The 115,343-nt window shown below is 42.0% G+C and carries 122 protein-coding genes, 1 pseudogene and 2 riboswitches (2 of these 125 cut by a window edge); of the genes and pseudogenes, 33 read left to right on the top strand and 90 right to left on the bottom strand.

What is annotated here, in order from left to right; genetic code table 11:
- The 12 genes from AB1K80_RS00885 to AB1K80_RS00830 all read right to left on the bottom strand — a co-directional run.
- On the bottom strand, positions 1 to 62 hold the start of the coding sequence (locus tag AB1K80_RS00885; RefSeq protein ID WP_412854735.1) for an SDR family oxidoreductase. Its footprint begins 736 nt before the window's first position; the window shows 62 of its 798 coding nt (coding positions 1-62); the start codon lies at positions 60 to 62; its stop codon lies beyond the left edge, outside the window.
- Positions 63 to 160: 98 nt separating this feature from the next.
- A complete protein-coding gene (locus AB1K80_RS00880; RefSeq protein ID WP_412854734.1) occupies positions 161 to 616 on the bottom strand; it encodes a dTDP-4-dehydrorhamnose 3,5-epimerase family protein in 456 nt (151 codons plus the stop codon).
- Between the two features lie 7 nt (positions 617 to 623).
- Positions 624 to 1,463 carry a dTDP-4-dehydrorhamnose reductase gene (gene rfbD / locus AB1K80_RS00875; RefSeq protein WP_412854733.1) on the bottom strand — a complete coding sequence of 280 codons (840 nt, stop codon included), beginning with the start codon at positions 1,461 to 1,463 and terminating at the stop codon, positions 624 to 626.
- A 3-nt stretch (positions 1,464 to 1,466) separates the two neighbouring features.
- A complete protein-coding gene (gene rfbB / locus AB1K80_RS00870) occupies positions 1,467 to 2,432 on the bottom strand; it encodes a dTDP-glucose 4,6-dehydratase (RefSeq protein WP_412854732.1) in 966 nt (321 codons plus the stop codon).
- Complete coding sequence (locus AB1K80_RS00865) at positions 2,429 to 3,169, bottom strand: sugar phosphate nucleotidyltransferase (RefSeq protein WP_412854731.1); 741 nt, start codon at positions 3,167 to 3,169, stop codon at positions 2,429 to 2,431. The genes rfbB and AB1K80_RS00865 overlap by 4 nt, the downstream gene beginning before the upstream one ends.
- A gap of 2 nt (positions 3,170 to 3,171) precedes the next feature.
- Entirely contained in the window at positions 3,172 to 4,200 is a 1,029-nt protein-coding gene (locus AB1K80_RS00860) for a PseG/SpsG family protein (protein WP_412854730.1), read from the bottom strand.
- Positions 4,197 to 4,937 (bottom strand): cytidylyltransferase domain-containing protein, encoded by a 741-nt coding sequence (locus tag AB1K80_RS00855; RefSeq protein ID WP_412854729.1) that lies wholly within the window; start codon positions 4,935 to 4,937, stop codon positions 4,197 to 4,199. The genes AB1K80_RS00860 and AB1K80_RS00855 overlap by 4 nt, the downstream gene beginning before the upstream one ends.
- Positions 4,927 to 6,051: an N-acetylneuraminate synthase family protein gene (locus tag AB1K80_RS00850; RefSeq protein WP_412854728.1), complete on the bottom strand. Its 1,125-nt coding sequence runs from the start codon at positions 6,049 to 6,051 to the stop codon at positions 4,927 to 4,929. Before AB1K80_RS00850 ends, AB1K80_RS00855 begins: the two co-directional genes overlap by 11 nt.
- Position 6,052: 1 nt before the next feature.
- Positions 6,053 to 6,925: a GNAT family N-acetyltransferase gene (locus AB1K80_RS00845; protein ID WP_412854727.1), complete on the bottom strand. Its 873-nt coding sequence runs from the start codon at positions 6,923 to 6,925 to the stop codon at positions 6,053 to 6,055.
- Positions 6,922 to 8,100 (bottom strand): DegT/DnrJ/EryC1/StrS family aminotransferase, encoded by a 1,179-nt coding sequence (locus AB1K80_RS00840; RefSeq protein ID WP_412854726.1) that lies wholly within the window; start codon positions 8,098 to 8,100, stop codon positions 6,922 to 6,924. The genes AB1K80_RS00845 and AB1K80_RS00840 overlap by 4 nt, the downstream gene beginning before the upstream one ends.
- Positions 8,101 to 8,121: 21 nt before the next feature.
- Complete coding sequence (locus tag AB1K80_RS00835; RefSeq protein ID WP_412854725.1) at positions 8,122 to 9,534, bottom strand: CDP-glycerol glycerophosphotransferase family protein; 1,413 nt, start codon at positions 9,532 to 9,534, stop codon at positions 8,122 to 8,124.
- Positions 9,535 to 9,539: 5 nt separating this feature from the next.
- On the bottom strand, positions 9,540 to 10,310 hold the full coding sequence (locus tag AB1K80_RS00830) for a glycosyltransferase family 2 protein (protein WP_412854724.1): 771 nt from the start codon (positions 10,308 to 10,310) through the stop codon (positions 9,540 to 9,542).
- 184 nt (positions 10,311 to 10,494) lie between these two features.
- On the opposite strand from AB1K80_RS00830, the gene AB1K80_RS00825 reads away from it, so the two are divergent.
- From AB1K80_RS00825 to AB1K80_RS00815, 3 genes are all read left to right on the top strand, one after another.
- Positions 10,495 to 11,160, top strand: coding sequence for a hypothetical protein (locus AB1K80_RS00825; RefSeq protein WP_412854879.1), 666 nt, complete (start codon positions 10,495 to 10,497; stop codon positions 11,158 to 11,160).
- Between the two features lie 152 nt (positions 11,161 to 11,312).
- Entirely contained in the window at positions 11,313 to 11,840 is a 528-nt protein-coding gene (gerQ, locus tag AB1K80_RS00820; RefSeq protein ID WP_412854723.1) for a spore coat protein GerQ, read from the top strand.
- A 142-nt stretch (positions 11,841 to 11,982) separates the two neighbouring features.
- On the top strand, positions 11,983 to 12,600 hold the full coding sequence (locus AB1K80_RS00815; RefSeq protein WP_412854722.1) for a cupin domain-containing protein: 618 nt from the start codon (positions 11,983 to 11,985) through the stop codon (positions 12,598 to 12,600).
- 38 nt (positions 12,601 to 12,638) lie between these two features.
- Here AB1K80_RS00815 and AB1K80_RS00810 read toward each other — a convergent pair whose 3' ends face one another.
- From AB1K80_RS00810 to AB1K80_RS00800, 3 genes are all read right to left on the bottom strand, one after another.
- Positions 12,639 to 13,010 (bottom strand): DUF423 domain-containing protein, encoded by a 372-nt coding sequence (locus AB1K80_RS00810; RefSeq protein ID WP_412854721.1) that lies wholly within the window; start codon positions 13,008 to 13,010, stop codon positions 12,639 to 12,641.
- A gap of 70 nt (positions 13,011 to 13,080) precedes the next feature.
- Positions 13,081 to 14,385 carry a purine/pyrimidine permease gene (locus AB1K80_RS00805; protein WP_412854720.1) on the bottom strand — a complete coding sequence of 435 codons (1,305 nt, stop codon included), beginning with the start codon at positions 14,383 to 14,385 and terminating at the stop codon, positions 13,081 to 13,083.
- Between the two features lie 34 nt (positions 14,386 to 14,419).
- Positions 14,420 to 14,752 carry a YwdI family protein gene (locus tag AB1K80_RS00800; RefSeq protein WP_412854719.1) on the bottom strand — a complete coding sequence of 111 codons (333 nt, stop codon included), beginning with the start codon at positions 14,750 to 14,752 and terminating at the stop codon, positions 14,420 to 14,422.
- Between the two features lie 177 nt (positions 14,753 to 14,929).
- Between AB1K80_RS00800 and AB1K80_RS00795 the strand changes: the two genes are divergently transcribed.
- Complete coding sequence (locus AB1K80_RS00795; protein ID WP_412854878.1) at positions 14,930 to 16,288, top strand: aldehyde dehydrogenase; 1,359 nt, start codon at positions 14,930 to 14,932, stop codon at positions 16,286 to 16,288.
- Between the two features lie 31 nt (positions 16,289 to 16,319).
- Here AB1K80_RS00795 and AB1K80_RS00790 read toward each other — a convergent pair whose 3' ends face one another.
- Positions 16,320 to 17,000, bottom strand: a complete 681-nt coding sequence (locus tag AB1K80_RS00790; protein WP_412854718.1) for a uracil-DNA glycosylase — start codon at positions 16,998 to 17,000, stop codon at positions 16,320 to 16,322.
- Positions 16,997 to 17,824: a glycosyltransferase family 2 protein gene (locus AB1K80_RS00785; protein WP_412854717.1), complete on the bottom strand. Its 828-nt coding sequence runs from the start codon at positions 17,822 to 17,824 to the stop codon at positions 16,997 to 16,999. The genes AB1K80_RS00790 and AB1K80_RS00785 overlap by 4 nt, the downstream gene beginning before the upstream one ends.
- 275 nt (positions 17,825 to 18,099) lie before the next feature.
- On the opposite strand from AB1K80_RS00785, the gene AB1K80_RS00780 reads away from it, so the two are divergent.
- Positions 18,100 to 18,906, top strand: a complete 807-nt coding sequence (locus tag AB1K80_RS00780; protein WP_412854716.1) for a bifunctional hydroxymethylpyrimidine kinase/phosphomethylpyrimidine kinase — start codon at positions 18,100 to 18,102, stop codon at positions 18,904 to 18,906.
- Between the two features lie 71 nt (positions 18,907 to 18,977).
- Here the strand turns inward: AB1K80_RS00780 and AB1K80_RS00775 are convergent, their stop codons facing one another.
- From AB1K80_RS00775 to AB1K80_RS00745, 7 genes are all read right to left on the bottom strand, one after another.
- Positions 18,978 to 19,469 (bottom strand): hypothetical protein, encoded by a 492-nt coding sequence (locus tag AB1K80_RS00775; protein ID WP_412854715.1) that lies wholly within the window; start codon positions 19,467 to 19,469, stop codon positions 18,978 to 18,980.
- A gap of 18 nt (positions 19,470 to 19,487) precedes the next feature.
- Positions 19,488 to 20,081 carry a hypothetical protein gene (locus AB1K80_RS00770; RefSeq protein ID WP_412854714.1) on the bottom strand — a complete coding sequence of 198 codons (594 nt, stop codon included), beginning with the start codon at positions 20,079 to 20,081 and terminating at the stop codon, positions 19,488 to 19,490.
- Positions 20,082 to 20,279: 198 nt separating this feature from the next.
- A complete protein-coding gene (locus tag AB1K80_RS00765) occupies positions 20,280 to 20,534 on the bottom strand; it encodes a hypothetical protein (protein WP_412854713.1) in 255 nt (84 codons plus the stop codon).
- A 202-nt stretch (positions 20,535 to 20,736) separates the two neighbouring features.
- Complete coding sequence (locus AB1K80_RS00760) at positions 20,737 to 22,194, bottom strand: glycoside hydrolase family 32 protein (RefSeq protein WP_412854712.1); 1,458 nt, start codon at positions 22,192 to 22,194, stop codon at positions 20,737 to 20,739.
- A 19-nt stretch (positions 22,195 to 22,213) separates the two neighbouring features.
- Positions 22,214 to 23,602: a sucrose-specific PTS transporter subunit IIBC gene (locus AB1K80_RS00755; RefSeq protein WP_412854711.1), complete on the bottom strand. Its 1,389-nt coding sequence runs from the start codon at positions 23,600 to 23,602 to the stop codon at positions 22,214 to 22,216.
- Positions 23,603 to 23,854: 252 nt separating this feature from the next.
- Entirely contained in the window at positions 23,855 to 24,691 is an 837-nt protein-coding gene (locus AB1K80_RS00750) for a PRD domain-containing protein (RefSeq protein ID WP_412854710.1), read from the bottom strand.
- Between the two features lie 52 nt (positions 24,692 to 24,743).
- Positions 24,744 to 25,022 (bottom strand): hypothetical protein, encoded by a 279-nt coding sequence (locus AB1K80_RS00745; RefSeq protein WP_412854709.1) that lies wholly within the window; start codon positions 25,020 to 25,022, stop codon positions 24,744 to 24,746.
- A 503-nt stretch (positions 25,023 to 25,525) separates the two neighbouring features.
- On the opposite strand from AB1K80_RS00745, the gene AB1K80_RS00740 reads away from it, so the two are divergent.
- The gene (locus AB1K80_RS00740) at positions 25,526 to 27,952 is read left to right on the top strand and encodes a S8 family peptidase (protein ID WP_412854708.1); all 2,427 of its coding nucleotides are present in this window, start codon (positions 25,526 to 25,528) and stop codon (positions 27,950 to 27,952) included.
- Between the two features lie 318 nt (positions 27,953 to 28,270).
- Here the strand turns inward: AB1K80_RS00740 and AB1K80_RS00735 are convergent, their stop codons facing one another.
- The 3 genes from AB1K80_RS00735 to AB1K80_RS00725 form a co-directional block, all read right to left on the bottom strand.
- On the bottom strand, positions 28,271 to 29,272 hold the full coding sequence (locus AB1K80_RS00735) for an LLM class flavin-dependent oxidoreductase (protein WP_412854707.1): 1,002 nt from the start codon (positions 29,270 to 29,272) through the stop codon (positions 28,271 to 28,273).
- Between the two features lie 59 nt (positions 29,273 to 29,331).
- Positions 29,332 to 30,081: an oxygen-insensitive NADPH nitroreductase gene (gene nfsA, locus AB1K80_RS00730; protein WP_412854706.1), complete on the bottom strand. Its 750-nt coding sequence runs from the start codon at positions 30,079 to 30,081 to the stop codon at positions 29,332 to 29,334.
- 112 nt (positions 30,082 to 30,193) lie between these two features.
- A complete protein-coding gene (locus tag AB1K80_RS00725; protein ID WP_412854705.1) occupies positions 30,194 to 31,408 on the bottom strand; it encodes an FtsW/RodA/SpoVE family cell cycle protein in 1,215 nt (404 codons plus the stop codon).
- A gap of 452 nt (positions 31,409 to 31,860) precedes the next feature.
- Here AB1K80_RS00725 and AB1K80_RS00720 point away from each other — a divergent pair, with 452 nt between their 5' ends.
- The gene (locus AB1K80_RS00720; protein WP_412854704.1) at positions 31,861 to 32,124 is read left to right on the top strand and encodes a spore morphogenesis/germination protein YwcE; all 264 of its coding nucleotides are present in this window, start codon (positions 31,861 to 31,863) and stop codon (positions 32,122 to 32,124) included.
- Positions 32,125 to 32,200: 76 nt separating this feature from the next.
- Here the strand turns inward: AB1K80_RS00720 and qoxD are convergent, their stop codons facing one another.
- The 8 genes from qoxD to AB1K80_RS00680 all read right to left on the bottom strand — a co-directional run bounded on the left by qoxD (position 32,201) and on the right by AB1K80_RS00680 (position 41,465).
- Complete coding sequence (gene qoxD, locus AB1K80_RS00715; RefSeq protein ID WP_412854703.1) at positions 32,201 to 32,581, bottom strand: cytochrome aa3 quinol oxidase subunit IV; 381 nt, start codon at positions 32,579 to 32,581, stop codon at positions 32,201 to 32,203.
- Position 32,582: 1 nt separating this feature from the next.
- The gene (gene qoxC, locus AB1K80_RS00710; protein ID WP_412854702.1) at positions 32,583 to 33,200 is read right to left on the bottom strand and encodes a cytochrome aa3 quinol oxidase subunit III; all 618 of its coding nucleotides are present in this window, start codon (positions 33,198 to 33,200) and stop codon (positions 32,583 to 32,585) included.
- Positions 33,200 to 35,158: a cytochrome aa3 quinol oxidase subunit I gene (qoxB, locus tag AB1K80_RS00705; protein ID WP_412854701.1), complete on the bottom strand. Its 1,959-nt coding sequence runs from the start codon at positions 35,156 to 35,158 to the stop codon at positions 33,200 to 33,202. Before qoxB ends, qoxC begins: the two co-directional genes overlap by 1 nt.
- An 18-nt stretch (positions 35,159 to 35,176) precedes the next feature.
- Positions 35,177 to 36,142: a cytochrome aa3 quinol oxidase subunit II gene (qoxA, locus tag AB1K80_RS00700; protein ID WP_412854700.1), complete on the bottom strand. Its 966-nt coding sequence runs from the start codon at positions 36,140 to 36,142 to the stop codon at positions 35,177 to 35,179.
- 513 nt (positions 36,143 to 36,655) lie between these two features.
- The gene (locus AB1K80_RS00695) at positions 36,656 to 37,738 is read right to left on the bottom strand and encodes a M24 family metallopeptidase (protein ID WP_412854699.1); all 1,083 of its coding nucleotides are present in this window, start codon (positions 37,736 to 37,738) and stop codon (positions 36,656 to 36,658) included.
- Positions 37,739 to 37,742: 4 nt separating this feature from the next.
- Positions 37,743 to 39,263, bottom strand: coding sequence for a UDP-glucose--hexose-1-phosphate uridylyltransferase (gene galT, locus AB1K80_RS00690; RefSeq protein ID WP_412854698.1), 1,521 nt, complete (start codon positions 39,261 to 39,263; stop codon positions 37,743 to 37,745).
- A 31-nt stretch (positions 39,264 to 39,294) separates the two neighbouring features.
- A complete protein-coding gene (galE, locus tag AB1K80_RS00685) occupies positions 39,295 to 40,287 on the bottom strand; it encodes a UDP-glucose 4-epimerase GalE (RefSeq protein ID WP_412854697.1) in 993 nt (330 codons plus the stop codon).
- Positions 40,275 to 41,465, bottom strand: coding sequence for a galactokinase (locus AB1K80_RS00680; protein ID WP_412854696.1), 1,191 nt, complete (start codon positions 41,463 to 41,465; stop codon positions 40,275 to 40,277). The genes galE and AB1K80_RS00680 overlap by 13 nt, the downstream gene beginning before the upstream one ends.
- A 183-nt stretch (positions 41,466 to 41,648) precedes the next feature.
- Here AB1K80_RS00680 and AB1K80_RS00675 point away from each other — a divergent pair, with 183 nt between their 5' ends.
- Positions 41,649 to 42,494 (top strand): helix-turn-helix domain-containing protein, encoded by an 846-nt coding sequence (locus tag AB1K80_RS00675; RefSeq protein WP_412854695.1) that lies wholly within the window; start codon positions 41,649 to 41,651, stop codon positions 42,492 to 42,494.
- 33 nt (positions 42,495 to 42,527) lie between these two features.
- Here the strand turns inward: AB1K80_RS00675 and AB1K80_RS00670 are convergent, their stop codons facing one another.
- Positions 42,528 to 42,785 (bottom strand): hypothetical protein, encoded by a 258-nt coding sequence (locus AB1K80_RS00670; protein WP_412854694.1) that lies wholly within the window; start codon positions 42,783 to 42,785, stop codon positions 42,528 to 42,530.
- Positions 42,786 to 42,810: 25 nt separating this feature from the next.
- Positions 42,811 to 43,194: a GtrA family protein gene (locus AB1K80_RS00665; RefSeq protein ID WP_412854877.1), complete on the bottom strand. Its 384-nt coding sequence runs from the start codon at positions 43,192 to 43,194 to the stop codon at positions 42,811 to 42,813.
- Positions 43,195 to 43,651: 457 nt separating this feature from the next.
- On the opposite strand from AB1K80_RS00665, the gene AB1K80_RS00660 reads away from it, so the two are divergent.
- The 6 genes from AB1K80_RS00660 to AB1K80_RS00635 all read left to right on the top strand — a co-directional run bounded on the left by AB1K80_RS00660 (position 43,652) and on the right by AB1K80_RS00635 (position 48,033).
- Positions 43,652 to 43,792, top strand: coding sequence for an anti-repressor SinI family protein (locus AB1K80_RS00660; protein ID WP_412854693.1), 141 nt, complete (start codon positions 43,652 to 43,654; stop codon positions 43,790 to 43,792).
- A gap of 300 nt (positions 43,793 to 44,092) precedes the next feature.
- On the top strand, positions 44,093 to 44,782 hold the full coding sequence (locus tag AB1K80_RS00655) for a methyltransferase domain-containing protein (RefSeq protein WP_412854692.1): 690 nt from the start codon (positions 44,093 to 44,095) through the stop codon (positions 44,780 to 44,782).
- On the top strand, positions 44,775 to 45,443 hold the full coding sequence (locus tag AB1K80_RS00650) for a glycosyltransferase family protein (protein WP_412854691.1): 669 nt from the start codon (positions 44,775 to 44,777) through the stop codon (positions 45,441 to 45,443). The genes AB1K80_RS00655 and AB1K80_RS00650 overlap by 8 nt, the downstream gene beginning before the upstream one ends.
- Before the next feature lie 104 nt (positions 45,444 to 45,547).
- A complete protein-coding gene (locus AB1K80_RS00645) occupies positions 45,548 to 45,865 on the top strand; it encodes a DUF485 domain-containing protein (RefSeq protein WP_412854690.1) in 318 nt (105 codons plus the stop codon).
- Complete coding sequence (locus tag AB1K80_RS00640) at positions 45,862 to 47,403, top strand: cation acetate symporter (protein WP_412854689.1); 1,542 nt, start codon at positions 45,862 to 45,864, stop codon at positions 47,401 to 47,403. The genes AB1K80_RS00645 and AB1K80_RS00640 overlap by 4 nt, the downstream gene beginning before the upstream one ends.
- Before the next feature lie 291 nt (positions 47,404 to 47,694).
- Positions 47,695 to 48,033, top strand: a complete 339-nt coding sequence (locus AB1K80_RS00635; protein ID WP_412854688.1) for a DUF4288 domain-containing protein — start codon at positions 47,695 to 47,697, stop codon at positions 48,031 to 48,033.
- 25 nt (positions 48,034 to 48,058) lie between these two features.
- Here AB1K80_RS00635 and AB1K80_RS00630 read toward each other — a convergent pair whose 3' ends face one another.
- The 4 genes from AB1K80_RS00630 to cidR all read right to left on the bottom strand — a co-directional run bounded on the left by AB1K80_RS00630 (position 48,059) and on the right by cidR (position 50,954).
- A complete protein-coding gene (locus AB1K80_RS00630) occupies positions 48,059 to 48,433 on the bottom strand; it encodes a nuclear transport factor 2 family protein (RefSeq protein WP_412854687.1) in 375 nt (124 codons plus the stop codon).
- A 124-nt stretch (positions 48,434 to 48,557) separates the two neighbouring features.
- Entirely contained in the window at positions 48,558 to 49,235 is a 678-nt protein-coding gene (gene thiE / locus AB1K80_RS00625; protein WP_412854686.1) for a thiamine phosphate synthase, read from the bottom strand.
- Positions 49,222 to 50,049: a hydroxyethylthiazole kinase gene (thiM, locus tag AB1K80_RS00620; protein ID WP_412854685.1), complete on the bottom strand. Its 828-nt coding sequence runs from the start codon at positions 50,047 to 50,049 to the stop codon at positions 49,222 to 49,224. Before thiM ends, thiE begins: the two co-directional genes overlap by 14 nt.
- Before the next feature lie 17 nt (positions 50,050 to 50,066).
- Entirely contained in the window at positions 50,067 to 50,954 is an 888-nt protein-coding gene (gene cidR, locus AB1K80_RS00615; protein WP_412854684.1) for a cidABC operon transcriptional activator CidR, read from the bottom strand.
- 162 nt (positions 50,955 to 51,116) lie between these two features.
- Between cidR and AB1K80_RS00610 the strand changes: the two genes are divergently transcribed.
- Positions 51,117 to 51,500: a CidA/LrgA family holin-like protein gene (locus tag AB1K80_RS00610; RefSeq protein WP_412854683.1), complete on the top strand. Its 384-nt coding sequence runs from the start codon at positions 51,117 to 51,119 to the stop codon at positions 51,498 to 51,500.
- The gene (locus AB1K80_RS00605; protein WP_412854682.1) at positions 51,494 to 52,174 is read left to right on the top strand and encodes a CidB/LrgB family autolysis modulator; all 681 of its coding nucleotides are present in this window, start codon (positions 51,494 to 51,496) and stop codon (positions 52,172 to 52,174) included. The genes AB1K80_RS00610 and AB1K80_RS00605 overlap by 7 nt, the downstream gene beginning before the upstream one ends.
- A gap of 38 nt (positions 52,175 to 52,212) precedes the next feature.
- On the opposite strand, the gene AB1K80_RS00600 is transcribed toward AB1K80_RS00605, so the two are convergent.
- The gene (locus AB1K80_RS00600; protein WP_412854681.1) at positions 52,213 to 53,394 is read right to left on the bottom strand and encodes a class I SAM-dependent rRNA methyltransferase; all 1,182 of its coding nucleotides are present in this window, start codon (positions 53,392 to 53,394) and stop codon (positions 52,213 to 52,215) included.
- 119 nt (positions 53,395 to 53,513) lie between these two features.
- On the opposite strand from AB1K80_RS00600, the gene AB1K80_RS00595 reads away from it, so the two are divergent.
- Entirely contained in the window at positions 53,514 to 53,897 is a 384-nt protein-coding gene (locus tag AB1K80_RS00595; protein WP_412854680.1) for a VOC family protein, read from the top strand.
- Between the two features lie 95 nt (positions 53,898 to 53,992).
- Here AB1K80_RS00595 and AB1K80_RS00590 read toward each other — a convergent pair whose 3' ends face one another.
- The 3 genes from AB1K80_RS00590 to AB1K80_RS00580 all read right to left on the bottom strand — a co-directional run bounded on the left by AB1K80_RS00590 (position 53,993) and on the right by AB1K80_RS00580 (position 56,197).
- Positions 53,993 to 54,721 carry an amino acid ABC transporter ATP-binding protein gene (locus AB1K80_RS00590; RefSeq protein ID WP_412854679.1) on the bottom strand — a complete coding sequence of 243 codons (729 nt, stop codon included), beginning with the start codon at positions 54,719 to 54,721 and terminating at the stop codon, positions 53,993 to 53,995.
- Positions 54,718 to 55,362: an amino acid ABC transporter permease gene (locus tag AB1K80_RS00585; protein WP_412854678.1), complete on the bottom strand. Its 645-nt coding sequence runs from the start codon at positions 55,360 to 55,362 to the stop codon at positions 54,718 to 54,720. Before AB1K80_RS00585 ends, AB1K80_RS00590 begins: the two co-directional genes overlap by 4 nt.
- A 70-nt stretch (positions 55,363 to 55,432) precedes the next feature.
- Complete coding sequence (locus AB1K80_RS00580; protein WP_412854677.1) at positions 55,433 to 56,197, bottom strand: transporter substrate-binding domain-containing protein; 765 nt, start codon at positions 56,195 to 56,197, stop codon at positions 55,433 to 55,435.
- Between the two features lie 548 nt (positions 56,198 to 56,745).
- On the opposite strand from AB1K80_RS00580, the gene AB1K80_RS00575 reads away from it, so the two are divergent.
- Both AB1K80_RS00575 and AB1K80_RS00570 read left to right on the top strand, forming a co-directional pair.
- A complete protein-coding gene (locus AB1K80_RS00575; protein ID WP_412854676.1) occupies positions 56,746 to 57,831 on the top strand; it encodes a tetratricopeptide repeat protein in 1,086 nt (361 codons plus the stop codon).
- A gap of 20 nt (positions 57,832 to 57,851) precedes the next feature.
- On the top strand, positions 57,852 to 58,004 hold the full coding sequence (locus AB1K80_RS00570; protein ID WP_412854675.1) for a hypothetical protein: 153 nt from the start codon (positions 57,852 to 57,854) through the stop codon (positions 58,002 to 58,004).
- A gap of 57 nt (positions 58,005 to 58,061) precedes the next feature.
- On the opposite strand, the gene AB1K80_RS00565 is transcribed toward AB1K80_RS00570, so the two are convergent.
- From AB1K80_RS00565 to AB1K80_RS00550, 4 genes are all read right to left on the bottom strand, one after another.
- Entirely contained in the window at positions 58,062 to 58,694 is a 633-nt protein-coding gene (locus AB1K80_RS00565; RefSeq protein ID WP_412854674.1) for a GTP pyrophosphokinase family protein, read from the bottom strand.
- Positions 58,695 to 58,779: 85 nt separating this feature from the next.
- Positions 58,780 to 59,790, bottom strand: a complete 1,011-nt coding sequence (locus AB1K80_RS00560) for an ABC transporter permease (protein ID WP_412854673.1) — start codon at positions 59,788 to 59,790, stop codon at positions 58,780 to 58,782.
- Positions 59,787 to 61,283 carry a sugar ABC transporter ATP-binding protein gene (locus tag AB1K80_RS00555; protein WP_412854672.1) on the bottom strand — a complete coding sequence of 499 codons (1,497 nt, stop codon included), beginning with the start codon at positions 61,281 to 61,283 and terminating at the stop codon, positions 59,787 to 59,789. Before AB1K80_RS00555 ends, AB1K80_RS00560 begins: the two co-directional genes overlap by 4 nt.
- 69 nt (positions 61,284 to 61,352) lie before the next feature.
- The gene (locus AB1K80_RS00550) at positions 61,353 to 62,471 is read right to left on the bottom strand and encodes a sugar ABC transporter substrate-binding protein (protein ID WP_412854671.1); all 1,119 of its coding nucleotides are present in this window, start codon (positions 62,469 to 62,471) and stop codon (positions 61,353 to 61,355) included.
- A gap of 168 nt (positions 62,472 to 62,639) precedes the next feature.
- A riboswitch (SAM riboswitch) is annotated at positions 62,640 to 62,749 on the bottom strand.
- A 439-nt stretch (positions 62,750 to 63,188) separates the two neighbouring features.
- Here AB1K80_RS00550 and AB1K80_RS00545 point away from each other — a divergent pair.
- Positions 63,189 to 64,280 carry a branched-chain amino acid aminotransferase gene (locus AB1K80_RS00545; RefSeq protein WP_412854670.1) on the top strand — a complete coding sequence of 364 codons (1,092 nt, stop codon included), beginning with the start codon at positions 63,189 to 63,191 and terminating at the stop codon, positions 64,278 to 64,280.
- 45 nt (positions 64,281 to 64,325) lie between these two features.
- On the opposite strand, the gene AB1K80_RS00540 is transcribed toward AB1K80_RS00545, so the two are convergent.
- The 11 genes from AB1K80_RS00540 to sigY form a co-directional block, all read right to left on the bottom strand.
- Entirely contained in the window at positions 64,326 to 64,730 is a 405-nt protein-coding gene (locus AB1K80_RS00540; protein WP_412854669.1) for a hypothetical protein, read from the bottom strand.
- Between the two features lie 130 nt (positions 64,731 to 64,860).
- Positions 64,861 to 66,189, bottom strand: coding sequence for a 6-phospho-beta-glucosidase (locus tag AB1K80_RS00535; protein WP_412854668.1), 1,329 nt, complete (start codon positions 66,187 to 66,189; stop codon positions 64,861 to 64,863).
- Positions 66,186 to 66,512 carry a PTS lactose/cellobiose transporter subunit IIA gene (locus AB1K80_RS00530; protein WP_412854667.1) on the bottom strand — a complete coding sequence of 109 codons (327 nt, stop codon included), beginning with the start codon at positions 66,510 to 66,512 and terminating at the stop codon, positions 66,186 to 66,188. Before AB1K80_RS00530 ends, AB1K80_RS00535 begins: the two co-directional genes overlap by 4 nt.
- A gap of 26 nt (positions 66,513 to 66,538) precedes the next feature.
- Entirely contained in the window at positions 66,539 to 67,888 is a 1,350-nt protein-coding gene (celB, locus tag AB1K80_RS00525) for a PTS cellobiose transporter subunit IIC (protein WP_412854666.1), read from the bottom strand.
- A gap of 14 nt (positions 67,889 to 67,902) precedes the next feature.
- Positions 67,903 to 68,208, bottom strand: coding sequence for a PTS sugar transporter subunit IIB (locus AB1K80_RS00520; RefSeq protein ID WP_412854665.1), 306 nt, complete (start codon positions 68,206 to 68,208; stop codon positions 67,903 to 67,905).
- A 127-nt stretch (positions 68,209 to 68,335) separates the two neighbouring features.
- A complete protein-coding gene (locus tag AB1K80_RS00515) occupies positions 68,336 to 70,273 on the bottom strand; it encodes a BglG family transcription antiterminator (RefSeq protein WP_412854664.1) in 1,938 nt (645 codons plus the stop codon).
- A 215-nt stretch (positions 70,274 to 70,488) separates the two neighbouring features.
- Positions 70,489 to 70,602, bottom strand: coding sequence for a hypothetical protein (locus AB1K80_RS00510; protein ID WP_412854663.1), 114 nt, complete (start codon positions 70,600 to 70,602; stop codon positions 70,489 to 70,491).
- A gap of 83 nt (positions 70,603 to 70,685) precedes the next feature.
- Positions 70,686 to 72,056: an NADP-specific glutamate dehydrogenase gene (gene gdhA / locus AB1K80_RS00505; RefSeq protein ID WP_412854662.1), complete on the bottom strand. Its 1,371-nt coding sequence runs from the start codon at positions 72,054 to 72,056 to the stop codon at positions 70,686 to 70,688.
- A 316-nt stretch (positions 72,057 to 72,372) separates the two neighbouring features.
- Complete coding sequence (locus tag AB1K80_RS00500; protein ID WP_412854661.1) at positions 72,373 to 72,585, bottom strand: transcriptional regulator; 213 nt, start codon at positions 72,583 to 72,585, stop codon at positions 72,373 to 72,375.
- Positions 72,585 to 72,893, bottom strand: a complete 309-nt coding sequence (locus AB1K80_RS00495) for a YxlC family protein (protein ID WP_412854660.1) — start codon at positions 72,891 to 72,893, stop codon at positions 72,585 to 72,587. Before AB1K80_RS00495 ends, AB1K80_RS00500 begins: the two co-directional genes overlap by 1 nt.
- The gene (gene sigY / locus AB1K80_RS00490) at positions 72,890 to 73,423 is read right to left on the bottom strand and encodes an RNA polymerase sigma factor SigY (RefSeq protein ID WP_412854659.1); all 534 of its coding nucleotides are present in this window, start codon (positions 73,421 to 73,423) and stop codon (positions 72,890 to 72,892) included. The genes AB1K80_RS00495 and sigY overlap by 4 nt, the downstream gene beginning before the upstream one ends.
- Positions 73,424 to 73,915: 492 nt before the next feature.
- On the opposite strand from sigY, the gene AB1K80_RS00485 reads away from it, so the two are divergent.
- Positions 73,916 to 74,959: a pectate lyase family protein gene (locus tag AB1K80_RS00485; RefSeq protein WP_412854658.1), complete on the top strand. Its 1,044-nt coding sequence runs from the start codon at positions 73,916 to 73,918 to the stop codon at positions 74,957 to 74,959.
- A 55-nt stretch (positions 74,960 to 75,014) separates the two neighbouring features.
- Here the strand turns inward: AB1K80_RS00485 and cydC are convergent, their stop codons facing one another.
- From cydC to AB1K80_RS00410, 15 genes are all read right to left on the bottom strand, one after another.
- Positions 75,015 to 76,748 (bottom strand): thiol reductant ABC exporter subunit CydC, encoded by a 1,734-nt coding sequence (gene cydC, locus AB1K80_RS00480; RefSeq protein WP_412854657.1) that lies wholly within the window; start codon positions 76,746 to 76,748, stop codon positions 75,015 to 75,017.
- On the bottom strand, positions 76,738 to 78,474 hold the full coding sequence (gene cydD, locus AB1K80_RS00475; RefSeq protein ID WP_412854656.1) for a thiol reductant ABC exporter subunit CydD: 1,737 nt from the start codon (positions 78,472 to 78,474) through the stop codon (positions 76,738 to 76,740). The genes cydC and cydD overlap by 11 nt, the downstream gene beginning before the upstream one ends.
- Positions 78,474 to 79,490 carry a cytochrome d ubiquinol oxidase subunit II gene (gene cydB / locus AB1K80_RS00470; protein WP_412854655.1) on the bottom strand — a complete coding sequence of 339 codons (1,017 nt, stop codon included), beginning with the start codon at positions 79,488 to 79,490 and terminating at the stop codon, positions 78,474 to 78,476. Before cydB ends, cydD begins: the two co-directional genes overlap by 1 nt.
- Complete coding sequence (locus AB1K80_RS00465; protein ID WP_412854654.1) at positions 79,477 to 80,892, bottom strand: cytochrome ubiquinol oxidase subunit I; 1,416 nt, start codon at positions 80,890 to 80,892, stop codon at positions 79,477 to 79,479. Before AB1K80_RS00465 ends, cydB begins: the two co-directional genes overlap by 14 nt.
- Positions 80,893 to 81,221: 329 nt before the next feature.
- Positions 81,222 to 82,355: a heme oxygenase gene (gene isdG, locus AB1K80_RS00460; RefSeq protein ID WP_412854653.1), complete on the bottom strand. Its 1,134-nt coding sequence runs from the start codon at positions 82,353 to 82,355 to the stop codon at positions 81,222 to 81,224.
- Between the two features lies 1 nt (position 82,356).
- Positions 82,357 to 83,370: a FecCD family ABC transporter permease gene (locus tag AB1K80_RS00455; RefSeq protein WP_412854652.1), complete on the bottom strand. Its 1,014-nt coding sequence runs from the start codon at positions 83,368 to 83,370 to the stop codon at positions 82,357 to 82,359.
- Positions 83,367 to 84,302: an ABC transporter substrate-binding protein gene (locus tag AB1K80_RS00450; RefSeq protein ID WP_412854651.1), complete on the bottom strand. Its 936-nt coding sequence runs from the start codon at positions 84,300 to 84,302 to the stop codon at positions 83,367 to 83,369. The genes AB1K80_RS00455 and AB1K80_RS00450 overlap by 4 nt, the downstream gene beginning before the upstream one ends.
- Before the next feature lie 20 nt (positions 84,303 to 84,322).
- Positions 84,323 to 85,069 carry a class B sortase gene (gene srtB, locus AB1K80_RS00445; protein WP_412854650.1) on the bottom strand — a complete coding sequence of 249 codons (747 nt, stop codon included), beginning with the start codon at positions 85,067 to 85,069 and terminating at the stop codon, positions 84,323 to 84,325.
- Positions 85,070 to 85,097: 28 nt separating this feature from the next.
- Positions 85,098 to 85,868 carry an ABC transporter ATP-binding protein gene (locus AB1K80_RS00440; RefSeq protein ID WP_412854649.1) on the bottom strand — a complete coding sequence of 257 codons (771 nt, stop codon included), beginning with the start codon at positions 85,866 to 85,868 and terminating at the stop codon, positions 85,098 to 85,100.
- Positions 85,855 to 86,841, bottom strand: a complete 987-nt coding sequence (locus AB1K80_RS00435) for a FecCD family ABC transporter permease (RefSeq protein WP_412854648.1) — start codon at positions 86,839 to 86,841, stop codon at positions 85,855 to 85,857. Before AB1K80_RS00435 ends, AB1K80_RS00440 begins: the two co-directional genes overlap by 14 nt.
- A 34-nt stretch (positions 86,842 to 86,875) precedes the next feature.
- The gene (isdE, locus tag AB1K80_RS00430) at positions 86,876 to 87,763 is read right to left on the bottom strand and encodes a heme ABC transporter substrate-binding protein IsdE (RefSeq protein WP_412854647.1); all 888 of its coding nucleotides are present in this window, start codon (positions 87,761 to 87,763) and stop codon (positions 86,876 to 86,878) included.
- A 72-nt stretch (positions 87,764 to 87,835) separates the two neighbouring features.
- Positions 87,836 to 89,593, bottom strand: a complete 1,758-nt coding sequence (locus tag AB1K80_RS00425) for an NEAT domain-containing protein (RefSeq protein WP_412854646.1) — start codon at positions 89,591 to 89,593, stop codon at positions 87,836 to 87,838.
- Between the two features lie 18 nt (positions 89,594 to 89,611).
- A complete protein-coding gene (isdC, locus tag AB1K80_RS00420) occupies positions 89,612 to 90,274 on the bottom strand; it encodes a heme uptake protein IsdC (RefSeq protein WP_412854645.1) in 663 nt (220 codons plus the stop codon).
- Between the two features lie 16 nt (positions 90,275 to 90,290).
- Positions 90,291 to 90,749, bottom strand: coding sequence for an NEAT domain-containing protein (locus AB1K80_RS00415; RefSeq protein WP_412854644.1), 459 nt, complete (start codon positions 90,747 to 90,749; stop codon positions 90,291 to 90,293).
- A 379-nt stretch (positions 90,750 to 91,128) separates the two neighbouring features.
- The gene (locus AB1K80_RS00410) at positions 91,129 to 91,458 is read right to left on the bottom strand and encodes a winged helix-turn-helix transcriptional regulator (protein WP_412854643.1); all 330 of its coding nucleotides are present in this window, start codon (positions 91,456 to 91,458) and stop codon (positions 91,129 to 91,131) included.
- Between the two features lie 170 nt (positions 91,459 to 91,628).
- On the opposite strand from AB1K80_RS00410, the gene AB1K80_RS00405 reads away from it, so the two are divergent.
- The 3 genes from AB1K80_RS00405 to ribD are packed head-to-tail and all read left to right on the top strand — an operon-like array spanning position 91,629 to position 94,345.
- Positions 91,629 to 92,522 carry a VOC family protein gene (locus tag AB1K80_RS00405; protein ID WP_412854642.1) on the top strand — a complete coding sequence of 298 codons (894 nt, stop codon included), beginning with the start codon at positions 91,629 to 91,631 and terminating at the stop codon, positions 92,520 to 92,522.
- Positions 92,506 to 93,267, top strand: a complete 762-nt coding sequence (locus tag AB1K80_RS00400) for a GTP cyclohydrolase II (protein ID WP_412854641.1) — start codon at positions 92,506 to 92,508, stop codon at positions 93,265 to 93,267. The genes AB1K80_RS00405 and AB1K80_RS00400 overlap by 17 nt, the downstream gene beginning before the upstream one ends.
- Positions 93,254 to 94,345, top strand: coding sequence for a bifunctional diaminohydroxyphosphoribosylaminopyrimidine deaminase/5-amino-6-(5-phosphoribosylamino)uracil reductase RibD (gene ribD, locus AB1K80_RS00395; RefSeq protein ID WP_412854640.1), 1,092 nt, complete (start codon positions 93,254 to 93,256; stop codon positions 94,343 to 94,345). The genes AB1K80_RS00400 and ribD overlap by 14 nt, the downstream gene beginning before the upstream one ends.
- 49 nt (positions 94,346 to 94,394) lie before the next feature.
- Here ribD and AB1K80_RS00390 read toward each other — a convergent pair.
- Together AB1K80_RS00390 and AB1K80_RS00385 are read right to left on the bottom strand one after the other, a co-directional pair.
- Positions 94,395 to 94,762, bottom strand: a pseudogene (locus tag AB1K80_RS00390) (VOC family protein).
- 147 nt (positions 94,763 to 94,909) lie between these two features.
- Complete coding sequence (locus AB1K80_RS00385; protein WP_412854639.1) at positions 94,910 to 95,773, bottom strand: polysaccharide deacetylase family protein; 864 nt, start codon at positions 95,771 to 95,773, stop codon at positions 94,910 to 94,912.
- A gap of 175 nt (positions 95,774 to 95,948) precedes the next feature.
- On the opposite strand from AB1K80_RS00385, the gene AB1K80_RS00380 reads away from it, so the two are divergent.
- The gene (locus AB1K80_RS00380) at positions 95,949 to 96,164 is read left to right on the top strand and encodes a hypothetical protein (RefSeq protein WP_412854638.1); all 216 of its coding nucleotides are present in this window, start codon (positions 95,949 to 95,951) and stop codon (positions 96,162 to 96,164) included.
- A gap of 55 nt (positions 96,165 to 96,219) precedes the next feature.
- On the opposite strand, the gene AB1K80_RS00375 is transcribed toward AB1K80_RS00380, so the two are convergent.
- The 6 genes from AB1K80_RS00375 to AB1K80_RS00350 form a co-directional block, all read right to left on the bottom strand.
- Positions 96,220 to 96,645, bottom strand: coding sequence for a DUF5082 family protein (locus AB1K80_RS00375; RefSeq protein WP_412854637.1), 426 nt, complete (start codon positions 96,643 to 96,645; stop codon positions 96,220 to 96,222).
- Between the two features lie 290 nt (positions 96,646 to 96,935).
- Positions 96,936 to 97,199, bottom strand: a complete 264-nt coding sequence (locus AB1K80_RS00370; RefSeq protein WP_412854636.1) for a YwqI/YxiC family protein — start codon at positions 97,197 to 97,199, stop codon at positions 96,936 to 96,938.
- Positions 97,200 to 97,235: 36 nt separating this feature from the next.
- Positions 97,236 to 97,661, bottom strand: a complete 426-nt coding sequence (locus tag AB1K80_RS00365; protein WP_412854635.1) for a DUF5082 family protein — start codon at positions 97,659 to 97,661, stop codon at positions 97,236 to 97,238.
- Between the two features lie 292 nt (positions 97,662 to 97,953).
- A complete protein-coding gene (nhaC, locus tag AB1K80_RS00360) occupies positions 97,954 to 99,360 on the bottom strand; it encodes a Na+/H+ antiporter NhaC (protein WP_412854634.1) in 1,407 nt (468 codons plus the stop codon).
- Between the two features lie 144 nt (positions 99,361 to 99,504).
- Complete coding sequence (aspA, locus tag AB1K80_RS00355; RefSeq protein ID WP_412854633.1) at positions 99,505 to 100,926, bottom strand: aspartate ammonia-lyase; 1,422 nt, start codon at positions 100,924 to 100,926, stop codon at positions 99,505 to 99,507.
- A 28-nt stretch (positions 100,927 to 100,954) separates the two neighbouring features.
- On the bottom strand, positions 100,955 to 101,944 hold the full coding sequence (locus tag AB1K80_RS00350) for an asparaginase (RefSeq protein ID WP_412854632.1): 990 nt from the start codon (positions 101,942 to 101,944) through the stop codon (positions 100,955 to 100,957).
- Positions 101,945 to 102,150: 206 nt separating this feature from the next.
- Here AB1K80_RS00350 and AB1K80_RS00345 point away from each other — a divergent pair, with 206 nt between their 5' ends.
- The gene (locus AB1K80_RS00345) at positions 102,151 to 102,498 is read left to right on the top strand and encodes a helix-turn-helix domain-containing protein (RefSeq protein WP_412854631.1); all 348 of its coding nucleotides are present in this window, start codon (positions 102,151 to 102,153) and stop codon (positions 102,496 to 102,498) included.
- A 40-nt stretch (positions 102,499 to 102,538) separates the two neighbouring features.
- On the opposite strand, the gene AB1K80_RS00340 is transcribed toward AB1K80_RS00345, so the two are convergent.
- The 5 genes from AB1K80_RS00340 to AB1K80_RS00320 all read right to left on the bottom strand — a co-directional run bounded on the left by AB1K80_RS00340 (position 102,539) and on the right by AB1K80_RS00320 (position 105,884).
- Positions 102,539 to 103,000, bottom strand: a complete 462-nt coding sequence (locus AB1K80_RS00340; RefSeq protein WP_412854630.1) for a transcriptional regulator — start codon at positions 102,998 to 103,000, stop codon at positions 102,539 to 102,541.
- Between the two features lie 89 nt (positions 103,001 to 103,089).
- Positions 103,090 to 103,623, bottom strand: coding sequence for a YfjD family protein (locus tag AB1K80_RS00335; protein WP_412854629.1), 534 nt, complete (start codon positions 103,621 to 103,623; stop codon positions 103,090 to 103,092).
- A 21-nt stretch (positions 103,624 to 103,644) separates the two neighbouring features.
- A complete protein-coding gene (locus AB1K80_RS00330) occupies positions 103,645 to 104,403 on the bottom strand; it encodes a hypothetical protein (RefSeq protein ID WP_412854628.1) in 759 nt (252 codons plus the stop codon).
- 12 nt (positions 104,404 to 104,415) lie between these two features.
- Positions 104,416 to 105,612 (bottom strand): DUF6861 domain-containing protein, encoded by a 1,197-nt coding sequence (locus AB1K80_RS00325; RefSeq protein ID WP_412854627.1) that lies wholly within the window; start codon positions 105,610 to 105,612, stop codon positions 104,416 to 104,418.
- A 5-nt stretch (positions 105,613 to 105,617) separates the two neighbouring features.
- Positions 105,618 to 105,884 (bottom strand): WXG100 family type VII secretion target, encoded by a 267-nt coding sequence (locus AB1K80_RS00320; protein WP_412854876.1) that lies wholly within the window; start codon positions 105,882 to 105,884, stop codon positions 105,618 to 105,620.
- 286 nt (positions 105,885 to 106,170) lie between these two features.
- Here AB1K80_RS00320 and pepT point away from each other — a divergent pair, with 286 nt between their 5' ends.
- Together pepT and AB1K80_RS00310 are read left to right on the top strand one after the other, a co-directional pair.
- On the top strand, positions 106,171 to 107,403 hold the full coding sequence (gene pepT, locus AB1K80_RS00315) for a peptidase T (protein WP_412854626.1): 1,233 nt from the start codon (positions 106,171 to 106,173) through the stop codon (positions 107,401 to 107,403).
- Positions 107,404 to 107,690: 287 nt separating this feature from the next.
- Positions 107,691 to 107,870 carry a hypothetical protein gene (locus AB1K80_RS00310; protein WP_412854889.1) on the top strand — a complete coding sequence of 60 codons (180 nt, stop codon included), beginning with the start codon at positions 107,691 to 107,693 and terminating at the stop codon, positions 107,868 to 107,870.
- Positions 107,871 to 107,953: 83 nt separating this feature from the next.
- On the opposite strand, the gene AB1K80_RS00305 is transcribed toward AB1K80_RS00310, so the two are convergent.
- Positions 107,954 to 108,628, bottom strand: a complete 675-nt coding sequence (locus tag AB1K80_RS00305) for a DUF3298 domain-containing protein (RefSeq protein WP_412854625.1) — start codon at positions 108,626 to 108,628, stop codon at positions 107,954 to 107,956.
- Between the two features lie 160 nt (positions 108,629 to 108,788).
- Here AB1K80_RS00305 and AB1K80_RS00300 point away from each other — a divergent pair, with 160 nt between their 5' ends.
- The 5 genes from AB1K80_RS00300 (at position 108,789) to AB1K80_RS00280 (ending at position 114,946) form a co-directional block, all read left to right on the top strand.
- Positions 108,789 to 109,646 (top strand): MurR/RpiR family transcriptional regulator, encoded by an 858-nt coding sequence (locus tag AB1K80_RS00300; RefSeq protein WP_412854875.1) that lies wholly within the window; start codon positions 108,789 to 108,791, stop codon positions 109,644 to 109,646.
- A 198-nt stretch (positions 109,647 to 109,844) separates the two neighbouring features.
- The gene (gene garR, locus AB1K80_RS00295; RefSeq protein WP_412854624.1) at positions 109,845 to 110,738 is read left to right on the top strand and encodes a 2-hydroxy-3-oxopropionate reductase; all 894 of its coding nucleotides are present in this window, start codon (positions 109,845 to 109,847) and stop codon (positions 110,736 to 110,738) included.
- A gap of 6 nt (positions 110,739 to 110,744) precedes the next feature.
- Positions 110,745 to 112,166 carry a four-carbon acid sugar kinase family protein gene (locus AB1K80_RS00290; RefSeq protein ID WP_412854623.1) on the top strand — a complete coding sequence of 474 codons (1,422 nt, stop codon included), beginning with the start codon at positions 110,745 to 110,747 and terminating at the stop codon, positions 112,164 to 112,166.
- Between the two features lie 51 nt (positions 112,167 to 112,217).
- Complete coding sequence (locus tag AB1K80_RS00285; protein ID WP_412854622.1) at positions 112,218 to 113,537, top strand: gluconate:H+ symporter; 1,320 nt, start codon at positions 112,218 to 112,220, stop codon at positions 113,535 to 113,537.
- A gap of 82 nt (positions 113,538 to 113,619) precedes the next feature.
- Positions 113,620 to 113,734: riboswitch (SAM riboswitch) on the top strand.
- A gap of 87 nt (positions 113,735 to 113,821) precedes the next feature.
- Complete coding sequence (locus AB1K80_RS00280) at positions 113,822 to 114,946, top strand: 5-methyltetrahydropteroyltriglutamate--homocysteine S-methyltransferase (RefSeq protein ID WP_412854621.1); 1,125 nt, start codon at positions 113,822 to 113,824, stop codon at positions 114,944 to 114,946.
- A gap of 55 nt (positions 114,947 to 115,001) precedes the next feature.
- Here the strand turns inward: AB1K80_RS00280 and AB1K80_RS00275 are convergent, their stop codons facing one another.
- Positions 115,002 to 115,343, bottom strand: the end of a protein-coding gene (locus tag AB1K80_RS00275) for a glycoside hydrolase family 1 protein (protein ID WP_412854620.1). 1,077 nt of this gene lie beyond the right edge of the window; the window shows 342 of its 1,419 coding nt (coding positions 1,078-1,419); its start codon lies beyond the right edge, outside the window; its stop codon occupies positions 115,002 to 115,004.

Below are 115,343 nucleotides of genomic sequence, written 5' to 3'. Positions count from 1 at the left end.
TTACCAATCCCTGTACTTGCCCCTGTCACAAATGCCACTCTTTTTGACAAACTCATCCACATCCCTTTTCTTTTTATCTTAGATCAAATATACATAAAATTCCACATTCGGATGTCATTAAATAGAAAAAAGACCTTTCTCCACTGAAAGGTCTCTCACTCTATTTAAACGTTGTTTCCCAATCAAACCCGATCGCCGCATCATTCCACGCGATTCGCTTTTCATCCGGGTTGTTCGGGTCGTAGGATTCTGTTGTAAAGTACACAATTTGCAATGGCGTCTCACCTAGTACACGATAGCCATGGGCGACTCCTTTTGGAATTAGAAGAAGCATTGGATTATCTTCTCCCATGTAGTACACATCGGTTTGATCCTTTGTGGGGGAATCTTCCCGCAAATCATATAAAACGACCTGTGCATGACCTGCTGGGAAAAACCAAACGTCATCTTGCTTTTCATGATAATGAAAGGCTTTGATCACACCTGGAAAGCTTTTTGACCATGAAGCCTGCCCAAAGCGCTTGAGCATCGGCTCATCATCTCGGATGAGTTCTGCAAAAAAACCTCGATCATCACAATGTTTGACTAGTTTTTTCGTTTGCACACCTTCAATCATGCGAATGTCATCTCCCTTCTACTTGCAAATAATCGTGCAGCGCATCCTTCCATTGTCTCGGCTTCCACCCTGTGGCTTCGATCGCTTGTAGGTCTAAAACGGAATAAGGTGGACGAGGTGTTTGAAAGCCGTACTCCGCTGTAGAAATTGGTTCGATGGTTGTCGTCAATCCGCTCCGTTCCACAATTTCTGTCGCAAACTCAAACCAAGAACAGCTTCCTCGGTTGCTTACGTGATAAATTCCTGCTGGTTGGTCCAATAAATGAATCAACGCCTCTGCTACATCCTTTGTGTAGGTGGGAGAACCTACTTGATCATTCACGATACGCAAATGATCCTTCGTTTCAGCGAGCCGAATGATGGTATTCACAAAATTGTGTCCTCCATGTCCATATAGCCAAGACGTCCGAATGATTTTCACTTCGTCTGACACTAAACGAACCAGCTCTTCTCCAAGCTTTTTACTTTTTCCATAGATGGTTTGAGGGTCGGCTTGTGCATCTACCTCATAAGGGACGTTCGCTTGCCCATCAAACACATAATCGGTACTGACATGCAGGACGTCTGCTCCGATGTGCTTCGCTTCCAATGCTGTATAATAAGCGCCAATGCCATTCACAAGATAGGCTTTTTCTGTTTCTGCCTCACATTGATCGACGGATGTATAGGCTGCCGCACTGACCACAATATCAGGGCAGAAATGTTTCATCGCATGTCTCACTGCTTGTTGATCTGCAATATTGAGCATGCTTCTTGTTAACGCAATGACGGTAAAATCTTTTTCCTTGAGCCGTTTGCACAATTCTTTTCCTAATTGACCGCCCGCACCGGTGATTAAAACCTTCATCCGTCACCCTTCTTCGCTCTGATCATATTTGGCACGATACCAATTGATCGTTTTTTCGATACCTTCGTCAAATGAAGTTGCCTGTGTCCAGCCGAGCTCTCTTTTTAATCGACTGGCATCAATCGCATACCGTCTGTCGTGCCCTTTTCGGTCTTGAATAAATGCAATTTGGTCATGACTGATGCCAAGATGGGTGAGAATCTTTTTGGTAACATCGAGATTTGTTTTCTCGTTTCCACCGCCAATATTGTAGACCTGCCCAGTTGTTCCGCTTTCTACTATTTGTTGAATGGCTCTTGCATGGTCTTCAACATAGAGCCAATCACGAATCTGTTGACCGTCTCCATAAATCGGGATCTTTTCTCCATTTAATGCTTTCCTAATAATGGTTGGGATGAATTTCTCTTCATGCTGGTAGGGACCATAGTTGTTACTGCATCGTGTAATCATTGCGGGTAATTGGTGTGTGTGGATAAACGATTTCACCAGTAGATCTGAACTTGCCTTACTTGCCGAATAAGGATTATTCGGTGAAATGGGTGTTTGTTCTGTAAATGCGGGTTCATCTCGATCCAAATCTCCGTAGACTTCATCTGTTGATATATGAATCAGCTTTTTCGCTTTTCCTTTTAAAACAGCCTCTAGCATCCGATACGTTCCGAGGACATTTGTATGAATGAAGGGCTCTGCCGACTCAATACTGCGATCGACATGCGATTCTGCTGCAAAATGAATAATAGCATCATAGGCTTCATCAAATACTCGATCCAGCTCATGCTGTAACGTGATATCCCCTTTGATAAAACGAAAATGAGACAGCTTTGATAAATCGTCCATTTCGTCTGGATGGCTGGCATATGTTAATTTATCAAATACAGTGAGCCGGACATTTGATTCCTGAAGCATTTGCTTCACAAAATTTAGCCCAATAAAGCCCGCCCCACCTGTAATTAAATAAGACTTCGTCATACGTATCCCTCTTTTTTCTTCATCGTTTCAAACATTTTCGTCGATGCTTGGTGGAGTGATTCATGTGTTCCTGCATCAATCCACCACCCTTTTAACATATCATAGGTCAGCTGGCTATTTGAGATATAGAGATTGTTCACGTCTGTAATCTCTAATTCGCCGCGGTCTGACGGCGAGATTCTCTCAATATATTCAAACACTTCTTGGTCATAAAAATAAATCCCCGTGACGCAATAAGTGGAGCGTGGATGCTCTGGCTTTTCTTCTATTGATAATATTCGGTATTGAGCGGCATCAATTTCCGCAATTCCGAATCGCTCTGGATCTGCCACTTCTTTCAGCAGGACCTTTGCCCCATCTTCTTGTGTTTGGAAGGCGTCTACAAAAGGGGTTAACGCATCCTCAAACACATTATCACCAAGCATGAGGACAAATTTCTCTCCTTTCACAAAGGGTTTGGCATAGGAGAGACCATCCGAAATGCCAGAAGCTTCTGGCTGTACTTGATAGACAATGTTCATCCCTAGGTTTTGGTCGCCTTCTAGTAATTGTTGAAATTGCGGGATTTGTTCTTCTTGTGAAATCAGCATCACATCTAAGATGCCTGCTTCTTTGAGCTTAAACAGTGACCAATAAATCATCGGATATGGACCTACCGGCAATAAATGTTTGTTGATGATATTGGTTAGTGGCGCCAGTCTTGATCCCTTTCCACCTGCTAAAATAACTCCCTTCACATCTACACATCCTTATGTTCTTTTTGGTGATCATTCATGAGGTGTATAAGAATGTTTTTGACCCGTTCGGTTCCTTTTCCATCAATCAGTGTCCGTCCATTGAGGTGAATACTTCTGCGAAGAAAGTAGCTGCCAGACAGCCTTTGAACAGCAAGCAACATATCCTTTTCATCCACATGGTCACCTAATCCAAGGTGAAGACAGGCTCCCTTTTGTGCAAAACCACTGGCTGTCACTGCTTGATGCGCTACTTGTGTGAGGACAATACTGGGTACACCGATACAAACCGCTTCATACAACGTCATTCCCCCTGCAACAATGGCCAAATCGGCTTCCCAAAGACGTGCCGATAATTGATCTGTGTGGCGAATCAATTGAATATGTTCAGCCTCTACATGTTTTTTTAAATGAGAGGCTTTTCCGGAAACTGCTAGAATGTGCAAATGATCTAAGGGGAGGAGTGCAGAGACAGCCTTTGATAACAATCCACGTGGATCACTACCCCCAAGGCTAATGACAACTTTTTTGCATTCTTTTCGAACCTCATATGTGTCTTTTAATTGACCAATCTCGTGATCTAACAATAAATAAGGTGTTCCTTGAAAGAATTCCGTACCCTTTAATTGATAATGCTTCTGATCCAGACCTCCATAAATACCATTCACGACAGCATCAGCAAGCTGATGGGCTTCTTCCCTCATCTCCTCGAATAAGACCATTTTTGTAGATGCACAGGAATGTTTCATCATTTGAAGTAGTGGCAAGTCAATATCAAGGACATCTATGAGCAACAGATCTGGCTTCAGCTTTTTCATGGCTTGTTGTAGCTGAAGGAGAGCCTTCTCCTCCTGAATCAAATGGACATGCCAATCGACAGACGAGAGCATTTCTACACAAATCCGTTCATTTGTGTAGAAAAAAAGGGCGTTCCCTTCCTGTCGCAGCTCTTGCGCTAAGCGCTTCATTCTGATGACATGCCCCATCCCTTTTAAAAAGCCGCCATAGACAACAATCATGATCTTTTTGTTCATTCAGCATCCTTCTGTCTCACAAATTGATTTAAACGAACGATATCTGGTTCTTGTTCACAGATGGATATGAGATCCGTACATGGCACTGCAATAGAACCACCTGCTTTTTCGAGTAAGCGGGTAGCAAAAACATAATCTTCTTCTGTATCAATCGTGAATCGATATGCAGGATATGCAAGTTCTTTGGGCGGTGTGAATATTTGAAGGTGAAATTGCTCCGGATGTTTTCTCACATAGAGCGTGACATGCTCACGTTCTGTCTGAGTGAGAGGGAATTTGTCGATGTCACATAAAATAGATGCTTGAATCATTTCCCCGGAAATACCGAGGGGTGTTCCGCTCGTATACGTGTAGTCAGCATTTGTCTGCCTATGTTTTTCAAGCATTTTCGACAAAAGTGTCGGATCGATGAAAGGATTGTCTCCTGTCAGCCGTACAACGGTCTGCGGTTCAAACTGTTGAACAATGTGAGAAAATCGCGCCAATACATCCTTCTCACTGCCGCGAAATACTTTGTAGCCTTTCGACATACAATATTGGGCCAAAAAGTCATCCTTTGCTTCAACTGTTGTCGCAATCATAAGATTCTGCGTCTTTTGATTGTAATCATCTGATTGCTTTACCCGCTCAACAATCCAATCAATGAGTGCCATGCCTCCGAACGGTTTCATGACCTTTTTTGGCAGTCTCGTAGATCCCATTCTCGCCTGTATCACAAAAAGTACATCATTTGTCATCTTGAGACTCCTGAACGAGGACATCGTCCCACGAAACACCTGTATGTGGCGGAATATTCCTTGTCGCTTTAGCACCAATCAGCACTGACAAATACCGTGGATGCAGTCCTTGGCTTTTTTGACCTGGTCGTAACACAGCTACATTTTCTCGTGTCAAAGTATCGCCCTTTGCAATGCCTTTTGTCGTAAAAACCCCTCGATACGCAAATTCACGAATTTGTCCTTCAATGGCTGTCGTCGTTTTAAAAGAACTGCCAAGAAGCACCTCTGGAACAGAACCATCGTCTGCTTTTAGTTGCCCCCTCTGCTTTTCAGCTATTCGAATGTGCTGAACCATCTCTTTTAATTCTTTAGGGTCTAACGCAAAGGAGTGATCCGCACCCGGCAACGTTTTATCGACAGTAAAATGCTTCTCAATGATGGCTGCCCCAAGTTTTACGGCGGCAACAGGCACTTCGGTTGGATGCATACTATGATCAGAAAAACCGATAACTGCCTCTGGAAAAGCCGAGGTGAACGTTTGGAGTACACGAAGGTTTGTGTATTCTCTAGGCGCTGGATACTTTGCTACACAATGCATAATGGCGACTTGTTTATTTTGCTGGCTCGTAATCGCTTCATATGCTTCATGCACGTCGGCAATGGTTGCGCCAGCTGTAGAAAAAATCATCGGCTTTTGAAATGATGCGGTGTGACGCAAAAGTGGCAAATGATTGATTTCATAGGATGCCAATTTAAAAGCGGACGGGTTGGTTTGGTTTAATAGATCCGCAGATTCTTCATCACACACTGTGCTTAAAAAAATGAGCCCTTTTTTCTCACAATCGCTTAATAAAGTCGGCAGCCACTCGGGCGGCAACTCCATTTGTTCCACTAAAGAAAAAATGGAGACTTCTTCTCCTTTGGCTGTTTCGTATAAGCCCGGTTCCTTTTGATACATCCGATCTGCTTGAAACATTTGAAACTTCACCGCATCAGCACCCGCTTCTTTCGCCACATCAATCAAAGCAAGTGCTTGATCTAGTTTCCCATCATGGTTGATGCCCGCCTCTGCAATGATAAAGACAGGCGCATCATCCCCCACTTTGCGATCTCCAATGTAGAAATGCGCCATCTTACCTCTCTCCTTTTTTCGGCCACACGTGGTAATACAAAAAGGCATTTGTTGTCCTAAAACCCATTTTCTCGTACAGCTGGATGGCTGGAATGTTATGAAGCTGGGTCCCAGCAGAAATGATTTGATGCCCTCTGTCAAAGGAGACGTTCATCATCTCGATAAATAACTGTTTCCCAAGCCCTTTCCCTCGAATATCTGGTCTCATGGCAAACAACTCAAGTGCAAGCTCATCACCTTTTGTCATGCCTTGAATCATGCCAACGACTTGATCATTCACCCTAGCCACTAAATTGATATCCGCGCGTCCGTGTAAATTATTCCTCATCCATTCTTGATAGAAATGCTGCACGACCCTTTGATCTAAGAAAGGATCGAGTGCATACCTACTTTTTATAAAAGCGTCATGACCAAGTAAAATGGTTTCTTCAAATTCTGCCTCTTCTGGTCTCCCCATCATCACGTCAATACCTGATGGTGGCTCAATTCGTACAGGTGGTGCTTCAAGTCGCATTAACCCGCCGACATAATGAACAGGGGCAAGTTTTTGTACAATACGATTCTTTTGAAGATCCGATGCCTCGAGACGCAAAAAGAAGAAATCACATTTTTCCGTTCTCATCCAATTGATAAAGCGCTCCATCAGTTCTTGGAAAGCAGGGGCTGATTCCGCCTCTACATACTTCACATGGAAGATATGCTGTTGAAAAATACCGCTCTCCCATTTTGACCACTCATATAAGAGAACTGCTTTAAGCTCGGCGCCACCGACAAGCGCAAATTGCTTATAATGCTTCATGCTCTCTACAGGATGATCATTCTTTTCAAGCCAAGCATGGAGTACTTGTTCGTCTATTGCATGAACCACCTTCATGAAGTGGCCTTCTTATCTTTCAGAATCGACAGCACCGCTGTGATCACATCCTGGACATCTTCGTCCGTCATACTTGGATAAAGCGGAAGTGAAAGGGTTCGCTCATAATAGGTCAGTGATTCAGGAAAATCCTCCGGCGAATAGTGGTAGATTTGTTTGTAGTATGGATGTAAATGAACAGGGATGAAGTGAACGCTCGTGCCAATCTTATACTCATTTTGCAACTGATCAATCATGTCATCACGTGTGATTTGAGCTTGTGATGGATCGACTTGAAGAACATACAAATGCCACGCATGCCTTCCCTCTTGATGAACAGGGGGGAGAATCAAGCCATCCTCTTGTTGAAAAGCCTCATGATATGCCTGTGCAATTTGTTCTCTGCGTGCCTGCATCTCATCTAGCCGACTTAGCTGAACGAGCCCTAACGAAGCCTGCACATCAAACATATTCATTTTAAAGCCAGGTTCCTCGACCTCGTAGTACCACGTTCCCTTTTCTCCATAACGATTCCACGCTCCCTTGCTCATCCCATGGAGCGCTAGCCTTCTGATTCGAGCTGCAAGCTCATCATCATTGGTGGTGAGCATACCACCTTCACCAGTCGCAATATTTTTCGTCGCATAAAAACTAAAGGCAGTTGCATCGCCGATGGACCCGACAGGTTGGTCGCGATACGTCGTATAAAGTGCGTGCGCTGCATCCTCCAGCACAAACAAATCATACTTCTGGGCAATTGCCAAAATTCGCTCCATATCGCATGATTGACCTGCAAAATGAACAGGAACAATCGCCTTCGTATGCGGTGTGATGGCCGCTTCAATTTTGTCTGCATCGATATTCAGGGTTGCTGGATCAATATCCACAAAAATTGGTGCCGCCCCTGTATGAATGATGGTGTTAGCTGTTGCACAGAAGGTCAGAGGTGTGGTGATCACCTCATCGCCTGCCCCAATCCCTCTCGCCTTTAGCGCTAAAAACAATGCCGCTGTACACGAATTCACAGCAATCGCATGTTTTGCCCCTGTCAGCTGGCTAAATTTCTCTTCAAACTGCCTCACTTTTGGCCCGGTGGACAACCAGCCGGACTTTAATGTTCCAATGACTTCATCAATTTCTTCCTGCATGATACAAGGCAGGGCATACGGAAGAAATTGTGCTCTCTTTTGTCCCATATCGCTTGCACACCCCTATCTTTATCTCTGAAAATCCACCCCTGTTTTTGACTTCAACAGAGAAAGCAATACATCCGTAGACCGCGCATGCGGGTAATGTTCTTTGATGAAAAGAGCGCCTTGCTTTTTCGCACGCGTCATCTCTTGTTCATCTGACAAAATACGGATCGCTTTCTCAGCCAGTTCAACGGGGTTTTCCATATGATAGCTGCCAAGCGACTCGTAATAAGGGTACCTTCTGCCTTCGGTCATCTTTCCGATCAGCACACTTTTTCCAAACAACATGGCTTCAAGCCCAACGGTTGAAGTGAGTGTAATGACCATATCCATATACGGTAATAGGTCATACAAGTCCAGTTCCTTTTTGATCAGCCTCACATGGTTCCCTGTTCGTTCAATCGCTACATATTCATTTAAACGATTTCGGGCGATTTCCCACGGATGCGGCTTTATAATCAACTGAATATCCTTTCGTTTCGAAAGCATTTTTAGGACATTGCCATAAAAGGCTTCTGAAAACGGCTGTGTTGCCACAAGGACGGTCTTTTTAGCTAGATTAAAATTCAATTTACGAAACAGCAAATCTTGTTGAAGTGGCTTGCGCTGATGAATCAGATCAAACCTCGGGTGACCCGTGACCTCTATCTGTTCGGGCTGACACCCTTTCTCTTCATACCAGTCTTTTTCATACTGACCAAACACCCCGTGGAGTGTCGTGAAGATTGGCAAAAAGGCTTCATCTCCCATGAGCGCGCCATGCTGAAGACAGATACTCGTGATTTGACGCTTCACTGTTTGCAAAGCCAGCACACGGCTGTAGACGTCCTCCGTCGTCCCGACTACAACGGCTGCAATCGGATGCTTTTGAAAAAGCGTCTCTGTCTGATCAATCACGTCAATGAATTGCACAATATCCTTCCGCAGTTTTTCTCTAAAAAAGACATGACCAAACAGGGGATGTTGTGCGTACGGCTTGAGAAGAGCATTTGCTTTTTCAATATATTCAGCATGAGCTTCTTTATTAACCTCTCCCGCTAATTCCGGCTTGCACAACACTGGCAAACCGAAATAATCAGCCTTTTTCCAGCGAGCAAGCACCACCGTTTGGTTCGGATGGAATTGTGTATAATTGTGTTCAGTAAAGCGAAGATGATCAAAGTGAAGCAATACCTTTCCATTTTGCGGTCGATAAGCGACACGTTTGATCTTTTGTTTATGTTGATCAAAAAATGGCTGAATCTCTTGTGACAAGGGACAGGTCGTCGTCAGTTCCTGTCCAAACGCCTCATCTTCCATACGCTTTCTGACCTCAGGGCTGATGTATTGATAAAAATTGCTGATTAATCCTAGTGGGATTTGACGATAAGACACGTCCTTCATTATATTCACAAACTCAAAGTACACCTGCCAATAATGGCGAATATAGTGCGACACGCATATCACCTCCCATGTCTTTGTTTTAATATATGGCGTAGCTCCCGGCAGGTAGTCTGCGGTGGGAGGGCTTTAATAAAATCGTTTTTCTCTTCTTCTGCCAGCTGATAATGAATCGACTGGTCTGTGATGTAATTGATATCAAGTACTTCGTCATAAGGGTAAAATGGATAAAAGTGATTTAATCTAAAAAAGAACCTAGCGTCCCCTATACGATAAAAATGCGGACTCTCATCCCAGTAAGATCCAAACTCCGCATGAATTTTCTTTAGAATCGACTTCCGGTGGACAACCGAGCAATGATCGATGGCGCATGGTGCATTCCATTGCACAGTTTGTGCAGGTCGAACCGTTTCCTTCACCGGCTCTTTTTTACTATTTAAATAGATCACTTTAGAACTAGAATAGACAATATCTTCACTCGGACGTGCATCTAAATAGCCTGTGAGCTTCTCTAAGCGGTCCTTCGCATATACATTGTCATCTGTCGCATAGGAAATATACTTGCCTTTGGCTTGTTTGAGCGCTTGATTAATCAGGACGGCATAGCGCGTCTTCGACGTTCGCTCTTCAAGCGTTTTGACACCACTTTGGATAAAATGGACACGGGGATCCTTCAAGTATGGCTGAATCGCGGCAAGGGTTGCTTCATTTGATCCATCATCCATAATGAAAAGTTCAAGGTCTGACAAAGTCTGTTGCAGTACTGCTTCAATCGATCTGCCAACATACGCCGCTTTGTTGTAGCTCGTCATAATGACAGTTACTGTTGTCAAAATTTTCACCTCGGTCTCTTTCAAACTATGGTTATCATATGTGTCTCCCCTTAAAGAGACTGTAGTGTGACCTATTTTTTATAAAATTGTATTTTTTTATTATTCAACCTTTGAAAAGTACACAGTCTTTGGTAATATAAGTAATCATTTGTATGAGTTAAAGGAGTAAAGAATATTGGAAGCGATGAAGAGTACTTTATCCGAAGAAGAAGACGCAAAAGGGTTTTTTCGATTTTTAAAAGTTTTCGTGGCGACAAAAATGATTGTTCGCTCATATCGACATTCCTCTATTCCGATATGGCTGATGATCCTCCTTGCAACGATCGCTGGCACTAGCTGGATCTATGAAGGATATTTTGGTGAATATATGGGCAATCATATTCCGTATCCAGACATTCTGTTACACGGAGCCCTTTGGGGAATATTAGCGGGAAATATCATACTATTTGGCGGTGCACTTTTGATCAAGTGGTTAGGACAGCTCTTTTTCAAGAGGAAAGCTTCTTATCCCTATATTCTCAGAGCCTATACGCTGACAGTTATTTTTCCCTCCACCTTATTTGCTTTGACATGGATTTCCACCATCATCTTGCTCGGTCCTTTTACATTTGTGAGAATTTCACCGTATTTAGATCAGCACAATGAAGTGTGGTATTATCTCAATCTTTGGACACTGACTGAAGCATATGCAAAGACGTGGATATTCGGAATGGCGATTTTAGGCACTGTCTCCGCGCTTCAGCTTAAAGTATGGCAAGCTTTCATCATTGTCACAACACCGCTAGCTGCCTGTTTTATCTTGATCTTTATTCTATTCGATTTTCAGCGCGCCTTAAACTGGATGGTATAAAGGGATCTGCTCTACGCAGTCCCTTTTTTTCGTTCATTGTACATATTCTTCCCTCCTGTCTCATAGTGTGAAAGAGAGAAAGAATGCTATGGAAACAACAGGCATCAATTTGCCTTCTGTTTAGAACATCAAGAGGAAAGAGGAGGAACGTTATGAAATTGAAAAATCAATTTGGGCAAGGTTCGGGTGTCGAAGGGCAAGATTTCCGCCAGCAACAATTTGGAGCCAATCCGTATCCTGCACAACAGATGGGTTATTCAGTCCCTCCCCAAACGCAGGGTCAAATGCAGCAGGGGTTTATGCCAATGCCATCTACTGGTACTTCACCAAGCCAAGGAACACAGAGCGGCGGGCAACCATTTCAAATTCCTTCTGGGCCAATCTATCAGCAAAATGTACCCGGTCAACTGCCACTAGAACAGTCTTATATTGAAAATATTTTAAGGCTGAATCGCGGCAAGGTGGCGACAATTTATATGACATTTGAGGCAAGTAAAGAATGGAATTCGAAGATCTTTAGAGGGGTCATTGAAGCGGCAGGTCGTGACCACATTATCATTAGTGATACGAAGTCGGGTACACGATACTTACTGTTAACCATTTACCTTGATTACATTACGTTTGATGGAGAAATCCAATACGACTACCCTTACTCCATGTCGACGTATTCTCCGAGGTAACAGGCATATGACAAAAGCAAGGTGCAGACGCCCTTGCTTTTTGTTTGTGCCTTCCAGTTCGCATTGAGATTTTCGGCACACCTTTGGGTATTCGCACATAAGATGCCTAGTAGTTTTTATTAAACACTTAGGGGTGACAACGATGCCTGCCGAGCTGGATTATACTTCACCGAATGTCCAATATTCCTACGATTTGAATAACAGCAATCTTCTAAAATATGATCAACACAATTTGATTAATATATTAGGAAAAAAACAATTAAACTCGTTGGATCAAGTATCTCTGCTGGATATATATTTGAGCAAAAACAAAGTCATAGAGCCTCATTATCATCAAAATGCCGCAGAGCTGGTCTACTGCATTTCTGGTTCTGCCTCTGTCTCCCTTCTAAACCCATTTACCAAAAAGCTACAAACATACATCATAACCCCGGGTCAGGTGGCAAACGTACCTCAAGGCTGGTGGCATTATGAAGTGGCGCTTCAAGACAGAACCCATTTGCTCGCCATTTTTAACGCTTCTACTCCAGAAGTCATCCTTGGTTCAGATTTGCTTACACTCACACCCGCTCACATCATGGCTCATACTTACTGCATGAACATGGCGCAGTGGAAGCAGGCGATACAGCCTGTGAAACCAAGTGTATTTATTGGACCCTTTTGCCATCGAGAGGAAGAAACTCAAACACACCCAGTCCCTCCCTCTCACTACGTCCCTTATGATCAGCCACCACAAAACTATACGCCTTACTGGAGTTAATCAAAAACCGATGCCCATCAGCGCATCGGTTCTTTGACTTATAAATTTTTTGCTGCTGCAATCACAAGCATCACCCATGAAGCGATAAATGCCACGCCACCAATTGGGGTTATGGCACCAAGAATTTTCACCTGTGTCAATGCAAGAACATACAAGCTTCCTGAGAAGAAAAGAATTCCTGCGAGCATGACCCAGCCAGCGGCGGGTACTAAAGAAACACCTGACAACTTATCTGCTAGAAAGGCGACAATGAATAATCCAATGGCATGGAACATCTGATATTGAACACCTTTATTCCAGATTTCAATATACTTCTCAGGGATCTTCCCTTCTAATCCATGTGCACCGAAGGCACCAAGACCAACAGCAAGCATGGCGTTAATTGCACCTAATATGAAAAATAATTTCATTCGTCATTCTCCTTATCTGATCAGTTATGTTTATCATAGCGTGCCACACATCAGACATTCAACTTTCCCATTACGTTGACACGAGATTGTCGGATTTCTTCTTTCTTAGTAAGACTTGGTCAACGACAATGGCAATCAATGTACCAAGAACAAGACCGTTGCTTAATAAGGAAATGAGAGCAGGGTGCATGCCTTTCAGCGCTTCCTGTGGCACAAACATTGCCCCGACACCGGCCAAAATAGAAATACCAAGCACAAATCGAATACGTGGGATTTCTTCCTTTTCATATTGATCAAATTCAGACATCGCAATCCCAATCATGGATGAGAAAACGACAAAGTTCACAGCCAGCCCTACAGGTGACGGCAATGCTGAGAAAAAGCTCATAAATAGAGGAAATAAACTAATCACGACAATCAGTAGACTTCCAATAAAAAATGGCTTTCGTGATGGACTCTTGGTGGTTTGTATAAACCCGGCCGCCCCAGAAATGGGAACAGGCGCAATCGCACCAATTAGCCCACTCAGCAAATGGCCGAATGCTGCAACAAATCCAGCAGGACGCGCCCTATTGCGCTCACGGAGTTCACCAAATGCCTTCACTGAACTTTCCACAATGCGAATACTCGCTAGCATGTTCACAATGAGTAAAATCGTAATAAAGAAGGACGTGACAAGTAATCCACTATCAAAAACCGGCATACCGAAAGGAAATAGCTTCGGGAACTCGATGATATTCTCAGGAACTCGAACGGGCTTCGCCAATCCAAGAAGTGCGAATAACAGCCAGCCTCCTGCAAGGGCGAATAACACGGAAAACTGCCTTAAATAATGCCATTTTGAGCGACTGATCATAAAGGTCATGACAATAATCAAGATTGATAAACAAAAGACAAATCCATCCACTTGATTCCCACGATAGCCAATGCCCATCAGCCCCTTCATGATCGGCTGACTCAACTGCACAACAAGTAACAGCAAGTAAATACCTGTGACGACTGGCGTAAATAAAGAAGCCAGCCAATTGATGATTTTTAATAAACTAAAAAGAAAAAAGAACACAGCACTACAGATTAACGCCCCTTGTAAAGCTTGCAACGTTTCAGGATATGTCGCAAAAATAGTTCCTGTCATGCCTGCATAAAGGGTGTACACACCCCACCAAAGCCCTGCTGGACTCTCATTGATGGGCAACATATGACCACATAAACATTGCACCATCGCCACAAGCCCAAGTGAAAAGAATGTACTCTGGATAAGCTCTGCCGATTGCACTTGATTCAACTCAAAGGCTTGTGCGATCGCAATTGGTACTGCAATTGACGCTGCGATAAAAAATGCCATCCATTGAATGGCCCCCAAAAAAAGTTTCAAAACCAATCACCTTCCCTTTGTCGTGACAAGACCACTAGAAATCAAAAATAGAGTCGTCGTTCCCCTTGCTCTCTTTTTGTGTATCTTCTTGGTGTTGGAATTTTTTCGCACCACTTGCGCCCATTAGCTTCTCAAGCATCGCTTGATCAGGAGACACAGATGGTGAAGGCGCTGAAGAAATGGATGGCGGTGGTGAAATAACCGGAGACTGCGGCATTTGCGCCTGTGACGGTGCATCTAGAATGACATCACACAATGAAGAAATCGCCGCCACTTGCCGTTTCACCTCTTCTTCGTTTCCACTCTGTTTCGCCTTTTGAATCGCTTCTTCCATTTTTTGAAGCAGACTTGATATATGAATATTCAAGGGTAGACCCTCCAATCAAATATTTCGTTCCCAACATTATTTTACCAAATGAACAAACCAAATGGGATCTTCGAGGTACATTTTTTCCAAAGCAGTGTGCTGAAGCTCTCTCATTTGACCGGTATGCGTGATTCACACATAATGAAAGAAAAGACACGCCTTGGAAAGGATTACATGATGGACAACTTTACAGCTCTTTTAAACAAACAAAAGGACTTTAAAAAACCAGCAATCGAGGAGCGCATTCGTATCCTCAGAAACTTAAAAGCGGCAATCAAACAGCACGAGAAAGACATTTTACAAGCGCTAGCACACGACTTACATAAATCAGAACAAGAAGCCTATACGACAGAAATTGGGATGGTATATGAAGAAATCAATCATACGGTGAAACATTTGCACAAATGGGCAAAGCCAACACGTGTGAAGACACCTCTGACCCATATCGGTTCAAAAAGCATGATCATCAAAGAACCTTATGGAAGTGTCCTCATTGTGGCACCTTGGAACTACCCTTTTCAACTGGCTTTCTCACCATTAGTCGGCGCGATTTCTGCGGGCAATGCGGTGACGTTGAAACCATCCGAGCTGACGCCACAAGTTTCACAAGTTATTCGCACCATCGTCGAGCAAGTGTTTCATGAAGATCAGGCAGTTGTTGTGGAAGGCGGGGTAGATGTCAGTACGGAGCTACTCAAACTGCCTTTTGACTACATTTTCTTTACAGGTAGTGTGGCTGTCGGCAAGATTGTCATGGAAGCCGCTGCAAAGCATCTGACCCCTGTCACACTTGAGCTTGGCGGAAAAAGCCCTTGCCTTGTCATGCCTGACGCTGACATCAAGCTCGCGGCGAAACGCATCACCTTTGGAAAATTCACAAATGCTGGTCAAACATGTATAGCACCAGACTATTTGCTTGTACATGAATCGGTCAAAGATGAGCTCTTACGAGAAATGACCGCATGTATTCAAGACTTTTATGGAGGCGAGCCCGAGACTCATCCGCATTTCGGGAAAAATGTCAGCCAGCGTCATTTTGACAGGCTCTCGCAATTTTTATCTAACGGCACGATCGTAACAGGCGGTCAGCGAAATATAGAGGAACTCAAAATCGCCCCGACGATATTAGATCACATCACTTGGGAAGATCCCATCATGCAAGAGGAAATTTTCGGTCCCATTCTGCCTGTCATGACATTCGAATCACTTGATGAGGTCACAAATATGATCAAGGCTAGACCGAAGCCGCTTGCACTTTACTTATTTACAACGAGTAAAAAAACAGAATCCTATGTCCTTGACAACCTCTCATTTGGCGGAGGATGTATCAACGACACATTGATGCATGTTGCCACCCCGTATTTGCCATTTGGCGGTGTAGGTGAGAGTGGAATGGGACGTTATCATGGAAAGGATAGCTTCTTCACCTTTACCCATGAAAAAAGCGTCCTCCGTCAAACCAATCGCTTCGATTTTTCCTTTCGGTACCCAAATGCCAAAAACGGACTCGACATTGTGAAGAAATTTTTAAAATAAAAAGGACGAAGGGATTTTCCCTCGTCCTTTTCTACTCGATATCCTCAATACACCAATTGATTTCTTCAAGCCCCATTTGCTTTAAATGTGCGTTTATCCGCGAAAATGGACGACTTCCAAAGAAACCGTTTCTTGCTGAAAAAGGACTCGGATGAGGAGATTCAATGATGTAGTGCTTGTTTTCATCAATACGCTCCTTTTTCTTTTGGGCATGTCTTCCCCACAGCACAAAGACGACAGGCTGATCCCGTTCATTCAGCACATCGATGACTCGATCTGTCACACGTTCCCACCCTTTTCCTTTATGTGAGTTCGCTTCACCCTTTCTCACAGTTAACACCGTGTTCAGTAGCAGCACGCCTTGTTCTGCCCAACTGACGAGTGATCCATGATTTGGTACAGGACAACCAAGATCATCTTTTAGTTCCTGAAAGATATTTCTCAAAGACGGAGGATGTTTGACACCAGGCTGTACAGAAAAACTTAATCCATGTGCCTGACCTGGACCGTGATAAGGATCTTGTCCCAAAATCACCACCTTCACCTCATCATAATCCGTCAAGTGAAGGGCACGAAAGATGTCCTCTTGTTTTGGAAAAACAAGATGTGTGTGATATTCCTCCTTCATCCATTCACGTAATTCTTGATAGTACGGCTGTTCAAATTCACTTTTCATGACGGCCCACCAGCTATCATTTAAAAATGGCTTCACCTCTGCACGCCTCCTTCTGCCTGCTGTGCTAATCTGGAGATCATCGGCTTGCCATCCCATACAATCAAACTCTCTGATTCTCGTTTTTTCATCGCTGGTTCTTCTAATAAATTGGCAAAGTTCGCTGTCGGCAAATCACCTAGCTGATGCTTTTCACTCAGATCATCTAAGTAATTCTTTCTTGTCTCGCCAAGATCACTTGATTGATTACCGCCACCCTCATAAAAAGCATAGATGACACTAGCGGCCGGCACCCTCTTCACACGCGCATGTTGTGACACACGCAAGAAGAAATCCCAATCCCAATAATGATGCATCGCTGGATCAAAGGAGCCAATGGCATCATGTATGTGGCGTTTGTACATACTGCCAGACGGAACATATGTAGAAAATACGCGCATATCCTCAATATCCGCTGTATAAGCAAACAAACGTCTTGATATCGGAAAGCGCGTAACCCCTTTTTCCTCAAAAGATACGATCTCTGCATCAGAAAAGACAAAGTCGGCGTCTTCTAGTGCCTGGCTCATTCGTTCGATGTGACAAGGGGTAAAGTAATCATCATCGTCACTTAGCATAATGACATCGCCTGTCAGCTCGCGAACACCGACATTTCTTGCGTTCACATGCTGCACATTTTCATCTAAATGAATCAAGCGGATTGGAAGTTCAGGATAGAGTTCCTGTATGATATCCACTCGCTCTCCTGCATCATTCACAACCACAATCTCAAAAGGCTGCACCGTTTGTCTGACAATCGATTCAAGCAATTCACACAGCGCATGTAATCGGTTATGCGTCACAATTAATAAAGAAATCTTCATATCGGTCTTACTCCTTTAATAGATTCGTCTTCTCCATTAAAACATAAACTCATCTGATTCTCATGATATAAAAGGCGGTTTCATCTCTTTGAAAAATGGGGATTTTTGAATGTAAGGAGCGATATCAATGGTTTTGCAAAAGATAAGGGATTCAATGCGTGCTCCTATGAGAAGGAGCCTTTTTTTAGTTCGATTCATTGTGATAAATGGAAAAGCTGATTATAATAAGAAATAGAACAATAACTGTTACACATCACATTGGAGGTTCACCAACTATGTCTATGAATAAAGCACTTACGATCGCAGGTTCGGATTCAAGCGGCGGTGCAGGGATCCAAGCAGATTTAAAAACGTTTCAAGAGAAAAATGTATACGGCATGACAGCTTTAACAGTTGTCGTGGCAATGGACCCACATAACCAATGGGATCACCAAGTATTTCCGGTTGATCCATCCACCATTCGTGCCCAGCTATCTACCATTGTCGAAGGGATCGGAGTTGATGCACTAAAAACAGGCATGCTCCCAACTGTTGACGTGATCGAGCTAGCAGCCGACACCATCAAAACGCATGGTCTAAAAAACATCGTCATTGATCCTGTCATGGTGTGTAAAGGGGCAAACGAAGTCCTTTACCCTGAACATGCTGAGGCATTACGTGAAAAGCTGACACCACTCGCAACTGTGATTACACCTAACCTTTTCGAAGCAGGTCAACTAAGCGGAATCGGTGAAATCAAATCGTTCAAGCAAATGGAAGAAGCCGCAAAACGCATCCATGAACTTGGTGCAAAATATGTGGTTATCACAGGTGGTAAGTTTAGCCAAGACAAAGCGGTTGATTTGCTTTATGATGGACAAACTTTTGAACGCCTTGAATCAGATAAAATCGACACACCATACACACACGGCGCAGGCTGCACATTCTCAGCCGCCGTCACTGCTGAACTAGCAAACGGCTTAGATGTGAAAGATGCCATCTATGCAGCCAAAGAATTCATCACAGCTGCCATCAAAGAATCTTTCCAATTAAACGAATACATTGGGCCAACCAAACATTCTGCACATCGTATCAACAAATAAACAACAAAAAACCGCTTCGCCCTCTTTAAGGGGTGAAGCGGTTTTTTTAATCACTCATTTGTTAAGTCCAATTACAAGGTTTTGTACACCTTTTCTATTCGATCTAATTCGTCACGTAAATCACTATCATCTGGTCTTCCAGTGATGACGTCTAGAAATGCAATAAATTGGCGACCTGATTCAATGAGTTGATAGACAAATTCCTTAAATTCCGCCACCAACAACTGATCTTGTAGCTTCAAGGTAATTTCTCGATCAGATTTCTTCTCTAACTGTATTTCTATTGGTAAGCTTGGGTAATAAATGTTGCCATACCCTTCTTCTATGTAATCTTTTAAGACATTTTTATAATAATGCCACAGCTCTTCAATAGAATCTGGGTTCTCGAAATCCTCGATTTTTCCCTTTTTCCCATTATCAAACGTAATGGTTCCCTCTAAATTCGTCATTCCCTGTACCATAAAATCTTCTTTCGTCTCAACGAATGATTTGATCGTTTCAATCTCACGGATGGTGACAAACTTCTCTTCATCTTCTAAATAAATATACGTTTTTATTTTCAATTCTAAACACCTTCACATTTAGGATTTAGGATATAGTTGATGCAAATGACCTTTATTCACACCTAAAATGTATTTTACACCATTCACAGTTCCTTCAACTTGTCCCATTCCATTCGAGGAAATCTTAGATAGCTTATCTCTGTTTTGTTTCGCCACACTAAGTGCAATATCTTCTATATCTTGAATCGACAGTCTATCATCAAAAAATGTTTGGGTCTTTTTCGCACTTCCATCCCAATATTTTGGATGATGTCTTTCTAAAATGTGCTTCATATCATCTTTTGTCAATTTGTACGTTTTAGAACCAACATTATAGGAAGCACCTTTATAATTTTTCAATGCATTGACAACATTTGATTTTGGCGCTTTTTTAAATGTTTTAGAACCAACTTTAATTAACTTGGTGCCACCCTGGATAACAAGTCTACCTACTAATACCCAAAAAGCATCTGCTTCTTTATATCCAATTTCTAATCTGTTATCTAGGCCCGCTGCCAATTGTAGTTGAGATGTTGATTGTGCATATTCATTACTTTCCCTCAAATAAACAGATGGAGCAAACAACGAGACAATCAAACTAAATAGAATGACCAATGCTATTTTTTTCTGCAAAATTTTCTACCTCTTTCTATTTTAGATTAAATAAAACAATATATATGTATTTTAACATATTTATAGGGTATATTTATCCTAATATTCAATACATTGTCATCATATTCTGATAGATTCATCTATTGTCGTTCTTCTACACCATCCACAATAAAAAAGCGTACCCGTAACGAGTACACTCTTTATTTAAAACATATAGATTTACTTTTGATGATCCGATTCTTTTGCCATCTTTCGAATGAAGGCTTCGATGGATTCTACAAATAAAGCATATTCTTTCATTTGTTTATACGTCTCTGACAGCTTCTCTTTTACATCATCGTGCTCTAGAGAAGATTCACCGAGAATAGATTGGACTTGAATCAGCAATTCTTTATATTCTTCACGTTTATCTTCCACATGATCTGCCATTGTCTCCAAGCGTTTTCTAGTCGTCGGCTGCTGTTTTGAATTCAAGTAAACAACCCCTTTTTGTCTTACCGCATTTGGATAAACGTCAGCCACAGCTGTATATATTTTAAAATAATACCATAATCCTGCTGGTGATCATATATGTAAAACGTCATCAAACCGGACCTCACAAACGCAAGCACCCCTTGATTTCAGGCGCTTTAGGCTGTAAGATACAGGTTCTTTTACCTACAAAAGAAGAAGCAGATCAATTGTCTGCTTCTTTTTGCAAGTGCCATGTCTTCAATTTGATTCTCGTTTCATTTCTTCCACTAATGGAAATTGATTTATTTCCCGGGGAAGGGAAGAAACGTGCGGTGAATACTTCTTGTCCTCCATTCACAAAAATCTCAATGGAAGAAGCATCGATAAACATGTGCAATTCCTTCAATTCGCATATTTCAACTTCACGAATTTCCTTTTGACGATCTTCAAATCTGTCGCGTTCTAATGTTAATTTTCCTGCCTCTTTATCATAAATCAGACGCGCCGCCCCGCGAATACAGCATTCAAATCCTTTTTGCGTTTCAATTTGATCAATCAATACTTCTGTGCTTGTCATATCCTCAACAGGGATACAATGAACTGAACGTTTAATATAAAAAGCATGATCTTGTTCATTTGTCCGCATGTTTCTCAGCTCAGAGACTGGTTGTTGAATGAGTCGACCTTCTTCATCTAGTCGAAGCTCTCTCGGAATCGTTAAGCAGTGGATCCATTGATAGGAAATCGTTGGATGATGCTCTTCGCCTTGTTCAGGGACACCCATCCATCCGATTAAAATGCGTCTGCCTGATTCATCTAGAAATGTCTGCTGTGCATAAAAATCAAAGCCGCGATCCAATTCTTCAAACGCTCCATGTGAATAATCGTAGGTCGTATCATCTAACTTACCAATGAAATAACCAGATTGATGTGCATTGTGATATTTCATTCCATCGGGCGTTAATCCCTGTGGAGACACAATCAATACGTCTTTGCCATCTAGTTCAAACAGATCGGGGCATTCCCACATATATCCGAAATCTTCTAATCCATTCTTGCCACTACCAGCCAGAATGCCCTGGAACGTCCAATTATCTAACGTATCTGCGGTAAACAGCACAAGGTGTCCTTTTAAATCTTCGCTTTGTGCACCAAGTACCATATACCACTGACCATTCCGTTTCCACACCTTCGGGTCACGAAAATGTGCAGTAAACCCTTTAGGTAGCTTCGCCACGACACCTTTTTTCTGAAAATGGATGCCATCCTCTGAAACAGCTAAACATTGATATGTCTCACGATTCCCGTGCACATCGCGAACATTTCCAGTGTATATCAGATACATGTTTCCATCATCGATGACTGCACTGCCTGAATAACAGCCATTTTGATCAAACCAATCACTTGGTGTGAGAGCAATCTCTTCGTGTTGCCAATTCACTAGATCTTTAGATGTATAATGCCCCCAGAATTTCGCACCATGTTCTGTTTTAAAGGGCTGCCATTGATAAAACACATGATATACACCATTCCATTGAATCAACCCATTGGGATCGTTTAGAAGACCAACAGGCGGCATTAAATGAAAATGCTGGCGGTACACATCTTTTTTCACCAAATGTTCATAGTTTCGAATACGGTCTGCTACCTTTTGACGAAGTGCTGCGTCAGTTGTTGTCATGACTGTGACCACTCCTTGATTATTTTTCGACGTCTTTTACTTTAAAGATGATGGTTAGCGTAAATGAAACAGCAACAGCTATCACTATACCAATAACATAATTTACCACATTTTGTAAACCTAATGGTGCTGCAATGGCGATCATCGGAATACCTGTTAATCCGTAAGCATTGGCTGCTACCTTTGTGAATACAACGAATGCTCCGCCTAATGCGCCTCCAATCATTGCGGCAATAAACGGCTTACGATAACGAAGGTTCACACCGAAAATGACAGGTTCTGTAATACCTAAGAAAGCAGAGAAAGCAGCAGGAAGTGCAATTTCCTTTGTTTTGGCACGCTTTGCTAAGAAGAAGACGGCCAATCCTGCACCACCTTGCGCTACGTTGGACATCGCCCAGATCGGTAGCAAATAGTTCACACCAATATCATTCAGAAGACCTGCCTCAATTGCATGGAAGCTATGATGAACCCCTGTGAGTACGATTAACGAGTAAGCGCCTCCGAAAATCAACCCTGCTAAGAACCCTGCATGATCATACACAAATGTCAGCGCATTAGAAATACCTGTACCTAGCATTCTTCCAAGCGGTCCTACCGCAATAAATGTAACAAATCCAGTGACAATCACAGTGACAAACGGTGTGACAAGCAAATCAATACTGTTTGGCACAACTTTTCTTAAATTCTTTTCTACTAGACACATAATATATACAGTCAACAAGACTGGAATGACTGTTCCTTGATAACCAAGAAGAGCAATATCAAAATTAAATAATTGCATGTATTCAGGCTTAGCTTCTGTCAGTCCCCAAGGATTGAGCAAGCTCGGGTGAATCATGATCCCCCCAATAACGGCACCTAAATACGGATTCCCACCAAATTCTTTTGCTGCACTAACCCCAATTAAAATCGGTAAAATGATAAAGGCAGCACTTGAGAACATATCGAGCATTTGGAAGATTGCAGAGCTTGGATCTGCCCATTCGAATGCCTTCATCATTCCTAGTAGACCCATTAATAAACCGCTTGCAACAATGGCTGGAATAATCGGTACAAAAATATTAGACAACGTTTTTGCAAAACGTGCAAGTGGATTCATTTTTTGTTTGACTGCTTCATCATGACTCACAGGTTTTTTTGCGTCGTCGCCTGCCTCAAGGCCAACCTCACGAGCAAAAGGCTCATACACTTTGTTTACAGAGCCAGTCCCAAATATGACCTGGAATTGCCCTGAGCTTGAGAAGGCACCCTTCACACCATCTAATTCTTCGATGGCCTCTTTGTCAATTTGATCCTCATCTTTCATGACCAATCTGAGTCGCGTGGCACAATGTGTCGCACTGACCACATTCTCTTTCCCACCTAGTAATTTTGTTAATTCTTTGGCTGTTTTTTGATAATCCATGTTGTCTCCTCCTTTTTATCAAGCAAAAAAGACCTAAAATTCACCAACGATAAATGGACATACACGTCCCATCGTTACGCAAATTTTAGGTCTTGCCTGCCTGACAGTCACAATCCCGCGATATCAAATTTTTGTTTACGCTTTCATCATAGTATAAGTAATGACATACGTCAACCCACTTTTTCGATCCAAATGTCCCATATACACTATTATGGGTAGTGTGCATAAAAAAAAGCCTGCGGACAGGCACAATCATTCAATCATTTCGGCATCTTGTAAACGCTGGACATGCAGCGTGATGTAGCCGATCTCCGATTCCGGGAGATAAAGCCCATATTCATTTTTCAAAATATCAGCTAGTCCACGTGCACATCGGTAAGCCCTTACATACTTTGTTTGGAGAAAACTCAGCATCTCATCATCCATGATTTGGAACGCTTCATTCGATTCCAACCTGCTTAATGCATACCTCAAATGTGTCACAAGCCGCTGATAGGAAATACTATCTTCATCAATCGATTGATGAAAATCGCTTTCAATATATTCAATCATTTCTTTAATCATCGTTGTGTATTTGACCGTCTTCTGCATAGACTCCGTATTCATTTTGGCGGTATGAATATGAAGTGCCACGTATCCCGCCTCGTCATCAGGCAACTCAACCCCAAGCCGCTCCTGTACATATCGAATGGCATACTTTCCTATTTCATATTCCTGCTTGTACAAGACTTTTATCTCACCAAGCAATTTATTATATAGCACAATGCCCTTTTGAACCCGCTCGATGGCAAAAGATAAATGATCCGTTAATGAGATATGAATATGATCATTAAGCGGCATCATCAGTTTACCTTCAGCAAAACTGATAATATGTTCTGCCACCTCAATATGTTCTTCTGGCACTGTCGCCAGAATTTGTTTGAATTTCTCGTTTTCCTCATGTACAACAAATATTTTCTCTATTTTTTGAACGGGAATGACGTCATTCTTCCCCTTCTGAAAAGCAATTCCGGGCCCCATGACAATTTTCTCTTGATCATCCTCCTTTACAACGACTGCATTGTTATTCAAAATTCTATATATCTTCAAGCGGTATCCTCTCCCACCAGATAACGTTTCTTATGAGGGATTTTACCCTGTTTTACCGCTTCTGTAAAGGTAAGACCGGACCAGCACGTGCCTCTCTCGTCGTCATTTCATATAACATCATCAGACTTCGCTTGAACTGCTGGAACACCCTTCGCTTCTTCTGATTGTCTTCTATCAGCTTCTCTTGATGCCGCTCTCTCACCGCTTGAAAGAATCCCGAATCCACTGCCATCTGACCAAATCCTTGCTGCTTCAGCATCACATCAGGCTTCACAAGCACATTCATAATGAACCCAAACCATACACGCAACCAACTCGTCCATTTCCTCACAAAACATCCCTCCGCTTTTCTCTTGGAATCTAGCAACTCTAGCAAATGATCTGCTATTATCATATCCCGAGAAAAAAGAGATGTTTGTCACAATCTAGGTGAAAAAACAAACTAGTTTTCAGAAGTTTTGTTGAAAAGTGCAGAACTTCATCACGTTCAATGAGAAATCATTCAAAAATTTTGTACACACAATATCCCAAAGATAAACACACCTTATCAACAGGGTTTATCCACATATCAACAACCCCTCACTAGATTTTGTGTACAGTTCATTTTTTATTTCCATATATATAATCGACTTATGCAGTTATCAACAGATAAATGTGCATAAGTAAGTATTTGTGGATGAAATAGTTCTTTATCACTATGTAAAATAAGACCATTTCAGTAAAGGAATTGTTTTCAACGTATTGAATACTTAATAACGGGCAGTGAATCTTTCCTATTTATCCACAAAAGAAAGGCTATCTCCCTAAATACACAGCTAGAAAGGGGAAAATGATTTGAAAAAAGTAATCTCTCGTTCTTCTGTTTTATTGTTCTCCACGATTTTTATTTTATCCACATTCTTCTCAGGTCAACAGGCAGATGCCGCTCCATCAAACAAACAGGTGGAATTGGAAAAGGCTGAAATCTTCGGCGAAATCAATGTAAACACTAGAAAACATACCACTGTCATTGTTGAACTAAAGGAAAAATCCTTAGTTGAAGCCAAGCAAGATGGTGAAGCGCAAACGAAAGCCTCTCTTAAAAAATCTCGAACAAAAGTAAAGAATGCAACGCTCAAACAAGTTGATCAAGCGAGCATTCGTCAAGAATATGAAAAAGTCTTCTCTGGTTTCTCTATGAAACTTCCAGCAAACGAAATTCCAAAGCTGCTCGCAGTTGATGGAGTGAAAGCCGTTTATCCGGATGTTACATATAAGACTGATGAAGTAAAAGCCAAAAGCCGTCAACTTCAAAACGAGGATGTATCTCCGCTCATGGATAAAAGCGCTCCATTTATCGGCGCACCAAAAGCATGGGATGCAGGCTATTCAGGAAAAGGAGTAAAAGTCGCGGTCATTGATACAGGCGTAGACTATACTCATCCAGATTTAAAAAGAAACTTTGGTCTATACAAGGGTTATGATTTTGTAGACAATGATTATTCTCCACAAGAAACACCGAAAGGAGACCCTAGAGGTGAATCAACAGATCACGGCACACACGTCGCTGGGACAATCGCTGCCAATGGACAACTGAAGGGCGTCGCTAAAGATGCCACCCTTCTTGCATATCGTGTACTGGGGCCAGGTGGCTCTGGTACAACTGAAAACGTTTTAGCAGGCATTGACCGTGCTGTCACAGACGGAGCTGATGTCATGAACCTGTCTCTCGGAAATAGCGTCAATAACCCTGATTATGCAACAAGCATCGCACTCGACTGGGCGATGAGTGAAGGTGTCGTTGCGGTGACATCAAATGGAAACAGTGGACCAAACAACTGGACAGTCGGTTCTCCTGGTACATCAAGAGATGCCATTTCGGTTGGAGCCACTCAACTCCCTTACAATCTATACAATGTCACATTCCCGAATTATCCTACTGCAAAAATCATGGGTTATGATCAAGAAAGTCACTTAAGAGCACTTGATCGAAAAAAAGTCACACTCGTACAAGCGGGTATCGGTGACGAAAAGGCATTTGAAAACATCGACGTCAAAGGGAAAGTCGCGGTGATTGAGCGTGGAGGCATCGCCTTTGTCGATAAAGTTGAAAACGCAAAAGCGGCTGGCGCAATTGCTGTTGTCATGTATAACAATGCAGATGGAGAAATTCCTGTTGATGTGCCAGGGCTTGCACTCCCAACCATTAAGCTTTCAAAAACTGAAGGGGCAGCTCTTGTCAAAGCAATTGAAGGTGGAAATAACACCACTACATTCTCGATTCAATTTGTGAAAGAGTTAAGTGAACAAGTAGCCGATTTCTCATCCCGGGGACCCGTTGTAGATACATGGATGATTAAACCTGATCTATCAGCACCTGGTGTCAGCATTGTCAGTACCATTCCAACCCATGATGCTTCTCAGCCATACGGATATGGCTCTAAACAAGGAACAAGCATGGCCTCTCCACACGTTGCAGGGGTTGCAGCGATCATCAAGCAAGCAAAACCATCATACTCTACAGATCAAATCAAAGCCTTGCTGATGAACACGGCTGAAAAACTGTTTGATGCAAATGGAAACCCTTTCCCTCACAACACACAGGGAACAGGAAGTGTTCGTATTATGGAATCGCTCCAAGCATCTTCCATCGTTTCAGATGCTAGTTATTCTTACGGCACTTTCTTGGGGGAAAAAGGGATTCAAATTAAAACGAAGACATTCAAAGTAGAAAACCTTTCAAAAGCACCAAAAACCTATACCATTGATTACAAATTTGATGGTAACGGAATCAGTACAAATGGAACGAAAAAAATCACGGTTAAAGGAAATGCCACTGGATCCTTTATTACTGCGGTACAAGTCAATTATGCCAAAACCAAAAAAGGAACATATCAAGGGAAGATCACCATTCGCGAAAATGGAAGAACAGTCACTGAAATTCCTACTTTATTGATTGTGAAAGAACCAGATTACCCGCGTGTCACTTCCGTTACAGTAGAACCTGATTCTCGTGCTGGAAGCTATGTCATTAACAGCTACCTGCCTGGCGGTGCTGAAAACCTCGCTTTCCTAGTCTATACAACAGATGGCGAGTATTTAGGTGAAGCAGGTGTCTACCGTCATGTCGATAAAGGGGAACAGCGCTTTAAATGGAATGGCACCATCAATCAAGGTCAAAAGCTAGAAGCTGGAGAGTATACGATGCTTGCCTACGCTAGTCTGAAAGGCAAATCAGATACAATCCAAACGAAAGAGCCATTTGACATCTTTTCTGAATAAGCGAGAATCACATAAAAAGCCTTGTATGAACGGATGCGTTCATCAAGGCTTTTCGATCATATATGGAGGAAAGTTTGACTGATGCTCATATTACTATGGATGATTTCTTTTTTCACCGCGTTTTTTCTGACGCTGACTTTGCTTTATTTCCTTATTTTTGTCCATATGAAACAGCCTCGTCCTTTTCATCAAGCTTGCGAGCTGACTGTTTCTGTCGCCTGCATGTATCCGCTTGGCTTGCTTTTGTCAGCCACTTATTTTCTCATCATGATACTCCTCTATCCTTTATACTGGCTGCGTGGACGATCAATACATATATTACGCTTCATCAAATGCTTGTTTGAGTAAACGATACGATGTGAGCCGATCTTGCATGTGATGTGTGATGGTTACAGCGATCACTTCATTTGTATGATACGTTTTCGCCAATGCTGTTAACTGCTTTTTCACTGAAGAAGCGGTTCCAATCACCATCCTCTTTCGATTGGCATCTACTAGTTTTCGTTCATAGGCACTATAGGAATACGCCTGTGCCTCTTCATATGAAGGAAAGCCGCCGAGGTTCTGACCTTGTAGATTGGCTAGCAAGGATAAATCTAAACTGACTGCCAGCTTTTCTGCCTGCTCTTCTGTTTCGGCACATAGCACAAATACGGCTAGACTGATGCGCGGTTGATCACCAAATACAGTAGGTTCAAAGCGCTGGATATATTGCGCCACTGCGTCTTCTCCGCCTTCACCATTAATAAAAAGAGCAAACGTATAGCCTGCCCCTTGCCTTGCTGCTAGGCGTGCACTTTCGCCAGATGAACCAAGCAACCATACCTCTGGTGCAGTGTCCACTTTTGGGGAAGCAGTTAAATGTGGCAACGGATAGCATTCATCTGCTAGGTCATGTAAATACACCTTCAGCTCCTCGATTTGCTCGGCGTATCGATCACCAATACGTTTACGTTCTCCATGAAGCGCAATCGAGGAGATTGGCATTCCTCCAGGAGCTCGTCCAACCCCAAGATCAATTCTGCCTGGAGCTAAGGCTTCGAGCACTCTGAAGTTCTCAGCTACCTTGTAAGCACTATAGTGAGGAAGCATGACGCCACCTGACCCAATACGGATGTTTGATGTCACAGCTGATAGATGGCCAAGAAGCACCTCTGGGCTTGAGCCTGCCAGCCGATTTGAAAAGTGATGCTCTGATACCCAAAACCGATGATAGCCCCATGTTTCAGCCTGCTTTGCCAGCTCAACTGTTTGTCTTAATGCCTCGGCAGGTGTCGCATTTCCTATCAAAGGCGATTGATCGAGTATACTTAATTTCATCGTATCTCACCTCTTACAGACATCCCCCTCTCTTCGTTGAAAGGGGGATGTCATTTTCATTATGTTCGATTAAAACCCTTCTCTTTGACAAATTCGCTCAGGTACGCTCGTTTTGGCTGACTAAAGCCGCGAATCATCTGCTCAGACCAAGTATCCTTTCTTTCTCCATTTGTCCGTTCTTCATAATATGCTGAAATGCGTTCATCGTATTCTTTTAAATAGCGATCTACATGTGTTTCATCTTGTTGATACGTATTTTCATGATAGATCAATTCCATTGGTAATCGCTCTTTTTTCGAAGATTCATTAGCTGGGTGCCCTACAACAAGACCAAAAAGCGGTAAGACAAAATGCGGTGTTTCAAGCAGGTCAGAAACTTCTGCTAGATGGTTACGCAATCCGCCAATATAGCAAATGCCTAGCCCCATGGATTCTGCAGCGATACTGACGTTCTGTGCAGCGAGAGATGCATCAATGACGCTGATTAAAAATGCCTCTGTGTTCTCAAGCGCCTGCTGATGATCTTTCCCTGCCTTTTTCGCCATGTCATCATGTCGTTTCAAGTCAGCACAAAAGACAAATAAATGCCCGTTATTCTCTACGTAAGGCTGATGACCAGCCAGTTCAGCCAGTTTAGATTTCTTCTTCTGATCCGTGACACCGATGATACTATACGCCTGTACATAGCTGGATGTAGAGGCAGCTTGTGCACTTTTCACAAGTGTTCGTACTTCCTCTTTTGTCAGACGCTCATCTGTAAAAGAACGGATGGATCGATGGTTTAATATCGTTTCTATCGTTTTGTTCAAGTCGAAAACCTCCTTCACTCTTTCTATCATAAGGCAAAAACGGATCATTTTTCAAAAATGAGAACTTACAACAAAAAAAGGCAGCCTCTCTTTAGACTGCCTTTTCCCCATTCTATTTGAATAAATAACTTTGATACTTCGTTAACTGCACACTTGCATTATATGCGATACCAAATCCAATAAGGACGGCTAACACAGAACTTCCTCCAAAGCTGATGAATAAAAGCGGTATCCCCGTAACAGGCATGACCCCTATGTTCATCCCGATATTCTGGAACGTATGAATCACAATAAGCGCTGTATATCCTACACAGAAGAATGATGCAAAACGACTGTGCGGGTGAATGCGATCAATGAGAACGACAAGCCGGTAAATGAGGAAGAAGAACAGAATGACAACAAAAGCACATCCTACAAAACCAAAGGCTTCTCCTATGATCGAGAAAATCATATCGGTTTGCGCTTCTGGTACATATACTTTTAAATCTTTGATGCCATTACCAAAAATTTGTCCTGAACCAATGGCCATGATTGCTCGATCCACCTGAAACTTCGCATCACTTGAACCATCTTGGAATTTCGTTTCTTCAATCTTACCTGATCTATCTGGAATCCATGAGGTGATTCTATTAATTTGATATTGCTTCACACCAAGATTCTCCTTAGCGAAATCAGGAAACAAGATCAATACAGAAAGAACAACGGTCGTTAAGAGAACCACAACAGAAGCAAGCAAAGAGATTAATTTCCAATTCACACCTGATAAAAATACCATGACCAGCACAATAAACATACAGATCGCACCAGTACCCGCATCCTGCATAAAGATAAGTCCAACTGGCACAGCAGACACTCCGGCAATTTTTAATAGAAGGAAAATATCTTCTTCTAATGTCCGTTTCCCTCTAGGGGTCGACTTTCCTATCACAGAAGCCAGCATCATAATCAAGCCAATTTTCATGAACTCTGAAGGCTGAAAGGTCCCTATTCCCGGTAACACAAACCAGCTTTTCGCTCCGTTTTTAATTGGGGCGAAATCTTTACCCGCTATTTGAGCAGGGCTTATTTTGAGAAGTATGAGAAGTAAAATACCACCGATAAAGATGTATATACTTAATTTTTCTAGCTGCTCAAGATCTAAATAATTGATGGCAACAATACAAATCGCACCAATGCAATAATAAATAATTTGCCTAGTCCACGCATTCGTTCCATATTGTTCAAACTGTCCAGCAGCATAGATAGAAACGACACTAATCGCAAAGAAAGCTAAAAATATAAAAATCAAATCTCCTTGATAGTAAGGAGATGTATTCTGCTTGTTCATGAACTAACCACCCTTATTACAAAACATAAAAGCCCTTATTAATATTAGAATGAATATTCGCCAAAAGCAACTCACTTTAAATATGACGGAATATACATCATAAAGGTTCCATGCAATTTTCAAAAATACATACTTTTCAAGATCCAACACAAAAAAGTTCATTTTCCTCTATCATTCAAATGGGTCACAAGCCCTTTAAAATGATTATTTTACAGACTTTAAAGGAAAAATACAATCACCTATGTGGTGATGCGACAAGCAAAAACCGAGGTTATGAGGAGAGACACCCTATCTATGGAATAAGGCCCAATTTCCAATAATTGCGTTTACAACAAAGTCAATTGTGGTATAATGCTTGTAACAAAATGTTCACAATATCTCCTAAAAACAGACACAAAAACATCCTGACCTCTCGTTTGATTGAACATCAACTTACAAAGGAGTTGGATACGATGGATATGTTCTTTGCGTACCTATGTATTGCAACAGCTACACCCCTGTTTTTATGGCTTGAAAACAGAAAGATTGCGTTAGCTTCTATCCCACCCATTTTGATTATGTGGATTTTCTTCGGTCTTTACATGACAAGCAGTTTATCTCCAGCAGGACATACCTTCATGATTGTATTCTTTGCAATAAATGTCATCTTGGCTCACGTTGCAGCATTCCTCATCTATGGACTTCCATTCATTCGCGAAAGATTCAGTAGCAGATAATTCTCATTCCAACAAAGATCTTCCCATCACAACATGATAAAAACCACTCATCTCTATGTGATGAGTGGTTTTTAGATTACTTCTCTGAATTCTCAGAGTGCTTTGGTGAAGACGGTGAATATCCGTCTTTACTGTTCTCACCGTGTTGAGAGTGAGCCATAAAGATCCAAACAGATCCGATGACGAAAATAATTGCACAGAATAAACCAAACAATGTATTTCCGACTTGAACGGCTCCATTCTCGCTTTCTGTCATATGCATGAACATGAAAAGCTGTAAGAATGCTTGAATGAAAGCAAAACCAAAGATAATCCATAGTTTTGCGGCACTGCCAATTTCAGCTCCAATGGCAATCCAAAATGCTAAGACTGTTAGCACGATGGAAAGGATAAAGCCTACGATATGCTTCCAAGGGAAGTGCTCATGCTCTGCTGAGGAATGTGTTTTTCCAGCCATATCACAAAAGCCCCCCTAATCCAATCAAGTACACAGCCGTGAAGATGAAAATCCATACAACATCAAGGAAATGCCAGTATAGACTTGAGATAAAGATCTTCGAAGCTGTCTGTGGTGTTAATCCACGCTTTTTAATTTGGAACAAGATCCCGATAATCCACACAATACCGATTGATACGTGTAGACCGTGCGTTCCTAAAAGGACGAAGAACGCAGACCAGTATGCACTTGTCTGAAGGGTAGCACCTTCATGAATATAGTGGATAAACTCATAAATCTCTAAACCAACGAAGCCTGCACCTAGAAGTAGTGTCAGAATCGTCCAAATGACAACTCCTTTTGTTCTTCCACGGCGCATTTCATGAACGGCGATCCCACATGTAAATGAACTAACCAATAGCAAGAATGTCATGATTAGTACAAGCTTCATATCAAATAGCTCAGCTGGTAGGATACCACCAGCTGTTCTACCATGAAGAACAAAGTAGGTCGCAAAAAGTGTTGAGAACAACACGATTTCAGCACCAAGGAATATCCAGAAACCAAGAATGTTTAAACGTCCTGTTTCAGACTGATATTCAAGCGGTGCATTTGCGTAGCTGCTATCATTATGTCCCATTACTTCTGCGCCTCCTTATTCTTTTTCTCTGTTTCAATTACTTCTTCAACAGGAATATAGTAGCCATCGTCATAATCAAATGAACGTAAAATCATTGTTGCGAATACACCGATCAGACCGACTACACCCATCCAGTACCATTCGAACACAAGCCCGAACGCGCCGATTCCAAAGAATACAGACATGATAAGTGGTCTACCTGAATTGCTCGGCATATGAATCTTCTTAAATTCTTTTTCAGGGTGAACGTCCACATTGTCTTGTTTCCAATGATGGAATACATCTGGTGATGTCACTTCTGGAAGTGCTGCAAAGTTATATTGCGGCGGAATCGCAGAAGATGTTGCCCAGTCAAGCGTACGTCCATCTCCCCAGCTGTCTCCAGACACTTCACGTTTTGCATGTCTCCAGCTGTAGTAAATGTTGTAGCAAAGGATGATGAATCCAACACCCATCAAGACCGCACCAATTGTTGAAATAAAGTTAAGTGCAGTCCAACCATCCTCTGGTCCATACGTATAAATACGTCTAGGCATTCCTTGCAGTCCTAAGAAGTACTGCGGGAAGAAACAGATATTGAATCCGATCATAAATACCCAGAAGAACCATCTGCCGATTCTTTCGTTTAACTTGTAACCAAACATTTTCGGATACCAGAAAACAAGACCAGCAAAACAAGCAAATACAGTACCTGCGATTAATACATAGTGGAAGTGGGATACAAGGAAGTACGTGTTATGGTACTGATAATCCGCAGCTGCCATCGCAAGCATAACGCCCGTTACACCACCGATAACGAAGTTCGGGATGAAACCAAGCGCCCAAAGCATTGGTGATGCAAAGCTGATACGACCTCGATACATCGTAAAGAGCCAGTTAAAGATTTTCACACCTGTTGGTACAGAAATCGCCATTGTTGTGATCGAGAAGAATGAGTTAACCGCTGCACTGTTCCCCATTGTGAAGAAGTGGTGAACCCACACAAGGAAACTAAGAACAGAGATTGCCACAATCGATACAACCATCGCTTTGTAACCAAACAACTGTTTTCTTGAGAACGTTGCAAAGATTTCCGAGAAAATACCGAAGGCCGGCAAGATCACGATATAAACCTCAGGATGTCCCCAAATCCAGAAAAGGTTCGCCCAAAGCATCGGCATACCGCCCGCTTCGAGTGTAAAGAACGCAGAACCGAATAAACGATCAAATGTCATAAGTGCTAAAGCAACTGTCAGTACAGGGAAAGCGAATACGATGATCACAGACGTAATCAATGTAGTCCATGTGAACATCGGCATACGCATAAGCGTCATCCCTTTTGTACGCATCTTCAAGATGGTCACCATGAAGTTAATCCCTGTCATAAGTGTACCAATACCTGCAACTTGAAGCCCGAGCAAGTAGTAGTTTTGTCCAGGACCTGGTGAGAAGTCATTACCGGCGAGCGGCATGTAACTTGTCCAACCTGCACTTGGTGATCCCCCGATGACGAAGGAAATGTTAAACAACATCGCTCCGACCATGAAAGTCCAGAAGCTTAGGTTGTTTAAATAAGGAAAAGCGACGTCACGTGCCCCAATTTGAAGTGGCACAACAACGTTAATTAAACCAATTAAGAATGGCATCGCCATGAATAAAATCATGATCGTACCATGCGTTGTAAATATTTCGTTATAGTGGTTTGAATCTAAAAACGTATTATTAGGAAGCGCCAGCTGTGCACGCATCATCAGTCCGTCTACTCCACCGCGGAAGAACATCACCACAGCAGCAAGGATATACATGATTCCAAGCTTTTTATGATCTACAGATGTCAGCCATTCTTTCCAGAGCCATTTCCATTTTTTGAAGTATGTTAAAACAAAAACGATGGCAATGGATGTAAGAGCGATCGAAATCTGCGCGCCAAGTATTAATGGGTCTCCAGTTACAAAAAACTCATCCCATTTAAATTGCATAACGGCCTCCTCCTTTCCTTAGTCAGTTTGTTCGCTTTCTGATTTTCTTTTATAATTCTTCACATTCTCAAAAGGATCTGTTTTTGAATGTGGAGAAACTGATTGATAGCCTAAACGTTTGCGCGCTTGGAGTGCATATTCAGCGTCCTCTCCATGCTTTGCAAAGGATAAATGTGTGGATGAGAATGTCTGCACATCAGCTGCATCCGGAAGCATCAAGTAGTCATATGTTTCCTTCGTTAACTTTGGTGCTTCTTTTTTCGTTTTACTTACCCATTTGTCATAGTCAGATTGCTTCATCGCATTGACTTTAAATTTTTGGTGAGAAAAGCCTTCTCCTGTGAAGTTGGCGTTTCTTCCTTCATATGTGCCTACTTCATCAGCTTGAAGGTACTGTTCCATTTCCATTCCAGCCATTGCATACTTTTCTCCACCTAGTTGCGGGATCCAAAGTGATGCCATTGTATCAGCCGAAGTGATCTTGAATAAAACTGGCTGATCCGTTGGAATGTTTAAGTAGTTTACTGTTTCAATATCTTCTTCTGGATAACTAAAGATCCATTTCCAATCAACAGCCGTTGCATAAATGACAAGTGGATCTTTGTGGCTTGTTGCTTTAGGTGCCTCGTCCAAAGAATAAATTGTTTTCACAGTTGGAACCGAAAGGGCAGCAACGATTAATATTGGGATCACTGTCCAGATAACTTCTAAAAGCGTATTCCCATGAATCTCTGGGTTATAAGAGGCGTTTCCTACGTCCTTACGCTCACGGTATTTAACCAAAATGATGGTAAATAGAACGAATACCGCACCAACGATAAAGAGCATGAATCCGATAGATAAAAGGATCAAGTCTGATTGTTGTGCTGCGACCGGTCCTTTAGGGTCTAAAACAGCGATATTGCTGCAACCTCCTAATACAAAAACACTCACGAGCATCGCTAATAAAAGCATAGGTTTAATGGCTCTGAACAAGAAGATCACCATCCTTCCTTAGATAATGTATAAATTGCTGAATCATTGTGAAAAGCCATCTGCCTTCCAAAACTTTTCTTCCCTTTGTAATGCTATCAAAATCTGTAGGAGTTAGCTCCCCTTTTTTCAAAAGTTCATTTATTTTTCAACATAATTCTATTAAAATGTCATAAATTCGACATAAATTTATATTATTGTATACACAATAAATTTCTAGGAAATAGAAAAGTTGAGAGTTGAAGGCAAACGACATCCAAACAAAAAGTTTGTCAAATTTAGGTTTACCACAATAAAAAAGTTTGGTCAAATTTCAATTAAACTGAATGAAATTTTATCCTAGTAAACTTTCTAATCACGTCCCTATATTCGACGAAAACCTCCCCCATTCTACCCCACGTAGACAAGAAAAGAAAGCGTCGATCCTTCCCTTATATGCTGTAAGATTTGGCATTTCTGATAAATGCACCTAAATCCTACTAAAAGATTCGACAAAAAAACCGGCTCATCGCCGGCACTCGTTCGTTATTCATGTCTGATCAATAGGTCAGGTCGTTTATACAGGACCCCATCATGTTCAATGTCAATGTATACCCATTGCCCAGTATACGTTAAAAAGCGATTCCCCTTTTCTTCTACTACCATCGTATCCTCTGATTTTAGTCCAGGTAGCGAAGGGTTCCATGTGAATACTTGATGAAGCTGAACGTCTTCCTTTGATGAAGGTACGGCGATGATTTCCCTTGACACATACCCTGTCTTTCCGCCTTGATGGAGCTTTTTCCAATTATCAGGAAACCCCTCTTTTTCATATTGTGCAATCCCTCTTTTTAGTACATCGCCAATCGTTCTTCCAGGTCGTGTCGCTGCATTCATGACGGTGTCAATGCGTGCCAGCCGCTCTTTGTTTTCTTCAAGTGTTTTTGGCAGTTGCCCAAAATAGACGGACCTTGTAACGTTTGCGACGAGTCCATGCCGTTCAGCACAAAGGACAACAAGTGCATGCTTTTGAAGAACTTTATCTGTTGGAATCGGATGACGGTATTGGTGGATACGGTCATCGGTTGCGACAAGCAGGACTTCAATTGTCATTCCTTTCGTCAATGCTTTCTTGGCGACAAGAGCCGCAATTTCATGTTCCGTTTGTCCCGGAAGGATTTCCTTACAAACACTCTCTACAATACATGCGGTTTCATAGCAAAGGGCTTCATATTGCTTGAGTTGTGGTGCAGAAAGAACGGAGCGCACATGTGACAAGTCTGGTTCGATCCATTCAAACCCTTCCACCTGAGTGTCTGACCCCATACGTTTCTCTTTTGTGAGTGCTTGAATGTAGGTGTCATCATCTTCAAACCAGTCCATTGTGACCACTTGATACGGATGTCCAAAAAATGCCATTTCTTCTTCGATGATTCGTTTTTCCTCCATTTGATTCACAATCAAGACAATGTCATTCTTCCATACGAGTAACCGACAAACCCCTTCTGGTGTGTTTAATACAATATGATTCCTTCTTCCACCTGTTAGCCATGAAAAGTTATTTCGTTTTTGAATCAAGATACCGTCCAGTTGTTTTTCCTCCATGATGGCTCTCACTTGTTCAATCATGTCATCACCTACCCACATTTAATGTATCAATGAATCGTTTAAAACCCTTTTTCCCTTCCACAGTTCGTTTAAACACACCTGCTTGGGAGAGAATACGAGAAAAGATACGTCCAATTTCCTCTTGTAAAATAGCTTCTGTATTGCCCTCTGTGAAGGTGTGCTCTTTCAGCATTCGCTCCGCCCATTTTCCGTGCTTTCTGATAGCGGGACGGGCCTTGATGTCTTCAAGTGGGTGCTTGGATAATAACGCTTCTTTTAATTGGCTTAATTCCTCTGCTAATCTTCCAGGGAGGACAGCAAGCCCCATCACTTCAATTAATCCAATATTCTCTTTTTTAATATGATGAACTTCTTCATGAGGATGAAAAATTCCATCTGGGTGCTGTTCATCTGTACGGTTATTTCGCAAGACAAGATCTAATTCATATGCTTGCCCATGCCGGCGTGCGATCGGTGTGATGGTGTTGTGGGGGGTATCGCCTGTATAAGCGATCAGACCCACCTGTTCATCGGAATACCTTTTCCATTCATTCAGAATGAAATCTGCTGCGTCTGCAAGCTCCTCCTCATTGTCACTTTGCAAGCGAATGACAGACATCGGCCACTTCACAATGCCAGTCTTTACACCCGGATATGCTCTCAGAGAAAAGTGATCCTCCACCTCTGCCTTCGCCATCGGAAATTCATGCGCGCCCCCTTGGAAATGATCATGACTTAATATGCTACCACCAACAATTGGCAGATCGGCGTTTGATCCAATAAAATAATGCGGATAGATCGATAGGAAGGAAAGTAGGCGTTCAAAGGTCTTTTTCGTGATCTTCATCGGCTCGTGCTCGCCCTTGAACACAATACAATGCTCGTTGTAATACACATAAGGTGAAAATTGCAAAAACCACGATTCTTCTCTTAATGTCACAGGGATAATTCTATGATTCTGTCTTGCCGGATGATTGATCCGTCCTTGAAATCCAACATTTTCTTTACAAAGTAAGCATTGAGGATATTGCTTTTGAGTGAGCTTCTTCGCTTCAGCAATTGCCTTTGGGTCTTTCTCTGGTTTAGATAGATTAATGGTGATTTCTAGTACACCGTCGTCTGTCGCTGTAAACCACTGAACATTTTTAGCAACTCTGCCCGTATGAATGTAATGTGCATGTTTTTGCATGTCGTAAAACCAACTTGTGGCTGCCTTCGGTCCCTCTAGTAGACGTATTTCTTCAAACTTGGCATAGATGACGCTTGGCGGCGCCACCAAACAACCCATTATTTTGGCATCTAATAAATCACGGTACGTGTCTGTCCCTTCTGGAAGAAGACCTGTTTCAACCGCCCAATCCAACATCGGCGTCAATATCTCTTCAAGGTCGCTAGCTCCTGTGACCGCTCTTACCTTCGCATCATCAATCCCAAGCACCTCTAGCAATCGATTTCTCGTATAGTCTAAATCTAGTGGTGTGATGAGTTCCTTTTCAATCCCGTATCCAATCAACTGCTCCAGCTTTTCATGAATATCAATGGTCATTCCCACCATCCCCTCTCTTGCCTGCTAGCCTTTATTCACTCCGATAGCCATCTGGATGTGTTTGGAACCAATCCCATGCGCTTTGAATGATGGTCTGAAGGTCGGCATAACGAGGCTTCCACCCTAGTTCTTGAAGTGCCTTCTCAGAAGAAGCGATGAGCTTTGCCGGATCTCCCGCTCGTCTTGCTGCTATCTGCGCTGGGATGTCATGACCCGTGACCTCTCTTGCCACTTCTATCACCTGCTTCACAGAAAATCCAGTGCCATTTCCTAAATTGTACGTTGCACTTCCTTTTCCTTGACGCAAGCGATCAACCGCTCGTATATGTGCCTCTACTAAATCCATCACATGAATATAATCCCTGACACACGTGCCATCCTCTGTCTCATAATCATCACCGTAAATCATGATCTGGTCACGCTTCCCTAAAGCGACTTGAAGAATAATCGGAATCAGATGCGTCTCTGGTTGGTGATCTTCGCCGAGAATGCCTTCTGAATGTGCACCTGCTACATTAAAATAACGAAGCACGACATACTCTATGCCATACGCTTTCTCTGACCATTTCAACATTTTCTCAATGGCTAGTTTTGTTTCTCCATACGGATTCGTTGGGTTCGTTTCATCCGTTTCAACAATCGGGACGTGCTTTGGTTCACCGTATGTAGCAGCTGTTGAGGAAAATACGATGTTCTTCACTCCAAATTCATTCATTACTTGAAGTAAAACCGTCGCTCCGCCGACATTGTTATCGTAGTATTTGAGCGGGTCTGTTACACTTTCACCAACAAGTGAATCTGCAGCGAAATGCATCACCGCTTCAATCGGATGTGTTTGAAAGACATGTCTTAAAAAAGCGCGATCTCTTAAATCCCCTTGCTCGAATACAGCCCCTTCTACAACTGCTTCTTTGTGGCCTGTCTGTAAATGATCAACAATGACCACTTGTTCTCCTTTTTCTAAAAGAGCCGCTACCGCGTGGCTACCAATATAGCCTGCTCCTCCGCATACTAAAATCGCCATTCCATTTCCTCCTTCGTTAATTCTCGTGCGCCGCCTCCGATTCCAGCCGTGTAAAACGAGGCCCTCATCCCTGTTTCTTTCAAATAAGCCGCTCCCGTTTCTTCTATAAATGAGTCCAACTGCTCTTCTTTTACAATACTGACTGTACAGCCACCAAAACCGGCACCGGTCATACGAGAACCAATGATGCCAGGGTGACGCCAAGCTGCTTCAGCCAATGCGTCTAGTTCAATACCAGTCACTTCATAATCGTTTTTTAAAGAAAGATGAGAGGCTTTCAGGAGAGCACCCATTTCCTCAATTTTACCATCTTTCAGAAGTTGTACCGCTCTCAATGTCCGCTCATTTTCTGTCACAGCATGTCTCGCACGTTTACGACTTGTTTCATCTTGGATGAGGTGGGCATGTTGATCAAATTCATCAACAGTTAATTCACATAAATGGGCAAGGTCCATTTCTTTTCTAAGATCGTCCAATGCCGCCTGACACTCTGCTCGGCGTTCATTATATTTGGAGTCTGCTAGTGTTCGCTGTTTGTTTGTATTGGCGATCACTAGAGATAAACCGCTTTGCTGAAATGGGCTGTATTCATAATGAAGAGTGTCACAGTTCAATAGAATGGCATGATCCTCTTTTCCAAGACTGATTGAAAATTGATCCATAATGCCGCAATTGACGCCAATGAACTCATTTTCTGCACGCTGCGTCAGAAGGGCAAGATCCACTTTTGATATGCCAAGTGAATACCATTCATTCACCAATACAGCAGTGACAAGCTCAATGGAGGCAGATGATGAGAGACCGGCACCGTTTGGGATATTTCCACCATACACAATGTCAAAGCCTTCATTGATGTTCATGCCAGCTTCTATCAATTGACGGAAGACACCCTTTGGATAGTTCGCCCAGCCATCGGCCTCCACGTAAGCGATTTCAGAAAGATCCATTTCTTTCACACCTTCTCCTTCAAAGTTCAAGGAATACATTCTAACGCGTCTGTCCGATCGCTTTGCCGCTACTGCATAAGTACCAAGGGTCAAGGTACATGGGAAAACATGACCTCCATTGTAATCAATATGTTCACCAATTAGGTTCACCCTGCCTGGAGCAAAAAAATAACGCAATCCTTCTCTTTGTCCAAAGTGCTGCTGAAATGCCATTCGCACGTTTTCGATCATATCCATTTCCCCCTTTTATTTCCTCATATTCCTATTGTAGTTGGCTAAATAGATGGAGTTCAATGGTAAAAAAACCGTTTAAAAATACCCTTTTTTTGCTGTGAATGGTACGATGAGATATGAGGTGTACCATGATTCAAAATAGAAAAAGGTTGTTTTTTGCTGTGAAGGGGGATTTCCAATTTGAAGAAGGAAGCATTTGCATTTCGTTTTCACCATTCTGATGTGACACTGCCGGCGCAAATTTGGTCTGTTGGCTGGGACGTTCAATCATCTTCGTTATATCGCTGGAATGGCGTAGAGCGAAAGGATCAAGGCAAATGCATCTTTCAGCTCACATTGTCCGGTCATGGCATGATCGAAATTGGACAGAAGAGATTCAAGGTATTGCCAGGACAGGCCTTTCTTGTGAAAAGTCCAGGTGCCTATCAATACTATTTTCCAGAAGGCAGTGAGCATTGGGAATTCATGTACTTGACACTTTACGGGGAAGCCTGTGATCTTTGCTTTGATCAATTTATGGATCAAGGGAAGCAGGTCATGCGTTTTCATCCAAACTCCAAACCAATTCGCCTACTCAAGAAGATTTATGATGAGGCCAGTGAAAGACGGATTACCAATCCGTTTGAGGGATCCAGTCTTGCTTATCAATTTGTCATGGAACTGTATTCTTATTTGCCAAAGCTTGAGGGACAAATGGAGAAATGGCCTGAGCCAATCGTACAAGCCGCTTTATTTGCGAGCCATCATTTTCACGAAGAAATCGGCCCTGACGATATGGCCTCTGCGGCACGTTTATCCAAAAGTCATTTTACGAGAGAGTTCAAAAAAGCAACTGGTTTTACACCCATTCACTACTTAACCAATATTCGACTAGAGAAGGCGGAAACGTTACTGAAAACAACGAAATATTCGATTGAAGAAATCGCCATACAGTGCGGCTACCGAAATGCGAATTACTTGAATAAAGTCTTTCGAAAGAAAATCGGCATGTCTCCAAAGCAACTGCGGGAAACAAGCGATGCATAAAAAAGCAGCCGCTTTTCAGTTGGCTGCTTTCTTTTATGCTTTCGTCAGATCAACACGAATTCTCCCTTGTCTTAAAACAATGGTCATTTGCGTGTCAGGGGTCATCAAATTTTCTAAGATGTCCGTTGCTGTTTGAAGCGCAATGTCCATACGGTTGATCTTTTCCTTTTCTTGTTCTGAAAACGCTTCTGGATGTGCGGTCATTTCCTTGACTAGCCTCAGCACTTGTTCATGCTGCTTTTCTGTTTGTTGATATATGGCATCATATAATTCGTCTGGCCTGCTGCACATGTTCATTCACCTATCTTTTTCTGTGTTAAATCGCATCTTCTTTTGTTTTCTTGAAAACGAACCATTTACTGGCGACATAATTCACCACGACAATCACAAAGTTAACAAGAATCTTTGCGACAGTTTCATTGAGCGCCATCTGGCTGACAAATAAAATCATCAGCCCTAGATCTACACCTAGAGATATGAGACGCACACTAAAAAACGAAGAGATCTCTCGCATGAGGCTTTTGATGTCATTTGCCTTCTGTTTGAAGACATACTTCTTGTTGGTGATATAAGCAAAGAGAACAGCAAATACCCATGAAACAACCGTCGCTGTTTTATAATCCATGGAAAACATCTCAACGAATAAATAGAAGCTGACTATGTTGACAATGGTTGTACATACACCCATGACAATATACATGACAACTTCTTGATACTTTTGAAAAAGGCTATACATGTCTTTCTTCATTCCTTCTTGTTGGTTTCTATTTCTATTAGGATACCATCTTGGAAAGAACTTCCCAAACGAACAATATGTACGTTCTGTAAAGATGAAATTGTTCCTAACGATGGCATATGTTAAGCTAGATGATTTGTATGAGTCAATTGATTTAGGTCTTTATCATTATTTTAATTTATAATCTTTTAACCGACTTTACATTTGTTTATTATTAGAAGTAAGAAATCAATATTTATGGGTTTTTTAGTCATTTTTTTAGGGACGTGGTAGGTGATCGTTTTTACAAAATAGGTTAAATGTCATCAATTTTCGACAAAAATCTAGTTTGTCACTGCTTTCACAAGCACGGACAGTTATTAGACGGTTTGTTCAAGTCATTGGTTGCAGATGAATATGTCTTATTGAACTGGAGGATATTATGGATACGCAAGTGAAAAGAAGAGTTGACGAAGAGTGGGTTTATTTGATTCAGGAAGCGAAAAAAATTGGACTAGGCATCGAAGAAATACAAGCTTTTTTAACATCCAACGGTGATCAGAAGACGATAAACAAACCGTAAATCAACGCCGTTATCCTTTGTCTTTCAGACTGCTTTGGCTAAAAGTTCTGACCTGTCAATTGACCTTTTGAAAATCCTTTCATGACGATACGCTACAATAATTGAACACCTCTCCATACCAAGCCCATCCAATAAATGGGGGTTCTGTCTTTCTATATAGGAGGACAGTCCGTTTCCTGTTCTCTATACGATTCTTTTTTCAGCATGATTCATGTAAGCGACCCTTCCCTCGTCATAAAAACAAGCTTCCCACCCATATAGTAAGATGAAAGCCATGTGAATGGAGAAAGGTGGGTAAGCGTGAGTTCAGATTCTCTATCCTATTATCATCAAAAAGAAGATCAGTATTATCATGGTGCCAATCCTGTCATCGTAGATCATATTCGAGATGAATGGACATCTCTTTTAGATATCGGATGCGGTACAGGGAAGCTCGGAAAAGCCTTGAAACAAAAAGGCCGAACCATTTTTGGTATTGAATCATTTGAGGATGCTGCAAAGCAAGCTGAACAAGAGCTAGATCATGTGCTATGTGGCAATATTGAACAAATGGCGCTTCCATATCAACATGAACAGTTTGACTGTATCGTTTTCGGAGACGTACTCGAACACTTATTGGATCCGTGGGCAGTATTAAAAAAGGTCAAACCCTTCCTAAAAAAAGAGGGCGTGATCCTGTCTTCCATTCCAAATATCGGCCACATTTCAACAGTCTTAGAACTGCTAGCTGGGAGATTTTCTTATACAGATGCAGGGCTGATGGATCAAACCCACTTACGCTTTTTTACCTTACATGAAATACATGCACTCTTTCATTCTGCTGGTTTCCGCATTCGTGAAGTGGAAACCATACGCGTTCAGCATCCTTCCTATGAGAAGGTCACACATGATTTACATGAACTGCTCGTCAAGCATGGCATCCGTTTTGATTTTAACGACGCGTCAACAGCCTATCAATACGTGATTGAGGCGGTTCAGTTGAATGAATAGTTCTACCATTCTCTTTGTTTTGTGCGTGAATGATGAAACGATGTTTCAAGCTTGTTTTCGCCAAATCGCCTCACTCCCAGCCCCGCATGGGTATCATGTAGAGGTCTTACCCATTAGAAACGCATCAAGTATGGCTTCAGGGTATAATGAAGCCCTCGCACATCCCGCCCAATTTAAGATATATCTTCACCAAGATACACTCATTTTCAAACAACAGATGTTGCTTGAGCTCATCCCGTTATTTTTGCAAAATCCGTCGCTTGGAATGGTTGGGGTGATTGGGGCAGATATTGTGCCAGAGAGCGGGATTTGGTGGGAGAGTCCTGCGTGTAGAGGAAAGGTCATTGAATATCGGCACGACACTTACCAGCTACTGTCCTTTGAATCATCACATGTCCAAGCAGAGACTCAACCGTATATCAAAGCATCGGCGATTGACGGTCTCTTCATGGCGACACAATATGATGTGAAATGGCGTGATGACCTCTTTGATGGCTTTCATTTTTATGATGTGTCGCAGTCTTTTGAATTTACGATGCAAGGCTATGATGTCGGGATTGCTAAACAAGAGGAGCCTTGGTGTATCCACAAATGTGGAGATCATTTTGATGCAGAGGCATATGAAAAAGCACGGCGAACATTCCTTGAGAATTATCGGTAAAAAGCACCTTTTATAGGTGCGTTTTTTTGTTATACTGTCATAAACAACTAGATCGTTTCATACATTGGAGTACCTTGTCCCTAATTCGTCTAAAGGAGGAAACGATGGCAGAAAAAAAAGTGCATTATCAGAAGGTTGCCGCTTCAGAGAATTTCCGGACACTTCTTGAGGAAAAACGCCGATTTATAGTTCCGATGACGATTTTCTTTTTTCTTTTTTACTTTTCACTGCCAGTAGCTACATCTTATTTCACCTTTTTGAACACACCAGCCATTGGTGCTATCTCATGGGCTTGGTTATTCGCCCTCATGCAATTCTTGATGACATGGATTTTATGTGCCATTTATGCGAGAAAAGCTGCTCAGTTCGATAAATATGTAAGCGCTTTAAAGAGTATGGATGCAAGAGGTGATGACGAATGAGTATGACCGCTTTTATTTTATTCATAGCGATCGTAGGACTCACGTTGGTCATCACGTATTTTGCGGCTAAAAAAACGAGTAATGCAAGTGATTTTTATACAGCGGGAGGAGGGCTGACTGGCTTCCAAAACGGTCTTGCCATCGCTGGGGATTATATGTCGGCTGCCTCATTTTTAGGTATCGCGGGAATGATTGCATTAAACGGATTTGATGGATTTTTCTATAGCATTGGATTCCTTGTGGCATATCTGGTTGTCCTCTATGTTGTGGCTGAACCACTTCGAAATCTAGGAAAGTACACGATGGCAGATATGATCGCTGCCCGATTTAAACGCCCTGCCATTCGGGGGGTAGCTGCCTTTAATACCATCACCGTTTCAACTTTTTATATGATTGCACAGCTAGTTGGGGCAGGCGCATTAATTAAACTGCTTCTCGGCATTGATTATTGGATTGCCGTGTTGATTGTGGGCGTATTAATGACCATTTATGTGGTGTTTGGCGGCATGATTGCGACTAGCTGGGTACAAATCACAAAAGCCGTTCTCCTCATGCTTGGAACACTCATCATTTCCATCCTTGTATTTGCAAAATTTGATTTCAACCTGTTGAACATGTTTGAACAGATGAAAACAGCGACCCCTCTCGGTGATTCTTTCCTCCAACCGGGAAATAAATATAATGTGCCATTAGAAACCCTGTCCCTAAACCTCGCCCTGGTACTTGGAACGGCAGGTTTGCCACATATTTTGATCCGTTTTTATACGGTGAAAGATGCCATTTCTGCACGGAAATCTGTGCTTTCAGCTACTTGGATCATTGGGGTCTTTTATTTGATGACGGTTTTCCTTGGCTTTGGTGCCGCTGCCTTTGTCGGATCAGATGCGATCACAGCAGCCGATGCCGCAGGAAATATGGCCGCACCGTTGCTCGCACAAGCACTGGGCGGGGATTTCTTATTTGCCTTTGTCTCCGCCATCGCGTTTGCGACCATTTTGGCTGTAGTGACGGGTCTCGTGCTGTCTGCCGCATCTGCCTTTGCCCATGATTTTTACAGCCAAATCATTCGTAAAGGAAAAGCAAGTGAACGGGAACAAGTAAAGGCCGCTCGATTTGCGTCTATTGGTGTGTCCATTCTCTCCATCGTGCTAGCGTTATTTGCCCAGTCTTTAAACGTTGCTTTTCTTGTCTCTCTTGCCTTCGCAGTTGCAGCAAGTGCGAATTTACCATTGATTCTCTTCACTGTCTTTTGGAAACGATTCAACTCGACTGGTGCCATTGCCGGAAGCTTAACAGGGCTTTTGAGTGCACTGATCATTGTATCGCTCAGCCCAAGCGTTTGGGATCCATCGGGGGCAGCCATCTTCACAGGAGAACCACTCATTCCGCTATCCAATCCTGGGATTATCTCTATCCCACTTGGATTCCTTGCCGCATACCTTGGCACGATTTTCTCCTCTGAGAAAGCCGATGAAGACACCTTTACTGAAATTCAAGTAAAGGCACATACCGGGATGCATATGGATACGGATGCATGAGAGAAAGCCGGCTGTTGAGCCGGCTTTTATGTTGACTTCAATCAACATCTCAATATGGTTTAAATTGTCCTTTGATTTTACGTCTATATCTTTATAACCTAGCCATTTTTTTAAACGTGATAAGTGAACAACAGGTTAACATGATCAGTAAAATTTCATGATCTTCTCCTCTGTTATCAGTGATATTTCGCATCTCCGTCCCTTGTGAAACAGATTTTATTTGCACTCTATCACAAAGCATCATACCATATTATGTAAAGGTAGTCTGATACAGAAGATAAGGAGTTACATATGCATCACATTTATTCAGCAAAATTGTTATTTGAGTCTATTTCATCACCCAACGACAGCGACGATAAAATATTTGAAGAACGAATCATTTTGGTCAGGGCTAAAAACCGCCGTAAAGTGAAACACATTGTAAAAGACAGCTTCCCCGATGACACCTTTGAAAATGCCAATCATGGGCAAACCACTACTAAACTAGTCGCGATATTAGACATCTTTGAGCTAGTAGATCGTATCGAAGATCAATCAATACACTTCATTGAAGTATATAGCCGCTATCTCTTATTTGACAAAGACATATCGGCGGAAGAAGCGATCAAAGCATATTCTTTGGACAAATAAAAGAAGCCGTTGATAGAGCGGCTTCTTAATATCGCTTGAATAGTTCTGGGTTTTTCGGGATATTTTCTAAATAAACGATCTTCCCTTTGTCGTCAAGCTCGGCAATATCTACTCCTTCTGCTGTATACACACGACCATCTGTCAGCTTTCCACACACGGCCCAGTTTGTTTCATACTTTCCATCTTCTCTTTGCACCCATCCATCCCACATATGCTTAATGTCTTCATGTACATGAAAGAATGTGTTTAAAAATTGTGTGAACGCATCGATCCCAGGCTTTTGCTCACCATTTAGAACGATCAGGAGATCATCCGAAAACAAATCCAATAAATCTGCCATTTGCTCCTGACTTTTTCCTGCCTCATCATATCGACGAAAATATGTATCTAGCACTTCCATGGCCCATCTCCCTTTATCTTCCTGTCATTTCGAAAACGATCGAACATTTGAATTGTACACAATCTTGACGCACCTGTCTATTTTCACCCAAATAAAAAAAAGCATGGATAAGTGAATCCATGCTTCAATCGGCTGAGAGAGCGACTTTTTCTGATACGATAAGAGATTTGAGTTCTTGTGTGACCTTTTCAGGATGAATGCTTTGGCTAATGGCGCTAATCAGACTAATGCCATCTGCGCCCGCTCGTATGACGTGTGCAGCATTTTCATATGTGATGCCTCCAATCCCAACAATCGGGATATCAAGCCCATTTTGCCTCACTTCAGTGATGAATGAGACGCCTTGAACACTGCGTGTATCCTTTTTCGTTTCTGTTGGATAGACTGGCCCCATGCCCACATAATCTGCCCCATCCTTTATGGCCTGTTCGACCTCATTTAGATTATGAGTTGAGATGCCCAATATTTTATCTCCAATTTTTCTTCTCACATCTTGTGCCGTTGCATCCTCTTGACCAACGTGAACACCGTCTGCATCAATGTCTATGGCAAGCTGGACATCATCATTTACGATAAAAGGGATGTGCGCTTCTCGGCAAAGGACTTGGATTTGTCTGGCCAATTGTTTCTTCGCCTCACCTTGCAATGCACCTTCACCCTTTTCACGAAATTGGAACATCGTCATCCCACCTTCAATGGCATCTTTGATGACTTCAAGCGGCTGCCTGCTTGTATTAGTTGTCCCCATAATAAAATAGACCGATAACTGCTGCTTCAATTGTTGTTGATCAACTCTTGCCATCTAGATCTCCCCCTATTTTCCCTAACGTCATCACATCATGGACACTTGTGTTTGATAATTCGTTTAACAGCTCCATTTGGAATGTGCCTGGTCCACGCTCTTTTGATTGCAGGGCTGCTCTTTCTGCAGCAACACCATAAAACAGGAGAGCAGATGCCGACGCTTCAAGTGGCGATTCACTTGTTGCACAAAATGCACCAATCACCGATGTGAGTAAGCATCCGGCTCCTGTCACCTTCGTCAACATCTCATGTCCATTATGAATAGAAATGACCACCTGTCCATCTGAAACGACATCCACTTTTCCGGTAATGACTACGATCGTCCGCAGTGCTATCGCCGCTCGCTTGGCTAATGAAGATACGTCACCATTCGCTGTCTCTTTTGCATCTACCCCCTTTAGCTCCCATCCGTCTACTTCAACCAAATGAGCGATTTCAGCAGCATTTCCTCTGACAATAGACACCTGTACTTGTTGTAAAAGCCGCTTTGCGGCACTCGTCCGAAACGTTGTCGCACCGACACCAACAGGATCTAATAAAACAGGTACCCCTTTTTGATTAGCGGCTTGTCCAGCGATGCTCATCGCCTCAACACTGTCTTTCGATAATGTACCAATATTTAAAACAAGCGCATCTGCCAATTGGGCCATTTCAGCGACTTCTTCTTTGGCACTCGCCATGACAGGTGACGCACCTAAAGCAAGCAATCCATTGGCTGTAAAATTCATCACGACTTGATTGGTTATATGGTGAATCAATGGATTTTGGGATCGAACCTTCTCCAATAGACCCGATGCGTAGCTTAATTTCATCTATCTCATCCTCCCTTTTACTCTGCATCCCAAGCATAGGATTTTGTATGCTTCAACCATTCTCTTGCCGCAAATGACAAGTAACGATCCTTTCGCCAAATCACCCCTAAATGCCACGGGATCGCCGGACGTAATGAGATGACCCTCACCTTTTCAGGATCAAGGTCACGACAAATACGCTCAGGAAGAAGCCCGATCCCAAGATTCTCAGCCACCATTTCACTAATGAAATCCCATTGCGAGGTTTCATAAATGACATTAGGCCGAAATCCGGCATTCATGCATTCATTCAATATTCGGCTATGAAGAACAAAATCTTCTCTAAAGAAAATAAAGGACTCTTCCTTTAAATCGGCTAAATGTACTTCTTCACTTTCTGCCATCGGATGTGATGGGTGCGTTACAAGCTTCATGTTCTCTTTTATAATGGTGTGTGTATGAAAGATTTTATCATTTGCAGGCAGCACAATGACACCAATATCTAACGAACCGTCCTCCACACCTTCCTCCACTTTAATCGAGCCATGTTCGACCAATTGAAACGTCACGTCTGGATACTGTTGCCGGAATTCCCCCATGACATTTGGGAAGAAACTAGAGCCAATCATCGGTGGCAGTCCAATCCGGATATGCCCTTTCTTCACATTCATTAAATCATTTAATTCATTTGTCAAATTCTGAAATGATTGTGTGATCTCACTCGCCTGCGTATACATCGTTTGACCAGCGTCTGTCATTTCAATCTGCCGTCCATTTCGGTAAAACAATTGCACACCTAGCTCTTCCTCAAGGTTTTTAACCATTTTAGAGATTGTCGGCTGTGACACGTAAAGGGCTTGCGATGCTTTTGTAAAGCTCTTCCACCTTGCAACTTCTAAGAAATAGGTTAAATGTCTAATGTCCACACGGTTCCCCCTTCCTATAGATAAAAGGAATAATAACTATTCGATATATGTATTTTACCTATAATACAACGTGCTGTACACTTTAAGTAAGCTCATCAATTGAAGAATTGTTGCGCTTTTGTGAAACAGTGAACATTTTTAATATAAAGGAGTGAATAGAAAATGCAATTGCTCAAAACGCCGTTGATTGCGACCCTTCAGATTATGGCTCTATTCGTTTTTGCGAAATGGATGAATGCGCTGGCGGCCTTTTTGCATTTAAGAATTCCAGGTACGATCTTAGGCATTCTCGTCATTTTCTTATTACTTCATTTTAACATCATTAAATTAAAATGGATTGAGCTTGGTGCTGTATGGCTGCTTGGGGAGCTACTGCTTTTCTTCATTCCATCAGCTGTTGGAGTGATTGATTATGGAGCCTTACTCTCACAATCTGGCACTAGTATTGTCCTCGTCGTCTTGCTTAGTACATTTGTTGTCATGCTCTCTACTGGCGTGATGACGCAAATGATTGCCACAAGAAAGGAGCGAAAGAAGCAATGTTAGTTGGTGGACTTTTTCTCATCATCACTGTCCTTTTATACCTTGGATCTAAAGCGATTTACAAACGGCATCCAAAAGTGTATGTCTCACCTTTACTTGTGACCCCTCTCGTCCTCGTGGTTCTATTGTTATTCGTAGATATTCCTTACGACGCTTATAACCAAGGCGGGAAGTGGCTTACGAATATGCTTCAGCCAGCGACTGTCGCTTTCGCCATTCCTTTATATAAGTATTTTCACATTTTGAAGAAGCATGCCGTTGAAATTATTTTAAACGTGGCCTCAGGGTCTGTGATCGCCATCCTGTCAACAGCATTTATCGCCAAGTTGTTCCATTTGGACACAGGTCTTATTGAAAGTCTAGTACCAAGATCGGTGACAACCCCTATTGCGATGAGCGTATCAGAAATGATCGGCGGTGTACCGTCCGTGACGGCTGTATTCGTCATTTTGACGGCACTATTCGGCTCTATCATCGGCCCCTTGATCATCCGTTATTTCCGCATTGATAATGACATTGCAAAAGGCGTGTTGCTTGGTACAGGTGCACATGGAGTAGGGACATCGAAAGCCTTTGAGTTAAGCTCTATCTCAGGCACGATCTCAAGTGTATCCATGATTATCTCTGCCATTATTACACTATGTGTCGCCCCCCTTCTCATATCGCTCGCCTTATAGAAAAAGCCATTTCCCTTTTTCGGAAAATGGCTTTTTTATTATGCTTGGATGAAGACAACCTTTAAATAATTCCCTTCAGGATAATGTTTGGTCGTACGGAAATCCTCAGGAAGTGTGTATTCTTCAAGAATCCGATACGTTTTCCCAGATTCTTTAAAGGCCTGATCAATAAACCCTTTAAACTTTTTCATTCCGAATGCACTGCTATTGGTCGATGCAACAATGACGCCATTCTCAGCTGTAATCTGAATCGCTTCTTTTAACAGCTTCTTATAATCCTTCGCTGCACTAAAAGTATGTTTTTTCGTTCGTGCAAAGGAGGGCGGGTCTAAAATGACTACATCATACGTCCATCCCTTTTTCGCTGCAAACGGGAAATATTTAAAGACATCCATCACCTTGATGTCATGTCCAGCTACATCAATTCCGTTTACCTCAAACTGCTCGGATGTTTTTTTCAAACTTCGGTTCGCCACATCCACACTTGTCGTACGACTCGCTTCACCAAGCGCAGCCGCAACCGAGAAGGCGCCTGTATATGAAAACGTATTGAGAACCGTCTTTCCTTTCGCATATCGATCACGAATGGCCTTTCGCACATGGCGCTGATCAAGGAAAATCCCTGTCATGGCACCATCATTTAAGTAAACCGCCACATTCATTCCGTTTTCTTTTACGATCAGAGGAAATTCGCCCTTCTCTCCTTTGACAAAATCATCGTCCTCAATATATTGGCCAGATGTATCAAACCGTTTCTTTTCATAAATGCCTTTGTAATCTGGATAGACTTGTTCAAGCGCACTCAACAGATCTGATTTCAATGTATAAATTCCTTCGCTGTACCATTGGAGAAGATAAAACCCATCGTAATAATCAATGGTGATTCCGCCGATACCATCGCCCTCTCCATTGAACACCCTGAAAGCAGTCGTCTGCACATCACGAAATAAATGCGTCCTACTTTTGGCTGCTTGTTCTAACTTCGAGACAAAAAAGGCCTGGTCTATCTTTTCATTCGCATCAAATGAAAGCACCCAACCAATCCCTTTATTCTGCACACCATAATACCCTTTACCTAAAAAAGAACCTCTTTCATCCACCCACTCAATGAGGTCGCCTTCCTTTACACCGTTCACACGCAGGACAGCATCTTTTGAGATCAGAGGGTATCCCTTTTTTACTTGTTCTGCAAATGTTTGCTTTAATGAGATTTTTTTCATTTGTGTCATCCTTCTTCTAAATTGACTCTCTCTATCCTACCATATGAATGTATACGTTACTTCTATTATGATAAGATGAGGAGAAAAATATAAACAGGACATAGAGGGAGGCTATTCTTTTGACGACATTGCGCTTAGACCATACAGGGATTATGGTAACCGATATTGATCAATCCATTGATTTTTATGAAAAGGTGATCGGCATGAAATTAAAGGATCGGATCACCCACACAAACGGCGTCATCGAGCTTGCATTCCTCGGCTTTAAGGATGAAGACGAAACAGAAATTGAGTTAATACAAGGCTACAGCAACGACCTACCATCTGAAGGTAAGGTTCATCATCTCGCTTTCACAACAGATCATATTCATGCTGAATTTAACCGCATTCAAAAGCTGCAAATCGAGCTAATTGATGAAGAGATCACAACTTTGCCAAATGGCTATTGCTATTTCTTTTTCAGAGGGCCAGATCAAGAATGGATTGAGTTCTTCCAACGTTAATATTTCCTAGGAAATGCTTTACCATTGAAGTGCGACCTTCCAGTCATCACAAAAGAAAAAGAGTAAGAGCATGTATATCTGCTCTCACTCTTTTTTTATAATACTTTGCTAAGGAATGATTTTGTCCGTTCTTGCTGTGGATTTCCGAAGAGAGCCTCTGGTTTGTTCTCTTCGACAATATATCCACCATCCATAAAGATCACTCGATCTCCTACTTCTCTCGCAAAGCCCATTTCATGTGTCACAACCACCATCGTCATTCCTTCAACTGCTAATTGCTTCATGACAGCTAATACGTCTCCGACCACTTCAGGATCAAGTGCGGATGTCGGTTCATCGAACAATAGCACTTTCGGGTCCATCGCTAACGCTCGAGCAATCGCGACACGCTGTTTTTGTCCTCCAGATAATTGGTTAGGATAACTTTTTGCTTTATCTTTTAAGCCCACTTTTTCAAGCAAGTCTAACGCTTTCTCGACCGCTACTTTCTTTTCGATACCCTTCACCTTAATAGGGGCAATTGTGATATTTTCCAATACCGTTTTATGTGGAAATAAATTAAAGTGCTGAAACACCATTCCTACTTCTTGGCGCACTTTATTGATATTCACTTTAGGATCTGTAATCGTATGTCCGTGAACAACGACTTCTCCAGCTGTAATATCTTCTAATTTATTGAGACATCGTAAAAATGTACTTTTCCCTGACCCAGACGGACCAATAACACAAACGACTTCTTTTTCTTCGATGACTGCATTAATATCCTTTAACACTTCGTTATTGCCAAAGGATTTCTTTAAATTTTTCACCGTAATCATACTCATTTGACATCAAATCTCCTTTCTGCGTAGCTTGCCAGTAGAGAAAGTAAATAAATGATCACGAAATAAATGATACCGACAATGAGCCAGACATTCAGAGGATCAAATGTAGCCGATGCCTGAACCTGCCCTCTTTGCATAATGTCGGCGATGCCAATGATGGATAAGAGCGACGTGTCTTTCAAGCTGATAATGGCTTGGTTTGTAATCGCTGGTAGCATGCGGCGGAATGCCTGTGGGAGAACAATAAAGCGCATGTTTTGGCTTCCTGTAAACCCAAGAGAACGCGCAGCTTCTGATTGACCTTTATCAATAGATTGAATTCCCGCACGAATAATCTCTGAGAAATAAGCACCTGCATTAATCGCGACTGTAATAATCCCTGCGGGCACTCGATCGAGTGAGATGAATTCAAGTGTATTTAAACCAAAATAAATGAAGAATAGCTGTACGATAAACGGCGTGCCTCGAATTGCATTGACAAAGACGAGTGAAATAAACCTTAATATTCTAAATGGCGACAGACGAAATAGTGCCACAATTAAACCGATGATAAAACCTAAAATGATGGCAACAGCGAAGATATATAAAGTGGTTTGCAAACCATCCATTAAGTACGGAAATGCGTTGATAATCGTATCCATGTTTCTCCCTCCCTCATTCACATACAGGTGACATATAAAGAAAGCGCGCATAGTGCGCGCCTCACTTGCTTTATGATTTCAAATATTTATCAATGATTTTGTCGTATTCTCCGCTTTTCTTCAGGTTCTCAAGACCTTTATTGATCTTTTCTAGGATGTCTTGGTTTTTACCTTTCATCACTGAGATCCCGTATTCGTCCCCATTCAAGCGGTCCCCGACTGTTTTCAACTTCAAATCTTGCTGTGCAATGGCATACGTAATGACAGGATAATCTTCAATCAATGCATCTGCGTTTCCATTAGACACTTCTTGGAACATTGATGGACTGTCATTAAATTGAATCACTTCGTACCCATATTTATCTGCGTTATCTGATGCGAACTTCGCGCCTGTTGTACCATTTTTGACTGCTAGCTTTTTCCCCTTTAAATCATTAATTGATTTAATGCTGCTGTCTTTTTTCACGACAACCGTTAAACCAGCTTCGAAATATGGATCTGAGAAGTCTACTTTTTCTTTACGCTCATCCGTAATACTCATACCGCCCATCCCAACATCAAGCTGACCTGCTTGCATCGCTGGAATAATCCCCGAAAAGTCCATTGCTTCAAGCTTAATCTTGAAGTTTTGATCCTTCGCAATGGCGTTGATTAAATCAACATCTATCCCTTCATACTTGCCATCTTTTTCATATTCAAATGGCGGATATGTTGTATCTATCCCAATTTTATATGTGTCCTTGCCTTCTCCTGAACCACTTTCTGATTTTGATCCACAGGCTGCCATGACGAGCACAACAACAAGTCCCATAATCAGTAACATCGATTTCTTCATAAAACACGACCCCCTATTGTCAGTTTTGTCTAAATATTCGCAACAACAATATTACTATACCATGCAAAATCTACGGTGTGTAAAAAAAATTTATCAATACCAAAGATCTATACAATTCTAGATCAATAGTCTTTTAAAATTTTATTTTTTGCGAATAACTCATTTTATTCTGAAAAGAGAGAGGATCACAATTTTTTTGTCATATAATCTTACAAAAAAATGTTGGTAATCCTACAGAAATGCAGATTCCTCCTGTGATTCATACACATCGTCATTTCCCTAATTGATATCGTGATATATTTTCCAATGCGCCTTTTTCGACCGGAATTTTTTTGTAAGCGTATACAAAATCGGTTTTTAGGTCCTTTATTTTTCATTATTGGTTGAAATTACATGAAAAAACATGTTTTACAATGTGATGTCGACAGCTTAAAATAGAAGATACTGATGATATACTTCCTCCCATCCCTCAAAGGCGAATTGACAATTGAATGAGACTCACAAATTGTGGGTATCCAATTTAAATTATGAAGAAAGGAGGATAACAATTGGAAAAAACAGGTGTTTTATCATCTTTCGAAGTAGCGAATATGCTAAATGACTGGTATGTCATGATGAAGAAAAGAGAAATAAACGACGCCATTCAACTAAAAGAAGACATCCTTCGGGCATTTGATCGAATGGAAGAGGATCAAGACGTATTGCTTTACTACCAATTACTAGAGTATCGCTTCAAAGACCTGATCGAAGATACTTCCTCGTTAGACCACAGTCTCTTTGTCGATGAAGATGCGATTCGAACCGATGATATGCTAAGCTACTATTTCGATTTCTTTAAAGGTATGTACGAAATGCGTAGGGGCAATCATGACACAGCCTTTCACCATTTAAAATTGGCAGAGAATAACCTAGATCTCGTGCACGATGACATTGAAAAAGCAGAATTTCACTATAAAACTGGGTGCTTATACTACAATATTAGATCCACTCTACTCTCCATCCACCACTTAAAGAAGGCTTCATCAATTTATGACGCAGACCCATGTTATGTGAAAAAATCAATCAGCTGCCAAATGATGCTTGGATTGAATTATGCAGATCAAGCTAAATATGACAAGGCAGAAGCTTTGTTACAACAGGTGATTCATTCCTTAGAACAGATGGAAGATCTCGACTTACTCGGTCACGCATACTGCAATGCCGCCTTTATTAAAAGTCTGAAAAAAGAATACAGCGACGCTGCACCGCTTCTAAAGAAAGCATTATTGTTAGAAACATTTGAAACTTCTTCTCCAAGCGGCTATTTACTTGCCATGTACGCCTATACAAAAGCGTTGTTTAAACTGAAAAACACTAGTTTGTTCCACTATTACGTTCAGCTTTCACTTCAAAAAGCAGATCATTTAAAACAACGCAACATTTCGCTGAAATTATCCATTCTAGAACTGCTCATGCTACAGCCAAACAATATGATGGAACAAATCATTTCTTATTGTGATCAATTAGAATCAATGAACTTTCTCGTAGACCTTGAAGCTATTTGTGAGGACATCGCGGAGTACTTAACAGAAAACGGACATCATGAAGAATCAACTTATTTTCAGAATAAGGCTTTATCATTCAAACAAAGTTGAAGATGAGGAGTTGTTGAAGGATGAAGAAATGGCTCGTAACTAGTACGGCGGCTTTCATACTTATTATGACAGGGGTTTTCGTTGATCATTCCACTCAAATTGATCAACAATCTGCCCATTCACACAATGATGGAACCATTATTCAAAAGGGAGATCGTGGAACCAATCCTTAATGTGCTTCTACGAATAAAAAGGAGTAGCTGTTTGCATAGCAGCTACTCTTTTTTTGATCAATCGATTTCCCGTTTAATATTTTGCATTTTTTCATCTAAGTAATTGGCGATATCCGCCGCTTCTTTGAGCTCATCAGTTAGTTGATGAGGGATATCATTTTGCATTTTATAATAAATCTTATGTTCAAGACTTGCCCAGAAATCCATCGCGATCGTCCGCACTTGAATCTCGACTTTCACATACTCTACACGATTGGTTAAGTAGACGGGAATCTCAACAATTAAATGAAGGCTACGGTAACCATTCGGTTTAGGATGTTGGATATAATCTTTCACCTCAAGGATGGTCAAATCCTCTCTTTGTCTCAACACATCGATAATATTATAAATATCTTGAATAAAGGAGCAAATGATACGGACACCTGCGATATCATGAATATACTCCTTGGCACATTGTGTCGTGATATCGCATCCTTTTCTAGCTAATTTACTCGCAATGCTTTCAAAGGATTTGATACGTGATTTTGTATGCTCTATTGGATTGTGTCCATGGATCAAGTTGTACTCCTGGCTAATGATAGAAAACTTTGTGTCCATCTCATCTAGCGCAAATTTATAGACTAATAGTTCATTTTTCCAATCTTCCATGACATTTTTCAAATCTTCTACATGGGTTACTGACAGATTCATTTCTATTTGTCATCTCCTTTTGGCAAGCGGCTTTTACACCGATGTCCAATGACTAGACGGAGAAACGACTCGTTTGGTTTTAAATTTAGCTACGCTGTTTGTAATAGGTCAGTGCCAACGCCAACGCAAGGACAGATCCTTTTACGATGTCCATTGCGTAATAAGGGACAGACATCATGACCAAACCATTTTGTAAAATACCGATGAGGACAGCTCCTATAAATGTACCAAATGCATTTGGCTTGCCTGCGCCCATGACTGAAAAACCGATGAAGGCAGCAGCTACTCCGTCCATTAAGTAGGGGGTTCCTGCATTAATTTCTGCTGTCATGACTCTCGAAGCCAGCACAATGCCCCCAATTGCTGCAAATAAAGCCGATAAGAGATATGCGACGAATTTGTACTTGTTGACATGAATACCAGACAATCGAGCAGCTTCCTTATTCCCGCCAATGATGTACATAAATCGCCCATGCTTTGTATAAGTCATAAAGATATGCGCGAATAGCACAATCGCCGCCATAATGAGAATGATATAGGGCACCTGACCGATGTGACTAAAAAAGGCTGGAATCGTCCCAGTGGAGAAGGTGCCATCCGGCATGACCATATTTTCTGAAATGGTCGCTCCTTTTGTATACGTTTGAGCCAGCCCTTGTATGATAAACATCATAGCTAACGTCATGAGCATATCTGGGATCTTCATTTTAACAATCATCCATGCATTCAACAGACCGACAATCATTGAAGCTGCAAGTGCAGATAGAATGGCAAGGAGTGGGTTCTGCGAAAACCATACAAACATGGAAATAACAATCGCATTAGATAACGTGGCAACGGAGCCTACAGATAAATCAAAACCATTCACGGACAATGAGATCGTTATTCCCACTGCAATAATGGTTACGATCGAGATTGACCGTAAAATATTGATGAGGTTTCCAGATTGTAAAAAGGCTGGATTCGCAGCCGAAAAGACGACAATTAAGACAACAATCGTTAAAATCGTGCCATATTGATAAAAGAAATCAAACAGTTGAAATGATGACTGCTGTTTTTTCCTTTGTTGAACAGGTGAAATGTGTCGTTCACTCATGATTGTCCTCCTGTTGAATGATATAAAAGTTCTTCTTCCGTCATTGGCCGCTTCATTTCCCGGGCAATGCTGCCATCATAAAGCACATAGACACGGTCTGCTATGCCCGCAATTTCTGACAGTTCACTTGAAGCATAAATGATTGATTTTCCACGATCAGCAAGTTCAGCAATCAGAGAAAAGATGTCCTTTTTCGCTCCAACGTCCACGCCCTTCGTCGGTTCATCAAAAATATACACATCGGCTTCAGCTAACAGCCATTTGCCTATGACAACCTTTTGCTGATTTCCACCAGATAGATACTTCACCTTCGTTTCAAGAGAAGGTGTTTTTACGCCAAGTCGCTCGACCATTTCTTCGGCGGTTTGCTTTTCCTTCAGTCGATGGATAAAGCTGAATATCCGTGTGAAGACGGATAGGCTTGCTGTCGTTAAGTTCCACCCTACTGTTTCCTCTGTCAAAATGCCTTCTTTTCTCCGTTCCTCAGGCACTAAGGCTAGTCCTGCTCTTACTGCTTGATGAGGTGAGTTGATTCTCACTGTTTTCCCGTGAATCTGCACAGTGCCCGTGCTTTTTTCAGAAGCGCCAAAAAGAGCTTTGCATAATTCTGTTTTCCCTGCTCCAACAAGGCCTGCGATGCCTAGAATTTCTCCCTTCTTCACATGAAAATGAATGTGATCCAGTTTATCAGGATCTGTTAAATCTTTCACGTCCAGCACAACAGGGAAATCATTCGAAAACGTACGGGTTGGGAATTGCTCATCTAACGGGGCTCCTAACATCTCTTCAATAACCTGTTTCGGGTCCGTTTCTTTGACAAGATGTGTCGCCACGCTCGATCCGTTTCGCATGACGGTCAATTCATCACAGATGGAGAAAATTTCTGGCATGCGGTGGGAAATAAAGACGATGCCCGTTCCATTTTGTTTCAGCTGTTCAATCAGAGAGAATAATTGACTAGTTTCTGCATGGCTGAGCGGTGCAGTTGGTTCATCTAATATTAAAATGCTACATTGAGCGGAGACTGCCTTCGCAATGAGCACCATCTGCTTTTCTGCAAGCGTTAATTCACTGACAAGCCGCTTTGTGGAGAGGTTGATCTCCATCTCCTTCAGCGTTTGAGCCGCCTGACGATGAAGCTCCTTCCAGCGAACAAACGGCTGCCGCTCAATTTCATGCATCATCATATTCTCACCAACACTTAAATAGGGCACAAGAGCTGTGTCGACTTCTTGATGGACAGTCTGCACACCGTATGTGGCCGCATCCTTTGGTGTGTGAATAGATGCCAATTGCCCATTGATATGAATGGTCCCTTGTGCATGTGAATAGGCCCCTGATAATACTTTCATTAAAGTCGACTTCCCAGCGCCATTTGCTCCGATCAGCGCATGTACCGTCCCTTTTTTCAACGTAAAATCAACTTGATCTAATGCCTTGACCCCTGGAAATTCAATCGAAATCTGTTTCATGTGAACAAGTGGCGATGTCATAGGTGTTCTCCTCCAATGATCGTCATCTGAAAAATGAAACACTCTCTAATGAAAGAGAGTGCATGTTGATTATTTTGCATAATGGTTCTTTAAGGTTTTCATCCAGTCCTCTTCAAAGGCAGAAGATGAACCAAATCCCTTCACTTCTTCCGCAAGGTTCACCATATTGATGGCTTTCCCTGCCTGTTGGAGCTGCTTTTGTGAGATAAGTGAGGCCTCAAGGTCATAGGAAGAAGGTGTTTCCTCTCCAGCTATTTTTTTCGCAAGGATTCGAACGTCAACCTCCCCAATTAGCTTTGGATCTACTGCTGCTGTATACTTCCAAGGGCTGTCTTTCGTCGTCATTTCCTGAAGATCCGCATTTGAGACATCAATTCCATAGATCTTGACTTCTGTTCTTCCTGCTTCTTTTAAAGCTCTTGCCGCACCGATCGCAAATGCATCCCATGTCGCGAAGATTGCATCAAGCTTGCCCTTCGGATATTTATTGAGCATTGCCGCGACAGCATTTTGCGTTTGCACGGATGTATCAGAAGATGCAATACCAAAACGGTCAATCTCTTTTATCCCTGGATGCTTCTCAAGGGTTTCTTGGTATACCTTGTTTCGTCTGACCATTGGCGGAAATCCATCTACCCACAGATAGGCAATGTTCGCTTTCCCATTAAAATCAGCGACGAGTGTGTCCAATGACTTCTTGGCTAATTGTTCATCATCTTGAGAGGTGACTGTGACGCCTTTGATATCCTTCAGCTTAGGGTTTGAATCAAATGCCACAACTGGAATTCCCTTCGCTGTAATCTTCTTCACATCAGCGACTGTCGCCTCATCATCTCCATGGGAAATAATGATGCCATCATAGTCTTCTTCTAGTGCCTGGGAAATCGCATCATGGAACTTCGCTGTATCTCCATTGGCTGTATACACATCAACCGTAAAGCCTAGTGCCTCACCTTCTGCTTTTGCACCAGCTAAAAATTGCGCTGTGTGGTCATCTCCACCAATTTTGCGGATGACTTTAATCTTTGCCCCCTGCCCTTTTGCAAATCGCTCTGGTACATTGTCAAAGGAAACATTTTCGTTCGTTTTCGCTTTTGATCCTGAGCTTGATCCCGCTCCACAACCAGTTAATACAATGGTTAGTACCGTCAATATCACAAGAAATGATGTCAAATTGTTACGCTTCATTGCTGTTCCTCCTCAAAGTTGTTTATTTTCCCCATAGGAAAACTAGGTAAAAGTGTTAGACCTCACCCGTCAACCCATGGATTGATTCAAAATAGAGACAAAAAAGCCTCTCTTTTTAAAGAGAGGCTGGATGACCGTTGCATAAGATATGTATCGGATCGTCTTCCTCTCTTATCTGTCAAAGCTTTGATCGCTTTGCAGGAATTAGCACCAATTTCTAAAGTAGAAACGGTTGCTGGGCGTCATAGGGCCAGTCCCTCTGCCTCTCTTGATAAGAGATTCGTATGAAATTTTGCGTTAAATGTTCCCTTTACTTTAATGCGATGTCACATCGTTGTCAATCACTTTTTTGAATATTTTTAAAATGACTCACTCAATCTGATAAGTAGGAGATGCTAGCTTGACAGGATTCATGCGACGTTGCCCATTGCCATGTAGTAGTCAAAAGGTGTATAGTTGAAAAAAAATCTGACAGAAACACAGCCCGCTTTTTAATTATCTGATTAATCAGTTAATAACGAATCTGGATTTTATTTCTTTTTTAAGAAGGTGGTGGCACAGGTAACTTACAGTAGAGAGAAGGAAAGCGCTTTACCTGAATTTTCTCATGAGAATTCCAGAAAACCTATTGCTAATATTTCGTGAAGGTATAGAATAGAATCATAATTATTTCGTATTATTAGAATTTTCAAATAATCAATAGCAAGGAGATTTACAATGCCAAAACAACCCATCCGTGTAGAACTCAGTTCAACAAAAAAACCAAAACCTCAATCTGATCAGCTTGAATTCGGGAAAATCTTCACAGACCACATGTTTGTGATGGATTATTCAACTGATAAAGGCTGGTACGATCCAAGGGTTATTCCCTATCAAGCGATTCCGATGGATCCAGCTTCTATGGTTTACCACTATGGTCAATCTGTGTTTGAAGGCTTAAAAGCGTATGTTTCTGACGATCAAAAAATTCTATTATTCCGTCCAGAAAAAAACATGGAACGCCTAAACAGATCCAATGATCGCCTGTGTATCCCTCAAATTGATTCAGAAACTGTGTTAGAGGGGTTAAATGAACTCATTCGCATTGATAAGGATTGGGTACCTGATGCAGAAGGAACTTCTCTTTATATTCGTCCGTTTATCATTTCCACTGAACCTTATTTAGGGGTTGCACCGTCAAACACGTATAAACTCATCATCATCTTGTCTCCGGTGGGCTCCTACTATAAGGAAGGCATTCACCCTGTTAAAATCGCCGTTGAAAATGAATTTGTTCGTGCCGTAAAAGGCGGAACAGGTAATGCTAAAACAGCTGGCAACTATGCATCAAGCCTAAAAGCACAGCAAGTGGCTGAAGCAAAAGGATTTTCACAAGTTCTTTGGCTTGATGGGGTTGAGAAAAAGTACATTGAAGAAGTAGGCAGTATGAACATCTTCTTTAAAATCAATGGTGAGGTCGTCACGCCGAAATTGAACGGAAGTATTCTAGAAGGCATTACACGGAACTCTGTGATCGAACTGTTAAAGCATTGGGACATTCCAGTGAGAGAACGTAAAATCTCAATTGATGAACTCATTGAGGCACACAAAACAGGTGAACTGGAGGAAGTGTTTGGAACAGGGACGGCAGCCGTCATTTCTCCTGTTGGGGAGTTAATTTATCACGACCAACAATACGTCATTCAAGATGGGCAAACGGGTGACATATCGAAGAAATTGTACGAAGCCATTACTGGCATCCAAAAAGGGACACAGCCCGACATCTTTGGTTGGACAGTGGAAGTCGATTCTGTCGTGAAGCAGGCATAACATAACAAAGAACCCTTCATCGTGAAGGGTTCTTTTTCCTTTTCATCAAATCGTCCACCAAAACAAGATCGATACACACACAATGAGCCCTGCATATATCCACCCTTTCCATTTGATATGACGCTTTTTTTCAATCAACAAAAAGACTTCCGGTAAAAAGATAGTGATGATTTCAAGTATAAAGATCACAATATAAATGAATGGAAGTGGATTCATCTGGAGGTTCGTAATTCCTGGTCCTCCTCCAATTGTCGTCAAATACATCAACAAGTTGGTCACCGGGATTGTAAAACAAACCAACAAGCGAAATATATAGATCCATCTATATGATTGATTCCGTCTAAGACCAATAAACGAAGCGATGATACCATACAGAAACAGCACCAACGTGCCAAAACTAAAAATAGGGTGAAAATAAAAACCATAAATCATTAAGCCGAATAATATCATATTTCTGCACCTCTTTCTTTTCAGCAGTACATACTGTTTTACGGGTGAATCCTTCCTATAATACTCCTTTATTCCAAGTATGCATATGGTGAAAACATAAAAAATGACCCCATCAAGGGGCCATTCCATTTTATGCATTCACTTGTTTGAAAAATTGGGGTAAATACTCACGATGCGCTTCTAGCATTTCATCTAGAATTTCCTTTGCCACCTCATCAGATGGGACGAGTGGATTGATCGTCATGGCGACAAGCGCTGTGTGATAATCCCCTGTTACAGCTGCTTCCGCTGCTACACGTTCGAATGATTTGATTTGTTGAACAAGTCCCGTTACCGCAACAGGTAAGTCTCCTATCGCAATCGGCTTCGGTCCATCTTTTGTGATGATACAGTTCACTTCAACTGCTGAATCAGCCGGAATGCTGGCAATTGCCCCTCTGTTCATCGTATTTACTGGTTGGATGTCATGTTTATCGTTATAGATCGAGCTAATTAAATTACATGCCGCATCACTGTAATAAGCCCCACCTCTTTTTTCAAGCTGTGGTGGTTTGATCGATAAATCTGGATCTTTATAGAGTTCAAATAATTCTTGTTCGACTTGCTGGACGACCTCTGCTCTTGTGCCTTTCTCTTGCGCCGCCTTTTGTTCTTCTTCCAACATATCTTTCGTTTTATAATAGTAGCGGTGATATGGACAAGGAATGACGCCTAATCCTTTGACAAATGAAGGCTCCCAGCTTTTCGCTTCAATGTTTTGCATAGACCACTGGCTATTTGGGTTTCCTAATTCATCTAGCACTTGATCTAAAATACTCACCCCATCTAAATACACATCTAATCCATACACCATGTGATTCAGACCAGCGAACTGTACTTCAATCCGTTCAACATCTACATCAAGTGCCTTTGCAATCCCCATTTTGATGCCAATTGGGACGTTACAAAGCCCGACTACTTTCTTCAGCTTTGTGTAGCGTAAAACGGCTTCTGTCACCATACCTGCTGGATTTGTAAAATTCACAAGCCATGCATCCGGACAAAGCTCTTCCATATCCTTCACGATATCTAAAATAACAGGAATGGTTCGCAATCCTTTCAATAACCCGCCTGGTCCATTCGTTTCCTGACCAATGACACCGTATTTAAGTGGAATTCTCTCATCTTTTGCTCGTGCTTCGAGCAACCCAACCCGAAATTGTGTGGTCACAAAGTCTGCATCCTTTAAAGCGGCACGTCGATCAAGTGTCAGGTGAACTTCAATTGGAAGACCCGCTTTTTCAATCATGCGCTTTGCTAGAGCACCGACAATGTTTAATTTTTCTTGCCCCGCTTCAATATCGACAAGCCATAATTCTTTCAAAGGCAATTCATGATATCGCTTAATAAATCCTTCAACTAGTTCCGGCGTATAGCTTGAGCCACCGCCAATCGTGACAATTTTGATTCCCTCTTTCATGAATTGACACCTCCGAATTGCTTCATCTTTTCATGTAGTTCAATGATTTCTGTTGCTAGTTCTTTGACTGTCATTGCGTTCATGAGGTGATCTTGGGCGTGAATCATTAAGAGGCTAATGTCCGTCTTTTCTCCTCTGATTTCTCCTTGGATCAACTCTGTTTGTGCGTGATGCGCCTCATTTAACGCGTCTTGTGCTTCCTGCAATTTCTGCTTCGCCTCATCAAAGTGGCCTTTTTTTGCACATGTGATGGCCTCCATTGCTGAACTTCTGCCATTTCCACCATGCAAGATGAGTTGAAACACAATCTGTTCCATTTCCATCGGCCGCATCCTCCTTGTACCCTCTATTACATACTGACAGTATGATCTTCAGTTGATGCTTTTGTTTGTAGTTCGTTTTCTTCCTTCACTTTTTGCTTATCCCACATTCTAAAGAATGGATAGTATAGTGCAAATGACAGTACCATGTTAATGAGCTGCATGACAGCGCCAGATATTTTTCCGCCTGTTGCCAGATAGCCTGAAATGATTGGCGGCATTGTCCATGGAACAGCGATTCCTGCCGGTTTTGCCACAAGTCCTGTACTCATGCCAATATAAGTGGTGATAATTAACATGATAGGCGTCAGGATAAATGGGATTAAAAGCATTGGGTTCATCACAATCGGCATTCCGAAAATAATCGGTTCGTTGATGTTAAAAATGGCTGGGCCAATGGCAAGTCTACCGAGTTGTTTCATTTGTTTACTTCTGGCACGTATAAACATCGTAATGACTAAAGCAAGTGTTGCACCACTACCGCCAATGTTGATGAAAATATCAAAGAACTGTGCGGTGAAAATATTCGGTAACACTTCTCCAGCTTGATACGCGAGACGGTTCTCATCCATCGCACCTAGCCAAATCGGGCCCATGACGCCACCGACAATCGTCGCTCCATGAATACCACAAGACCAAAGGAGCATCTGAACACTCACCGCTACGATACTTCCGCCCAGGCTGCCCCCGAGAACGGAAAGCGGTGTGCCAATTAAAACTGTGATGATATTATGAATACTCTCAAAAGGTGTCATCTCAATGACAAGTCTAGTGACCCAAACCAACGTGACGACCACAAAACCTGGAATAAGTGCGATAAACGATTTACTGACTGCTGGCGGTACACCATCAGGCATTTTAATCACGATATTCCGTTGCACAATGAAACGATATATTTCTGTTGATAGGATGGCAATAATCATGGCCACAAACAGCCCTTTACTACCCATTAAACTGACTGGAATCCCACCATTTACTATGATTTCTTCTGTTGATCCATCCGGTGTGAATGGCACTTGATAAGGTGTTGCCAATAGGAATGCCGCAACCGCTATGGCACCAGATGATAGTGCATCGACAGCATATTTTTCTGCAAGCCGATAGGCGATTCCAAAGGTGGCAACAAGTGCCATAATGTCAAAGGTGGCACTAACTGGATAGGACAGTTTTGTCGCCCATTCCGCTCCAAAGACACTTGCCATAAATTCACTGTATCCCGGGATTGGAAGGTTGGCTAATATGAGAAATAGCGAACCGACAATAATGAGAGGCATGGTGAGAACGATACCGTCACGCAGTGCTTGTAAATGTCGTTGAGCGGCAATTTTCCCTGCAAACGGCATCACCTTCTCTTCTAGAAATCGGTTGAATCCATTCATCCCTTCCGCCCCCTTTATCCGTTCACTAGCTGTTCGGCAGATTTTAAAACCTCGGCGCCATTACATACGCCATAGTGCACCGCATTAATGACATCTACCGGAATCCCTTTTTCTTCTCCGAGTTTTTTCATTTGAGGTAACAAATATCGAACCTGAGGGCCTAATAACAACACATCTGCTTGATCAATGTGACTTTTTGCCGCATCTCCAGATACTGCCCAAATGCGATATTCTTTCCCTTGTTCTTGTGCGCTTTTTTCCATTTTCGTCACAAGTAAGCTTGTCGACATACCTGCTGCACATACTAATAAGATATTCATGTGTAACCGCCCCCTTTAGAAGTATGAAGCTTATCTTTACACCATCATCTTATTATGAAACCGCTTTCAATAACACCTATACTTTTTCCTTTATGAAGAGGAAAAAGTTCATATCACAATCTTACGTCTAGTACGAAGGAGATTTTTTCATCATGATATCTAGCATGGCTTCGAACGTATCACAAGCGATCAATTGCTGAATGAATTTGACATTATGCACAAACTCTCCTAGTAGTTGATACATTCCTTTTAAATCCTTTGCGTTCTCTTTTTCAACACAAAGCAAGCAGACAAATTGGACTTTTTTCTCTCCCCAAATAATAGGCTTTTCTAAAGTACAAATCGCCCAAAAGGTCTCTTCTGTCAGCGGGGTCATAGGGTGAGGAATCGCTGTATAGTGCCCAAATGAGGTCGGGGCAGCCTGCTCTCTCTCCATCACAGATTGCGTGAGCTCTACTGGCGCTAGACCCAAGTCGATGACTTTTTGCGTGAGAAAGGTCATCACTTCTTCCTTTGTCTGAAAATCACACTTTGTAAAAACCAATTCCTTTTTAATAAATCGAGAAGCCAATGTCACCTTTGCTTCACTTGTAAGGGCTTCTTCAATTTTCAAAAAATCGCCGCCTCCTAAAATGGTGTTCACTTGTATGACAGGAATCGGTAACTCCATTTGGATAGGGATTGTCGTGATAATCAAATCAAGCGCGTGTAAAGAGACGTGTGGAAGTGAGTAAAGCTCTGCTGTTCCTAATATGTTTAGCTTCGAGCCAAATCGTGACCGTAGACTATCTTGTAAAAGCCTTGCACTCCCTGCACCAGACGCACAGACAATCAGACAGCGCTTCGGAGGAATTGCCATATCTCTTCGCTCCAACGCAGCACCAAAATGAAGGGCGATATAGCCAATTTCATTTTCATGAATTGATAGTCCCGTCTTTTCTTCAATCACCCTGCTCGCAATAATTCCGGCTTCAAATGCAAGCGGATAGCCAATTTTGATCTCATTGAGCATAGGATTTCTTAAATTCATCCCATATTTACATCGGTTCATGGCCGGCTTTAAATGCAGACTTAATCCAACGATTAATTCACCATCACCCGCTAAATCAAGCTGTAATTCCCGGTCAATGGCTGTGAGCATCGCCTGAACAATCTCACTTGTGTCATCATCGACGATCTGTTTTTGACCGCTTGATGAAAAAGACTGCATCATTTTGGCTGTGCCAAGCAAATGTATCGCAATGTAGACAATCTCTTCTTGTGGAAATGTGACATGCAGCACACCTTCAAGGCGCTCCACTATTTTTTTGGCAACCTTGTATTCTTTTGTCCGCGGAATTTCTTCCATCTCCTCTGGAAGTACAGAGACATAGTTCCCCTCTCTCATGCGCTTGCAGGCAATGGCGATATGGACAATTAAATTGTTCATACAGATGTCTGATAGACTCATTTTTTCCTCATTGATGTTCTCAATCATTGTCTTCTGAATGCATGCCATTTCCTCTGTTGGCAAGATGGTCACAGCTGTTTTCGGTATTGGTTGATCTGCCTGACTCCCATTGAACAAATATTCTGACATACAATAACGGATTTTCATTTCTGATCCTTTGATTCGACAGCCTTTATTCGGTTTTGCTTCTAGCGAGAGGTCAAAGTGCGCTAGTTTCCGTTTGACCCATTTCATATCATTGCTTAACGTAGATTTACTAATAAACAGCTGATCTTGTAGTTCTTCTAGCTTCACAAAGGGCTCTGCCAATAACAATTTTTTCAAAATAAACCGAACACGGTCTTCCGGCAACGTAGCCAGTGTCTCTTCCTGTTCTACCTCCTCCTTAATAAAACGGCGAAAGGCATTCTCATCATTGATTCGCAGTTCATAGCCGGCTCCTCTCACAGCCGAGACAGTCGCTTCATAAGGAGCAAGGTGGTCATTCAGTTCTTTAATGTCTGTACGAATGGTGCGGCTGGTGACTTGCAGACTAGCAGAAAGCGCGGCGCTCGTGAGGGGAGTCTCAGCTGCCATCAGCTGACTTAAGATGTGAGCCAGTCTTTTACTCAGCATAAGATTAGCCTCCTTCTTTCAGGTGGAGAATCTGCCTTGTCTGGACAGGTTGTATGCACTTGCAGGTTCTCTTCATTACTCATATTCTACTGAAAAGACTTAAAAATTGCCAACTCATTTATATGACAAATGAACCTATGTATACGACAATCCAAAACTAAGGACCTATGAAACGCTTGTGATTCATCCTTTTTAAGCCATAAAAAAAGCCGGTTTTAACCGGCTGAGACGTTACGTTGTTTAGATGTTTTCCGTTCTTTATATATTTTCCTGATCACTGGATAAATCACAGGAGCCCATTTGACGATTCGTTTCAACCATTTCTTCATTTTCCCCCGCGCCTCCTTATTGACGTTCTTAAAAAACATTACCCCTTTTTTTCATGACATAAACAGGTGCGGGAGAGCAGGAGTTAAATCACGCCTTGTGCGATCATCGCATCTGCTACTTTGCGGAATCCTGCAATGTTTGCCCCTACAATTAAGTTACCCGAGTGTCCATATTCGTCGGCTGTTTGTGTACACTGACGATAGATGGATTGCATCATCTGTTTTAGCTGACGATCAACTTCTTCAAACGTCCAAGACATTCTTACGCTGTTTTGTGACATTTCCAATGCAGAAACTCCTACCCCGCCAGCATTAGCGGCCTTTGCTGGTGCAAATAAAATACCGTTTTGTAAAAATACTTCAACAGCCTCAAGCGTCGATGGCATATTTGCGCCTTCTCCCACAGCTAACACCCCATTTGCCACAAGCTGTTTGGCATGCGTCTCCGATATTTCATTTTGCGTCGCACATGGCAGTGCAATATCACAAGGAATGGACCAAATTTGCCCGCATCCTTCTATAAACTTAGCGTGTGGATGAATCTCTGTGTATTTTTCAATACGCTGACTTTCAACTTCTTTCAGCTGCTTGACTGTCTCAAGTGAAATTCCTTGCGGGTCATAAATGCATCCGCTTGAATCGCTACAAGCGACAACCTTCCCGCCTAATTCCATCACCTTTTCCATGGCATAAATCGAGACATTTCCTGATCCAGAAACAACGACTGATCGACCTTCGAATTGGAGATCATGGGATTTCAACATTTCATCCATAAAGTAAACCAGTCCGTAGCCCGTTGCTTCTTTTCTCGCTAAACTTCCTCCGTATCCAGGGCTTTTCCCAGTGAGAACACCCGCTTCATAGGCGCCTCGCATTTTCTTATATTGACCAAACATGTAACCAATCTCTCGTGCACCTACACCAATATCTCCAGCAGGCACATCTTGATCTGGTCCAATATATCGACTAAGCTCACTCATAAAGCTTTGAACAAAACGCATGATTTCCCCATCCGACTTCCCTTTCGGATCAAAATCAGCACCGCCTTTGCCTCCGCCGATCGGCAAACCTGTCAGTGCGTTTTTAAAGATCTGTTCGAAGCCTAAAAACTTAATGATACTGGCATTGACGGATGGGTGAAAGCGGATGCCTCCTTTATAAGGACCTATCGCACTATTAAATTGAACCCTAAATCCTCTGTTCACCTGTACTTTACCTGTATCGTCTACCCATGGTACACGGAAAACGACAAGGCGCTCTGGCTCAACGATCCGTTCTAAAATGCCTTGTTTTTCATACTCAGGGTGCTTTGCGAAAACGGGGATAAGCGATTCAAGAATTTCTTTAACGGCTTGTAGGAATTCTTCCTCACCTGGGTTTCGTTTTTCTACATCCTCTAGCACGCGGTGGATATAGCTTTGTGCTGTTTGTGCATCTCGATCTAAGGTCAACATGTCTCCTTTGCCTCCTTTTATATGTCACATCTATCATTGTTCGATTTCCTTACGCATATTGAGATTAATTTAACACCAATTGTAAAATCTGATCAATATTGATAACAGATCAAAACGATGCCGAATTGAGATCAATTCAATCATTGCACCTGTATTTAGTAAGGAAGGACGCCTAAGGAATGACCATTGTGCTAGAAATGATCAAATGAACTTTCACCATCCCGCATGATTTGACAAAATGGTGAAGTTGACATGTTTTCTGTATCACCTCACATAAAAAAAAAGGCCGAAAGACGTAATCAAAAGAAAGGAAGCATCAATCTTTTCGTAGCTTCCGCTCTCTCTTTTGATCAGGCCACACGACACAAAGCCAATATAAAATAGAAGATGATGGAAAATTAAACAATCCGATAATTCCCCAGAACCATTTATAGCGCCCTCTCTTTTTCGCATCTATGAATAAGAAGATTCCTTGGGCAAACAGTAACGGTAACACACATAATAAGATGATCATTTCATCCTGACTCATCAAGAAGACTCTCCTTTTATTTGTCGATATTCCTTCATGCCAACAACGATACAAGCCGGTATGCTCACTACTTGCAGGATGATGAAGATAAACGGCAACTGTGTGATCGCAGCGGCGAAGATCGACAGAATGGTTAGGCTGATGAAGACATATGTGAGCACTTCTCGTTTAAATCGTTTTTTCTCTTTTTCTTTCGCCTGTTTCAGCATCATCATGACCGTCTGCTCACTCGGTTTTTCCACTTGAATCTGTTCGTCTAATTGCTGTAAATTTTCTTTTAAACGTTCGGTGAAACGCTCTTCCTTCATAAGAGCCACTCCTTTCGAATTTTCTTTAACCCGTGATGCACTCTTGATTTAACCGTTCCTTCTCTCATATCGAGCATGGACGCAATTTCTGGGTAAGTAAAGCCATAATAATAATGCAAAATAATAGGTGCTCTTTCTTGAGCCTTCAACTCATGTAACGTATCCCACATCTCATGCCATGTATGACCTCGTTGTTCAACATCCCATTTGAAGCGACGTATGGCCTCTTGATTGGCACGGTTTTCCCTCAATTGTTCACGTTTTCTTTTTTTCTGATGATCTAAAAATTGCCTTGATGCAATGGAGATCAGCCATGTAGAAAATAATGAATCCCCTCTAAAGGTTGATAGCTTCATATATGCTTTCAGCATGGTCTCCTGCATTAATTCTTCTGTCAGCTCTTGATGAAGGGTGAGTTTGATCAAATATCGGTAAACAAACGAATAATATTCACGATAAAGCGCTGTAAATGCGGCATCATCTCCTTGTTTTGCCTGCTTAATCAATAATGCCTCGTCCACTTGCTCCAAACATCTCCCTCCTTCCTCTATCCTCTTCCATTGATTATGAGACGACACGACCAAAGGAATCGTTCAACATCAAAACGATTTTTTTAAAAAATGTTCATTTCCATGCTAGTCTGCCACTCTTTTGCCGGTTTAACATCCACTTTTTTCTTATGAAATGATTATGACATTCGTTCTCCTCTAACAAAATGACATTTTAGTAATCATGATGATTTTTTACAAAATGAAGAGTCTCTGCCCCATAATCACGATGTCACCACAGTACCTATCGTCAATGATCCTCGTCTTATTTAGATGAAAATGAAATAATCATCCCCTTAGTTTCCTAGAAAATCTCAGAATCACGAGCTCCATGTCTTAGCCGATGATTACTTTTTGCGTGCTATGCTCTTCCTACATTCCGAAAGAGGCGATGCCAGCGAACAGAGGAGGTGCACGTGAATCGCAGCTAATTTTGGAAACGTTTACATTATAGCGTCAAAAAAATGAAAACGAATGGAGAGGATCGTTTTGAAGAAAAAAATCCCTATGTTAGCCAGTGTGTTAGCGGTTGGCCTCGTGACTTCATTATTTGCACCAAATGCGGAGGCAAAGGCAACCACTAAGTATCCAGAAAGCCCTTCGATTATGGCCAATTTTAATCAACAAGGTTTCTCCACATTAAATGGCGGCACAACAGGCGGTGAAGGCGGCAAAACTGTCACAGTAAAAACTGGAAATGAACTTTTAGCGGCTCTTAAAAACAAAGGAACCAATGAGAAGTTGAAGATCGTCGTCGATGGGACGATCACTCCTTCTAATACATCTGCAACTAAAATTGATGTGAAAGATACAAATAACGTATCCATCGTCGGTAAAGGGACAAATGGTGAGTTTAATGGAATTGGCATTAAGGTATGGCGAGCCAATAACGTGATCATCCGCAACTTGAAAATACACCACAGTAAAATTGGCGATAAGGATGCCATCGGAATTGAAGGCGGTTCGAAAAACATCTGGGTGGATCATAATGAACTGTACAATACATTAAATTCCGGGAAAGATGATTACGATGGTTTGTTTGATGTGAAAAAAGATTCCGATTACATTACATTCTCTTGGAACTATGTACATGACAGCTGGAAATCAATGCTTATGGGTAGTTCTGATAGTGACAACTACAACCGCAAAATCACCTTCCATAACAACCGCTTTGAAAATCTGAACTCTCGTGTACCGTCCATGCGTTACGGGGAAGGGCATGTGTATAACAACTACTATAAAGGCATCATCACAACGGCCATTAACTCTCGGATGGGCGCGAAGATGCGAATTGAGCACAATGTATTTGAAAATACAAACAACGCAATCGGTAGCTGGGACAGCTCTCAAGTTGGCACTTGGCATGTCGTGAATAACTCCTTTATCAACAGCACAGGCAGTCTACCAACGTCTTCAACAGGTACGTACAACCCTCCATATTCTTATTCTTTACTTAACGTGAACAATGTAAAATCTGAAGTGATATCAAATACAGGTGTTGGAAAAGTAAACCCTTAAACCACCAAACGTTCGGGCAGATCACCTGTCCGAACGCTCTTCCCATTCATTTTATTTACATACTAGAAAACGGACGATCCATCTCGTATAACCTTTGATAACGCACGTTTTCTCTCAATAATTCATGATGATGTCCCTGCATTGCAATCTGTCCATCTTCAATAAACATTATCTGATCACACGCTTCACAGCCGGTCAGGTGATGGGTAATCCAAATCAACGTTTTTCCTTTTAGCACACGGAAAATTGTTTCAAGCAATTCACGCTCCGTCCGAGGATCAAGCCCAACGGTTGGTTCATCTAAAACAACAATCGGGGTGTTTTGTAGCAAAATCCGAGCCAACGCTATACGCTGTCTTTCTCCTCCTGAAAAACGAACCCCCGTCTCTTGTACACCTGTGTGATATCCTTCTGGCAAAGACTCAATATCATCGTGCAGCTGTACTTGTCGCGCAGCTTCTTTCACCTGCGCCTCTGTCGCCTCTGGTGACCCTAATCGAATATTATTCAAGACAGACGTATCGAATAAATATGGCTGTTGATTGAGCACAGACAAATAGGCTGACACATTTTCTTGAATACGCTGCACTGGTATCCCTTGAATGGTGACAACACCTTGATTAGGTACGACTGCCCCTTGCAGTAATTTCAAAATAGTTGACTTACCCGCACCACTTCTGCCTAAGAGAGCAAGTGATTCCCCTTGCTTGAGAGAAAATGATACGTTCTGAAGTACTTGATGCTGCGTCTCGTATCCAAAAGTTACTTGATCAAAACAGACAGATGGACCACGAGTTACGGTTAACTGATCCAGAGACTCTCCCTCAGATTCCCCTTCATATGACTGCTTTTCGTAATGCGTTAATCTGCTGACGGCATGCTGATAAACGGGAATATCACCTGCCGCATCTGACAGCGGAAGAAAGGCTTCTGTTAATGGAAACAGCACAAGCACAAAGGCTGCAATCAGTGTGTGTGACATCGATCCTGACTGAACGACTGAGCCGCTCCAATACACCACAAGTAGAACCGCTCCCCCAATGATCAGCTGTGCGAGAAATTGGCGCAGACGGATAAAACGGTGATTTGTGGCTTCAAGAGCTAACAGCTGGGCTTCTTTCTGTTCGTAGCCTTCAACAAAATCTTTTTGCCTGCCGCTAAACAACCAATCACTAACCCCCATGACGGCATCTGTTAAATGATTGTACAGCTCATTTCTGCCTTGTTTCATTTGAATTTGTCTCGCCCGGTTCACAAGCACCGTGACGTATGGGAACACAAATACGAGAAGTGCCATATAGAGCAACATCAATCCGGCAAATGGCCATGAAAAGAGTCCAAATGCACCAATGGAAGCTGCATATAAAAGCAATGCGCCAATGGATGGAAAGATGGTCTTTAAATAAGCATCCTGTAATCGCTCCACATCTTCTGACAAGAGCCCAAGCATTTCACCTGTACCAAGCTTTGTCTGTTTGGCACTTCGTTCAGCCATGTCATACAAACGTACTCGCATCTTTTCAATCATGGTCAAAATCAACTGATGACTTGCCAATCTTTCTGCATAACGGGCAGCAGAGCGTGAGATACCAAAAGTACGGACAGCCACAATCGGCACGTAGACCATCAAAATATTCTCAGGTCTTGTCGCTGCTTTTGAAATGAGAAATCCGGAGGTATACATCAGAAGAGAAGCAGAGAACACAGCAATGGTGCCTAAGAAAATCACCAAGGCAAACAGTTTTTGATTCTCCTTGATATAAGGTATAAACCAGCCTTTACTCATCATGTGTGACCGCCCCCATTTGCTCCTGTACCAATTGATAGTACACACCTTTTCTTTTCATTAATGACTCATGCGTTCCCATTTCTGCAATGGTACCTTGATCCATCACAATGATTACATCCATATCCGGCATCCAATGAAGCCGGTGTGTCGCTAGGAACACAAGTTTATTCTCAAATAGCGGGAGCATGGTTTTTTTCAACTCATACTCTGTCTCAATGTCGAGATGTGCCGTCGGTTCATCTAACAGCATAATCGACCGTTGACCTAGCACAGTCCGGGCCAGCGCAATTCGCTGCGCCTGTCCACCGCTTAGACCTCTTCCTTGCTCCCCAATGACCTCATCCAGTCCGTTTGGCAGCTGCGCCACTAGCTGAGATAAACCAGCCTCCTGCACCGCTCTTTCCACTTCTTCATCTGTTGCATCCGGTTCATAAAAACGAATGTTTTCCTTAAGCGTCGTGTGAAATAAATAGGGGTGCTGTGGCATATAGACGACTTCCTTTTGCCAAGCATTCATCTGCAAATGAACAAGAGGCTCGCCGTTTATCTTAATGCGACCAGAAGTTGGTTCGACAAATCCGCCCAGAACATCCGTCAACGTCGATTTCCCTGAGCCACTTGCACCAATGACTCCTACCTTTCTCTTCCCCTTGACAGTGAGGTTGACGTCACGAATTGAATAAGGCGCATGTTCTTCATGCTGGACACAAACATCATGCAGTGACAGCGAATCCTGATCTGTCCATCGTTTTAGCTGTATCGATTGTGTATCCTGCGTTTGGAAGCCCTTTTCATCTAACATCACCTGAATGGCCTCATTTGCTTCTTTTCCATTTAAGGTCGCATGATAATCATTCCCCACCTCACGTACCGGCAGAAAATATTCAGGTGCCAGCATTAATGCCGTCAAAGCCGGCAATAACAAAAGCTCCCCTTCAATTAACTTTAAGCCAAGAAACACAGCGACGGTGGCAACCGATAACATGGAAAAGAAATCGAGGGCAAATGACGAAAGAAAGGCTATCTTCAGCGTGCTCATGGTCGCCTTTCGATATCGCTTTGACACCTCAGCAATATTGAGAGAATGCTTTTTACTGATGCCTAAGTAACGCAGCGTTTCAAGACCTCGGAGGGAATCAGTAAAATGATTGGATAGTTTCTCATACGATCTCCACTGTTTGGCCGCTTTAAGTTTGGCGACAAGGCCAAGCAATATCATAAAAACAATTAAAATCGGCAAAGTCACAATTAAAATGACGGCAGATGTTTCATCTAATGTCCAGACATACACGAGGACCATGACCGGAATGACGGCCATGTTCACCATTTTAGGCAAAAACAGCTGTAAATACTGACGATATTGGGCAATTCCCTCCATCGCTAATGTCACAAGCTTTCCAGTTCCCTTTTTCTTTGCAAAGGCTGGACCTAACCGAAATAGTTGGTCTAACAGCTGTTTTCGCACGTCTGCTCCAATGCGAGTAGAATAGACAAACATGACTTTCTCTCGAATCAAGGTAAGGCCATGCCGCACCGCAAAGGCAGCAAGAAACAGCAAGACATAAGGCGTCGCCTGTGTGAGGCCTTTCCCGTCAAATAGCGTAGTAATAGCATGTACCAGCCACTGTGCTTGAAAAATGATACTTGCTCCTTGGATGAGCGACACAATACCTAAGAGGGCAAGAAGCCCTCTCATTCCTTTTAGTTGCAGCAAACGTTTATCCATTAGTACGGCATTGGCTCCTTACCGCTGACACGCTTACGGAAAACGTAATAGCTCCAAATTTGATACCCAAGCACAAAAGGTAACAAAGAAAGGGCTACAATCGACATAACCGTCAGCGAATAGGACCCTGATGCAGCATTTTGAATCGTTAGGTCAAACGACTGGTTAATGGAACTGATCATCACTCGCGGGAACAATGCGACAAAGAGCATCGACACTGTGACCATAATACCTGCCCCTGTGAACAAGAATGTCCAGCCATCACGCTCTTTTTTCATGAAAATAAAAGCAGCTACATAACAGATCACAATTAACACAGTTAAAGGAATGGTGATGATTGGGCGCACTGTATAAATGTCTGTTTCAATGATTGACACACCGACAAATAGAACTAGTAGCGGCAGTGTAATCAGCCATACACGCTGTCCAAGCTTCCTTGCGCGCTGTCTTAAATCACTTTCTGTGCGAAGTGTGACAAAGATCAAGCCATGCAAGAGGCAAAGGACAGTGACTATCACGCCGCCGATGACTGAATAAAGATTGACAAAGTCTGTAAAACCAGCATACATATTCATACTTTGATCAATTGGCATCCCACGTAAAATACTTGTGAACAAAACACCCAATAGAAACGGCGGTAGCAGACTCCCAAAGAAGATCACCCAGTCCCACGTTTTGATCCAAGAAGCTTTCTCAACCTTCCCTCGAAACTCAAAGGCGACCCCTCGCCCGATGAGCGCTAATAAGAGAACAGCAAACGGAATATAGTATCCGCTGAACATCGTGGCATACCAATGAGGGAATGCTGCGAAAATGGCTCCACCGGCTGTAATCAGCCAAACCTCATTGGCATCCCAGAAAGGACCGATGGTATTAATTAAAATACGACGTTCGTGATCATTTTTTCCAAGTAGATGCATGGACATCCCTACACCAAAATCAAATCCTTCTAAGAAGAAAAAACCAACAAACAACACTGCGACAAGAATAAACCAAATCTCGTTAAGATATGCCATGATACGCGCCTCCATCAAATGGATCTGTAGACAGGTCCGTTTCATCCTTTTGATCTGTGTTCTCTTCAGAGTGTGCACCTTTTTTAATTTCTCGAATGAATAAGTAGGCAAGCACGATCGCGAGAATTAGATAAATGGTCGTAAAGCTAATGACTGAGAATAACAGCATGCCATATGATACGTTCGGTGAAATCGATTGAGCGGTCGTCAGCATACCAAAGACGGTCCACGGCTGACGCCCGATTTCAGTCATAATCCAGCCAGCTGAGTTCGCAATAAATGGGAAAGCAATCATCCACACCATGAAGCGTAAATACCATTTGTTCGATTCAAGTTTCTTTCTAAAGCTCAAGTACAAGCCAATCATACTGGCAAATATCATGAGCATCCCTGAACCTACCATGATTCTGAAACTCCAAAACGTTGTTTTCACTGGAGGAATGTAGTTTCCTGGGCCATACTTTTCTTCATACTCCTTTTGAATTGTCAGCATGCCTGGAACATCTCCACTGAATTTCTGATAAGCCAAATAACTTAAAGCAAATGGAATATTGATTTCCCCAGTGTTTTCTTTCTTATCTGTGTCAATATTGGCAAATAATGTCCAAGCGGCTGGGTCTCCACTATCCTCCCAGAGACCTTCACTTGCTGCCATCTTCATCGGCTGTGATGTCATCAAATGCTTCGCTTGTTCATGCCCAGAGAACGCTACACCTATACCAGAAAAGAGAGAAAGCACCATGGCGATCTGGAATGACTTTTTGAAAAAAGCCACTTCTTGCTTTTTGATCATTTTATAGGCACTAACACCTGCAATAAAGAAAGCACCTGTTGCAAGTGAACCGAACAGGACGTGCGGGAATTCCACCCAGAGCTGTGGATTGGTGACAAGAGCCCCGAAGTCATTCATTTCTGCACGGCCATTTTCCATGACAAATCCAACTGGTTCCTGCATAAAAGAGTTGGCTAGTAAAATCCAAAACGCCGAAAAAATCGTACCTAGGGAAACAAGCCAAATACACAGCAAGTGAATTTTCTTCGGAAGACGATCCCAACCGAAAATCCAAAGGCCAATAAATGTCGACTCAAGGAAAAAGGCCAATAGTGCCTCAATGGCAAGCGGTGCACCAAAAACATCACCGACAAACCTTGAATAATCAGACCAGTTCATCCCAAATTGGAATTCTTGCAGGATCCCTGTCACTACACCTACTGCAAAGTTGATGAGGAAAAGGTGCCCCCAAAACTTCGCCATTTTTTTATAAATATCTTTTTTCTTTACAACATACAAGGTCTGCATCAATGCGACGATAAACACCAAACCTATAGACATAGGAACAAAAATAAAATGAAATAATGTCGTTGAGGCAAATTGAAATCTTGCTAAAAACAGCTCACTCACAGCCTTACATCCTCCCTTACTTTCACATGCCGAATGAGATGAAATCATCATGCTCAATACTTCACAAAAAGTTCATTATTTGTTCAATCCTTCACAAATAATTGCTCTCTTGAAATGGCCCTCTAGGTGAAATTTTCCTCTTGATTTTCATTCGGTTAGTTATTTACACCTGTACTTTACACCCAGATGATTCAAAAATAAAGTAAATTTTACCTAAAAATTGGCTTTTATTGTGTCAGTTTTTCGAATACTTTGTCAAAAATATGTGACAGGCTTCAATGAACATCAAAAAAAATAGCGCTGCGTTCTAGCCACAGCGCTTTGTCATTTTACACTTTTTCCTGTAAAGCAGGTCTTGTCACTTGTACCTCATAGTACGTAATTTTGTTCTTCAATAGTCCTTCAGGCTTTGCTTTTCCATGTGCATGTGCGTCACCGAATGCCTGAGATTTCGTCCAATTGACAAAGTCTTCTTTTCGATTCCAGCGTGTATGAATGGTCACTTCATCGTAATCAGTCGTCTGTTGTGTGACCCATACCTCCATGCCTAAAAACCCTTCCATAAACTCTACTTGCCCCTGTTTATTAAACCGCTGGACAAGATGGTCGGCACTGCCCTTTTCTACTCTCACTTGGTTATTTACTATGATCATCTTCTGTTCATCTCCCTTTTGTTGTTGAATGGATGCGATAGGGATAATGAGCGGATGCTCCCCATTTAGGTGAACTTCAGCCTTTATCCCAAACACATCCTTGAAAAATTCCTCTGTGAATACTTCTTTCGGTGACCCGATTTGATGTACTTGACCACGCTTCATAGCAATCAAGCGGTCACAATATTTTGCGGCCTGCTGTAAGTCATGGAGAACCATTAGCACGGTAAGTCCATGTGTTTGATTCAGTTGTTTGAGCAGCTCTAGTAAGTCGAGCTGGTGGGCAATATCTAAATAAGTGGTGGGCTCATCCAGAATGATTGTATCTGTCTTCTGGGCAAGCGCCATCGCAATGTATGCCTTTTGTCTCTCTCCACCCGATAATGTGTGAAGCAACCTGTTTTCATTATTACGGCTATTTGTCACATCAAGCGCCCACTCAATGGCTTCCTGATCTGTCTTCGTTGATTTTTTCCAAAGCGAACGATGAGGGCTGCGTCCAAGCGCTACTAGCTCACGTACCGTCATCGCAGGTATTGCTGTTCTTGTCTGCAAGAGAACAGCGATCTCTTTTGCAATCTCCTTCGCCGTCATCTTATGTTGCGGGATATCATGAAGGTAAATCATGCCATTTTCGATAGATGTCAGGCGTGCGACTGCTTTAATAAAAGTCGATTTCCCTGAACCATTCGGTCCAATAATGCCCGTCATACTTCCCTTAGGGACAGCTGCTGAAATGGAAGACAGCTGAAAATCCCCTTGATTGAGACTCACCTCTTCCATGACAATCACATCCAAATTAACATCCAAATTAACCCCTCCCTTTCTTTTTTAATAAATAGAGGAAGAAGGGCGCACCTATACAAGCAAGTAATATACCAACAGGCAATTCAATCGGTGTGAACCAGACCCGTGCCGCTGTATCTGCAAACACCACAAGCACCGCTCCGCCTAGTATGGAAATAGGGAGTAAGTATCGATAGTCATCACCAATCAAGAGACGGACCAAATGAGGTACAACAAGCCCGACAAATCCAACTAATCCGCTGACACTGACAGCGACACCCGCTAAAAGTGCTGCCAACGCAATCAAGAAAAACCGAGTACGCTCAACCCTTAGCCCTAGCAGCTGTGCTGATTCATCACCAAGCAACAAAAGGTTTGCCGGCTTGATTGCAAAGAAACAGAGACATAATCCAACAAGCGCGTATGGTAAAACAAACTCCACATGGTGCCAGCTTCGTCCGTTTAATCCTCCTGATAAAAAAGGCAAAACAGCTTGCACACGTTCACTATAAAGCACCATCAACCCGTTCATGACCGCTCCAAGTAGTGCATTCACAGCGACACCTGCCAAAATCAATTTCAGCGGTGAAACGCCTTGATCAAATGACAGGACATACACAACAAGTGCCGCTAATAATGCTCCAAGAAAGGCGGCTATTGGAAGCAAGTACGTGAATTGTGGGAAAACAATCATAGTAAGGACAGCTGCCAGACCCCCACCAGCTGTGACCCCAATAATGCTAGGGTCAGCGAGTGGATTCCGAACGACTCCTTGCAAAATGGCGCCAGAAGCTGCGAGACACGCCCCAACGATGCAGCCTAGCAATACACGTGGCAACCTGATATCCAACACAATTTTTTCATAGACTGGTTGACCAGATCCCGACAAAGCAGAGACAAGATCAGCCATAGACAATTGAACAGACCCTAGGACAAGTCCTAGACATAGGGCCACACATAAAGAGAGAAACAATCCTGGAATAAGCCAATGTCGTCTCGTCTGCCTTTTTTGAAAATCTAGCTCTGAATTCATCTTCATGATGACAATCGCTTCATTTTCTTTTCGAGTTCATCAATCGCTCTGATGACGTCTGCACCCGGATTCGTACCGAATAAATCACTTGGTAGAACCTCCACATGCCCATTTTGAACAGCCGAGACATCATGCCATGCCGCGTTTTGTTTCATTTCACTCATAAAGCCTGCTTTCACATCTTCAGGGTTACTGTGTGTCATCAGCAAAATGAGATCAGGATCAGCTTCAATCACTTTTTCGGCATTGATTTGTGCATATTGTGGAAATGCCTCAAGGGCCGGCTCTTCTGCGGCAATATTCGTACCGCCAACAATATCTAATAAATGTCCACTCAAGGAATTTGGAAGTGCTGCCATATAAGTACCTGGCGCACCATACACGACAAGTGTTCTCACTTTTTTCTTAGGGTGTTTGACCTCTTTTTGACGCTGGTCAATTTGACGATTGAGCTTGTTCGCCTCCTGCTGTTTCCCCAGCATCTTCCCGAATAGTGTAATTTGGCGCTGGATATCCTTCACTGAATTGGCTTTCGTCAAAAGAAGCTGTGAACCAATACCTTCTATAGAAGAGATGTCCTTACTGTTCAACTGTTCATTCCCTAGGACAACATCAGGTCTTAAACTCGTGATGAGCTCTAGATCATACTGATGTGTGGACCCAATCGTTTGTACAGACTCAGCTTTTTGTAACGGATCTGGCAACTCAGCAGATGGCCGGCCGACCACCTCACCACCTAGGGCGTAAATGATGCTCATGTCCCCAGTCGATAGAGCAACAATGCGCTTAGGCGGTTGATCAAATGACAACGTTCTGCCGGCAAAATCTTTTACCTTCAGCGCCCCTTGCCCGCTCTCTTGATCTACCGTTACGGACTGACTGCACGCGCCAAGAAGCAGCAAGACGAGCCCTACCGTGATCACATGTAAGAATTTCAACCGTTCTCTCTCCTTTTCTCTTAAACTTCCTTTAACTTCGCCTGAACCACCAGACGTCCGCTTTTCGGTGCAAGCGCATGATCACAGGTGGATAAGGTGAGGATCAAGTCATCAGTGGATACGTCTGTCTTCGTTTGATAGATTGATTTCTGACGTACTGCTTGCAAGTAGTGTGCATATTCACCAAGATCTTGAAAATCGGTTTGGATGTAATCAAAATCCACCGTCGTTTCATACACCGCAAAAATTTCTGCTTCATACCTTTGATACAGCGTATCGTACTGAAATGTTTGGTGGTCGTTGAAAAAGTCCTTTTTCAAATAGTTTGTGAGTCCAGCGAACATCGATCCATCCCTCATTCGATGCCCATACACCACTGTATTGGGGCTTTCGTGCAAGACGTCATTTCGATAGTCCATAAAAATACTGCCTGCCCTCGTCTCATTCCTCAAATAGTTCCGTGTTAAATAGAAGGCATTATCATGTGACTGAACAATCGGATACTGAATCATTGTCCCATTTATATCGATCCAACCGACAATATCGTCATTCACTTGTCTCAACTCATCAAAGGACGTACGGATCTGTCCAGATTTCCGCGCCTCATTCGTCACTTCTTCGTGTCTATACATCGTCTGCGCTTGTGCTAGCACCTGACGATTCTGATAATATCCAAACAATTCTAGACCGATGGCCACTCCGCTAGAAATAAACACACCTAGACATATCCATGTCACGATGCGTTGCCCGATCCGTCTTCGTTTCACACTGCCTCACCTGCTTTTTCCTCAAAGCTTATATGCCAACAGGTACGATGTACATTCCTGTTTCTGCATCCTGTCTAATTGTGACGGACACATCATAAATGTGTCGCACCATTTCTTCTGTTAACACCTCGTTTGGGCGTCCTTCGTTTATGATCTGTCCATCCTTCATCGCAATGATGACATCACTATAGCGGACAGCCTGATTCATATCGTGCAACACCATCACAATCGTTAATCCATGCACAACATTTAATTCTCGAATGAGTTCAAGAATGTCAATTTGATAGTACATATCCAGATAGGTCGTTGGTTCGTCTAAGAAAAGAATCGGTGTTTTCTGGGCTAAAGCCATCGCAATCCATACTCGCTGCCGCTCTCCACCGGACAGTGAGGCGAGTGTCACTTTTCTTTTTTCCGTTAGCTTTGTACAGGAGAGCGCCCATTCAATCGCTTTTTCATCCTCTTCTTTGTCCGCTCCTCGCAACGTTTGGTAAGGGGTTCTACCGAATGCGACGACCCGCTCAATCGTTAAATCTAACGGGGCTTCATTTTGCTGATGGACGACAGATAGCTTTCTCGCCAGATCCTTTGGCTTGAACGCATGGAGCTTTTGACCATCTAGCGTAATCGTTCCTTTGTTTGGACGATGGTTATTCGCCATCAAGGACAACAGGGTTGATTTTCCTGACCCATTTGGACCGATAATGGTCGTAATTTTCCCTTTTTCTATACGCGATGTGACCGATCGCACGATGTCCCTCCGTTGGTCGTATGAAAAAGACACGTCATGAATGTCCATGTATGCGATCCCCCCTTCTCAATAAAAAGATCAGAAACGGCCCGCCAATCACAGCCATAATGGTCGAAGCAGGTATTTCGTTTGGCGCGACGAGCGTTCTGCCCAGCGTATCGGCTGTTAAAATGAGTAGTGCACCGCTCAATGCGGAAAATGGGATCAATACCCGATGATCGGAGCCGACAAGCCTTCTTGAAATATGAGGAATGAGCAACCCCACAAATGAGATCACACCCGCTACCGCAGCCGTCACCGATGCTAATAAAACGGCTGTTATTGATATGAAAAGACGCATTTGGGTCACGCGCATCCCTAAGTTTTTGGCAGTCTTATCCTGAAGTGCTAGCAGGTTACACCATTTGCTGAAAAAGAGGGCAATAACAAGACCAATGACACCATAGATGCCGAATAAGCGGACATCTCCCCACGTTTTCATCATCAGATTGGATTGCCCTGACTGATTGATCGTGATATTGAAATAGCTACAAATGGTCACAAATGCCTCTGCTAGTCCTGTAAACATGGCATTTATCGCAATTCCGACCAAAATCATGCGGATCGGACTTAAACCACCTTTCCATGACAGAACATACACTAGAAAGCATGCGATAGCGCCGCCTAATAATGAGAATAGAGGAGAATAGAAATAAAATTGAGGGAGCGCTGTAATTGTCATTAAAGACAAAAAGCTCGCACCTGATGAAATGCCAATGACACCCGCATCAGCTAATGGATTTCTCATGACCGACTGTAGCAGCACACCAGAGACTGACAAGGCAGCCCCAGTAAACATCGCAATGAGCATACGAGGCATTCTCAAATCTTTAATGATTTCTACCTGTGGGTGTTGACCGGTGATGAGCCCTTCCAACAATTCAAATGGCGTAACATGAATACTCCCAGTGATGGTGGAATACAGAAATACGCCGACCAGTAAAAGACTGACTATCAGAAATAAAATCCCTGTTTTTTTCATCTTGAACGTCCTTTTTATCATTAAAATTGGCCACTTATGATGGATACAACATGTGCGTCAATTCTTCTAATGCCTCTCCAGCCTTTAAATTGCCTGTTGTTCCAAATAAGCTTTCTTCTAAGTCATACACTCGGCCTTGTTGGACCGCTTTAAAATGTCTCCAAATATCATTTGTTTTAAATTCTTGATCAAACATTTTCACGACCTCTTCTGGCATACCATGTGCTGCTCGGAGGATGATATCTGGATTGGCTTTTTGTAAATACTCTGTATTAGACGCCAAGTACTCCATTTGCTCACCTTTGACAATATTGTCCCCTCCTGCAATACGCACGAGATCACCGATATATGAGTTCTCTGTCGCCACCAAGTAACTGCCTGGTACTCCAAGTAAAATCAGAACAGACGGCTTACGTTTTCCTTCCGTTCTCTCTTGTATGTCTTTCTTTTTTTGTTCAAAAGCTGACACGATCCGCTTGGCTTGTTTCTTTCTGTCATACTGATCTCCGAGCTTCGTAATGGCACTCTCCATTTTGTCTAGGCTCTCAAGATTTAAATAGGTGGTCGGGACACCTGCTTGTTGAAAAGGTTTCTCTAAATCATATTGAAGGGTTGTGACAGACAGGACTTGGGTCGGTTGAAGTGATTGAATGATTTCCATATCTGGGCTCATTGGATTGCCGACTTCTGGTAACCCTTTGTATCGAGTTGGCAATGATTTTTGACTTGTTGGCACCCCAACAAGATCCAGCTCTAGGGCATCCATGATCTCAACCGCAGCTACTGTCGTAGCGACGATGCGCTCGTTTGTTTCTTTTTTATTTTGACCTTCTCCTGACCGTTCAACTGTCTGTGAGCAGCCTGATGCGACCAAGCACACAAACAAAGCGAAGATCAGAATGCATAACATGCGATGCTTCAAAAACAGAAGCCTCCTTTCGAAAAAAGAGAGTGATGCGCCGAGATTTAGGCGCATCTCACGATCAAACAGAACCTACCTTGTACGTGTTTGATACTTTCTCACGAGCACAAGCAATGATCCCGCAAATAAAAGAACATATACCCATAAGAGCGATGTATCTCCTGTTTTTGGATTCACTTGACCTGTTTCAGACTTGGTTTGGTCATCCGTTGGATGGAATGTCATCTGCTCTGCACCAGTTTCCTCTGGGAGAAGATTCACCAGTTGGTTTTTGTGCGAATCGTTATCATTTTGATTTTTAACAAAGTCGATCTGCTCATCTTCTCCGATCACTGTCGCAATTCCGCTACCTTCACCAAGTGCCACTCCTTTCGTATCATAGACAAGCTTGACATCATATTGCTCGTGGTAGTTAGCCGCTGGGATGTCAATTTTCACGCGCGCTGTCTGGTGGCTGCTTAAACTATTTACTTCATATTGAATCACTCGTGTATCCGCTGTTTGATTTGTTTTCGCCACAAGTGTCTCTTCATATTTTCCGCCTGTCCCGACTTGGAAAGACGTGATAGCTGAGCTGTTCTTCACCGTATATGACACGAAATAACGACCATTTTTCACCACCAATGTCGCAGGGCTCACAACATAGTCGTTCATACGGGAAAGCTCGTCTTTGTCCGCCTTTTTCATTGAAAATGGAAGCTTGTAGACCCCATCCTTTAGTTGTTCCGTTTTTTTGCTCGATTCACCATGCTGTGTATCAGATGTTGTTTTATTTGGTTTCGTTGTTCCCGAAATAACAGATGGTGTTTCTTCCTTTACAGTACTGCCATTAAGTGGGCTGATACTGCTCGAATCAAATTGGAAACGAATGTCGTAGGTTTGCTCATAGCTTGCGGCCGCTACCACAATGTGCACTTTTCCTTTGACATCTTTATTGAGATCAGACACATCGAACGACACGACTCTCGTATTCTTTGCTTCATCTGTGCGAATGGTTTTCACTTCTTGATATGAGTGATTTCTCTCTGTTTTTAAAGAGGCAACAGACGTATGATCTTTCACCGTAAAGGAAATGGTTGATTTCCCGTCCTTTACTGTTAAAGTTGCAGGGTGTGAGAAGTACTGATTCATCCGAGAAACTTCATTCTCATCCCCTTTTAACACGTTGTAATCAATACGGTATTCACCATCTTTTAGTGCTTTCTGTGTAGGCGTTGTGCCGGTCTGTTGATCTGGTTTGGTCGTGCGATCATCTGGTGTTGTGCCAGTCTGTTGATCAGGCGTGACCTCACTGTCGTCCGGATTTGTGCCATTTTGATCATCTGGCTTGGACTCACTGTCGTCTGGCTTAGCCGGTGCCACTAGCGTCAGGCTGCTTTGGTCAAATGTCATTTGAACGTCATACGCTTCATCATAAATAAAGCCACCTAGATCCCAATAGATTTTGACCCAGCCATTTAATTTGGCTGACAAGTCTGGCACGTCAAACTTGATGACACGTGTATTGGCTGCTTCATCCTCACTGACCGTATCAGCCGTGACGAATGCACCATTTTGTTCAACCTTGAAATCAGTGATCTCTTTATTTTGCTTCAGAGTGACATAGGCTGTCGCCTTGCCATTTTCTATGATGAGTTTTGCTGGTTTCTCTGTGTAAGTATCCATCATGGATACCTCATCAGATCCATCTTTTAAGATCGTGAATCCTATTGTATATTCACCATCAACAAGCGTTGCAGCTTGAGCGGTTCCTTGAGATATGTGAAACGCACTCAACAAACTGAATAAAAAGAGCAGAATAGCTGCCTTTAGTGATAAAAGACGTTTCAATCGTGACACTTCCTTCCTTTAATGCTTTATGATCCACTTTCTCGCTAGAAATCCACCTGAACATATGGCAAGCAGAAGGAGCCAACCTACTTGACTTGTATCCCCAGTTTGAGGGTTCTCTTCTTTTTTCACATGAGTCGATGAATCAGATTCCTTCGTTGATTCATTTGCTTGCTTTTGGTTACTTTCTGGCGTGTTAGATGATTGGTTTGAACTGTTAGACGAAAGTGATTGGACACTGCTTTCATCAAATTTCAGCTGAATCGTATAATCATGATCGTAGTCAGCAGATTTCACAGTGACATGGATTTTTGATTTGATCGGCTTGGACAAGCTCTGTGCACTGAACTGAACGACTCGGGTATTGGCTTCTTTATTCGTCGATAAGACGTGTGTGTCAACATAACCGCCGTTTCCTGGGACCTTAAATTCCGTGACCCAACTGCTGTTTTTAATCGTCATTTGCACTGTCATCTTACCGTTTTTCACCAGCACCTTTGCTGGTTTCAGCCAATAATCATTCGCCATGGAAACCCCATTCCCTTCAGCCTTTAGAACGGTAAAGTTCATGGAATATGTCCCATCACTTAATGTCGCTGCCTGCGCGTTTGACATAGGCAATACGAGTGCCAGCCACATTGCGACAACAAAGGCTGGCAACATGATCATTTTTTTCTTCAAGGGAACTTCCTCCTTTTTATTGAACAGATGCTTGGTCAAACTTTAGGCGAATATCATAATTACCTGTATATCCGATGGCAGGAACCGTGACACTCACTTTCGCTGGTAAAACTGTGGTCAAGCTATCCACATTGAATTCTACTGTCCGCTTATTGGTAGCTTGGTTTGTACTAATGACCTTTGCATCTTTGTACACACCTTGATCCATTGTCTTAAAGCTTGTTATCCAAGAACTATTATTCAATGTGATTTGTGCCTTTATTTTTCCACCCTTTATGACAAGCTTGGCTGGCTTTTCAAAATACGAATTCGCTGTAGACGTCGATTGACTATCGGATTTCCATACGACATACTGCACCTGATATTGACCATCCGCTAATCCCGCTGCAGAAGCAGAGCTAATTGGTGAAATCGCAAATAACAGAACAAAACTAAAAAATAAAAAGATGTGTGAAGCTGAACGTATTGCTTTCATGTGAATACCCCCTAAATGATATTGATAATTATTCTCAATGGACAATAAAAAAAATAACCTTCACAGGAATATAACACCCTCCTATGAATGATTATGATAATCATTATCAATCGAGACTAAAAAATAAATCTTTGCTCCCAAAGAGCCAAAGATGTCTGTTTCTCGTTGATAGATGAATTCGAAAAGGTGTTTAGGCAATCTGTCCCATTCTTCACTCCATGGCATGACCTCCAATTCTCCAATACAGGAAAAAGAATCCTCTTCTCCTTGTTATTATATGATGGATAAATTTATTGTCAATATCATTTTTCATACTTTTGTCTTAGATCCCTGAAAGAATCACAAAAAAAATTCGACCAGTCACACTGATCGAATCGGTTTAGGTAGAAACTTGTTCACATTGATTGCTTGTCTGCCGCTCCAGAGACCACGCATACATTTCCCTGATGATCGGCTCTATTTTTTTCCCTTCCGCTGTGAGTTCATATTCAATACGCACTGGAATGTCGGGATATACCTTTTTCTCAACGAGATCTTCTGCTTCTAAATCTTTCAGTCTTTCAGATAACAATCTTCCGCTGATGTTCATTTCATTTTCAAGTTGACAAAAACGCTTTGGCCCTGTCAGAAGCTGATTGATGATGAGAATCACCCATTTCTTGCCTAGAATCTCCATCGCATCTGTAATTGGACAACCGTCTTGAGCCATATCTTTTCCCCTCCTTTTCACTTTTTTTATTATATTATAATTAATTACTTGAAATAAGTCACTAACTATTATATAGTTTAGTTACTAAAAGTAACAAGGTGTACATGACAATCATTTTTTTAAAAACGTTTGAACATGCAATTGCATATAACATGAGGGAGATGACTGAATTGAATTCAAATACAATTGAACAACTACGATTAGGTGTAACAGAATTACATGTGTCCAACTTTGAGCGTTCTTTACCTTTTTATACAGACATATTAGGATTTACTTTATTAGAACAAACAGAGACAACGATGACTCTAGGGAACAATGCAAAGGAACCGATCCTACTATTAAAAGAGGATGCACAGCTGAAAGACAAACCTGAGCACGAGCCAGGACTTTATCATTTTGCGATTTTATTACCTACTAGAAAAAGTTTAGGCACATGGCTGGCACATGTGATCAAAAAAGGCTATCCTTTAATTGGAGCAAGTGACCACTTTTTCAGTGAAGCCATTTATTTAAATGATCCTGACGGGATTGGCGTAGAAGTCTATACGGATCGCCCTGAAGATGTTTGGGTTGATGAAAATGGAGAGCTAAAAGGTGGCGGCAATGCCCCACTTGATGGAGATGGTATCCTGCGTGAAGCAGCAGATTCCACTTGGGATGGTCTACCGGCTGGCACAGTCATGGGACATTTACACTTCCATCTCAATCCTGAAGAGGCAAATTCGTTTTATGTGAATACGCTCGGTTTCAACATTCGTATGGCTCCTCCAGGGAGTTTGTTTATCGCTGCTGGTGTTTATCATCACCACCTAGCCTTTAATGCATGGGGACGTGGGAAAAAAGGAACCATTGATCCAAGTTATTCAGGTATCAGAAGCTATACACTCATTTTCCCAGAAGAAACCGATAGACAGTCCGTTGTCGACAGACTAGAGACATCAGGTGTAAAAGTAGAGAAAGTAGGAAACACCCGCGAATTTGTTGATCCATTTGGCGTTCTCATTCGTTTACAAATTGAAGAAACTGACCAAAAAGAAGGTGCAGAATTTGGACAAACAAACTGATATTAAAACAGCCATTTTAAAAGATAAAATTAAACGCGTCCAGCAAGAAGACGGTTATATCTATATCACTGGACCGATTAAACTACCTGTCAATTTAGATGGTAGAACCGTCATTTTCAATTGGTATTCTTGGTTAAAGGACGATGGAAAAGAAGCATTATCAGATGAAGCGTTAATTGAAAGCCTCGCTTCTCGTCAGCTAGCAGATCATCAGCAATCAAGTGTCCTTGTCTATGGTGACTTTGAGCATGCAGATGAAGCATTCATCCGCATGCACTCCATCTGCCATACAGGCGATATTTTCGGAAGCAAACGCTGTGACTGTGGATTCCAATTAAAGCAGTCTATGCGGATGATTGAGGATAATGGGGCAGGCGCTATTTTCTATCTAGCGAATCATGAAGGGCGCGGGATTGGTCTTTTCAGTAAAGCCATGGCTTATATTCTTCAAGAAAACGGCTACGATACTGTGGAAGCAAACGAAGCGCTTGGGTTTGAAGATGACACGCGTCAATATGAAGATGCCATTGCCGTTCTTCAAACACTACGAACAAAACCAGTCAGACTCATCACCAACAACCCGAAAAAGACAGACGCTATTAGTCATGCAGGCCTTTCACTTTCTGGACGAATCCCACTTTGGGGTGATGTCTCAGAATTCAACGAAAAATACTTGCAGACAAAAATTAACCGCTCCGGCCATATGAAAGCGGACCAAGAGGTGCATACGATTGCCACATCATGAGCGATATATGAAGCTAGCCCTTGAAAATGCTAAGGCCATGAGGGGGCAAACATCTCCGAACCCGCTCGTCGGGGCTGTGATTGTCAAAGATCATGAAATCGTAGGCGTCGGTGCCCATATGAAGTCAGGAGAACCACATGCTGAAATTCATGCACTCAAAATGGCTGGTGAAAAGGCAAAAGGAGCAACGATTTATGTGACCCTTGAGCCTTGTTCACACCACGGCCGAACAGGTCCTTGCGCTGAAGCACTTGTCAAAGCTGGCGTAGAAACTGTTGTCGTTGCAGCTCTTGATCCTAATCCACTTGTAGCTGGTCGTGGAATCGCCATTTTAAAAGATGCAGGGATTCAAGTGATCACAGGTGTGTGTGAGCAGGAATCCATTCTAATGAATGAGGTATTCAATCACTTTATTACGAAAAAAACACCTTTTGTAACGTTAAAAACAGGGATTACCTTAGATGGGAAAATTGCCTCTGCTACTTCTGATAGCAAGTGGATCACATCAGAGACATCCCGCTACGATGCCCACCATATCCGCAGTATCAATGATGCGATTTTGGTCGGTGCCCAAACCATTATTCATGATGATCCTTCATTAACAGCGCGGATCCCAAATGGACATCATCCGATACGCGTTGTCTTAGACTCTAAGCTGTCAACGCCGCTCACGGCAAAGGTCGTGACAGATCAGATCGCACCCACATGGATTTTTACAACAAAGCAAGCAGATGAGGAAAAACGTGCAGCCTTAGAAGCTGCTGGCGTCAACGTCTTTATGACAAGTGGAGATAATCGAGTGCTTTTACAAGACGTAATGCATAAGCTTGGAGAACAAAATGTCTCCTCACTTATGATTGAGGGCGGCGGTCAAGTCAATGCCTCGTTTTTAGAGCAACAGCTCGTTGATAAACTCGTCATTTACATGGCACCAAAGCTGATTGGTGGAAAACTCGCTCCTTCCTTTTTCGGAGGCGAAGGCATACTCCTGATGAGTGATGCCATTGAATTGGACGACCTCTCCATTGAACAGTTAGGGAAAGATATCAAAATAACGGGTTATCCCGTCTATCAATAATAGGCTGTCGAGATTGTTCGACAGCCTTATTTTCCTTACATATTGTCTACTACTCTATTCTCTCTAAAAATTCAATTCGATTTCCAAATGGATCATCTACGTAGAATCGGATGGCTCCCTCCAAAGGCTGATCTTCTTTTATGTCAATTTTATTTTTGAGTAATGACTCTTTTACATCTGATAAACTCTTTACATGAAAGGCTGGATGGGCTTTTTTTGCGGCTTGAAATGGGTCTTGGATACCGATATGAAGCTGATGATGACCGCATTGAAACCATACACCTCCACGTGTAGCTAGATGGCTAGGCTTACGTATTTCCTCCATGCCTAAAACGTCTCCAAAAAACCACCTTGCTTTCTGTTCACTATCTTTTGGGGCAGCTAATTGAACATGATCATTCCAATGAAGTTCGACATCGTTTCTCTCCCTTTTATTCGTTTTTTATGATCACTTTTGAAAATCACGTTAGTTCCGATCCTGTGATTGTCGATTCACTGAAGTATGTTCGTGAAACTTGTCGTAATTTGTTTCATGTGAAACATCTGTGATCTGAATGATCTGATCTACGAATTCCCCTCTACTAACCTGCCAAAGCCTTCCGGTGAAAGTCCTGGTGAAATGCGAATGCGATGTAAGGACATCATGCCTTGATCCTTTTTTGCATGTCCAGGCTCAGTCGTGACAGCCATTTGGTAACCTGCTTCCTTCGCTAGCTTCAGTGTATCTTCGTTATAGCGTCCGACTGGATAACTGACCATTCTAGTCTGTTGGGAAAAACGTTGATCAAAGAAAGTCTTCGACCCTTTTAGTTCTTTTTCCTGTTGTTCTTTTGATAAACGATTCAGCTCTAAATGGTGAGTCGTATGACTCTCAATGGATATACCATGAGCGATCATCTCATCCATTTGTTCATCTGTTAAGTGATGCGGACGTCCAATGGACTGCTCGATCATAAAAATGGTTGCTTTCATTTCATATTTCTTCAATATCGGAAATGCCTTTGTGTAATTATCGGTATACCCGTCATCAAACGTAATCAGGACACATTTTTCACTTGGTTTTTTTCCCGTTGTTAGGACTAGATACGCTTCTTCTGGGGACAACGTGACATAATCATGATCTTTTAACCATTTCATATGAGCCGCAAATTCACTCTTCGGCACGCGTAACGAGTTGCCATTAGAGATGCTATGATACATTAAGATCGGAAGCTCAATGGGTTCTTTTTGCTGTATCCACTTTTGTGTTTCTCCTTCTTTCTCGGTCACTTCTGTTTGTTGACTCTGCTTTGTCTCTTCTGCTTGTAATAGATTGTCTTCCTTTTTATCTACTTGCTGGTGTTCTTTTGTATCCTTCTTCATTTCCATACAGCCAGAAACGAGCAGCCATACTAGAAAAACAACCAGCATCATACATATTTTCTTCATTCATCAACCCTGCTTTCTCTATATCCAACTGATTATAACAAATATTCACTCCCTGTCTGATACCTATTTCGTCAGCAAACGATTTGTTCTATAAGTCATAAACTTTTATGATCATTCGGGAACTTTTTGAACGACCAAACGTATATGTTTATGAAACAAGAGGAGGTTGATCCATATGGGAATCATTACAATATTTATCGTGATCTTTTTGGTCATCATGTTACTGAACAGCCTGACATCAAACCATAAGCGCTCATCTAAAGGTCATGTGCATCATCACAGTTCAACATCGAGTGGAAATCATGATACATATACACACCACGCTTCAGACGTCTCATGCAGCAGTGATTCTGGTGGGGGCAGCGATGGCGGCGGTGGCGGATGCGACTAAAGTTCGCCAATAAAAAACAGCCGTCGATTAGACGGCTGTTTCGTTTATGATTCTATTAAAGAGCTTTCCAGCCCCGTTCAATTAAATGTTTGACATCCTTTGCAAAATCTTCGCCTTTTTCCATCATATCTTGGGCTCTCCCCGCAAAATTACTAGCGACAGCAAGCTCCATTTTTTTTAATTCGAAATGTAGGATTTTTTGGTCAATTTCACTAATGTATTGTTCATATTCATGATTCAAAATATCCTGCATGGCACTATAAGCTTCATTTCGAAGAAGATGAAAGTCTGTTCCCCTCTCACCTTTCCATGACGTATCAAGAGCAGGCTTCTTTATTTCCTTTATGTCTGACTGTGCAAGATCTTGCTCTGTTTGAATATTGCTTTTTGCTGTCTTTAGCCGAGAGATCATTTCATCAAATTCTGCACGTTTATTCTCAATTCCCATATGCAGATGGTGCAACATCTCGGATAAGCTCATGTCATCCACCTCTATCGGAACTCATACGTAAGCGCTGCGTCAAAACCAATGGAATGTAGCAAAACCGCCTACTTTTCCGATTCTGATGGTTTCTTCGCTTTCCATTATCTCTAGTATAAGGTGAAAAGCATTGGGCTTAAATAGGGAAAAGGTGTCTTTTTAGCAAGTGGCTTGGAAGAGAAACGGAAAAACATAAGGTCCTACATCCTTATTTTTATATAATTCTAAAGGACTATATTCGTTCTTCATATGACTCTTTTAAAAACACATCTAAGACAATGGACCTCTGTTTATTTAGCGGCAATTGCTTCGTCTTGTTCTTTTAGTGTCTTCACATTAGAGCGTGTATCCGAAACATTTTTAGTTAAAGCTTTTTTAAAGTCAGCGACCATGTTGTTGATCTTATCTTCTCGAGACGTCCATTCCGTCACAAAGTCCAAGTTGTTTTGTCCTGCTTTATCTGCTGCTTTTTTCATCGTTAATGCATCGACTGCTGTCGAGACTTCATCTAGTTTTTCCATGACTGTTTTGTAGTTTAATTTAATTTGTGTCATTTATGATGTCCTCCAGATTTGTTCATCGAAAATAGCTTAGAAACTGCTCCACGCTTTTGAGATCAAACGTTTTGCATCTTCCAATGCGTCTTCCCCTTTTTCAGCAAGACGTGCGGCATCCCCAGCTAAGGAACTGGCAACCGATAAAGCAGATAATTCTAATTCTAATGTAGTGATTTTAAATTCGATTGAGCTCACGTAACTTGGATATTCATCGTTAACGATTTTCTTCAGCTCATCATGTGCTTCGTTTCGTGCTGATTTGAAATTTTCGCTTAGATCACCTTTCCAAGAGGACCCTAGCTTTGGTTTCTTGATTTGCTTCAAATCGGTTTCCGCCGCATCTTGTTCTTTTTTAACCTCTCTTTTCGCCGTTTTGAGTCGAGAGATTTTCTCTTCAATTTCTGATTTTCTACTTGAAATGCCACCGTTCAGGGCAGAAAGCATATCCGATAAGCTCATAGGGGGTTCCTCCTCCTGTCAAAAATAAAAACGCTGCTTAGAGTTGATCTAAACGAGCGTACTGGTGAATAGCTCTTTTTCCAATATTGTTATTATAAGGTTAAAAGACTCATGTTTGAATAGGCTTTTATACTCTTTTTATGTCATATATATGCTATTGATTCGACCATCATCACACCTTAAGACCTCTTTTATACAGGGTATAATGTCATGTTCACGACCTATTCACCACATATAGTGATTAAGTCTTAGGACAAACAAAAGCCACTCAACGAATGAGTGGCTTTTGTTTTTAAGAAACCGATTCTTCTTTTTGTTGTTGATTTTTGGTGTACCAAATAAATTTACCTGTGTATCCGTAAATGATCGCAAGACCGATCGCCACAAAGCTCATCCACATAAATGGTAAATACGCAAATGTGGATACACCTAGAATCCCCGCCATATAAATCCCGTTGTCAGACCACGGAACCATCCCAGAAGTGAGCGTTCCACCCACTTCAGAGTTCCTAGACATGACACGTCGATCTAGTTTTAATTTATCATAGCTTTTCTCCATAATTTTCGGAGTTAAGATTAATGATACGTACATCGCACAACCAAAAACGTTTGCAAAGAATGCGACAATGATTGTAGATAACGTGACATTACCTGCATTATGCAGTTTTTTCTCAAATGTAGAAACAATGACCTTTAAGACACCTAGATGTTCAAGTACGCCACCAAAACCAAGTCCTAAAATGATGACAACAAGCGAGCCAAGCATATTCACCATTCCGCCACGGTTTAACAGTTGATTCAGGAAATCTACATCTGTTTTGATCGAAAAACCATTATACGCCGTTCCAAGTGCGTCACCTGGTTGCATTCCTTGGAATGCCATTGCCCAAACTGCACCTAATAATGCACCTACTGCAATCACTGGAAGCGATGGTTTTTTTAAAGTGAGCAATAACACAACGATCAAAGCAGGAATCAACATCCAAATATTAATATTAAATGTATCTAGCAACGAACTTTTCAAAAACTCTACTTTTTCTTGATCAATATTTTTACCACCGTAGATAAAGCCCGTTACCGTAAACATGATAGCCGTAATGACAAAGGCCGGAATGGATAAAACCATCATGGCTCTTACATGTGCAAGCACGTCCACTTTTGAGAGAGAGGATGCTAGCACCGTACTATCAGATAATGGAGAGAGTTTATCTCCAAAATATGCACCAGATAAAACCGCACCCGCTACAATTGGCAATGGGATGCCTAAGCCTTCACCGATAGCAATCATTGCGATACCAGCAGTTCCAACTGTCCCCCATGAAGTACCAGTAGCCACAGACATAATCGCACAAATAATCAGTGTTGCTAATAAGAAGATATTAGGATGGATAAATTCTAACCCATAGTAAATAAGTGTAGGAACAATTCCACCAGCAATCCATGTACCGATTAAAGCGCCGACAGCTAATAAGATCAGTACTGCTTCTAAACCATTGGATATCCCTTTTGTAATGGCTCCTTGAAGGTCTTTATAAGAATGACCTAAACGCAAACCTAGTGCAATCACAATAAACCATGAAATGAATAGTGCAAGTTGAATATCAAGTTCGAAATAAATCGTAAATGATAAAACTGTTACTAAAAATAAGCCTAATACAAAAATAATCTCTCCTATAGACGGCAGACGTGGTGGTTTCATAATGTTTCCTCCCTTTATGTGTGCGTTAAGCGTTTTCAAAATATTGTGAAAAAAGTGCGTCAATTCGAAAGAAAGTGAATTGCCTGTTTTTCTCTCTCTTTACAGGCAATTCAAGATATCAATAAAATAAAATTTTTGATATAACTATCGCTCTAGCAGCTCTTGTCCCGCAATACCAGGCTTTGTCATCTCGTAAGGATTTAGAATAATATCAAGCTCTTCTTCCGTCAGTACATCATTTTGCAAGCACAGTTCTCTAATGGATTGTCCCTTTAGAATGGCTTCTCTCGCTATTCTCGAAGCGGCTTCATAGCCTAAGTGAGGGTTCACAGCAGTGATCACACCTGCACTCTTTTCTACATACTCCTTCAAACGCTTTTCATTCGCTTCAATGTCCGCTAAACAGTGATTAGTAAATGAGCGGAATCCGTTATTCATTATACTAATAGATTGAAGCAAGTTAAAGACCAACACAGGTTCCATTACATTCAACTCTAGCTGACCCGCTTCAGAAGCAAGACAGATGGTGTGGTCATTCCCAATGACCTGGAATGCGATTTGGTTAATCAGCTCTGCCATGACTGGATTGACTTTCCCAGGCATAATAGATGATCCCGGCTGACGGGCTGGTAACGCAATCTCTGCAAGACCTGCGCGTGGACCAGATGCCATTAAGCGAAGATCATTAGCGATCTTAGACATGTTCATCATACATACTTTTAATGCGGCAGAAACTTCTGTGTAAGCGTCTGTATTTTGCGTTGCATCAACGAGATGCTCTGCACCTACTAACGGTAGACCAGAAATATCAGCGAGCTTTTTCACCACGATTTCAATATAACGAGGGTCTGCGTTTAAGCCTGTCCCAACCGCCGTTGCACCCATATTCACTTCATATAAATGCTGTTTGGATTGGTTGATACGTTTGATATCACGACTTAGCACTCGACTGTATGCTTCAAATTCTTGTCCTAATCGAATCGGAACGGCATCCTGCAGGTGCGTACGTCCCATTTTAATCACATGATCAAATTCTTTTGCTTTCTTTTGAAACACATCATGCATCGCTTGCATTGTCTCAAGTAGGATATCGAGCTGTTTTAAAACCGCAATATGGATAGCAGTCGGGAATGAGTCATTTGTTGATTGCGACATGTTCACATGCGTGTTTGGACTTAAATGAATATATTCACCCTTTTGATGTCCCATGATCTCTAGGGCTCTGTTGCCAATCACTTCATTGGCATTCATATTCATTGACGTTCCGGCACCGCCTTGAATTGGATCTACAATGAAGTGTTCATGGAGTTTGCCTTCAATGACTTCATCAGAAGCTTGAACGATGGCATTTCCAATTCCTTCATATAAACGTCCCACTTCCATATTGGCTTGAGCTGCTGCTTTTTTGACGATAGCGAATGCTCGAATGAGTTCCTCATGCATACGGTACCCTGTAATCGGGAAGTTTTCTTTTGCACGAAGCGTTTGAACCCCATAATACACATCTGCTGGAATTTCTTTTTCACCAAGAAAATCCTTCTCATAGCGGTAAGTTGCTTGAACCATCTCATATGACCTGCTTTCTATAGAATAGTTAAATCACTAAATCTTCGGCGATCGGCGTTTCCATAATCTTCTTCACTTCTCTAGGATCTGTTGTTTTCCCTAGTGCCCACATGAGTTTCGGCACGATCGCTTCTGTGTTCATGTTTCTTGAACGCGCCACAAGTTCTTGGTTGATCTTACGTCCGACCTCATACACACTCATGTCCTCACCTTCTTCTAAACATTGAGTCGTGATGACGACAGAAATACCTTCTTCGAGCAATTCATTAATTTTTTCTAAAAGGTTTCTTCCTTCGAATGGAATTCCACCACTTCCGTAACTTTCAAGCACGAGTCCTTTATACACACCTTTGATGGCATCTAAAAACTCTGGCTTAAGACCCGGATGCAATTTTAACAAACAAACATCTGTATTCAATGAAGCGTCTAATTTAAGCGGTTTCATTGACGTTCTTTTTACTTTGCTATTGTATTCAATTTGATGGTTTTCAATTGAAGCAATATATGGGTAGTTAATACTTTCAAATGCATCATAGCTTTTCGTTCTGAGTTTGATCGCGCGCGTTCCTTGAATCACTCGTCCATCAAAGACGACATACACGCCACCTACACCGTCACATGCAAAACGGATGGCGTCTGTGATGTTCTTCTTGGCGTCTGTTTTCTTAAATGTGATGGGGATCTGTGATCCTGTAATCACTATCGGCTTATCTGGGTTTTGTAGCATATAGGAAAGGGCTGCTGACGTGTAAGCCATTGTATCCGTTCCATGAGTGACAACAAAGCCATCATAATGATCGTAATGTTCATAAATCGCTTCTGCGATATCAACCCAGTATTCAGGCTGCATATTTGTACTATCTATACTCATCAGGGACTTCGTGTCCATTGTATACTCTGCATTAATTTCGTTTAAATAGCTTAAAAGGTCTTCGGCTTTGACACCAGGAGCTAAGCCATTTCCACTTTCTACAGATGCAATCGTTCCACCAGTGGTTAAAAGCAATAGTTTCTTCAACAAGTCCACCTCTTTCAGTAAAATTACTCCGTTTGTCACACATATTATCAACTAGCTTGTGCTATTCTATTATATACGCTTATCGCGTACCTTTAATGTCATTATAGTCACATAACGCGAATTAATCAAGAAATTATTACGCATTACGCGTACACTCTTTGTCAAAATATGATATACTGTTGTTGAAAATAAAGGAGCGTTCATGTATGATACTCGATCGTTTAACCACCCTTAGAAAAAAGAAAAAATGGTCTCTCCAGCATACGGCAGATCGCTTAGGGATTGCTAAAAGCACCTATGCCGGTTACGAATCTGGGTACAGAAGGCCTTCGCTTGAAGCAGTGAAATTGCTGGCTGATTTGTATGATACTTCTATTGATTTTTTGCTTGGTAGAACGGACGAGCCAGAGATTCAGCGTAAAATCTCCGATATCAAAATTGAACTGACTGAAGCAAAAGAAGGAACGATCCTCGTAGACGATGTTCCACTAACAGATGAAGAAATCAAACAGCTTGTTGCCTTTATTCGCGCGAAAAACACGCTGAAAGTATAAAAAAGAGAGGCTGCCTATCCTACAGGTGCCTCTCTTTTCCTTATGGAGGAGATAGCTGATATAACTCCTCTAACCGCCGTTTGGCTTCTTCTTTATTAAATGAACTATAATACCGATAATTTTCATCATCTAAAATGCGGTAATGCTGGCTGAGCACGTTTTGTTGCAGACGAAACGCACCTTTTGTCACAGACGTTCGCCACCATACCTTTCCACCAATCGTACGTTCAATCGAGAGATGCAATTCATCATGTGCGACGACTTCCAGAATTTCAAGCGGATCATCTCCAAGCGTCCCTTTTAAAATGTCACTATCCCTAAATAAAGCACAGACGGCTGCAGATTGCGTCCAGTTCAGGCGCAGCTTGTTCTTTTCAACCTGCTGTAAATGCCGTTTCGATAAGCCGAGCACCTCCGCCATACGGTGTTGCGTATAATCTTTTTCTTGTCGAATCCGTGCCATTTGTTCTGTGACGAGGTCAATTACCATTTCTTTGTCCATCTCTCATCACCTCTTACATGTTCAGTCTATACTGATGATCATACATGATTTCACAGAAAAAGTGGCGTCCCACCCTATCGAGGGATGTTTTATCGTTCATCCATCCGCTCTTCCGCTTCGCCATGCTGTTGCCTCCAGTTCTTCTTCGCTGTTTCATTGAGGTACGGGTAGATCTCTTGCTTGACAGTTCCCTCAAATACTTCTTCATCTAAAATACTGTACGCTGGGATCTTGACTAACTTTCCATCCATTTTGCGAACAAGCACATCCATGAACAGATAGCCTCTCACAGTGTGGCGATGTCGTTTCATATCAATTGATTGAATCTCATGAAAAGGAATGGCTTGCTGACGATACAAGACAGCCCCTTTTTCCCCGCGCTGAATGCGAAAGATCACATTCCCTCTTTTCGTAAAAGCGGGGAGGATCATTAAAAAGGAAATAAACCCATAGACAATCCCTAATAAACCACCTAAAAATAAGAACAATGTATAATTTGATTCAAATGTCAGTGCTTCTGAAAAAAGCCAAATACCAATGATACCGAAGCCACCTGTTGCTAAGAATGCCCATACCCTTAAAAAGGTTCTGCTTCTCACTTCAATTACTTCACTTGGATTCAAGCGTCATTCTCCTTTTCTCCACTAAAATATAGAACGTAATCCGTCTCTATGAGCCGTCTCAATATGAAATTCGTTTTCCTTGATGCCAGATACTAGCCAAGAATGTCTTTTTCCCGGAATCACAAACATCATGGATTGTACATCAGGCATATTGTCTTTGTCATAGGTGACCTTCATGAGAGAGTCCATCTTCCCTTTTCTCTCCCATACATCTGCGACAAACGCCTTCACAAGATCTTGATTCTCTGCTTTTTGTAGGAATGGGAGTTTCTCATCTTTTCCTTCGCTTGCTTGTTCTAATAACCCTTCGAATTCTTCCGCATGCAGTGTGATCACAGGTACGCGGTCATGGCTCATTTGAATATTCATAAAGGAAGTGACTTGTTCCTCTGCTTGCTGATCATCCGCCAGCCTTTGGATCTGGTGCACCTGCTGATCGTATAACGTATGATGCATATACATACCGGTCTGTGTCTTATGAAAAGATGTACTGACTTCTTCACCTGTCTGACCAAATGTTGAAGCCTTGATGGTGTACGTTGCATCGTTCATCGCCTGAATGAAATGCCGATAATCTGCTTTATAACGATATTGTCTATTACGAAATTCGAGTACATCTTTTGCAAGCAAAGAACGACAGGCAATTTCAAACAAAAAACCAAGTCGCTCATCCTCTAATTCTGGATAATATGCTTCCTTTAACGACATCCCCTGCTCAAAATAGCCTTCACTATAAAAACTAAAGATGAGTTCTTCGATACTCAGACTTAGCTGATTCAATTTGATCTCTCCTTATCCAAAAGAAAATGCTCCCTTAAGGAAATCACCAGCACCCTTGATAAGAGAGTTTGCGGTTTCTTTTGTTTTTTCGATTCCTTTATGTATGGCCTGATTCGCCTGATGAATGGTGTCATTGACAGCCTTTACACCTTGTCCAGCAAGCTCAAAGGCTTTTTTTCCATGATCCACGACTGCATGAATCGGATCTTTGAGTTTCACCGCAACTTTTTCTGCAAAACCGGATGTAAATTTGGCGACTTTTTCACCAATAAATCCACCGACGACTGATCCGATTGTTCCTCCTACAACTGTTCCAATCGGTCCTGCAAAACTTCCGAGCGCACCGCCGACAACTGCACCTGCAACGGACCCTCCAGCGATAAAGACCGTATTATTGACTGCATTACCAACAGCTTTGGCGTTTTCACGTTTGAGTACCTCAGGCTGATCACCGAATTCTGCATAGTTCTCTGCAATTTTCAAGCCGCACCCAACGGTTTCCGTCGCACCTGTCACCACCGTTGCAATGAACGCATTTCCTTTCGCAAATTTTGAACCCGTTCTCAAAACTGATTTTAATCCAGCCGTATCCTTCCAATTGATCCTTCCTTTTGTAAAATCACGCACACTATTTGTAAATGCGACTGTGTCGTCTGGAAAAAACTTCGTAAATTTCTTATGGACCAAATCAGCCATTGACCAGTTCGATCTTTTTAATAATTCTTTTTTACTCAGCCAAATCCTTGCAGCTCGGTCAAATCTCGTTCCTTCTACCCGGCTTGTCACATCAATGAGTAACTTTGAATGTTGCGCGGCATATCGGCCATTTTCTTTTATAAAGGTCGTCATGCCAAGGCCGTAATATTTTGCCTGCATCATCATTATTCCAGTTAAGCTGGTAAGTGTTCCATATTGATCATAGATGCGATACATTTTCCTTAATACATCATCTGCCTCGACCATCTTATCTACAGCATGTCGAATCGCAATGTCATCACTGCTCAATTTGCTGATTAATGCATTCCCAGCGCTCCACGCATCTCCAACTCCAGAGAAACAACTTCTATACCGTGGATCACAGCCTAAAATCAGCGTATCCAATTCACGCTGTAACTCATGGTGCTTTGTCTCAATGGCGGAAAGCTCTCCAACGAAATCATTCGCCAGCCCTGTCAGCTGATCTGGATTAACCGCAATGCTATTTGCCATCGCCCTCATCTCCCTTCTCTGCTTCTCTCTCTCCGTTCTTCTCGTCTTTTCCTCTCAAGCTCTTCCATTCTCGCAATTTCAGCTTTTCGCTCTTCAATTTTCACTGCCGCTTCTCGCAGTTCCTGACTCGTTTCAAGCAAGTCTTTCTCAAATTGATCGTAGCGTGTGGCCGTTTCCTCAAAGCTCTGATCAAATTTTTTCCTTGCTTCTCCTTGCCAGCCTGACCCTACTGCCTTCAGCCGATTCTCCAGCAACTGCTTTGACTGCCGCATTTCATCTGCCGCTTCCTGATACTTTTGAGCGAGTGCCAGCGTTTGACTAGAATCCAACTTTCGCACCTCTTCCTCCTAAATTAACGTACAAATGGATGATTTTATATGTCCTAATTATAATTAAAAAGACACCCAGAAAAATCACCCTAAAGAACCATTCAGCACATCGCAACAATCGAGTAGGTCTTTTTAACCCCCTTCTTTCCCGGAGAAAACTCTTCTCAATTTGAAGCGCATTCAAGACATGATAAAATGAAGATATTCTACTCAAAGGAGTGACACATAGATGAAGGACGAAATGATCCAACGTTTCACTAGTTATGTGAAAGTGGATACCCAATCTGACGCAGATCAAGAAAGTTGTCCATCGACTGAAGGTCAGCTGAATTTAGCAAAACAGCTTGTGGAAGAAATGAAAGCCATTGGTATTCAAGAAGTCACAATGGATGAGAATGGTTACGTGATGGGGACGATCCCATCTAATACAGATAAAGACGTACCGACCATTGGTTTTCTGGCTCATGTCGACACTGCCACAGACTTTACAGGCAAGAACGTTAAACCGCAGCTCCATGAGAATTATCAAGGCGGTGACATCACATTAAATCAAGATCTACATATCGTTTTATCTCCAAAACAGTTTCCCAATTTACAACATTACAAAGGACATACGCTCATCACAACGGATGGCACGACCTTGCTCGGTGCAGATAACAAAGCAGGCATAGCAGAAATTATGACAGCGATGCATTATCTCATTTTGCACCCTGAAATCAAACACGGTAAGATTCGTGTCGCTTTCACACCAGATGAGGAAATTGGCAGAGGGCCACACAAGTTTGATGTCGATGCATTTGGCGCATCCTATGCCTACACCATTGACGGAGGACCACTTGGCGAACTTCAATATGAAAGTTTCAATGCAGCCGGTGCGAAAGTGTCTATTAAGGGAAACAACGTTCATCCCGGAACAGCGAAAGACAAGATGGTCAGTGCGGCTAAAATTGGCATGCTCTTTCATAACAAACTTCCTTCTGATGAATCTCCAGAGTATACAGAAGGATATGAAGGCTTTTACCATCTGACAAAGTTTGTAGGCGAGGTAGAAGAAGCAGAATTACAGTACATTATTCGAGATTTCGATAAAGAAGCATTCAACAACCGAAAAGCCCTTTTCGAAAAGATTGCCAATGACTTAAGAGCGATCTATGGCGAAAAGAGTATTACGCTCAATATTCAAGATCAGTATTATAATATGAGAGAAAAAATTGAGCCGGTGAAACATATTGTGGATATTGCCTATGAAGCGATGGAAAACCGATCTGTCACACCTGTCATAGAACCAATTCGTGGCGGTACAGATGGCTCTCAACTTTCATATAAAGGTCTTCCTACCCCTAACATCTTTACTGGCGGGGAGAACTTCCACGGAAAATATGAATTTATCTCTGTTGAGAACATGCTGAAAGCCACTGAAGTCATTGTTGAAATCGCCCGTTTATTTGAAGAAAAAGCATAGACATGTTTAAAACCGTTCCTGTTCGGGAACGGTTTTTTAATAAAAGTTTACAATTTTCTGAAACTTTTATGACAATTATTCGTACTAATAGAGACAACCCCAGAAAAATTCTTCTTGACGAGTGATAAAACTGGAAATATAATAGTTAAAAACAACCAGTATTTTAGTCCTATTACAACAAGAGATTTAATCCATAAGAACTAAAATCATGTTACTTCTTATTTTCAGTTATACACATCACTCACCCTGTCTACACTAAAGAATAGGATGAATTGGAGGAATGTCATATGATGATTTTGTTCATTATCGCTTCACTTTGCTGCTACTTACTATTCTCTTTCAAAAAAGATAACCGCACACCAAAACGAAAAAGCGCAGAGCTCTCAGAATTTGAAATCTTCCGTATGCGCCGCCACTACAACGGTAAACGCCGCCATCCACTAAACAATACACCCAAACAAGTTTAATTTTGAAAAGAAGAGCCTGCTAAAAGGCTCTTTTTATTGATAAGTCATCAAAAAAGCGACCATTTAAAGTGGTCGCTTTTTCATTATTTATACACTTTTGCTGGAACTTGAATGACAGGGATTCCTTGAGAATATGGTGCAATCTCATACGGCTGGAAAACGACTGCAAGTCCCTTTTTCGTGAAATAAAACTGTGTGTTGTCGTTGATTTCAATGTCACTCTTTTTCAAATTAGAATAAAATTTACTCTTATGTTTCTTCGTATACTTGTAGATATAGTCTCTCACTTTTGTTCGTTTTTTCTTTGTTTTTACAACATCAGTGAAGTATACGTATTTTGCCTTTTTCTTTGTTAATACATAGTTCATACTGCTAACGATTGTATCCCCATGATTCCCACCATCATTGATAAAATCATAGTTTAAAATACTCAATTTTTTTCCATCATTAAATTTTGTTTTAAAAGATCTTTCATAAGTGACCTTCCCAGTTCGATTCTTTTTTGCTTCGTCTCTTAAATACTCATAAATACTATAGGAAAATGCCACATCTTCTTTTAAATCACGGTTGATCGTTTTCGTTTGTGACTTGCTTAGGTTTTTCACCTGTGCATATTTAAACGTTTTTTTCTTTTTATAATAGTGTGTGCTTACTTTTGCCTTTTTCGCTTTTGCATCTACTGATCCAACTGGAGCAAATAGAGAGGCAATTAACGAAAAGACAAGCAGGCCTATTGTGATGCCTTTTTTCATACTCATAGTAAAAACCCCCATTTTTCTATGTTACCAAATGATTATACCATGACGAAAGAACCAAAAGAAGCATTATTTGCCAATTGATGAACTTTTTTAACATCGGGTTTGTTTACCATTCTCATGAGTTCCTGTATGCTTTATATAGAATGTTAGATGAAATGTGGTGTTTATCATGGAAGAGAATATTTTTAGTCATATACGGACAACTTTCCACAGTTTGTCCCCAACTCAAAAAAAGATCGCTGATTATATTTTGCAAAATCCCCAAAAGGTTGTGCTTCACTCAATTAGCGCACTTGCTGCAGAATGCAACACGAGTGAAACGACGATTTTTCGATTTTTACGGAAGATTGGCTATGAATCATACCAAGTTTTTCGTGTCCATGTCGCACAGGATATCGCCACCAACACACCTCAATCAATCTATGGAGAAATTGAGGCCTCTGATAGTGTGGCAGACATCAAGCATAAGGTCATCGAATTAACAACAAGCTCAATTCAGGACATGAAGCATATTTTAGAAGATCAAGCAGTGACTCAGTTTATTGAGCAAATAAAACGTGCAAATAAAACGGTCTTCTTTGGAGCAGGCGCGTCCAGTTTTATCGCTGGCGATGCTTATCATAAGTTCCTGCAGCTCGGCTTTGAAGTGACCCTGTGCAGTGATCCTCATATGATGAATATGATTGCGACTCACGCAACCGAGCATGATTTCATTGTTGCGATCTCTCACTCAGGTGAGAGTAGAGAGATTCTGGATGCCGTGCAATTTGCAAAAGAAAAAGGGGCAACCATCGCCTCAATCACAAGCTACCCGAAATCAGAGCTCGCAAAGCTTTCTGACTTTCATCTGCTTAGCTCATCGAGAGAAACCACCTATCGTTCCGACTCCATGATCTCCCGTATTAATCAACTAGTTATTATTGATGTACTGTATGTTTCGGCTGTTTTAGAACTAGGTTCAAATGCCATTACAAACGTCAAGCGATCCCGTTTAGCCGTTGCTAAAAATAAAACATAAACCCCAAAGACCAGAGTGATTCTGGTCTTTTTCCATGCTTTTACCCATATTTTCCGTTGACATGCTCCTCTCTCATCATGTACATTAAGTTCACAATAGTTTATTTCCTACTGTAGAAAACAAAAGATAGTATATAAACTAACAAAAGGGGATAAGAAAGCGCTTTATAAAATACTTCCCTTAATAGGAGGCATACAAATGGCACAGAAAATCGGATTTATCGGACTTGGAATTATGGGGAAACCTATGGCTTTGAACCTATTAAAAGCCGGCTATACTGTTACTGTTTTTGATATTAATCAAGAGGCTGTCCAAGTATTACAAGAAGCCGGTGCAGAAGGTGCGGGTTCAGCTGCTGAGGCAGCAATTGAAAGCGATATCATAATCACAATGCTACCTAAAGGGGAGCATGTTGAAGCAGTTGTTAAAGGGGAAAATGGGATTTTAGCAACGGCTAAGCCTGGCACAACGATCATTGATATGAGTTCAATTTCACCCGTTACCTCTAGAGCACTAGCTGCTCATGCAAAACAGCATCAAGTTGAATTTATAGACGCACCAGTTAGCGGCGGGGAACCGAAGGCGATTGATGGAACACTGGCCATTATGGCTGGTGGTGAAGAAAAGGTGTTTGAACAAGTGAAAGATGTGCTTCATGCCATGGGCAAAGATGTCGTTTTAGTTGGAGCGAGTGGAAGCGGAACAACAGCCAAGCTTGCCAATCAAATCATCGTCAACTTAAATATTGCAGCGATGTCCGAGGCACTCGTTCTTGCTGCTAAATCAGGCATTGCGGTTGATAAAATGTATGAAGCGATCCGAGGTGGACTAGCAGGAAGTGCGGTACTCGACGCAAAAGTCCCTCTCATTTTAGAACGAAACTTTGAGCCTGGTGGGCGCATTGATATCAACCTGAAGGACTTAACAAACGTCATGGAAACAGCACATGACATTGACGTTCCACTACCGCTCTCTAGTCATCTACTAGAAATATTCCACGCCCTCAAAGCCGATGGAAAAGCTGGACTTGATCACGGTGGAATCATTCAATATTACGAAAAATTGGCGCACGTTGAAGTCAAGAAAGGATGACCAATCATGAAACAAAGCATTGATTTACTACATGCCATTCCGAAAGCGGATTCCAGCACGGTACATTCCGCATATGAAAAGGCACTTAGCCATTTTCACCATAAAGTCATTGTATTAGATGATGATCCGACAGGTATCCAAACGGTACATGGTGTCTCTGTTTTTACTGATTGGTCAGAGGAAAGCATTGAAGCAGGCTTTCTAGAAGACAGTCGCATGTTCTTTATTCTAACGAACTCTCGCAGTATGACAGAAAAGGAAACAGCGGATGCACATGACACCATCGCATCAACGATTGTAAAAGTAGCGGAACGGCTTCAACAGGATTTTATCATTGTCAGTCGTGGGGATTCGACTCTACGTGGACACTTCCCGCTTGAAACCGATGTACTCCGAACAACCATTGAACAGCAGAGCGCCCGAACATTTGACGGAGAAATCATTCTTCCATTTTTCCAAGAAGGCGGACGTTTTACAATCAACAATATTCATTACGTACAGGAGGGACAAGAGTTAGTCCCTGCCGGTGACACAGAGTTTGCTCTAGATCGTACATTCGGGTTTAAGTCATCACATCTTGGAGAGTGGATAGAGGAAAAGTCTGGTGGCTCATTTACAAAAGAGAACACCACTTACATTTCATTAGAGGATCTAAGAGCATGTCGGATTGAACAAATTAGGGACCAACTGACTGCGGTGAAGGATTTCCAAAAGGTAGTGGTCAACGCAGCTGACTATGACGATGTGAAAGTCTTTGTCACCGCTCTGATTGATGCCATTCAAGCAGGTCAGCAATTTATATTCAGAAGTGCAGCAGCTCTCACCAAAATCTTAGGCGGAGTGACCGATCGTGCTTTATTAACGAGAAACGACTTGATTCAAGAAGAAAGTCCACATGGTGGTCTCATTATGATCGGCTCGCATGTCAAAAAGACAACGGAGCAACTAAGAGAGCTTCAAAAGAATGAACAAATGGCATTTATTGAATTCAATACACATCTCGTGTTAGAACCGATCGCATTTCAAGAAGAAATGGAACGTGTGATTCAACAAATTGAAACGCTGTTAACCTCAGGTCAATCTGTCACTGTTTATACAAGAAGAGAGCGTCTCGATCTTGGGGAAGGTCGTCAAGAAGAAGAATTAAAGCTTTCAGTTCAAATCAGTGATGCTGTCACAAGTATTGTCCAGCGTCTCTCAATTCGTCCTAAGTATTTCATTGCCAAAGGCGGGATTACATCTAGTGATATTGGGACAAGAGGACTCAGTGTAAAGCGTGCGACAGTCGCAGGTCAAATTAGACCAGGAGTTCCAGTTTGGCAAACAGGAGAAGAAAGTAAATTCCCATTCATCTCCTACGTCATTTTCCCGGGAAATGTTGGTTCAAAGGATACGTTAAAAGAAGCAGTTGAGATATTAGAGGGATAAAGCATAGGGAGTGTTTCTCGCTCCCTTATGCACCACAAAGGAGGAAGGGTTATGTCGTTAGTGTTTATTGGACTTGGCGTTTTATTATTACTATTACTTATGGTTGTATTAAAGTTAAACGCTTTTATTTCATTAATTATTGTTTCATTAATTGTCGCTGTGTTAGAGGGCATGTCCCCGATTGAAGCGATTGCTTCCGTCGAAAAAGGACTAGGCAGTACGCTTGGGCATCTAGCATTAATTCTAGGTTTTGGAGCGATGCTCGGTAAATTAATGGCCGATTCTGGCGGTGCACAACGTATTGCCATGACACTCATTGACCGATTTGGAATTGCAAAAATACAGTGGGCGACCATGCTAACTGGATTTGTCATCGGTATTGCACTCTTTTATGAAACCGGATTCATTATTCTGATTCCACTCGTTTTTACAATTGCACAATCCGCAAAACTTCCTGTGTTATATGTTGGGATGCCGCTCGTCGCTGCCCTCATTACAACACACGGCTTTCTCCCTCCTCACCCAGGGCCGACAGCCATTGCCAATGTGTTTCAAGCAAACATGGGACAAACATTATTAGTTGGGATTATATTAGCCATTCCTGCTGTATTAATAGGCGGACTGCTATTCACAAAATTATTTAAAAAAGATCAATTACACGCACACATTCCGAAGAATTTATTTAATCCAAAGGAATTTACAGAAGAGGAAATGCCAAGCTTCGGCATTAGTATCTTCACTGCTGTGTTACCTGTCATACTCATGACAATCAGAGCCGTTATAGAAATTTTCTTCCCGTCCTCTCCGCTGTTGCCAACAGCCGAGTTTTTAGGAGAACCTGCGGTTGCGTTACTACTCTCTGTCCTCCTTGCGATTTACACATTTGGACTTGGCAGAGGCAAGAGCATGCAAGAAGTCATGAAGTCCATCACAGACTCCATTGGCTCCATGGCGATGATTCTTTTAATCATTGCAGGTGGTGGTGCCTTTAAACAAGTCTTAATTGATAGTGGTGTAGATAAATATATTGCAGGAATTATGGATGGAAGTACACTTTCTCCCCTATTGCTCACGTGGCTCATCGCGGCTACCCTGCGTATCGCACTAGGATCAGCGACTGTAGCTGGACTGACAGCGGCAGGAATATCTGCACCACTGATTGGTTTGACTGGCGTCAGCCCAGAGCTTATGGTGATTGCAACAGGTGCTGGCAGTATAACGTTCTCACACGTCAATGATGCAGGATTTTGGATTTATAAAGAATACTTTAACCTGTCAATGGGCCAAACCTTTAAAACTTGGACATTAATGGTCACTGTTCTATCTCTTGTTGGACTAGCAGGTGTTCTCATCGCTGATTTGTTCATATAGGAAAATAAATAAGAAAAGCTATTGACTTTTTGTCGAAAAGATTGAATAATTGTGTTTATTAAGAAAATTTAATTAAAAGGTAACCTTATTAAGAGTGGTGGAGGGACTGGCCCTGTGAAACCCGGCAACCGCTGTTCCGTTGAACAGAATGGTGCTAATTCCTTAAGCAAGCCGATGTGCTTGTTTGAAGATAAGGTAGAGTTCTCACAGTATATGATGCTCTTCCTTATCAAAGGAAGAGCTTTTTTCATTGACTTTTATCTTTTAGAAAGAAGGGATTTAGAATGACAAACGTACAAACAATTGGGAAAAAAACGACGAAGCCGCCATTTCGAGCAGATCAAGTAGGAAGCTTGCTTCGGTCAGAGCGAATCAAGGAAGCACGCCAGCAAAGGGCAAACGGAGCGATCTCTTCAGAACAACTGCGTCAAATTGAAGATGAAGAAATTATACGCATTGTAGAAAAACAAAAAGAGATTGGACTTGAGGTTGTCACAGATGGAGAGTTTAGACGCGCGTGGTGGCACTTTGATTTTCTTGAGGGGCTTGATGGAGTGGAAGGCTTTGAAACAGAACAAGGAATTCAATTCCACAACACCACAACAAAAGCACGCGGCATCAAAGTAACAGGCAAGATTGATTTTACGGATCATCCAATGCTAGAAGATTACCGTTTCTTACATAGCATTGCCGGGGATCATACAGCCAAAATGACGATCCCAAGTCCGAATATGCTCTTCTTCCGTGGAAAGGTAGAAGAAAGTGTGTACGACAACTTAGATGAGTTCCATCATGATGTGGCACAAGCTTATAAAAAAGCCATCCGTGCCTTCTATGATGCAGGGTGTCGTTATTTACAGTTAGATGATACAGCATGGTCCGTCTTCTTTTCTGAAAAAGGGCATGAACAAATCAAAGCATTCGGTCGTGACGAGGACGAGCTACGTGAATCATTTGCGAAAACCATCAATGAAGCTGTTGCCGATCGTCCAGATGATTTGGTCATCACGATGCACATTTGCCGAGGGAATTTTAAATCTACGTGGGTGGCTGAAGGTGGCTATGAGGCGGCGGCAGAAACGATTTTTGCCGGTTTAGACCTTGATGGACTGTTTTTGGAATTTGATGATGAGCGATCTGGTGGATTTGAGCCCCTTCGATATGTCAAAAATCCAAATCTTCAAATCGTTCTTGGTCTCGTGACATCAAAGTACGGTGAACTCGAGCCAATCGAACAGATCAAAAAACGGATTGAAGAAGCAGCTAAATATGCGGATATCAATCAACTGTGTCTGAGTCCACAATGTGGGTTCGCTTCAACAGAAGAAGGAAATCTACTAACAGAAGAGCAGCAATGGGAAAAGCTACGTCATGTGATTGAGATTGCCGATCAAGTGTGGCGCCCATAATTCTATGCACAAAAAATGAGACAAACCGCCTGACGAGCGATTTGTCTCTTTTGTTTTACACATCTAAATGGTTGCCATTCGTCGCAATCACTTGTTTATACCAGTCAAAACTTTTCTTTTTCTTTCTATCAAATGTCCCGTTTCCTTCATTATCCCGATCTACATAAATGAACCCATATCGTTTTTTCATTTCAGCTGTGGATGCACTGATGAGATCGATCGGACCCCAGCTTGTATAGCCGATGAGCTCTACACCGTCTGCGATGGCTTCTCTCGCTTCTAGTAAGTGACTTCTAAGATAATCAATCCGATAATCGTCTTGAATAGATCCATCCTCTTCCACCTTATCAACAGCGCCCAAACCATTTTCTACGATAAACAATGGTTTTTGATAGCG

The sequence above is a fragment of the Bacillus sp. 179-C3.3 HS genome (assembly GCF_047229225.1).
Taxonomy (GTDB): domain Bacteria; phylum Bacillota; class Bacilli; order Bacillales; family Bacillaceae; genus Bacillus.
The sequence above is the reverse complement of the archived record's forward strand: the minus strand, read 5'-3'. Positions and strand labels throughout refer to the sequence as shown.

Coding starts and splice junctions, on each gene's coding strand:
- AB1K80_RS00880 (WP_412854734.1), bottom strand. CDS start 616: ATGATTGAAGGTGTGCAAACGAAAAAACTAGTCAAACATTGTGATGAT.
- rfbD (WP_412854733.1), bottom strand. CDS start 1,463: ATGAAGGTTTTAATCACCGGTGCGGGCGGTCAATTAGGAAAAGAATTG.
- rfbB (WP_412854732.1), bottom strand. CDS start 2,432: ATGACGAAGTCTTATTTAATTACAGGTGGGGCGGGCTTTATTGGGCTA.
- AB1K80_RS00860 (WP_412854730.1), bottom strand. CDS start 4,200: ATGAACAAAAAGATCATGATTGTTGTCTATGGCGGCTTTTTAAAAGGG.
- AB1K80_RS00855 (WP_412854729.1), bottom strand. CDS start 4,937: ATGACAAATGATGTACTTTTTGTGATACAGGCGAGAATGGGATCTACG.
- AB1K80_RS00850 (WP_412854728.1), bottom strand. CDS start 6,051: ATGGCGCATTTCTACATTGGAGATCGCAAAGTGGGGGATGATGCGCCT.
- AB1K80_RS00845 (WP_412854727.1), bottom strand. CDS start 6,925: ATGAAGGTGGTTCATGCAATAGACGAACAAGTACTCCATGCTTGGCTT.
- AB1K80_RS00840 (WP_412854726.1), bottom strand. CDS start 8,100: ATGGGACAAAAGAGAGCACAATTTCTTCCGTATGCCCTGCCTTGTATC.
- AB1K80_RS00825 (WP_412854879.1), top strand. CDS start 10,495: ATGAAGAGTACTTTATCCGAAGAAGAAGACGCAAAAGGGTTTTTTCGA.
- gerQ (WP_412854723.1), top strand. CDS start 11,313: ATGAAATTGAAAAATCAATTTGGGCAAGGTTCGGGTGTCGAAGGGCAA.
- AB1K80_RS00815 (WP_412854722.1), top strand. CDS start 11,983: ATGCCTGCCGAGCTGGATTATACTTCACCGAATGTCCAATATTCCTAC.
- AB1K80_RS00810 (WP_412854721.1), bottom strand. CDS start 13,010: ATGAAATTATTTTTCATATTAGGTGCAATTAACGCCATGCTTGCTGTT.
- AB1K80_RS00795 (WP_412854878.1), top strand. CDS start 14,930: ATGGACAACTTTACAGCTCTTTTAAACAAACAAAAGGACTTTAAAAAA.
- AB1K80_RS00785 (WP_412854717.1), bottom strand. CDS start 17,824: ATGAAGATTTCTTTATTAATTGTGACGCATAACCGATTACATGCGCTG.
- AB1K80_RS00780 (WP_412854716.1), top strand. CDS start 18,100: ATGTCTATGAATAAAGCACTTACGATCGCAGGTTCGGATTCAAGCGGC.
- AB1K80_RS00760 (WP_412854712.1), bottom strand. CDS start 22,194: ATGACAACAACTGACGCAGCACTTCGTCAAAAGGTAGCAGACCGTATT.
- AB1K80_RS00755 (WP_412854711.1), bottom strand. CDS start 23,602: ATGGATTATCAAAAAACAGCCAAAGAATTAACAAAATTACTAGGTGGG.
- AB1K80_RS00735 (WP_412854707.1), bottom strand. CDS start 29,272: ATGAAATTAAGTATACTCGATCAATCGCCTTTGATAGGAAATGCGACA.
- AB1K80_RS00725 (WP_412854705.1), bottom strand. CDS start 31,408: ATGAACAAGCAGAATACATCTCCTTACTATCAAGGAGATTTGATTTTT.
- AB1K80_RS00720 (WP_412854704.1), top strand. CDS start 31,861: ATGGATATGTTCTTTGCGTACCTATGTATTGCAACAGCTACACCCCTG.
- qoxD (WP_412854703.1), bottom strand. CDS start 32,581: ATGGCTGGAAAAACACATTCCTCAGCAGAGCATGAGCACTTCCCTTGG.
- qoxC (WP_412854702.1), bottom strand. CDS start 33,200: ATGGGACATAATGATAGCAGCTACGCAAATGCACCGCTTGAATATCAG.
- qoxB (WP_412854701.1), bottom strand. CDS start 35,158: ATGCAATTTAAATGGGATGAGTTTTTTGTAACTGGAGACCCATTAATA.
- AB1K80_RS00695 (WP_412854699.1), bottom strand. CDS start 37,738: ATGATTGAACAAGTGAGAGCCATCATGGAGGAAAAACAACTGGACGGT.
- galT (WP_412854698.1), bottom strand. CDS start 39,263: ATGACCATTGATATTCATGAAAAGCTGGAGCAGTTGATTGGATACGGG.
- galE (WP_412854697.1), bottom strand. CDS start 40,287: ATGGCGATTTTAGTATGCGGAGGAGCAGGCTATATTGGTAGCCACGCG.
- AB1K80_RS00680 (WP_412854696.1), bottom strand. CDS start 41,465: ATGATCGAAAACGTGCGAATGGCATTTCAGCAGCACTTTGGACAAAGA.
- AB1K80_RS00670 (WP_412854694.1), bottom strand. CDS start 42,785: ATGTGCAGCAGGCCAGACGAATTATATGATGCCATATATCAACAAACA.
- AB1K80_RS00665 (WP_412854877.1), bottom strand. CDS start 43,194: ATGTATATTGTCATGGGTGTATGTACAACCATTGTCAACATAGTCAGC.
- AB1K80_RS00660 (WP_412854693.1), top strand. CDS start 43,652: ATGGATACGCAAGTGAAAAGAAGAGTTGACGAAGAGTGGGTTTATTTG.
- AB1K80_RS00650 (WP_412854691.1), top strand. CDS start 44,775: ATGAATAGTTCTACCATTCTCTTTGTTTTGTGCGTGAATGATGAAACG.
- AB1K80_RS00645 (WP_412854690.1), top strand. CDS start 45,548: ATGGCAGAAAAAAAAGTGCATTATCAGAAGGTTGCCGCTTCAGAGAAT.
- AB1K80_RS00640 (WP_412854689.1), top strand. CDS start 45,862: ATGAGTATGACCGCTTTTATTTTATTCATAGCGATCGTAGGACTCACG.
- AB1K80_RS00635 (WP_412854688.1), top strand. CDS start 47,695: ATGCATCACATTTATTCAGCAAAATTGTTATTTGAGTCTATTTCATCA.
- AB1K80_RS00630 (WP_412854687.1), bottom strand. CDS start 48,433: ATGGAAGTGCTAGATACATATTTTCGTCGATATGATGAGGCAGGAAAA.
- thiE (WP_412854686.1), bottom strand. CDS start 49,235: ATGGCAAGAGTTGATCAACAACAATTGAAGCAGCAGTTATCGGTCTAT.
- thiM (WP_412854685.1), bottom strand. CDS start 50,049: ATGAAATTAAGCTACGCATCGGGTCTATTGGAGAAGGTTCGATCCCAA.
- AB1K80_RS00610 (WP_412854683.1), top strand. CDS start 51,117: ATGCAATTGCTCAAAACGCCGTTGATTGCGACCCTTCAGATTATGGCT.
- AB1K80_RS00605 (WP_412854682.1), top strand. CDS start 51,494: ATGTTAGTTGGTGGACTTTTTCTCATCATCACTGTCCTTTTATACCTT.
- AB1K80_RS00600 (WP_412854681.1), bottom strand. CDS start 53,394: ATGAAAAAAATCTCATTAAAGCAAACATTTGCAGAACAAGTAAAAAAG.
- AB1K80_RS00590 (WP_412854679.1), bottom strand. CDS start 54,721: ATGAGTATGATTACGGTGAAAAATTTAAAGAAATCCTTTGGCAATAAC.
- AB1K80_RS00585 (WP_412854678.1), bottom strand. CDS start 55,362: ATGGATACGATTATCAACGCATTTCCGTACTTAATGGATGGTTTGCAA.
- AB1K80_RS00580 (WP_412854677.1), bottom strand. CDS start 56,197: ATGAAGAAATCGATGTTACTGATTATGGGACTTGTTGTTGTGCTCGTC.
- AB1K80_RS00570 (WP_412854675.1), top strand. CDS start 57,852: ATGAAGAAATGGCTCGTAACTAGTACGGCGGCTTTCATACTTATTATG.
- AB1K80_RS00565 (WP_412854674.1), bottom strand. CDS start 58,694: ATGAATCTGTCAGTAACCCATGTAGAAGATTTGAAAAATGTCATGGAA.
- AB1K80_RS00560 (WP_412854673.1), bottom strand. CDS start 59,790: ATGAGTGAACGACACATTTCACCTGTTCAACAAAGGAAAAAACAGCAG.
- AB1K80_RS00555 (WP_412854672.1), bottom strand. CDS start 61,283: ATGACATCGCCACTTGTTCACATGAAACAGATTTCGATTGAATTTCCA.
- AB1K80_RS00550 (WP_412854671.1), bottom strand. CDS start 62,471: ATGAAGCGTAACAATTTGACATCATTTCTTGTGATATTGACGGTACTA.
- AB1K80_RS00545 (WP_412854670.1), top strand. CDS start 63,189: ATGCCAAAACAACCCATCCGTGTAGAACTCAGTTCAACAAAAAAACCA.
- AB1K80_RS00540 (WP_412854669.1), bottom strand. CDS start 64,730: ATGATATTATTCGGCTTAATGATTTATGGTTTTTATTTTCACCCTATT.
- AB1K80_RS00535 (WP_412854668.1), bottom strand. CDS start 66,189: ATGAAAGAGGGAATCAAAATTGTCACGATTGGCGGTGGCTCAAGCTAT.
- AB1K80_RS00530 (WP_412854667.1), bottom strand. CDS start 66,512: ATGGAAATGGAACAGATTGTGTTTCAACTCATCTTGCATGGTGGAAAT.
- celB (WP_412854666.1), bottom strand. CDS start 67,888: ATGAATGGATTCAACCGATTTCTAGAAGAGAAGGTGATGCCGTTTGCA.
- AB1K80_RS00520 (WP_412854665.1), bottom strand. CDS start 68,208: ATGAATATCTTATTAGTATGTGCAGCAGGTATGTCGACAAGCTTACTT.
- AB1K80_RS00515 (WP_412854664.1), bottom strand. CDS start 70,273: ATGCTGAGTAAAAGACTGGCTCACATCTTAAGTCAGCTGATGGCAGCT.
- AB1K80_RS00510 (WP_412854663.1), bottom strand. CDS start 70,602: ATGAAGAAATGGTTGAAACGAATCGTCAAATGGGCTCCTGTGATTTAT.
- gdhA (WP_412854662.1), bottom strand. CDS start 72,056: ATGTTGACCTTAGATCGAGATGCACAAACAGCACAAAGCTATATCCAC.
- AB1K80_RS00500 (WP_412854661.1), bottom strand. CDS start 72,585: ATGAGTCAGGATGAAATGATCATCTTATTATGTGTGTTACCGTTACTG.
- AB1K80_RS00495 (WP_412854660.1), bottom strand. CDS start 72,893: ATGAAGGAAGAGCGTTTCACCGAACGTTTAAAAGAAAATTTACAGCAA.
- AB1K80_RS00485 (WP_412854658.1), top strand. CDS start 73,916: ATGGAGAGGATCGTTTTGAAGAAAAAAATCCCTATGTTAGCCAGTGTG.
- cydC (WP_412854657.1), bottom strand. CDS start 76,748: ATGATGAGTAAAGGCTGGTTTATACCTTATATCAAGGAGAATCAAAAA.
- cydD (WP_412854656.1), bottom strand. CDS start 78,474: ATGGATAAACGTTTGCTGCAACTAAAAGGAATGAGAGGGCTTCTTGCC.
- cydB (WP_412854655.1), bottom strand. CDS start 79,490: ATGGCATATCTTAACGAGATTTGGTTTATTCTTGTCGCAGTGTTGTTT.
- AB1K80_RS00455 (WP_412854652.1), bottom strand. CDS start 83,370: ATGAAGATGAATTCAGAGCTAGATTTTCAAAAAAGGCAGACGAGACGA.
- AB1K80_RS00440 (WP_412854649.1), bottom strand. CDS start 85,868: ATGGACATTCATGACGTGTCTTTTTCATACGACCAACGGAGGGACATC.
- AB1K80_RS00435 (WP_412854648.1), bottom strand. CDS start 86,841: ATGAAAAAAACAGGGATTTTATTTCTGATAGTCAGTCTTTTACTGGTC.
- AB1K80_RS00415 (WP_412854644.1), bottom strand. CDS start 90,749: ATGAAAGCAATACGTTCAGCTTCACACATCTTTTTATTTTTTAGTTTT.
- AB1K80_RS00410 (WP_412854643.1), bottom strand. CDS start 91,458: ATGGCTCAAGACGGTTGTCCAATTACAGATGCGATGGAGATTCTAGGC.
- AB1K80_RS00385 (WP_412854639.1), bottom strand. CDS start 95,773: ATGAAGAAAATATGTATGATGCTGGTTGTTTTTCTAGTATGGCTGCTC.
- AB1K80_RS00380 (WP_412854638.1), top strand. CDS start 95,949: ATGGGAATCATTACAATATTTATCGTGATCTTTTTGGTCATCATGTTA.
- AB1K80_RS00375 (WP_412854637.1), bottom strand. CDS start 96,645: ATGAGCTTATCCGAGATGTTGCACCATCTGCATATGGGAATTGAGAAT.
- AB1K80_RS00370 (WP_412854636.1), bottom strand. CDS start 97,199: ATGACACAAATTAAATTAAACTACAAAACAGTCATGGAAAAACTAGAT.
- AB1K80_RS00365 (WP_412854635.1), bottom strand. CDS start 97,661: ATGAGCTTATCGGATATGCTTTCTGCCCTGAACGGTGGCATTTCAAGT.
- nhaC (WP_412854634.1), bottom strand. CDS start 99,360: ATGAAACCACCACGTCTGCCGTCTATAGGAGAGATTATTTTTGTATTA.
- aspA (WP_412854633.1), bottom strand. CDS start 100,926: ATGGTTCAAGCAACTTACCGCTATGAGAAGGATTTTCTTGGTGAAAAA.
- AB1K80_RS00345 (WP_412854631.1), top strand. CDS start 102,151: ATGATACTCGATCGTTTAACCACCCTTAGAAAAAAGAAAAAATGGTCT.
- AB1K80_RS00340 (WP_412854630.1), bottom strand. CDS start 103,000: ATGGACAAAGAAATGGTAATTGACCTCGTCACAGAACAAATGGCACGG.
- AB1K80_RS00325 (WP_412854627.1), bottom strand. CDS start 105,612: ATGGCAAATAGCATTGCGGTTAATCCAGATCAGCTGACAGGGCTGGCG.
- AB1K80_RS00320 (WP_412854876.1), bottom strand. CDS start 105,884: ATGCGGCAGTCAAAGCAGTTGCTGGAGAATCGGCTGAAGGCAGTAGGG.
- pepT (WP_412854626.1), top strand. CDS start 106,171: ATGAAGGACGAAATGATCCAACGTTTCACTAGTTATGTGAAAGTGGAT.
- AB1K80_RS00310 (WP_412854889.1), top strand. CDS start 107,691: ATGATGATTTTGTTCATTATCGCTTCACTTTGCTGCTACTTACTATTC.
- AB1K80_RS00305 (WP_412854625.1), bottom strand. CDS start 108,628: ATGAGTATGAAAAAAGGCATCACAATAGGCCTGCTTGTCTTTTCGTTA.
- garR (WP_412854624.1), top strand. CDS start 109,845: ATGGCACAGAAAATCGGATTTATCGGACTTGGAATTATGGGGAAACCT.
- AB1K80_RS00290 (WP_412854623.1), top strand. CDS start 110,745: ATGAAACAAAGCATTGATTTACTACATGCCATTCCGAAAGCGGATTCC.
- AB1K80_RS00285 (WP_412854622.1), top strand. CDS start 112,218: ATGTCGTTAGTGTTTATTGGACTTGGCGTTTTATTATTACTATTACTT.
- AB1K80_RS00280 (WP_412854621.1), top strand. CDS start 113,822: ATGACAAACGTACAAACAATTGGGAAAAAAACGACGAAGCCGCCATTT.